This is a genomic window from Pseudomonas sp. fls2-241-R2A-110, from assembly GCF_030209165.1.
GTDB lineage: Bacteria > Pseudomonadota > Gammaproteobacteria > Pseudomonadales > Pseudomonadaceae > Aquipseudomonas.
Genome location: NZ_JARVSN010000018.1, coordinates 115344 through 228949, shown reverse-complemented (window position 1 = coordinate 228949; position 113606 = coordinate 115344). Strand labels below are relative to the sequence as shown.

Sequence of the window (113606 nt, the reverse complement as noted above, 5' to 3'; positions counted from 1 at the left end):
GCAAATCGAGCCGTCAGTGGTTCGCGATCTGTATCAAGGAGAGCGCTCATGAGCACGTATTCCCTGAGAGGCCTGAACTGGTTTAACGCCTTGAGTGCGGGCGCGAAACCTGTGGAGGGTTTGCCGGCTTCATTGAAAGTGGCTGACGGTGTTTTGGGTGACCAGCCTGTTCGCTTCATCGCCGTGGTGGCTGATCCTGACAACCGGTTCGTCCGTGCGCGCAATGGCGAGGTCGGGTTGCTGGAAGGCTGGGGCTTGGCCAAGGCGGTGGATGACGTCATCAGCGCTGATGCTGACAAAGCGCACAAGCGAGCCTTGATCGCCATCGTCGATGTGCCGAGTCAGGCCTACGGTCGGCGCGAAGAAGCACTCGGCATTCATCAGGCATTGGCCGGTGCGGCGGACAGTTATGCCCGCGCCCGACTGGCCGGCCATGCGGTGATCGGTTTGCTGGTGGGCAAGGCGATGTCCGGCGCATTTCTGGCTCATGGGTATCAGGCCAATCGGCTGATCGCGCTGCGTGATCCGGGCGTGATGGTGCATGCCATGGGCAAGGCGTCGGCGGCGCGGGTGACGTTGCGCAGCGTCGAGGAGCTTGAAGTGTTGGCCGCCAGCGTGCCGCCGATGGCCTATGACATCGACAGCTACGCCAGCCTTGGACTGCTGTGGGAAACCTTGTCGGTGGAGCAGATTGAACAACCGACATCGGCAGATCTGGCGCGGGTTTGTGAATGCCTGAACCTGGCGATTGACGATGTCGCCGCCAGCGGTCGCGACTTGAGCTGCCGCTTGGGCGCCACCAATCGCGCGGCGTCGAGCACGGTTCGCCAATTGCTGAGAGCGCAGTGGTGAACACGCTTCTGGCCCACGACCTGCTTTGGGGCATGACCCCGGAGCAGCTGCCTGCGGGCGCGCCTTCATGGGTGATCGAATCGCTCAGTGCGGGGCATCCAGTGGTGGTGCGGCGCGCATTGAGCGCGCCGGGCCATGTCGCGGTCGGGGTGCGTGGGCGGTTGCGTGAGCAGCGCCATGCAACGGTGATGTCGGTCGATGTGATTGCCCGTTGCGTGAAACCGGAAGCGCTTTGTCACGTCTCGATTGATCGGGATTTACCGGCCGTACGCGCCCTCCATCAACTGCGGCCACTGCTTGATGGTTGTGGTTGGGTGTGGGGCGTCAGCGGCAGCGCCGGGTTTGAGTTGGCCAGTGGTGTTCAGGCCTTGCACGAGGGCAGTGATCTGGATTTGATCCTGCGCACGCCGCAACCCTTGGCGCGTTCTCAGGCGCAGGAATTGCTGAGGATGCTTGAAGCGGTCGTGTGCCCGGTGGACATGCAGCTACAGACGCCTTTCGGCGCCGTCGCGCTGCGTGAATGGGCCGGTTCTGCTCGTCGCGTGTTGCTGAAAAATGCCGGTGAAGCTTTCCTGGTGATTGATCCGTGGAACCCGCAGGAGCAAGCAGCATGAGCAGTTTGCTGGTGTTCCCCGGCCAAGGCGCGCAGCAGCCGGGCATGCTCCACGGTTTGCCTCGCGAGACGTTGATCGAGGCAAGCGAGGTGCTGGGCGAGGATGCGTTGTTGCTCGATTCTGCCGAGGCGTTGAAGTCGACACGGGCGGTTCAACTCTGCCTGTTGATTGCCGGTGTCGCGGCGTCGCGCCAATTAGCGATGGCCCCGGATTACGTCGCGGGATTGTCCATCGGTGCCTACCCGGCAGCGGTGGTGGCGGGGGCCTTGAGCTTCAGCGATGCGTTGCGGCTGGTGCGCCTGCGCGGTGAGTTGATGCAGCAAGCTTATCCACAGGGCTACGGCATGACCGCGATCCTCGGCCTGGAGCTGGCGACCGTGGAAGGTTTACTGGCGCAGGTTCACAGCGTCGACAGGCCGGTGTATCTGGCCAATATCAACGCCGATAACCAAGTGGTCATTGCCGGCAGCGATGGCGCGATGGAAGCCGTCGCGCAGTTGGCAAGAAGTCGCGGTGCTGGCCTGGCCAAGCGCCTGGCAGTCAGCGTGCCGTCGCACTGCCCTTTGTTGGACGCCCCGGCCAAAACCCTGGCCGAAGCCTTCGCCAGCGTGCAGTTGAAAACACCGACATTGGGTTACCTGAGCGGCAGTCGCGCCCGGCCCGTCATCAACATTGATGCCTTGCGCGACGACCTGGCGTTCAACATGTGCCGCGTGGTGGATTGGCGCGGCACGGTGCAAAGCGCCTACGAGCGTGGCGTACGCCTACAGATCGAACTGCCGCCCGGTGCGGTGTTGACCGGGCTGGCGCGCCGGGTATTCGAGCAGGGCACCGTGATTGCCTTCGACGGTGCGCGTCTCGATACCTTGCAAGCGCTGTTGCGTAAGGAGGGAAGCCGCCAACCTTAAACACCGACTCAGGCCTTCGAACAACAAAAACAACATTCGACGATGCACTTTGAGGACTACAACAATGATTATTTACGGTGTGGCGCTGTTGGCGATCTGTACGCTGGCAGGGGTGATATTGGGTGACCTGCTGGGTGTGTTGCTGGGCGTGAAATCAAACGTGGGTGGCGTCGGGATCGCGATGATCCTGCTGATCTGCGCGCGGTTGTGGATGCAAAAACGCGGCGGCATGACCAAGGATTGCGAAATGGGCGTCGGTTTCTGGGGCGCGATGTACATTCCGGTGGTGGTCGCGATGGCCGCGCAACAGAACGTCGTCGCCGCCCTGCACGGTGGCCCGGTGGCGGTGCTGGCGGCCATCGGTTCGGTCGTGATTTGCGGCTGCACCATTGCCTTGATCAGCCGGACTCACAAAGGTGAACCTTTGCCCGATGAACCGGTGGACATCACACCGGTCGGCACCCCAGTAGGAGGCCGCTGATATGTGGGAGCTCATTCAGAAGGGCCTGGTGAATAACAGTCTGATCACTGCGTTTGCCTTTATCGGCGTGATCATGTGGGTGTCGGTGGTGTTGTCCAAGCGCCTGACGTTCGGACGGATTCACGGTTCGGCGATTGCCATTGTGATTGGCCTGGTATTGGCCTGGGTCGGCGGCACCATGACCGGTGGGCAAAAAGGCCTGGCTGACCTGTCGCTGTTTTCCGGCATCGGCCTGATGGGCGGCGCCATGCTGCGAGACTTTGCCATCGTTGCGACGGCGTTCGAAGTGCAAGCCACCGAAGCGAAAAAGGCCGGTTTGATCGGCGCGATTGCGCTGTTGCTGGGCACGATTCTGCCGTTCATTGTCGGGGCAAGCATTGCCTGGGCGTTCGGTTACCGCGATGCGATCAGCATGACCACCATTGGCGCGGGTGCGGTGACTTACATCGTCGGGCCAGTGACCGGTGCGGCGATTGGCGCGAGTTCGGATGTGGTGGCGTTGTCGATTGCCACCGGGCTGATCAAGGCGATTTTCGTGATGGTCGGCACGCCGATGGCGGCGAAATGGATGGGCCTGGATAACCCGCGCTCGGCGATGGTCTTTGGCGGCCTGGCCGGGACGGTGAGTGGCGTGACGGCCGGGTTGGCGGCAACGGATCGGCGGCTGGTGCCCTATGGCGCGTTGACGGCGACGTTCCACACCGGGCTTGGGTGCCTGCTGGGGCCGTCGTTGTTGTACTTCATTGTTCGCGGGATTGTCGGTTAAGCCGGTAGATCATCGCTGAGTGTTCCGACGCCATCGCGAGCAAGCTCGCTCCCACAGGAGAACGCATTCCAATGTGGGAGCGAGCTTGCTCGCGATGGGCGCGACACGGTTTCAGACTTGCCGATTGGCATACATCCGACACTCCGCCAACAGCGCCAGCAAGTTCGGGTCGCGCTCCTTGGCCTTCAAGAACACCACGCCGATGTGCTGCTGTAACCGATACTTTTCCTGCAACGGAATCAGCTTCACCCGATTCTCATACACCGCCGCAATCCTGCCTGGCAGCAACGCATAACCGACCCCGGAGCTGACCATGCTCAGCAGGGTGAAGATGTCGTTGACCTGCATCGCCACCTTCGGTTCGAACCCCGCCTGCTTGAACACCCGGTTGCCGTCCTGATGCGTGGCAAACCCCTGGGTCAGGGTAATGAACGTCTCGTCGCGGACCTCGGCGAGGTCGACTTCCGTGCGTTGGGCGAATTTCGAATCCGCCGGCGTGGCGAGGAAAATATCATCGGAAAACAGCTGAATCTGCTCGCAGTCCGGGTCGTTGACGCTGTCGTCCAGGGACACCAGAATCGCGTCGACTTCCATGTTCTTGAGCTTGTACAACAGGTCGAAGTTCGAGCCGAGGATCAGGTCGATGTTGAGCTCGCTGCGACGGATCTTCAGGCCCATGATCAGCTGCGGCACGGTTTTCACGGTCAGCGAATACAGCGAGCCAAGCTTGAAGCGTTCAGCGGAGAACCCGGCGGCTTCGCGGGTCAGGCGCACGGTTTCAACCACGTCCTGAATCAGCTTTTGCGCCCGTTCTTCCAGGACATAAGCGCTTTCCAGCGGTGTGAGGTTGCGCCCTTCGTGTTTGAACAGCGGGCAGCGCAGGGCGCTTTCCAGTGAATGGATGGCACGGTGCACGCTGACGTTGCTGGTCTGCAACTCGGCGGCGGCCCGGGCCAGGTTGCCGGTGCGCATGAAGGCCAGGAACACCTCGAGTTTTTTCAGGGTCAACTCTTCATCGATCAGCATGGCGCGGACTCTTTTTGGAATGAGTTGATTGTGCCCAATTGAGCCGCTGTTGGCTCAGGGGATTGGTGGCGCGACAATCAGAAACATTGCGCTTTTAATCTTCAGGCCTGAGCCTTGCGCAATGTTGTAGCGAATTCAGAGGTGAGCAACACATGTATCACGGGGAAAGATTGAATGCCTGGACGCATCTGGTCGGCGCGGTGGCGGCGACGGTCGGGGTGGTGTGGATGCTGGTGATTGCCAGCATGGACGGCAGCCCATGGAAGATCGTCAGCGTGGCGATTTACGGGTTTACCTTGATGGTGCTTTACAGCGCGTCGACCGTGTATCACAGCGTGCGCGGGCGCAAGAAAGCGATCATGCAGAAGGTCGATCACTTCTCGATCTACCTGCTGATTGCCGGCAGTTACACACCCTTCTGCCTGGTCACCCTGCGCGGGCCGTGGGGCTGGACGTTGTTCGGGATTGTCTGGGGTCTGGCGTTGATTGGCATCCTGCAAGAGATCAAACCGCGCTCGGAAGCGCGAATTTTGTCGATCGTGATTTACGCCGTGATGGGCTGGATTGTGCTGGTGGCGGTCAAGCCGCTCTTGGCTGCGCTGGGCACTGCCGGGTTCGCCTGGCTGGCGTCGGGCGGGATTTTGTACACCGTGGGGATTATCTTTTTTGCCCTGGATCATCGCCTGCGGCATGCGCACGGGATCTGGCATTTGTTCGTGATTGCCGGGAGTTTGCTGCACTTTGTGGCGATTCTGTTTTATGTCTTGTAGACCGAGGTGCGGCCATCGCGGGCAAGCCCGCTCCCACAGGTACGGCGGCGTCCTTGTGGGAGCGGGCTTGCCCGCGATAGCGTCTTAGAAGTCGCCCCAAAGCTGCTGGGCAACCGCCAACGCTACTACTGGCGCAGTCTCAGTGCGCAACACCCGAGGACCGAGTCGGGCTGCGTGAAAACCGGCAGACTGAGCCTGATCCACTTCAGCATCCGACAGTCCACCTTCCGGTCCGATCAGGAACGCCAAGGTCGCGGGCTTGGCATGACTCACCAACGGCTCAGCCACTGGATGCAGCACCAACTTCAGTTCAGCCTCGGTCTGCTTCAACCAGTCCGCCAGTAGCAGCGGTGGGTGAATGACCGGCACCCGTGAACGCCCGCATTGTTCACATGCGCTGATTGCCACCTGGCGCCAGTGCATCAGGCGTTTGTCGGCGCGTTCGTCCTTGAGCCGGACTTCGCAGCGGTCGCTGAAGATCGGGGTGATTTCAGTGACGCCCAGTTCGGTCGCCTTCTGAATCGCCCAGTCCATGCGTTCGCCACGGGACAAGCCCTGGCCAAGATGAATGTGCAAGGGCGACTCGACCTGTCCGGCGAAGCTCTCATCGATCTGTACCACGACGCGCTTCTTGCCGACTTCAACCAGCGAGGCGCGAAACTCGTGGCCCGAGCCGTCGAACAGCTGCAACGCATCACCTTCGGCCATGCGCAGCACGCGGCTGATGTAATGGGCCTGGGCCTCGGGCAACTCGTGTTCGCCAGTGCTCAAGGGGGCGTCGATAAAAAAGCGGGACAGTCTCATGCGGGTTCTCTTTGAATTGATCGTTCCCACGCTCTGCGTGGGAATGCCTCACTGGACGCTTTGCGTCCGCTTTTGGGACGCAGAGCGTCCCCGGCTGCATTCCCACGCGGAGCGTGGGAACGAGCGTTGCTCACCTAGCCCGGATCGCGGAAGCCCGGATGAAAGTCTTTCGGCACCGAAACGCTGACGCTGTTACGGGTCGCGATGTCGATGCCTTCGCTGGCCACTTCGGCCAGAAAGTCGATCTGCTCAGGCGTAATCACGTACGGCGGCAGGAAATACACCACGCTGCCCAATGGACGAAGTAAAGCACCGCGCTCCAATGCATGCTGGAACACCTTCAAGCCGCGACGTTCCTGCCACGGATAAGCTTCTTTCGTTGCTTTGTCCTTGACCATCTCGATGGCCAGCACCATGCCGGTCTGGCGCACTTCCGACACATTCGGGTGATCGACCAGATGCGCGGTGGAGGAGGCCATGCGCTGCGCCAGGGCTTTGTTGTTTTCGATGACGTTGTCTTCTTCGAAGATATCCAGCGTCGCCAAGGCTGCCGCGCACGCCAGCGGATTGCCGGTGTAGCTGTGCGAATGCAGAAAGGCGCGCAGGGTCGGGTAGTCGTCGTAGAAAGCGCTGTAGACATCGTCGGTCGTCACGCACGCCGCCAGCGGCAGATAACCGCCGGTCAGGGCCTTGGACAGGCAGAGGAAGTCCGGACGGATGCCCGCCTGCTCACAGGCAAACATCGTCCCGGTGCGGCCGAAGCCGACGGCGATTTCGTCGTGGATCAGGTGCACGCCGTAGCGGTCGCAGGCTTCGCGCAGCAGTTTGAGGTACACCGGGTGATACATGCGCATGCCGCCGGCGCCCTGGATCAGCGGCTCTACGATCACCGCGGCGACGGTATCGTGATGCTCGGCCAGGGTCTGTTCCATGGCGGCGAACATGTTGCGCGAGTGTTCTTCCCAGCTCATGCCTTCGGGGCGCAGGTAGCAATCGGGACTCGGCACCTTGATGGTATCGAGCAGCAGCGCCTTGTAGGTCTCGGTAAACAGCGGCACGTCGCCCACCGACATCGCCGCCATGGTTTCGCCGTGGTAGCTGTTGGTCAGGGTGACGAAGCGCTTCTTGTTCGGCTGGCCGCGGTTGAGCCAGTAGTGAAAGCTCATCTTCAGCGCGACTTCGATGCAGGACGAACCGTTATCGGCGTAGAAGCATCGGGTCAGGCCTTCCGGGGTCATCTTCACCAGGCGCTCGGACAGCTCGATCACCGGCTGATGGCTGAAACCGGCCAGAATCACGTGCTCCAGCTGGTCGACCTGATCCTTGATGCGCTGGTTGATGCGCGGGTTGGCGTGGCCAAACACGTTGACCCACCAGGAGCTGACAGCGTCGAGGTAGCGTTTGCCTTCGAAGTCTTCCAGCCAAACGCCTTCACCGCGCTTGATCGGGATCAGCGGCAGCTGTTCGTGGTCTTTCATCTGGGTGCAGGGATGCCACAACACGGCGAGATCGCGTTGCATCCACTGATTATTCAGGCCCATTTTCAGTCTCCTCGAGGCGGCTCGCGACAGGCGCGGGCAAACAATCGCGCAAGCCTATGCAATGCGTCGCCTGGGGACAACCTATTGTGTGGTTTGAACTACTTTGTATAGGGAGATAGACGTCGCTGGCGGCCTTTTGATGGCTGACGTATTCTTCGCGGTTCTTTGAGTCGTCTGGCTCCTAAAACCGCTATTTCCTCGTGTATTTCCGGAGTTCGCTGAATGTCTGCTGGTTGGCTGCGCGCCTGTGCGCTGGTGATGTTGGGGCTGTTCAGCGTATCTGCGCTGGCCAAGGATAAAACCGCGATCGTGATCGGCGGCGGGCTCTCAGGCCTGACTGCGGCTTACGAACTGCAGAACAAAGGCTGGCAGGTGACCCTGCTGGAAGCCAAGCCGAGCCTGGGCGGTCGCTCCGGCATGGCCACCAGTGAGTGGATCGGCAACGAAAAGACCCAGCCGGTCCTTAACAAATACGTATCGACCTTCAAGCTGAGCACCACGCCAGCCCCTGAATTCGTACGGACGCCGGGCTACCTGATCGACGGCGTGTATTACACCGCTGCCGACCTGGCGACCAAGGAACCGGCCACCAGCGATGCGCTCAAGCGCTACGAAAAAACCCTGGATGACCTGGCACGCTCGATTGAAGACCCACAGAATCCGGCCGCCAACAGCACCTTGTTCGCGCTGGACCAGATCAACGTGTCCAACTGGCTCGATCGTCTGAACCTGCCCGCCACTGCACGTCAGCTGGTGAATCAGCAGATCCGTACCCGTTATGACGAGCCTTCGCGCCTGTCGCTGCTGTACTTCGCACAGCAAAACCGCGTCTACCTTGGCGTCTCCGACCGTGACCTGCGCGCTTCGCGTCTGCTCGGTGGTAGCCCGGTGTTGGCCCAGGCCCTCGTCAAACAGCTGAAAACCATCAAGACCAGTTCCCCGGTGTCGAGCATCACGCAGGACAAGGACGGCGTGACTGTCAAAGTCGGCAGCGTTGGCTATCAGGCGGATTACGTCGTGGTTGCCGTGCCATTGCGTGCCCTGAGCAAGATCCAGATGACCCCGTCCCTGGATGCTCAACACATGGGCGCCATCAACGGCACCAACTACGGCTGGCGCGACCAGATCATGCTGAAGTTCAAGACGCCTGTGTGGGAAAGCAAGGCGCGCATGTCCGGTGAGATCTACAGCAACACCGGCCTGGGCATGTTGTGGGTCGAGCCGGCCCTGAAGGGCGGCGCCAACGTGGTGATCAACATTTCCGGCGACAACGCGCGGGTGATGCAGGCCTTCGGCGACAAGCAGATGGCCGATCAGGTGCTGATTCGTCTGCACGCGTTTTATCCACAGGCACGTGGTTCGTTTACCGGTTATGAAATCCGCCGCTACAGCACCGACCCGTCGATGGGTGGCGCTTACCTGGCCTTCGGTCCGGGCCAGATCAGCAAATACTGGCGCTTGTGGGAACGTCCGCTGCAACGCGTAGCGTTCGCCGGTGAGCACACTGACACCTTGTACCCGGGCACTCTGGAAGGCGCATTGCGCACCGGTCAGCGTGCAGCCAGTCAGGTTGAAGACCTGGCCGCCGGCAAATCGTTTGAGCCGGCGAAGGTGGTTCCGGCAGCGACGGCTGTGGCGGCCGGCGCAGTGGCGGCGAAGAAAGGCAACTTCTTCACCAACCTGTTCAGTGGTTCGTCGAGTGATGACAAGAAACCGGAGCCGGTCAAGGCACCAGAGCCTGTAACCCCGCCAGCACCGACGCCTGCTCCAGTGCCAACACCGGCCCCTGCGCCAGTGGAAGCACCAAAGCCTCCTGTGGCACCGGTCAAAGCCGAACCCGCTAAAAAAGCCGCAACTAAACATGCTACGAAGAAGCCGGCGGCCAAAACCGAGGCTAAAAAGGCAGCGGCCAAACCCGCGGCCAAGAAACCCGCGGCTAAACCTGATGCGACTGCCCCGGCAGCGACTGAAACCAAAGCGCAGTAAGGCTTTGGGGTGAAGAAAAGCGCGGCACAGATGCCGCGCTTTTTTTATGCCCGAAGAAAACCAGGTGCAAGGAATCGAATAAACCGAGTGGCGCAGGTGTTCATTAGGTGGACTTCAATTTTTTCGACATATTGGGTCTTTAATCTTTCCTTAACGGATGCCTTACAGACTCTTGATCGTATTTCTCGATATTTCAAAGCGAAATTTTCCGCTTTAATTCGATAAGTAAATCGATAGTCTTGGGCCAGCACTTACAGGGACTCGGCAATGCAACTACGAAACTCTACTTCTCGCTACGGCTGGGTCAGCATCTTCATGCACTGGGGCGTAGCGCTGGCAGTGTTTGGTTTGTTCGGCCTGGGTTTGTGGATGGTCGGTCTCGGCTACTACGATCCTTGGCGCAAGGCAGGACCGGATCTGCACAAGAGCATCGGTTTGATCTTGCTGGGTGTCATGATATTGCGCGTGTTGTGGCGTTTCATCAGCCCACCGCCGCCTACGCTGAGCAGTTACAGCCGCATGACGCGCCTTGGCGCCAAGTTGGGACATGCCTTTTTGTATCTCTGTCTGTTCGCTGTGATGATTGCCGGTTACCTGATTTCCACCGCCGAAGGTGTCGGGATTCCGGTGTTTGACTGGTTTGAAGTGCCTGCACTGGTTTCCGGGCTACCGGACCAGGCAGATAACGCAGGTGCGATTCATCTCTACCTGGCCTGGTTGCTGGTGATTTTCTCCGGTCTCCATGCGTTGGCAGCATTGAAGCACCACTTTATCGATCGTGATGTGACCCTGAAACGAATGCTGGGTCGTAAAGCCTGACGTTCAACTTAGCCCCTCAAGGAATACAAGACATGTTGAAAAAGACTCTCGCCGCTCTGGCAATCGGTTCTGCACTGTTGTCCGCCAACGTGATGGCGGCTGACTACGTTGTCGACAAAACCGGGCAGCACGCCTTCGTTGACTTCAAGATCAGCCACCTGGGCTACAGCTACATCACCGGTACCTTCAAGGACATCGACGGCAAGTTCAGTTTCGACGCTGCCAAGCCTGAAGACAGCAAGATCGAGTTCAACGTGAACACCGCCAGCGTGTTTACCAACAACGCTGAACGCGACAAGCACATCTCCAGCAAAGACTTCTTGAAAGTGGCTGATTTCCCTAAAGCCACGTTCGTGTCCACCAGCGTTAAAACCACCGGCAAAAACGCCGACGGTAAAGTCACTGCCGACGTGGCCGGCGACCTGACCATTGCGGGTGTCACCAAGCCAGTTGTGGTCAAGGCCACTTTCCTGGGTGAAGGCAAGGATCCATGGGGCGGCTACCGTGCAGGCTTTGAAGGCACTACCAGCATCAAGCGTTCTGATTTCGGCAAGATGATGGACCTGGGTCCACAGTCCGATGCTGTTGAACTGTACGTCACCTTTGAAGGTGTCAAAGCGAAGTAACTCTTTCGCCTGACACAAAAACGCCCCTGGCCTCACGGTCAGGGGCGTTTTTTATTGCCTGCCGAAAGAATTGGCACCGCAGATCCCTTGTGGGAGCGAGCTTGCCCGCGATGGCGGACTTCCATTCAACATCGATGCTGAATGTGATGGCCTCATCGCGAGCAAGCTCGCTCCCACAGTGGGTTAGTGTCGGCCAGAAAAAATGCCCCGGATCTTGCGATCAGGGGCATTTTTCATTGCGGCGATAACTCAGCGATTGCGGGTCAGCAAGGCTGGTTTTTCACCGCGAGGACGGCCTGGCAGTTGATCAAGTTGCTCAGGAGTCGGGAAACGATCGGTTTTCGACTCCTTGTGAATGATCTTCGGTGCCGGGCCGCGCGGGTTTTGCACGGCTGGTTCCGAACGCGGCTGATCGTCACGAGCCGGGCGGCGGTTGCGGGACTCTTCACGACGGGCCTGGCCGTCACGTGGAGCGCCGTTGCGTGGGCCGCTGCGCTTGGCTGGCGGTGTGCCAGTGGTTGCGCCGTCGCTGCTGCGTGGACCGCTTTGGCGACCTTGAGGCTTGCCGCCCGTGCGCGGAGCACCTGCGCCAGCTGCCGCGCCTTGTGCCGGAGCACCCGGACGGCGGCCACGGCCCTGGGCCGGTTTGGCCTGAGGCACGTAATCGACGCGGTTACCGAAGTTGTCCACGTCGTCGTCCAGGAACTCGTCCGGGGCACGATCAGCGGCGGCGCGTGGCGCCGGACGCTGTTGCTCGCGAGCCGGTGTGCCTTCGCGTGGCTTGTGTTCACGGGCCGGGCGATCGCCGCGACCGGTGGCCGCCGGTTTTTCCTTGCCGCCCTTGTCCTTGCCCTTGTCTTTACGACCGCCGCCACCGCCAGTGCCGGTCGGACCGTCGCCGCGCGGGCCACGTGGGTTGCGCGGGTTACGCACATCCGGACGCTCGCGGACTTCAGGTTTCTCGGCTTCTACGGCGCTGGAGTCGAAGCCCATCAGATTGCCGTCGGCAATCTTTTGCTTGGTCATGCGCTCGATGCTTTTGAGCAGCTTTTCTTCGTCGGGAGCGACCAGCGAGATCGCCTCGCCCGAACGACCGGCACGGCCAGTACGGCCGATACGGTGGACGTAATCTTCATCGACGTTCGGCAGTTCGAAGTTGACCACGTGCGGCAACTGGTCGATGTCCAGACCGCGAGCGGCGATGTCGGTGGCGACCAGGATGCGCACTTCGCCAGCCTTGAAGTCGGCCAGGGCTTTGGTGCGTGCGTTCTGGCTCTTGTTGCCGTGGATCGCGACGGCGGAGAGGCCGTGTTTGTCCAGGTACTCGGCCAGGCGGTTGGCGCCGTGCTTGGTGCGGGTGAACACCAGCACCTGTTCCCAGGCGCCTGCGGTGATCAAATGCGCCAGCAGCGAACGCTTGTGGTTGGCCGGCAGACGGAATACGCGCTGTTCGATGCGCTCGACCGTGGTGTTCGGCGGCGTGACTTCAATGCGTTCCGGGTTATGCAGCAGCTTGCCGGCAAGGTCGGTGATGTCTTTGGAGAACGTCGCCGAGAACAGCAGGTTCTGACGTTTGCTCGGCAGACGGGCCAGGACCTTCTTCACGTCATGGACAAAGCCCATGTCGAGCATGCGGTCGGCTTCGTCCAGCACGAGGATTTCCACGTGGGACAAATCGACGCTGCCTTGGCCGGCGAGGTCGAGCAGGCGGCCAGGGCAGGCCACCAGCACGTCGACACCACGGGACATGGCCTGAACCTGTGGGTTCATGCCGACGCCGCCGAAGATGCAGGCGCTGACGAACTTCAGGTCACGGGCATAGACCTTGAAGCTCTCGTGCACTTGAGCCGCGAGTTCGCGGGTAGGGGTCAGGACCAATACGCGTGGTTGGCGCGGGCCGTGACGCTGGGATTTGTCCGGGTGACCGTTGGGGAACAACCGCTCCAGAATCGGAAGGGCAAAGCCGCCGGTTTTACCAGTACCTGTCTGTGCCGCGACCATCAGGTCGCGACCTTGCAACACGGCGGGAATGGCCCGCTGTTGCACCGGAGTAGGCTCGGTATAGCCCGCTGCCTCGATGGCGCGGACTAAAGCCTCGGAGAGACCGAGGGAAGCAAAGGACATGAGTAATCCTGTTTTAGTTAGGGCTTGGCCCAATGGGAGTCTTGCCTGGCGCGAATGGCGTTTAAGAGGAACGCAATCCCGTCCGGTCCTGCTGGGTTTCGAAGGCTCGTCTGGAGCGCTCGCGCGGGCTGAAAAGCTGCGCTGTAGCGGGGTCGAGATGCCTTGAACGATTCCGAGCGTCCGGGCGTGAGCCTGGCGGGAAGGCCGGAGTATAACAGAGCAATCACTGCGCGCCGCTTTCCTGCTGCTCAACGGTTTTTACGGTGGTCGAGGAGGCGCTGGCCGCTTTCACACTGTTGACCGGATCGGCGCCGTAACGGGCGCTCAGCTCAGCGTAGGCGGGCTCGCGCTTGAAGCGCTTGAGTTCGGCACCGAAGCGCTGCACCAGCAAATCCATGCCGGCATTGCGGCGTACCGCCAAAAACTGGCTCTGGTGGCTGATGACGGTGGGGTTTTCAGTGATCTTGTCGCGGATGCCCAGTTCATCGAGCAAATGCTGACCGACCCGGCGATCAGTGATCAGCAGGTCGATGCGCCCACGCACCAGCTTGCCGAAGTTGGCTTCGTGAGTCGGCGCCGGTTCCCGTGTGAACAAGGTCGATTCCCTGAAGTCCTGGCTGTACAGATAACCGGGCGAGGTGCCGATGGTCAGGCCTTTGAGGTCGTCCAGGGTGCGGAATGGATGCGGGTGCTCGTTGGCGTAGAACATCACGAACTCGACTTCCGACAGCGGTTCGCTGGGGTAGAGCAACGTCGCGTCGCGTTCGTCACTGTGGAAAATATCCAGCGCACCGTCCGCTTGACCCGTTTCAAGCATTGAAAGGCAGCGTTTCCACGGCAGGAACTGCCAGTCCACCTCGATCCCCAGTCGTTTGAAGACAATGGCCGTGGTTTCGTAATCCAGGCCCAGGGATTTGCCATTTTCCTCATACACGTACGGCGCCCACGGTTCCGTGACAATGCGCAGCTTCTCGCCCCGGGCGGCAAAGCTCAGGCAAGTGAAAACAAACAGGGTGAGTAACTGCGCGATTAGAGGCATGGCTTGAGATTACGACGAGAAACCATAAAGAGCCAGAAACTGGATCCAGAAGCTCTGGCTCGGGGCGCATTCCATAAAAAAGGCCCTGGGTTTCGCCAGAGCCTTATTGGAGTGCTGCACTGTTTCAGCGCGGCAACTTCAGGTTGTTCCACACCGCCAGACTCGCTTCAGCCTGATTCAGTGTGTAGAAGTGCAGGCCCGGTGCGCCACCTTGCAACAGACGTTCGCACATTTCGGTGATGACTTGCTCACCAAAGCGTTGAATGCTCTGGGTGTCGTCGCCGTAGGCTTCCAGTTGCTTGCGGATCCAGCGCGGGATTTCCGCACCGCAGGCGTCGGAGAAGCGCGCGAGCTTGCTGTAGTTGGTGATCGGCATGATGCCTGGCACGATCGGGATGTTCACGCCCTTCGCCCGTACACGCTCGACGAAGTAGAAGTAGCTGTCGGCGTTGAAGAAGTACTGGGTGATGGCGCTGTTGGCGCCAGCGTTGGCCTTGCGCACGAAGTTGTTCAGATCGTCTTCGAAATTGCGCGCTTGCGGATGCATTTCCGGGTAGGCGGCGACTTCGATATGGAAATGATCACCGGTTTCTTCACGAATGAATTCAACCAGGTCGTTGGCGTGGCGCAATTCGCCGCTGGCCATGCCCATGCCCGACGGCAGGTCACCGCGCAGGGCAACGATACGGGTGATGCCTGCCGCCTTGTACTGGGCCAGCAGACCGCGCAAGTCGTTTTTGCTGTCGCCAACGCAGGACAAATGCGGTGCGGCAGGGACTTTGACTTCGCTTTCGAGCTGCAACACGGTGTTTAGCGTGCGATCACGGGTCGAACCACCAGCGCCGTAGGTGCAAGAGAAGAAGTCAGGATTGTAGGTCGCCAGATGACGGGCCGTAGCAATCAGTTTTTCATGCCCAGCATCGGTCTTCGTAGGGAAGAACTCGAAGCTGTAGCGACGTTCTTGGGACATGGGAATACCCTTTGCAATCGCAAAAGGCGGGCCGGTGATGGCCGGTCCGCCTGGTCAGGATCGGCGGGCGCAAAGCCCGCCGGGTCCAATCAGTAGCGGTAAGCGTGAGGCTTGAACGGGCCTTCGACGGTCACGCCGATGTAATCGGCCTGGGTCTTGGTCAGTCGAGTCACTACGCCGCCGAAACCGCGGACCATTTCCAGGGCCACTTCTTCGTCGAGCTTCTTCGGCAGTACTTCAACGGTCAGGCGCTCGGCTTTCTGGGCTGGCGACAGGTCGGCGTACTTTTGACCGAACAGGAAGATCTGAGCCAGCACCTGGTTGGCGAACGAACCGTCCATGATGCGGCTTGGGTGACCGGTGGCGTTACCCAGGTTAACCAGACGGCCTTCGGCCAGCAGGATCAGGTAGTCGTCGTTCTGGGCGTCGAACGCGCCAGGACCGGTACGGTGGATTTTGTGAACCTGTGGCTTCACTTCTTCCCATGCCCAGTTCTTGCGCATGAAAGCGGTGTCGATTTCGTTGTCGAAGTGGCCGATGTTGCAGACAACAGCGCGCTTCTTCAGGGCTTTGAGCATGTTCGCGTCGCAAACATTGACGTTGCCGGTGGTGGTCACGATCAGGTCGATCTTGCCCAGCAAGGCTTTGTCGATGCTGGCTTCGGTGCCGTCGTTGATGCCGTCGATGAACGGCGAAACCAGTTCGTAGCCGTCCATGCAGGCTTGCATGGCGCAGATCGGGTCGACTTCGGAGACTTTAACGATCATGCCTTCCTGACGCAGGGACTGGGCGGAACCCTTGCCCACGTCACCGTAACCGATGACCAGCGCTTGCTTGCCGGACAACAAGTGGTCGGTGCCGCGCTTGATCGCATCGTTCAGGCTATGACGGCAGCCGTACTTGTTGTCGTTCTTGGACTTGGTCACCGAGTCGTTGACGTTGATGGCCGGGATTTTCAGCTCGCCCTTGGCCAGCATGTCCAGCAGGCGGTGAACGCCAGTGGTGGTTTCTTCGGTCACGCCGTGGACGCGGTCCAGGATGGCCGGGTATTTCTTGTGCAGCAGCTCGGTCAGGTCGCCGCCGTCGTCGAGGATCATGTTGGCATCCCAAGGCGCGCCATCTTTGAGGATGGTTTGCTCCAGGCACCACTCGTACTCTGCTTCAGTCTCGCCTTTCCAGGCGAAAACCGGGATGCCGGCAGCGGCGATAGCGGCAGCGGCCTGGTCTTGAGTCGAGAAAATGTTGCAGGACGACCAGCGTACTTCGGCACCCAGGGCAACCAGGGTTTCGATCAGCACGGCAGTCTGAATGGTCATGTGGATGCAGCCGAGGATTTTCGCGCCTTTGAGCGGCTGCTCACCGGCGTATTTGCGGCGCAGACCCATCAGGGCAGGCATTTCGGATTCGGCGATGATGGTTTCGCGACGGCCCCAGGCAGCCAGGGACATGTCGGCCACTTTGTAATCGTTAAAATCTGCAGGCGTGATAACAGCGCTCATGAAGAGCCTCCATTCGTAATGTATGCGAATGGGCGCCGTTGTGCGTTTAGTGTCCGGCCGATCATGGCCAGTCAACGCCCCATCCGAGCCTGACAGGTCGAACCTGCTGCAGCGCCCCTCGGACAGGTGGCGGGAAAACGGTATCAGTGCAACGTTACCGTTTTGAAACGGTGGCGATTATAGCCGTCTAGACTGATCTTCCAAAGGGTTTCTGTCGGCCAGATGAAGATCGCTAATGGCGACCATAGTAGAAGCCGCATGGAGCATGACCGCTCAGTCTGCCAAGATGGCGCCAATATTCGGCAAGACGCTCAGGAGTGAAGATGAATTTCCACACCCGCAAATGGGTAAAACCCGAAGACCTGAACCCCAACGGCACCCTGTTCGGCGGCAGCCTGCTGCGCTGGATCGACGAAGAAGCGGCGATCTACGCCATCGTCCAGTTGGGCAATCAGCGCGTGGTGACCAAGTACATTTCCGAGATCAACTTCGTCAGCGCCTCGCGCCAGGGCGACATCATTGAACTGGGGATCACCGCCACCGAATTTGGCCGCACCTCGATTACCCTGACCTGCGAAGTGCGCAACAAGATCACCCGCAAGAGCATCCTGACCGTCGAGCGGATGGTCTTCGTCAACCTCGGCGAAGACGGGCTGCCGGCACCGCACGGGCGCACCGAGATCAAGTACGTCAAAGACCAGTTCAAGGAAGATGAATTGGTCACCAAGTAACCTCGGCGGCGGCTGATCGTTGATCGTTCCCACGCTTTGCGTGGGAATGCAGCCCGGGACGCTCCGCGTCCCAAGAGCGGACGCAGAGCGTCCATTGAGGCATTCCCGCGCAGAGTATGAGAACGATCTGTTGAGGGCAGTGAACAGCTCCGAACCCCGCGTGTCGTACCTTCATGACACACCACTGGTTCCGGAGCTTTATGGACACGCAAAAAGACGGCAAGACCCCGAACCTCTCGCCTGAAGAGCAGCAAGACGTCGACAGGAACCAGCCGCCGCGCGCGGCGGTGCTGCACGAGATCATTCGCACCCAGGGCGATCAGGAGCTGGAACGCAGTGTCGCTGCCTTGTGGTGGTCGGCGTTGGCTGCCGGCCTGACCATGGGGTTGTCGTTGATGGCCATGGGGCTGCTCAACTCTCGCTTGCCTGACGGCGAAGCCTTTAAAGTGATCGCCAGTTTCGGCTACTGCGCCGGGTTTCTCGCGGTCATCCTCGCCCGTCAGCAATTGTTCACCGAAAACACCCTGACGGCCGTGCTGCCAATCATGACCAAACCCACCTTGAGCAATGTCGGCCGGTTGCTGCGCTTGTGGAGCGTCGTGCTGGTCGGCAACCTCTGTGGGACCTTGCTGGTGGCCTACGTGATGTTGCATTTGCCGATTTTCGACAGCAAGACCGACCTGGCCTTTCTCGAGATCGGTCGCAAGATCATGGAAAACAGCGCCAGCCAGATGTTCGCCAAAGGCATCGTCTCGGGCTGGATGATTGCCACCATGGTCTGGATGATTCCCTCCATGGAAAGCGCCAAGATGTGGATCATCATCCTCATCACCTACCTGATGGCGCTGGGGGATTTCACCCATATCGTGGTCGGGTCTGCCGAGGTTTCTTACCTGGTGTTTGCTGGCGAGTTGCCGTGGAAGGATTTCTGGCTGGTGTTTGCCGGACCAACACTGGCGGGCAACATCATCGGCGGCAGCTTCATCTTCGCGCTGATCAGCCATGCGCAGATCCGCAGCGAAAGCGGACCGCCGAAGAACACTGCGAATCAGGGCTCGGCCCCGAATTCGCAGAAACGCAAAAACTGATCAGTGATGCTCGGCCTGTGCCGCTGGCGCAGGCTCATCCCGGGTCACGTACTTGACCAGTTTGCCAATGCTCAGGCCCTGCAACAGGATCGATGACAGCACCACGATGTAGGTGATGCTCAGCAGCAAGTCACGCTCCGGTCCCAACGGCAGGGCCAGGGCGAGCGCAACCGAAACACCGCCGCGCAAACCACCCCAGGTCAGAATCCGGATCGTTCCGCGCGGCACCGTGCGCCAGCGCCGCAGCAGCAAGATGGCAGGTGCGACTGTCAACAGGCGCGACAGCAGAATCGCCAGCGCCAGCAAACCCGCGGCCAGCGCATGCAGCCAACTGAACGGCAGCAGCAACAATTCCATGCCGATCAGGGCGAACAGCAGGGCGTTGAGCATGTCGTCGAGCAATTCCCAGAAACCGTCCAGGTACTTTCGGGTCATGTCGTTCATCGCCAGGTTGCGGCCCAGGTTGCCGATGATCAGCCCGGCGACCACCATCGCGATCGGTGCGGACACATGCAGCTCCGACGCCATGGCCGAACCGCCGATCACCAGCGCCAGGGTCAGCATGACTTCGATCTGATGCTGCTCGATGCTGTTGATCATCAGGTACACCAGATAGCCAATCAGCCCACCGAACAGCACGCCGCCAATCGCCTCATGAGCGAACAGCATCGCCGTGGCGCCGACGGTCGGGGTTTCGCCGAGTTGAGCAATGCCCAGCAGCACGGTGAAGACCACCACGGCGGTGCCGTCGTTGAACAGCGACTCACCGACGATGGTGGTTTTCAGCGGCTTGGACGCATTGGCGGTCCGTAGCACGCCGAGCACTGCGATCGGGTCGGTGGGAGAAATCAACGCACCGAACAGCAGGCAATAGAGGAAGCTCACGTGCCAGCCGAACAGGGCAAAAATGTAATAGGCGAGGCTGCCAATCACTGCGGTGGCGATCAATACGCCGAACGTCGCCAGCAAGCCGATGGGCCAGCGGTAGTCGCGCAGGTCATTGAGGTTGACGTGCAGGGCGCCGGCAAACAGCAGGAAGGACAGCATCCAGTTCATCAACAGATCGCCAAAGTCGATCTGGCTGATCAACTGCTGGATCCGATCTTCGAGGCCGGGGTAACCGAGCAGACTCAGGCCTTGCAGCAGCAGGGAAAACATCAGGGCCGTGACCATCACGCCAATGGTCGGGGGCAGGCCGATGAAACGGAAGTTTACGTAGGTGAGGAGCGTGGTGAGGCAAATGAATGCAGCGACAAGTTCAAGCATCCGGGGTCCTTGGATGGGGGGTAGGAAATAGCGATTGCGTAAATCGGCAGGTTTACCGCGTCAGCTTCATCGCGAGCAGGCTCGCTCCCACAGGGATCTACGCAGTCCAAGCGGGAACGAGCTTGCACGACGCAATGGTTCAGCCGGACACATTGACCGCAGCCGCGCTGCGACGTTGCAGGTAAATAAAGAAAAGCGCGGTCAGCACGGTCAAGCCACTCACAAAGGCGCCGGTCCATGGCAGGTCCGCCAGATCCGCGCCGCTGGCCACCACGAGTCCGCCGATCCAAGCACCAGCCGCGTTGCCAAGATTGAAGGCGCTCTGGTTCAGCGTTGAGCCCAGGTTCGGTGCTTCATGCGCTTGGTCGATGATCAGCAATTGCAGGATCGGGCACAGTGCAAAAGCGAAGATGCCCCACAACACCAGCGTGATCGCCGCCGGAATGACCGAGTGGCTGGTCTGGCTGAAAGCCGCCAATACAACCGCTACGGCCAGCGCCATGCCCACCAGCGAGGGCAGCAATCGGCTGTCCGCCAAACGCCCGCCCAGCATGCTGCCCGCTGTCAGACCGACCCCAAACAACAGCAGCATGATGGTCACGCCATGCGGGCTGACACCGGTGATGTCCTGCAGGATCGGCGCGATGTAAGTGAACACGCTGAACAGACTGGTCGACGCCAGCACGCTCATGCCCAACGCCAACAACACATTGACCTTGCCCAGCACTTTGAACTCGCTGGCGAGGTTGGCCTTGTCCATTGCGATGTGCTTTGGCAGCCAGGCCCATTGTGCGATGGCCGCAATCACACCGATCACCGAGACCGCCCAGAACGTCGAGCGCCAGCCGGCGTATTGACCGAGCGCGGTGCCCAACGGCACGCCGAGCACGTTGGCCAGCGTCAGGCCGGTGAACATCATGGCAATCGCCTGCGCCCGCTTGTTCGGGGCGACCAGGCCCGCCGCAACCACCGAACCGATACCGAAGAACGCGCCGTGGCACAACGCAGTGACCACTCGCGCGGCCATCAACGTGGCGTAGTTCGGCGCCAGTGCGCACAGCACGTTGCCGAGGATGAACATCAGCGTCATGCCCAGCAGCGTGGCTTTTCGCGGCATGTTGGCGGTGCCGATCGCGAGGATCGGCGCGCCGAATACCACGCCCAGGGCGTAGCCGGTAATCAGCAAGCCTGCGTGGGGAATGCTCACGGCGAGGTCGCGGGCGACATCGGGGAGCAAACCCATGATGACGAATTCAGTGGTGCCGATGCCGAAGGCGGCAACAGCGAGGGCAAGCAAAGCGAGTGGCATGCGCAAGGTCTCTGTCGGTAGTCTTGACGCTCTGATCAGGCATACGCATGCCAATGACCGTTCTCGAGGAGAGCGGGCAGGGGCAGAAGTTATTGGAATTGGTCTGTGCGCAACTGAGTGCGGCGTGGTCGCTTGCAGTATAAACAGCTGCGAGCCTATGGCGAATCAATAATCCTGGCGCGTCTGGCAGGGAACAAAAACAAAATAAGGAGTGTGCCGTGCTTGCGACGGTTTTGGTGTTGGTGGCGGCGCTGTTGCACGCGGCGTGGAATACCCTGATCAAATTCAGTGCCGAACGGCTGCTGGTGGTGGCCTGCATGGACAGCGTGGCGCTGCTGTTTGTCGCTCTGATGCTGCCCTTTGTGGCGTGGCCGCCGATTGAAATCTGGCCATGGATTCTGGCGTCGGCATTGTTCGAATTGCTGTATCGCTATCTGCTGATCCAGGCGTACCGGGTCGGCGATCTCGGGTTGGTCTATCCGCTGATGCGCGGGTTGTCGCCGCTGGTGGTGCTGGCACTGACGCTGATCTTTGCTGGCGAAGTACTGACCAACCAGCAGATATTCGGGATTCTGTTGATCCCGTTCGGCATGCTTTGCCTGTTATGGCAGGGCGGCGGCGGTGCGCGGTTGCCTTGGTCGATGTTGCCGGTGGTGGGGCTGATCGGCCTGTGCATCGGCTGCTACACCTACATCGATGGCCAGGCGCTGCGGCGTTGGTCGCACCCTCTGGATTACCTGGTTTGGGTCACGCTGCTCAGTGCCTGGCCATTCCCGTTGCTTGCGCTGGTGCGCAAGCGCCCGGCGTTCAAGCTGTTCTGGCGTGAACAATGGCGGTTGGGGCTGGCGGTCGGGTTTTGTGTGTTGTTCAGCTACGCTTTGGTGCTATGGGCGATGCAGCTGGGGTCAATTGCCGAAGCGGCGGCACTGCGTGAGATCAGCGTGATACTGGTGGTGCTGTTCGGCATGCGTTACCTGAAAGAACCTTTCGGCCGGCCGCGGCTCTTAGCCTGTGGGCTGGTGCTGATCGGCATGTTGGTCATGAAGTTTTGACGGCCCCTGCATTTTTGAAACTTGAAAAGGACGGCATATGACGGTTGCTCTGTGGTGCATTTTGATCGCGATTTTCCTGCCTTACATCTGCACGGCTATCGCCAAGGTCAGCGGCAGGTTCACTTTGAAAGACAACCATGACCCCCGGGACTTTCTTGAGTCACTCAATGGTTTGGGCCGACGCGCGCATGCGGCGCAACTGAACGGCTTTGAGGTGACTCCCGCCTTTGCGGCAGCAGTGATCGTGGCGCATCTGGCCGGCAATGCCGAGCTGGTGACGATCAATGTGTTGTCGGTGTTGTTCATCACCAGCCGGTTGCTCTACATCATTTGCTACCTGGCGGACTGGGCGATCTTGCGGTCGCTGATGTGGTTTGTGGGGATGGGGTTGATCGCCAGTTTCTTTGTGGTGTCAGTCTGAAAGTATTGAGGTGATTTTGCTGGCCTCATCGCGGGCAAGCCCGCTCCCACAGTTGATCTCTGGTGTTGCATGGATCGATGTGGGAGCGGGCTTGCCCGCGATTGCTATTGACCAGTCACCGCAGAATTCAAAGGCTCGTTTTGACCGCATCGGCAACTTGAGGCACTTGCGGCAACGGCGCACCTTTTGGCCATAGCATCCAGATCTGCCCCTGCTGCTTCATGTCCCCGGCCAGTTGCCCGGCCGCCTCGCCAGTGCCCCAGAACAAATCCGCACGCACTTCGCCGGCAATCGCGCCGCCGGTGTCCTGAGCGGCTACCGGCCTTACCAGTGCGGTGCCATCCGGTTTAGTGGTCGACAACCACAACAGGCTGCCCAGCGGAATCACTTTGCGGTCCACGGCTGCGCTGTAGCCGGCAGTCAGTGGGACGTTCAGCGAGCCCCGTGGGCCTTCGTTGCTGTCCGGGTTGCGGGTGAAAAACACATAGCTCGGGTTACTGCCCAGCAATTGGGGAATGCGCGACGGGTTGGCCTTGGCCCAGGAGCTGATCGCGCCCATGGTCACGTCTTCTTTCTTCAGTTCGCCTTGCTCCACCAGCCAGCGGCCGATGGGCCGATACGGATGGCCATTCTGGTCGGCATACGCAATGCGCAGTTGGCGCCCGTCGTCGAGCTGAATGCGGCCCGAACCCTGGATTTGCAGGAATTGCAGGTTCATTGGGTCGGTTAGCCAGGCCACGACCGGTGCCTTGACCCCTTTGGTTTCAATTGTTGCCGCATCGTCGTAAGGCTTGAGAACGCGACCTTCGAGTCGTCCGCGCAGGCGTTTGCCCTTGAGTTCCGGGTAGATGCTGTCCAGCGAGACGATGATCATGTCGTCAGGTACGCCGTACACTGGAATGTTCGCTGTCTCGGTCTGGGTCAGGCTGCCGGGGTAGACCGGTTCGTAATAGCCGGTGATCAAGCCGTTGGCGTTGTCATTGGCGGCGCGCAGACCGTAGACGTCGAGGTTTTGTTTGAGGAAAGCGCGGATGTCATTGGCGGTTTGCGGCACATTGGCGGACGCCGCGCAGGTCGAACCCCAGACCGGGTCGGCCTTGAGTCGTGTGCAGGCGCTGCGCCACGAGCCGAAGCCGGCGACGAGGTCGTTGTCGGTCACCGCTGGCAGTGCTTCCCAGGTGGCGCTGGAATAGGTGGCCAGCGCGTGGGTCTTGGGCGCGTTGTTGTCGCCGCCGGTGCAGCCCGCGAGCACGGCCACCATCGGAAGGGTCCAGGCCAGAGTGTGACGCCATGCCTTGAAACGGCTATTCATGGAGTATTTCCTTTGCCGGTTGCCTGAGTGCTCCATGCGCTCAAGCAACCCGTATTGATAATAGGGCTATTGGTCTTTGCCGGCGACGCGAGGATACTGGCGGCCGTTTCCCGTGATCTGAAGCCAACATGACTCTTAAAAGACTTTCTGTTGTATTGCTGGCCTGCCTGGCCTTGTCCGCTTGCGGCGGTGTCGACCCGAATTCGCCGCTGGGTCAGCGCAAGGCGATCTTCAAGCAGATGCTCAAGACTGGCGAAGACCTGGGCGGCATGTTGCGTGGCCGCATTCCGTTTGACGGTCCGAAGTTCGCCGACGGCGCCGTGAAACTCGATACGTTGTCCCATGAGCCGTGGAAGCATTTCCCGCAGGTGCGTGAAGAAGATCACACCAGCGCCAAGGACAATGTGTGGCAACAGCAGGCACGTTTCCAGGAAATGGCCCGCACCCTTGAAAGCGCCACCGGTGAGTTGGTGGTCGTCAGCAAGGTTCAACCCTACAAGGCCAGCAACCTGGGCCCGGCCGTGCAAAAAGTCGAAGATGCCTGCAGCGCTTGTCATAAAGAGTTTCGGAATCATTGATGCTCGTTTGAGGCTCTGAGTTGATCGTTCCCATGCTCCGCGTGGGAATGCCTCAAGGGACGCGGAGCGTCACGGGCTGCATTCCCACGCAGGAGCGTGGGAACGATCAATTATCCTGAGACTTACTTATCCAGTTCATCGAGCGCGTCCTGCAATTCCTTGCGGGACTCGGCGAGTTTGTCTTTACGCTTGTTGATCTTGTCGGGATCGCCTTTCTTCATGGCTTTATCGAGGTCGGCCTGACGCTTGCTGACCTCATGCTTGGCGTCGAGCACCTTGTTTTCCCGTTCCTTCTTCAGCGAGGCATCGGTGCAATGGGCGGTGACTTCGCTCAGGGCCGTTTCGAGGCCGGCCTGCTGATCGGCGTTTCCGTGGGATTTGGCCAGCTCGATCTGATTGATGATGCCCTGTTTCTTGGCCGCGCAACCGGTCAGCTCCGGGGCTTCTTCGGCGGCCATCAGTGGTGCAACCAACACGCTGCAAAGGGTCAACAAGGCGAGCGGTGAAAGAAATTTCATAAAAGCTCCATGTGCAAAGGCGATCGTGTCGATGTGGCGATGGGCGTTGGAGCCCATTGGCACCTTTGGGTTCCCGGGCTGGCGGGACGACTGTGTTCAGAATCCGTTAATACCGGCCATGTGTAATGTTTCACGCAGTGCCAGAACCTGCGGATCGCGAAAAAAGGCGCTCAATTGCGCCGCGCGTCCCGAGCCGATACCAGGTTCTGCCTGCCATTGTTCGGTATTTCGTTGCGCCAGTTCCTGCCATGAATTGCCAAGCGGTGCCTGACCGGTCGGCGGTATCCCCAAGGCTTTGAGCCAGCGAGTAAAGGGTCGTTGGCGGGCGCTGCTGAAACTGTCTAAAAGTCGAGCGCTGCTGCGCACACCGAAGCCGTCAATGTTAGCAAGCTCTTGAGCGTCGAGGGTCAACCAATCCAGAAGGCCTTTCAGGTGGCCTGTTTCCAAAAGCTTCTCCCAGGTGCCGCGTCCGACGTGAGGCAATTCCAGCCCCTGCTTGCTGCCGAGCCAGGTCAGGCGCGCGAGGAATTGGCTCTCGCAGCCAGATGTGGGTTGCCAACAACTCAAATGATGAAAGTCTGACGCTGACGGAACATTCAGTTCAGTGCGCTCGGTACTGCGCAGTACAACGCCCTCGAGCCTTGGAATGGTCAGGCCTGCGAGGCTGATGGACACCTGATCGCCGGGGCGAATGTCCATGTCTGCCCAGCGTTGCAGAGAACTGACGCTGACACGCTTGATCTGTCGGTCATCGAGCTTGACCGGCGTCAGATCCAGCACCGGCGTAATCCGCCCGGTTCGACCAATGTTGAAGTGGACCTTGCGCACTTCGGCCAGCGCCTGGGCGAATGGATACTTCCAGGCAACACTCCAGAAGGATGGCCGTGCCTGCCAGCGTTCGGCCGGTGGACGCTGGCTTTGACGCAACACGATGCCATCGCTGGCGAACGGCAGCGGCGCGCGATACCAGTGATCGCGCCAACGCTCGGCGTCAGCAAATGCCTTGATCGGCTGGCTGTAGGGCGCCGTACTCGGGAAACCCAACTCCTCCAGGGCCGCCACGCGTGCGGGCAGCGTGGCCGGGCCCTGCGGCCAGTCCCAGACAAACAACCCGATCCCCTTGGCTTGTTCGGCGTTCAGATTTTTGCGCGCCATCAGCCCTGCCACGGTGGAGCGAGCGTTGAAGCTGCCGGCCTGGGCTTGCCTGTGTTCGGTCAAGCGCCAATAGAGTTCACCTTGGACCAGCACGTCCAGCGGTTGGGGCAACGTTTGAGGAATCTGCGCGATCTGTCGCGCCGAGGTGGTCCAGTCCTGTCCGTTTACCCCGTCGCCGCGACTGATCGCTTGATGCAGCACACCGTTGCGATAGATCAGCGTCACCGCCACGCCATCGACCTTGGGTTGGACCCAGATATCGTTTCGATCACGCAGCCAGTGTTCTACCGCCTGAGCATCACGCAATTTTTCCAGCCCGGTGTGGGCGACCGGGTGGGCGATCTTGCCGCCAGCGGTGCGCAACGGTTCCGGCGCCAGTCCCAGGTCAAAACAATCTCGCCATTCGTTCAGTTGCGCGCGGGACTGATCATAGATTTCGTCAGCGACCAATGCGCGCCCGCCCCGGTGATAGTGGTCGTCCCAGAGGTCGATCTGCTTTTGCAGCGCAATGATTTCGTCCAGGGCGCGGGCGGGTGGCCAGTCCGGGCAGGCGGCGTTTGAGTTCAGGCACAGCAAAGTCAGGAAGGAAGCGATAAACAGGCGCAGAAGCATCGTGAGCGTCCTTGCTCAAAGTGGAGTGCTTGAAGGCTAGGACGGAATTCGGGGGGGAGGCGCTTGATCGTTTTTCAGCGTGTGTCGGGTTGTGAAACAGAGGGCAATAAAAAGCCCCGCGCGGCGAACCGTGCAGGGCTTTGGGTACCGCCGGGAAAGTCTTACAGGCCGGCAGCCAGACGCAGGTCGTCGGCGCGGTCGGTTTTTTCCCAGGTGAACGTGGTGAACGTGTCTTCGCCCACAGTCTTGGTCGCCGGGGTGCGACCGAAGTGGCCGTACGCAGCGGTTTCCTGGTACATCGGGTGCAGCAGGTCGAGCATGGTGGTGATCGCGTATGGACGCAGGTCGAACACTTCGCGAACCAGTTTGACGATTTTGTCGTCGCTGATTTTGCCGGTGCCGAAGGTGTTCAACGAGATCGACGTAGGCTGGGCAACACCGATAGCGTAGGAAACCTGAATCTCGCAACGCTCGGCCAGGCCGGCAGCGACGATGTTCTTGGCCACGTAACGACCAGCGTAGGCAGCCGAACGGTCAACCTTCGATGGATCCTTGCCGGAGAACGCGCCGCCACCATGGCGAGCCATGCCGCCGTAGCTGTCGACGATAATCTTGCGACCGGTCAAACCGCAGTCGCCCACCGGGCCGCCGATGATGAACTGGCCGGTCGGGTTGATGTGGAACTGGGTGTCTTTGCTCAGCAGTTCGGCAGGCAGCACGTGCTTGACGATCAGCTCCATCACGCCTTCGCGCAGGTCTTTGTACGACACGTCAGGGTTGTGCTGGGTCGACAGGACAACGGCGTCGATACCCACAACTTTGCCGCCTTCGTAACGGCAAGTCACTTGCGACTTGGCGTCCGGGCGCAGCCAAGGCAGCAGGCCGGATTTACGGGCTTCGGCCTGACGCTTGACCAGCTGGTGCGAGAAGGTGATCGGTGCTGGCATCAGCACGTCGGTTTCGTTGCTGGCGTAGCCGAACATCAGGCCCTGGTCGCCGGCGCCCTGATCTTCAGGCTTGGCACGGTCAACGCCCTGATTGATGTCAGGAGATTGCTTGCCGATGATGTTCATCACGCCGCAAGTGGCGCCGTCGAAGCCGACATCGGAGCTGTTGTAGCCGATGTCCAGAATGACGTTGCGCACGATTTCTTCCAGGTCGACCCAGGCCGACGTGGTGACTTCACCTGCGATGATCGCCACGCCGGTCTTGACCAGCGTTTCGCACGCCACACGGGCGAACTTGTCTTCAGCAATGATGGCGTCCAGCACCGCATCGGAAATCTGGTCGGCGATTTTATCCGGATGCCCTTCGGACACGGACTCGGAGGTGAAGAGGGAGTATTCGCTCATCTCGATTTTTTCCTGAATTTACCGATGGTGAGTGTCGCCAGCCGGTCGCTGAAAATGGCGGACCTGGATCTGGAAACCATTACGTAAGCCTACATAGAGGCTTTCCCCGGGAACGAGTCCCGCAGCGGTGGCCCAACGGGCCAAATCGTCCTGTTCAAACCCCAACCAGAGATCACCGCAGGCCTCCCTGGCCCAACTCTGGTTGTGGCTACATAACTCTGTCACGAGCAGGCTACCGCCCGGTTGCAGCAAGTCGGCCATGTGCTTGAGCGCATCGGCCGGCGCGGCGAAATGGTGCAGCACCATGTTCAGTACAACGCAATCGGCCTTGAGACTGACGCCATTCAATGCATCGGCCAGTTGCAGGCTGACGTTAGCCAACATTTCTCGTTCGCAGACCTGGCGCGCCAGTTCGAGCATCGCCGGGCTGTTGTCCAGCGCGGTGACCAGGCTGAAGCGGCGCGCCAGTTCCGGCAGGAATCCACCGTCGCCGGGGCCGACTTCGATGGCCGTGGCGCTTTCGCTGAAACTCAGCTTGTCGAGCAATGCCACCACGCTTTCGCGGTACTGCGGCAGGCCGGCGATCAAATCTTGCTGGGCGCGAAACTTCTCCGCCACCCGGGAGAAAAAGTCCTGACTGGCCGCGGCTCGTTGCCCGTGGACTTGAGCGATCCGCGCCTGCACATCGGCGGGCAGGGTCAGGTTGTCGACTTCTTCCAGCAGGGCTGTGTGCAGCTTGCCGCCCAGCAGATCGGTGTGGGGCAGGGCGCGACGGTAGAAAATCGCGTTGCCTTCACGGCGAGTCGCCACCAGGTTGGCCTGGGCCAGGACCTTGAGGTGGTGACTCATGCCGGACTGGCCGATGCCGAAGATCTGCGCCAGCTCCAGCACGCCGAACGAATCGTTGGCCAGCGCGCGCAATACATTAAGCCGCAGAGGATCACCGCCGGCCTTGCACAGGGCCGCCAGATCATCGCAATCGTCATGTTGAATGGAAGGCGCACGTAAATTCATAAGGCCAGCAGTCTAGTGACGGGCAGAAATCACCGCAAGAGCAATATCAAAAAGTTTTGATATTGCTCGATAGATGGCACTTCTCGGCGTTAGCTTCAGTCAACAAACGGACAGCGGAAAGGTTTCATCAGTCGAAACCGTCGTTATCCTTTGGAAAAACACCTCTGGATGACTATCTGTCATTGCCCCGAGGCGGGTGGGTGAGGGAAAATGCTCGCCTTTTTTCCGTTTCGTTTTATTCACTCTCGATACAGAACCCGCAGGAGAACAGCGATGCCCAGCCGTCGTGAGCGTGCCAACGCCATTCGTGCCCTCAGCATGGATGCCGTGCAAAAAGCCAACAGCGGCCATCCCGGTGCCCCGATGGGTATGGCGGATATCGCCGAAGTACTTTGGCGTGACTACCTGAAGCACAACCCGAGCAATCCATCGTTCGCCGACCGTGATCGCTTCGTGCTGTCCAACGGTCACGGCTCGATGTTGATCTACTCGCTGCTGCACCTGACCGGCTACGACCTGTCGATCGATGACCTGAAAAACTTCCGCCAGCTGCACAGCCGCACCCCGGGTCACCCGGAATTCGGCTACACCCCGGGCGTTGAGACCACCACCGGTCCACTGGGCCAAGGCCTGGCCAACGCCGTGGGTTTCGCCCTGGCTGAAAAAGTCCTGGCGGCGCAGTTCAACCGTCCTGGCCACAACGTTGTCGATCACCACACCTACGTGTTCCTGGGTGATGGCTGCATGATGGAAGGCATTTCCCACGAAGTCGGCTCCCTGGCTGGTACTTTGGGCCTGGGCAAACTGATCGCCTTCTACGATGACAACGGCATCTCCATCGACGGCGAAGTCGAAGGCTGGTTCACCGATGACACCCCTAAGCGCTTCGAAGCCTACAACTGGCAAGTGATCCGCAACGTCGACGGTCACGATCCGGAAGAGATCAAGATCGCGATCGAAACCGCGCGCAAAAGCGATCGGCCAACCCTGATCTGCTGCAAGACCACCATCGGTTTCGGTTCGCCGAACAAGCAAGGCAAAGAAGACTGCCACGGCGCCCCGTTGGGTGACGCGGAAATCGCTCTGACCCGTGCTGCACTGAAATGGAACTACGGCCCGTTCGAAATCCCGGCTGACATCTATGCCGAGTGGGACGCCAAGGAAGCCGGCCGCGCAGCCGAAGCCGAGTGGGATCAGCGTTTCGCTGCCTACTCCGCCGCTTTCCCTGAGCTGGCCAACGAACTGGTCCGTCGCCTGGGTGGCGATCTGCCGGAAGACTTCGCTGAAAAAGCTTCGGCTTACATTGCTGAAGTTGCGGCCAAGGGCGAAACCATCGCCAGCCGTAAAGCCAGCCAGAACGCACTCAATGCCTACGGCCCGCTGTTGCCTGAACTGCTGGGCGGCTCCGCTGACCTGGCCGGTTCCAACCTGACCCTGTGGAAAGGTTGCAAAGGTGTTTCGGCTGAAGACGCCAGCGGCAACTACATGTACTACGGCGTTCGCGAATTCGGCATGAGCGCGATCATGAACGGCGTGGCCTTGCATGGTGGTCTGGTGCCTTACGGCGCGACCTTCCTGATGTTCATGGAATACGCCCGCAACGCTGTGCGCATGGCCTCGCTGATGAAAAAGCGCGTGGTGTTCGTTTACACCCACGACTCCATCGGCCTGGGCGAAGACGGCCCGACTCACCAGCCGATCGAGCAACTGACCAGCCTGCGCAGCACGCCGAACCTCGACACCTGGCGTCCAGCCGATGCCGTTGAATCGGCCGTTTGCTGGAAAGCAGCCATCGAGCGCAAGGACGGCCCTTCGGCGCTGATCTTCTCGCGTCAGAACCTGCAGCATCAGGAACGCAGCGCGCTGCAGATCGCCGACATCGCCCGTGGCGGCTACGTGTTGAAGGACTGCGCAGGCGAGCCTGAGCTGATCCTGATCTCTACCGGTTCGGAAGTGGGCCTGGCGGTTCAGGCTTACGACAAGCTCACCGAGCAAGGCCGCAAGGTTCGCGTCGTTTCGATGCCGTGCACCAGCGTGTTCGATGCCCAGGATGCTGGCTACAAGCAAGCCGTTCTGCCGTTGCAAGTCAGCGCCCGTATCGCCATCGAAGCCGCTCACGCGGACTACTGGTACAAGTACGTGGGCCTGGAAGGCCGCGTGATCGGCATGACCACCTACGGCGAGTCGGCGCCAGCGCCAGCCTTGTTCGAAGAGTTCGGCTTCACCCTGGAAAACATCCTGGGTCAGGCTGAAGAGCTGCTGGAAGACTGATCCAGAAGTTGCGGCGTCTGAACCGCCGCCTTCGCGAGCAGGCTCGCTCCCACAGGGGATTTGTTGTGTGACACAAGCAGTGTTCACAACACAAGCCCAATGTGGGAGCGAGCCTGCTCGCGAAAGCAGTGGCTCAGGCAATGCTGCAATGACAGATTCACCACGGTAATCGAGAACCCCATGCCTCAACCGCGTCCTTATAAAGTTGCACTCAACGGCTACGGCCGGATCGGTCGTTGTGTCTTGCGTGCGTTGTTCGAGCGAGGAGCGAAGGCCGGGTTTGAAATTGTCGCGATCAACGATCTGGCTGACATGGCCAGCATCGAATACCTGACACGCTTCGACTCCACTCACGGGCGTTTTCCCGGTGAAGTGAGGGTTGAGGGCGATTGTCTGCATATTAATGGCGACTGCGTGAAGGTCCTGCGCAGTGCCACCCCCGAAGGTATCGATTGGGCGTCCCTGGGCGTCGATCTGGTGCTGGAGTGCTCCGGCGCCTACCACACGCGGGACGATGGCCAGCGGTTCCTCGATGCCGGTGCGCCACGCGTATTGTTTTCCCAGCCGATGGCCAGCGAAGCGGATGTCGATGCCACCATCGTCTTCGGCGTGAACCAGGATTGCCTGACCGGCGACGAGCTGCTGGTGTCCAACGCATCCTGCACCACCAACTGCGGCGTGCCGCTGTTGCGCCTGCTGGACCAGGCCATTGGTCTGGAATACGTGTCGATCACCACCATTCACTCGGCAATGAACGATCAGCCGGTCATCGACGCCTATCATCACGAAGACCTGCGCCGTACGCGTTCAGCGTTCCAGTCGGTGATTCCGGTGTCCACTGGTCTGGCACGAGGCATTGAACGCCTGCTGCCGGAACTTGCCGGGCGAATTCAGGCCAAAGCCGTGCGGGTGCCAACCGTTAATGTGTCTTGCCTCGACATCACGATGCAGACCGTGAGCGACACCGACGCCACCGAGGTCAACCGGATTTTGCGCGAGGCCGCCACCAGCGGCCCGCTCAAAGGCCTTCTGGCTTATACCGAGTTGCCCCATGCAAGCTGTGATTTCAACCATGACCCACATTCGGCGATCGTCGATGCCAGTCAGACCCGAGTTTCCGGCCCACGGCTGGTGAACATCCTGGCCTGGTTCGACAACGAATGGGGGTTTGCCAACCGAATGCTGGACGTAGCAGAACACTATCTGCAAACAGCCTCTCCACTCCCTGTTTCTCAGAAACTGTAACTCAGGAAATGCGACCCATGACCGTGTTGAAGATGTCCGACCTCGATCTGCAAGGTAAGCGCGTACTGATTCGCGAAGACCTCAACGTCCCAGTCAAGGACGGTGTTGTCACCAGCGATGCGCGAATCCTGGCCTCGCTGCCGACCATCAAGCTGGCCCTGGAAAAAGGCGCGGCCGTGATGGTCTGCTCGCACCTTGGCCGTCCGACCGAAGGCGAGTTCTCGGCCGAGAACAGCCTCAAGCCTGTTGCTGACTACCTGAGCAAGGCCCTGGGCCGCGAAGTGCCGCTGGTGGCTGACTACCTGGGCGGCGTCGACGTCAAGGCCGGCGACATCGTGCTGTTCGAAAACGTGCGCTTCAACAAGGGCGAGAAAAAGAACGCCGACGAACTGGCCCAGCAATACGCCGCCCTGTGCGACGTGTTCGTGATGGACGCCTTCGGCACCGCTCACCGCGCCGAGGGTTCGACCCACGGCGTGGCCAAGTTCGCCAAAGTCGCCGCAGCAGGTCCGCTGCTGGCCGCTGAACTGGACGCCTTGGGCAAAGCCCTGGGTTCGCCAGCCCAGCCAATGGCAGCCATCGTTGCCGGTTCCAAGGTGTCGACCAAACTCGACGTGCTGAACAGCCTGAGCCAGATCTGCAACCAGCTGATCGTCGGCGGCGGCATTGCCAACACCTTCCTCGCAGCTGCCGGTCACCCGGTCGGCAAGTCTCTGTACGAACCGGACCTGCTGGACACCGCTCGCGAAATCGCCGCCAAAGTCAGCGTGCCATTGCCGGTGGACGTCGTGGTTGCCAAGGAATTCGCTGAAAGCGCGACCGCCACCGTCAAGCTGATCGCCGACGTGGCTGCCGACGACATGATCCTGGACATCGGCCCACAGACCGCGGCGAATTTCGCCGAGCTGCTGAAGTCGTCCAAGACCATCCTGTGGAACGGCCCGGTGGGCGTGTTCGAATTCGACCAGTTCGGTAACGGCACTAAAGTCCTGGCCGAGGCCATCGCACAAAGCTCGGCGTTCTCCATCGCTGGCGGCGGCGACACCCTGGCGGCCATCGATAAGTATGGCGTTGCTGACCAGATCTCCTACATTTCTACCGGTGGCGGCGCATTCCTCGAATTCGTCGAAGGCAAAGTGTTGCCAGCCGTTGAAGTCCTGGAAAGCCGGGCCAAGGCCTGAGGCCGCCCATTTGACCAGGCAAAGGAGTGTTCACATGGTCAAGACCTTAGCGCTGTTGATCGCTGCGGGTATGCTGGCGGCTTGCGGGAGTAACCCCAAAGCCACGCCGGAACCTGCGCCGCAATCGGTGGAGAAAGGCTGCTACCAGGCTGACTGGCAAGCGGAAACCAACCCGGTGATCAACAAACGCGCGGGGCCTGATGGCCTGGAAAAATACGAGACACAGACACCCTCCAAGGAACATGGTTGCCCTTGACGGGTCTGACTCATTACTCAGGGCTGGCGGCGTGCGCCGTCAGTCGAGGAACATGGATGAAAGGTTTTATCGCCGTTACGGCGTTGGCATTGCTGGCAGGTTGTGCAAATTTCAACCTGTTCAAGCCTGCCGAATCGACGGACAACTGGACCACCTGGACCTGTGATAGCCAGGCCAAAGTGCTCTGGCGCTACACCGATGACAGCCGCAAGGAAGTCGACGTGCGACTGGGCGGGGGCGATCAGGTCTACCGCTTGAAGCAAGAGCCGGGCGCGTCGGGTTCGCTGTACAGCAACGACATGCTGGCGTTTCACCAAAAAGGTGAGGAAGGCCTGGTGTACTGGGTCGCCACCAATGATTTGATTGGCCGCGGTTGTAAAGCGCAGTAACTGACACACCATGGACCTAATGTGGGAGCGAGCTTGCTCGCGATAGCGGTCTGACAGTCACCGCACTGTTGGCAGCCAGGCCCTCATCGCGGGCAAGCTCGCTCCCACAGGGTTTTGTGCAGAGCTCAAGATTCAGGCAACACCGAATTCGCAGCCCGGGCCAACCCCCGATCTGCAATAACTTGAATAGCCGCCGCCGCTACGGCAGGCTGGCACGATTAACGACCCAAACCGGGAGAGACATACACAATGGCACTTATCAGCATGCGCCAGATGTTGGACCACGCAGCCGAGTTCGGCTACGGCGTTCCAGCCTTCAACGTCAACAACCTTGAACAGATGCGCGCCATCATGGAAGCCGCTGACAAGACTGACTCCCCGGTGATCGTCCAGGCTTCGGCCGGTGCTCGCAAATACGCCGGTGCTCCGTTCCTGCGTCACCTGATCCTGGCGGCAATCGAAGAATTCCCGCACATCCCGGTGTGCATGCACCAGGACCACGGCACCAGCCCTGACGTCTGCCAGCGCTCCATCCAACTGGGCTTCAGCTCGGTGATGATGGACGGTTCCCTGGGCGAAGACGGCAAGACCCCGACCGACTACGACTACAACATCCGCGTCACCCAACAAACCGTGGCCATGGCTCACGCCTGCGGCGTTTCGGTAGAAGGCGAGCTGGGTTGCCTGGGTTCGCTGGAAACCGGTATGGCCGGTGAAGAAGATGGCATCGGCGCCGAAGGCGTTCTGGATCACAGCCAAATGCTGACCGACCCGGAAGAAGCCGCTGACTTCGTCAAACGCACCCAGGTCGATGCCCTGGCCATCGCCATCGGCACCAGCCACGGCGCCTACAAGTTCACCAAGCCGCCTACCGGCGACGTGCTGGCCATCGACCGCATCAAAGAAATCCACAAACGCATCCCGAACACCCACCTGGTGATGCACGGTTCGTCTTCGGTTCCGCAAGACTGGCTGGCGATCATCAACCAGTACGGCGGCGACATCAAAGAAACCTACGGCGTGCCGGTTGAAGAGATCGTCGAAGGCATCAAGCACGGCGTGCGTAAGGTCAACATCGACACTGACCTGCGTCTGGCATCCACCGGTGCGATGCGTCGCCTGATGGCCACCAACCCAAGCGAGTTCGATCCGCGTAAGTTCTTCGGCGCTACTGTGACGGCGATGCGTGATGTGTGTATCGCTCGTTATGAGGCTTTCGGTACTGCCGGTAATGCTTCGAAGATCAAGCCGATCTCGTTGGAAGGCATGTATCAGCGGTATTTGAAGGGTGAGTTGAACGCTAAGGTTAACTAAGTTTTTAGCGTTTTAGTCGCATAAAAAACCCGCCGTGAGGCGGGTTTTTAATGGGCGTTTGTTACTAAACTTTATGGTATTCAAATCCATTTCCAATCACTTGGTGAACGGGGCGGTTGTGTTTTAGAATGGTGTTGTCAATTTCAGATATTAATAGTGTATTGAGATAGCTGTATAGTATTCAAGGACAGCTGCCAGTTCTCAAATCTCCATTGCAATTGACGATGGATTTTACAAAGCTAATTGGAAATTGCCTGTTTATCTCCGTGGTGTTGTTTATTTCTCTGGTATTCCAATTGTTTTCTTTCTCTGGATGTGTTCCGCCAGAAAGGCAGGAGACATGAATGACGCAGTCAAAGTCGCTGTGGTGATCGCTAGGAAGGGCGGTCTGTATTGGTTGCGTCAGCAAGGAACAGGATGCGCTCGCTGAACTGGAATTCCAATCATTGTCACACTGCCCTGCCAATGTGACGCTTGCACCGACTGTCGAAAAAAACGTACTAATTAGCAATATCATGATTTTTGTATGCGTACGCATGCTAGATACCTTCAGGAGTTAGAGGAGATCAGCTGAATTTGTTTGTGTGTCCGGCTCTGTTCTCTTGTGTTAGGTAGATCAGATTAGTTTGATGGGTTGATGGAGTCACCTGTAAGATTTGACAGTTTTTAATATCGTTTTGCTATAGTCGGATAAGATTAATCGACTGAAAGTAAGAGCGGATGTATTGGGTTGGCATCGTCTCTGAATTAGAAAAGGTGACAGATCTATTTAATCGCCATTTCAGGACTAAACACCCCCTCGTGGTTTTATTCGAATTGTTTCGCAGGCCTACCTCGCGCTCGATGGGATATTCGCAATCCAGTAATTTTTTCTATTTCATCTGTGAATCGAGGATTACCCGTCAATTGTCAGCGCTTACGGGGGGCGCCTCTGATTAACTGCGTTCGGAGGAAAAAATCGTTTGTTTCATTCAGCGGGCAAGGCGCTAGGTATGGTTATTTTGTTTATCTGGTTATCGCGAAAATGTATTAAAAACTGTCATGTTTTACAGGTGAGTTTTTGAGTTCTACAGCCTATTGTTTATCGCATGGCGGGAAGATATAGAGGATTTGTCGATAAATAGATTTGTTCCTCTTCTTTTTCTTTTTTTCAGTATCGCGTTGTAAGGGTGAGAGGGTTATATATCATGAGTGATGTGACATCTCAACGGATAGAAGAATCAACTATTGGAAAGCTTATATATGTCAAGGCTAACGTTTATGATGCAGATTTAGGTGGGTATGTGCCTCGAGAGTTTAATAGCATACTTAAGTCGGTAGATGCGTCAATGATTACAATCTCTACCGAGGAAAATCCCTATGTGCTGAATATTCTTCGTCGGAATATTTTGAGTCTAAAAGGGACCCGGTCTACGGTGTTTGGCGTGGAGTGTATTCACATCGAACTTCATAGTGGGGAGGTATTTGATGTGTTCGCTGATTCCTCGGACTCCATTGAGAATATAAAGTCGAAGATACAAGATAAAAAGGGATTTTCGCCTGATAAGATTAGATTGATTTATGAGGGCAAACAGCTTGAGGACGGGAGGACATTGTCGGATTACGGTGTTGGAGACCACTCAACCATACACCTTGAAATGAGGCCGGTATAGAAGCAGGTTTCTAGGGTGCTGGCATATTAGAGTCGGTATTGGTTCAAAAAGAAAAGGGGACAGATTCTGAGTGATCCCAAAAAGAAAAGAAAGAAAAGGGGACAGATTTATTTAATTGGATTTATTTAATTGTCCCCTCGCTTTGGTGCCTCTATTCGGTTTGCTTTGTAGGCCTGCCTCGCGCGCGACGTGATATTCGCGTTCCAGTGATACTTTCTATCTCGTCTGTGAATCGAGGGTTGCCCGTCAATTGTCCGCGCTGAAGGGCGCCTCTGATTAACTGCAACTCCGAGCAAGGAATCGTCTGTTCCATAAACGAGGTGTAGCGGGCAAGACGTTCGGTATGGGTTGCGCCGAGTTCGGTGAAGCAAAGATCCTCATCCAGCCAATGATTTTCAGCCGTTTCATTGAGGCGCAGGTGCAGACTCGACCAAGGGTAATCCTGTGCATGCTGAACCATTTGCGCTCGCACCGGGTTCAGTTCGATGTATCGACTACAAGCCAGCAAATAGGTGTCGGTTTGAACCACGCTGGATTTGTACCGACTTTCCCACAAGGTGCCGGAGCGTCCCTCCAGCTTGTTGCGATAGCGTGTCATTCGGCCTGCCAGGCCTTTCATCAATTGTCCGAGGCTCGCTGCGGAATTTCCTGGTGCGAGCAGTAGATGGACATGATTGGTCATCAAGCAGAATGCATAAATTTTAACGTTGTATAGCGCTTTGAGCTCTCGCAGGTCCTCGAGGTAGCGCTGGAAGTCCCCCGGCTCGGCGAACACAACCTGTTTATTGTGGCCTCGTTGCACGACATGATGCGGATAATTAGGTAACACAACACGTCCCATTCTGGGCATATAGCCTCCTACGTCCTTGTAGTGATGGTTGAAGTATAGCAGCAGACAATCGATTAAATAATAAATCTGTCCCCTTTGTTTTTTTTCTTTTTTTTTTTAGTCTTGACTCGAGGCCGGCTAATGGGTGTCCTCTTTGTTTGCCGTTGTTTTTGTTGTTCACTTATTATTTGGTTGGTTTGGCGCCTTGTTTTAGTTAATGATATAGCTAAAGCGTATAAAGAACTGTCAATTTTTACAGGTGTAAAAATCTTAATGTTGTTCTAACTTCTATTGCGCAACAGGTAGGGATGACGCTTTCCCTATTCTCAATACATTTATCGGAGGCTTCATCCGTGAGTGAATCAGAAATGTTGAGTGTTGATGAGAGTCAGAAAGTTTCTACATTAAATGCGATCAAGCGCGGAGAATCTATCTATGTAGAAATGAAAGATGGTAGCGTTTATAGTGGAAAATTCTTGAATCTGGATCTCGTCATTGAAAATAATGGAATTCAAGTCAGCTTAAAATACGGAAATATCAAGACGGCAACTTATCTTATCCCAAGTGAAGTGCGGCTCCCGGACGGTGAGATTAAAATCCCACCGGTTCATACTGACTGAACAAAGAAAAAAGAAAGAAAAAAGGGGGGCGGATTTATTAAATCGTCCTTAATAAAAACCCGCATTGCTGCGGGTTTTTATTGCCTGTGAATCGGCTATTGAGCTTTCGTTACGTCAAAGCCGCGCTGTTCAATCACTTGAAACACATCGCTTACATCCTGGATCAGAATCCGCGCGATATTGGAAACGGTGTTGATATCGTTCTCGGCGTAGTCCGGCAGGCTGGTGCAGGCCATCAGATTCAAGTATTTGAGGACGGCATTGAGGCGTTCGCTGACGCAGTTATGGAGTTCGCGTAGCGGGGCGTCGCTGTCGATGAGAAGGACGGGATAGTCGGTGGCCAGTTGGGACATTGGGGTGAAGCGGCGTGGCGGTTGCTGATTGCTCATAGAAAATCCTTAACTCAAGAAAAGAATTTGCCACCGTTTGCTGCGAAACAAATTGGGTGGCAACTGCGCGCGGGTTCGCAGACCGAGGAGTTAAGACCCGGCAGACCAGATGGTCTCCCACGCACAGCCGCCATAAAAAGAGCACAGGCAAAGTTGCCGCGCCGTATTTTGACGGTTGTGGATCTAACTCGCTAGGGCTGCGAAACCCTATCGCCAACAATGGTCAGCGACGGGCCAACTTTAGGCAGCGATTCGGGCAGCCGCAACCGGGCTGTAGGACCTGTATGCGGTCATTGTGGCGAGGGAGCTTGCTCCCGTTCGGAGGCGCAGGCGCCGTAAATCGGGGGCGTGGCGTGTCTGTGGGAATCAGGTGGCGGGGTTTGGGGCTGCTTCGCCGCTCAGCGGGAGCAAGCTCCCTCGCCACAGTCGGAGACGTCCTACGCGTTTTTCGGACGCTGTAGCAGCCGCTCGGCAGCTGCTACAGGGATTGCGAGCTGCGGGGATTACTTATTGTGATCAATATCCAGTTTGCTGAACGTCACTTTCGCGCCTTCGCTGGTGTACCCGGTGTGGTCTTGCACATAAACCCCAGCCTTGAAATACAGCGGCTTGTCGCGCCAGGTCTTGCTGATGTCGGTGTCCCACTGGTTACCCGCCGCGCTGATGCCCAGCGCACCGCCACGGCTCAAGTGAATGAGGTAGGAGAACTCCTGATCCAGCTTCACGCCGGTAGCAATGGTGATCACTCGGCCTTCGCCATCATCCGGGCGCATGCGCACTTTGGCGACGATGTTGCCGGTCGAAGTGCTGGTCTTGTACTGATACTCAAGCTTGATCAAAGGCTTCTGGCTTTCATAGGCATGGATCTGGCCGATGACGATCTTTCCGGAGCTTGGCACCTGGTTCACCGCCAGGGTGGCGTGCAGTAGGTTGTCGGCGTCCGAGTAGAGCCAGTTGTGCAGGGTGCCGTTGCTGTAGGTTTCGCGAAGTTCGGTACGGGGGTATTTGGCGTTTTCGGTCTTGGAGCCGGTGACCGGGGCCCAGAAAAACAGTGTGCCGGTATCGGAGTGGAAGTATTGATCCTTGAAGCCTTTCACCAGTTTCGGTGTGTCAACGGTGTACGGCGGGTTGCCGACAGGAACACTGAGGTTCCAGGTTGCGAGATCGATCATAGAAAGGCTTCCACAAATTTTACTGCACGCAGGTACCAGAAGCTCTAGCACAAGCATTGGGGGGGGTCTTTATAATCGTAGAAGTTCAATTTGTTAACAGCGGACTGACGGGTGGCTGACGCCAAAATCCTGTCAAAAAGCCATCTTTCCCGGTTTCAGGGGCTTTTAGAGGTGACCGTTAGTCGGCAAATGAACCTGATGGTTAAATGATGGCGCACTGACAGCTTCTGCTTTTGCAGATCCCGGTCTAGAGTGAAGCCTCAGTATTTGTCCGGTTTTCACGAGAAACCGGCCTGACGCCCCGAACAAGAGAAGCAGCATGGAATGCGCGCACCCCACGCCAGCTGAAGGCAACTCGATCCTTTTAATCGTCGACGATTACCCTGAAAACCTGATCAGCATGCAGGCGTTACTTCAGCGCCAGGATTGGCAGGTCATCACCGCGGCTTCCGGTTTTGAAGCCCTGAGTCTTTTACTCGAACATGACATCGACCTGGTGCTGCTGGATGTGCAGATGCCGGGCATGGACGGTTTCGAAGTCGCGCGCCTGATGCGCGGCAGTCAACGAACCCGACTCACGCCGATTATTTTCCTCACCGCCAACGAACAGTCTCAGGATGCCGTGATCAAGGGCTATGCCAGTGGCGCGGTGGATTACCTGTTCAAACCGTTTGATCCGCAAATTCTCAAGCCCAAGGTCCAGGCATTGCTCGAGCACCAGCGCAACCGCCGTGCGTTGCAGCGCCTGAGCCGCGATCTGGAGGTCGCTCGGGCGTTTAACGCCTCGGTGCTGGACAACGCCGCCGAGGGCATCCTGGTGGTGGGGGAGGACGGTTTGATCCGCTTTGCCAATCCGGCGATGTCGCGGCTGCTCAACGCCACGGTGCAGGATCTGCAAGGCAAGGAATTCCTCGATTTCCTGCAGAAACCACATATCCCGGTGTGGGCCGATTCTGAGCTTTATATCGGTTACAAACGCGGCGAAACCCTGCGCCTGCACGATGCGATGTTGCGCACCGCGCCTGGCCAGCAGGTGCCGGTGGCGCTGTCTTGCGCGCCGTTGCCCCGCGAACAACAGGCGATGGTTGTCACGGTGCTGGACATGTCGGTGGTGCGCCATCTGCATCAGCAACTGGAATTCCAGGCGGTGACCGACCCATTGACCGGGCTGCTCAACCGTCGCGGGTTTTACCAGACCGTTGAAAATCTGCTGTTGCGCGGCGAACGGTCCGACAGCGCCTGGGTGCTGCTGTACCTGGACCTCGACGGCTTCAAGCGCGTCAACGACTCCCTCGGTCACGATGCCGGCGACCGGGTGTTGCGTTGGGTGTCCGAGCAATTGAAGGCGTGTCTGCGGCCCTTCGACATTCTGGCGCGCATGGGCGGCGACGAGTTCACGGCGCTGCTGGACCTGGAGTTCCCGGAGCAAGCGGCGAAGATCGCCGAGAAACTCATCGAACGGGTATCGATCTGTCAGCAGATCGATGGGCTGGATATCGCCTTGGGCGCCAGCATCGGCATCGCCACCTTCCCGGATTGCGGGGCCAATCTCGATGGCTTGCTGCGTGCATCGGACATCGCCATGTATGAGGCCAAGCGCGCTGGCCGCCAGCAGTACCGGTTCTACGATCATGAAATGAACGGGCGGGCGCGCTCGCGATTGATGCTTGAAGAGAGTGTGCGCACGGCCATCGAAAACCGTGATTTCAATCTGGTGTATCAACCGCAAGTGGCCATCGATGGCGGGCAGATTCGCGGGTTCGAAGCCTTGCTGCGCTGGCAGCATCCGAGCGTCGGCGACGTACCGCCGGGCCTGTTTTTGCCGTTGCTGGAAGAGGCTCGGCTGATCAGCCGTCTGGGCAGCTGGATTTATCAACGCGGCGCCGGACAGCGCAAGGCCTGGGAAAGCTTGTTTGCCGAGGATCTGGTGCTGGGCGTCAGTTTGAGCAGCACCCAGTTCGGTATGCCCAACCTGGTCACCGAATTGCGCCAGGTGATTGAACGTCATGGCTTGCAGCCGCGTTGTCTGGAAGTCGAGGTGACGGAAGAAGCGTTGATGCAAAACCCCGAGGAAACCCGCAAAACGTTGCGCCTGCTGCGCAATCTTGGGGTGCGGGTGGCACTGGATGACTTCGGCTCCGGGCCGTGCTCGTTGTCTCATCTGCGCGACCTGGAACTGGATACACTCAAGTTCGACCGACATTTGATTGCCCGTCTGCCGGAATCCGAACGGGACGCGGCGCTGGTGCGCAACGTGATCGACCTGTGCAAGCAGTACGGGATGCTGGTGATTGCCGAAGGGGTTGAAACCGTTGCGCAATATGAATGGCTTCAAGCCAATGGTTGCCAGTATGTGCAGGGTTTTCTGGTGGGGCGGCCGATGATGGCCGAGGATGCCGGCGACTTTGTGCAGCCGTTTGACTGGAGCGCGCTGCCCCGTTGAATTCGCTACACTGGCGATCTTTTCGTGATCGTGTGTTGCCGACCTCAATGACTGCGTTGAAATACCTCCAGGCCTATCCTGCTGCGTTGCAGGATCAGGTGCGCCAGCTGATCGCCGAAGGTCGGCTGGGCGATTACCTGAGCAAGCGCTACCCGGAACAACACGCCGTACAGAGCGACAAGGCGCTGTACACCTATGCGCTGGAGCTCAAGCAGGAATACCTGCGTAACGCGCCGGCCATCGATAAGGTGTTGTTCGACAACCGCCTCGACCTGACCCATCGCGCCCTCGGCCTGCACACCACGATTTCGAGAGTGCAGGGCGGCAAGCTCAAGGCCAAGAAGGAAATCCGGGTGGCCTCGTTGTTCAAGGAAGCGCCCTCTGAATTTCTGAAAATGATCGTGGTGCATGAGCTGGCGCACTTCAAAGAGTCGGATCACAACAAGGCGTTCTACAAACTCTGCGAACACATGTTGCCGGGGTATCACCAGGTGGAGTTTGATCTGCGGGTGTACCTGACGTGGCGGGATATGCAGTAAAAGATCAACAGATCGCAGCCTGGAGTGTTTGAATGGATGTCAGCAAGACCAAGAGCAGCTTCTACCGCCGTTTATACGTGGCGTATCTGATTGACAGCGGGCTGGCGAGCAGCGTCCCGGCATTGACCGAAGTGACCGGCATGCCCCGGCGCACGGCGCAGGACACCATCGCTGCGTTGGCGGACCTGGACATCATTTGCGAATTTGAACAGGAAGAGGGCGCACGCAATCACGCGGGGCGCTATCGGATTCGCGAGTGGGGGGCGATTGATCGCGGGTGGATCGAGCGTAATCTTCGGCAGATCAAAGCGGTGCTGGAATATCCCTGAGATGATCGTTCCCACGCTCTGCGTGGGAATGCCTCAATGGACGCTCTGCGTCCGCTCTTGGGACGCAGAGCGTCCCGGGCTGCATTCCCACGCAGAGCGTGGGAACGATCGTTACGGACGGCGCATCCCGATATGCGGAATATCATCCTCAAGAAACTCTTCGCCCGACACCATAAATCCGTACCGCCCGTAATACCCCTGTAAATGCGCCTGGGCCGAGAGATAGATCGGCACGTCAGGCCAATGCTTTTCGGCCTGCTTCAACGCCTGTTCCATCAAAGCATGCCCAAGCCCGGTACCACGTGCTTGAGGTGCAATGATTACGCGGCCGATCACCACGTCGCCGCCCTGGGTTTGCGGATCGAGCAATCTCAGGTACCCCACCAGTTGATCCTCATCCCACGCCATCAAATGGCAGGTGTCACCTTCCAGATCTTGCCCGTCGACATCCTGATAAGCGCATCTCTGTTCGACGACGAACACCTGTGCACGCAACTGCAAAATGGCGTACAGCTGTTCCTTGCCCAGATCGCTGTGGTGTTTGCAGACCCAATCAATTGTCATCTTCACATTCCTTGAACAACGTCGTTCCGATACTAAGCGTCCTGTCGATGGATGTCTTCATGGCGGGTAAATCTGTGACAAAGGCCAAAATGCCATCATTCATTTAGCGCGGCGTTGTCTTCTTTGTGTAATCTGAGATTGAACGCTGTGCAGTGGCTTCAATGAGCTAACGTTGAGTACCTGGCTTGTCGGTACGTGGGTCTTGGAGTTTTGGCTGAAAAATACGCCGGGCAATCCGCCCGCTAAGGATTTTCAAGCATGCCGCGATTGCATCGAGCGTTTGCTTTGATCGGATTGCTGTTGCTGGCACAGAGTGCGGCAGCGGAAAAATTGCGCCTCGTCGCCGATGCCTGGCCGCCCTTTACCGACGCCACGCTGGTCAATGGTGGCTTGGCCACGGACATCGTCAGCACCGCGCTGGCCCGGGCCGGTTATGCCAGTGATTTTGAGCAGGTGCCCTGGGCGCGAGCTCTGTTGGGCGTCGGTGAAGGACGTTACGACGTGTTAGTCAACACCTGGTACACCGAGGAACGCACCAAGCTGGGCCAGTTTTCGGGAGAGTACCTGCTCAACCGTGTGCGCTTTCTCAAGCGCAAGGATGCACCGATCGAGTTCAACAACCTGCAGCAACTGCACACCTATCCGATTGCGGTGGTGCGTGGTTATGCCTATTCGCCGGAATTCGACGAAGACGTGTCGCTGCAGAAAGTCCCGGTGCATAACTTCGCGATGGCCGTGCGCATGGTGGCGGCGGACCGGGTCAAGTTGACCCTGGAAGACGAATACGTCGCCCGTTATTACCTGGCTCGGGAATCAGCCAAGGTGCGCAATGCCGTGGAGTTCCTGCCCAAGCCGTTGAGCGAGAACAGCTTGCACATACTGGTCAGCCTGAAGAATCCGCAGCATGAACAAATTGTCGCCAACTTCGACCGCGAGATTGCCGAGATGAAGGCGGATGGCAGTTATGAGCGGTTGATGAGGCAGCATGGGATGTGAAGCTTCTCTGAAATGTGTGGTGTGGCTGATGGCCCTTCACCACAAATCTCAGGTTTCGCTGGTGTCCTTGATCAGGTGCGCCGCCAGCGTGCGCAAGGGCCCCAGCTGGCGGCAGATCAACGCCAACTGCGTCTGCACCAGTCGCTGGCCTTCGTCGATTTCATCCGGCATCTGTTCCAGTTCATTGGCCAGCGCCTCTTCCGCATCACTCTGAATCGCTATCGGTAGTTTGTTTGTCAGGCCCTGGGCGATCTCGTCGATGCTGGCGGCCAGGCTCACGCCTGCACCGTCGATCAGGTGCTCGCGCACATCCGCCGGCAGTTGGGTTTCTCGGTGCGCACCCAAGCCCGACAAGTAACTGAGCAGCGTGTGCGACAGCACCAGGAAGCGAAACCCGACATCCGCCTCCTTACGAAAATGCCCCGGCTCCATCAACATGTTCGCCAGCGTCGTCGACAGCGCCGCGTCTGCGTTGTGCGCGTTTCGCCGGGCCAGGCGATACGCGAGATCGTCGCTCTTGCCGACGGCGTATTGCTGCATGATCTGGCGCAGGTAAATGCTGTTGCAGGTCAGGGTGTTGGCCAGCACTTTGTTCAGGCGTCGGCCCTGCCAGTCCGGCAGGAACAGGAACACCGCGAGCCCGGCGATCAGGCTGCCAAGCAAGGTGTCGAGCAGTCGCGGCAGGAACAGCCCGTAGCCGTCCCCGACCTGGTTGAAGCAGAACAGCACCATCAGGGTGATCGCGGCCGTGGCCAGGGTGTAGCGGGTGGTGCGGTTGATAAAGAACACCACCCCGGCGGCAATCGCGAAGCACGACTGAATCAAAGGGTTGGGGAACAGATCGAACAGTGCCCAGGCCAAGGTCAGGCCAATCGCCGTGCCGAAGATCCGCTGCCCGAGTTTGCGCCGGGTCGCGCCGTAGTTCGGCTGACAGACAAACAGCGTGGTGAGGATGATCCAGTAACCCTGCGACGGGTGAATCAAATGCACCATGCCGTAGCCGATGCTCAAGGCCAGGGGCAGACGCAGTGCATGGCGAAACAGCAGCGATGTCGGCGTCAGCTGTGTGCGCAAGCGAATCCACACATCCTTGAGGTTGCGTGGCGAACGGTCGAGCAGGCTACTGTCCGTGGCGTCGGCCAAGGCGTCGGGATTGCTGGCATCGCTGAGCAAGCGGTCGAGAGTGCCGAGGTTGGCGGCCAGCGCGCGCAATGAACGCAGCAGACCCCGCCAGGCCGGGTTGCTCTGGATGCGCAGGTGTTCGAGCGAGGCGTGCAGGTCGCTCAGGGCTTCGGCGAAGCTGGCGTCATAGACGAAAGGCTGGCGCATCTGGATCGATTCGGCCAAGGCGCGGCAGGCTTTGCCTTGCTGGCGCAGCAGGCGCTGACAGCGGAACAGCACGTCGCTGTGGAAGAATGCCTCGGCCAGCGCGTTGTAAGGATAGTGCGACGAACTGGCGCGCTCATGGATGTCTTGAGCGAGGAAGTACAGCTTGAGGTAGCGGCTGACCTTGGCCCCCGGCCGACCATTGCCGACCCGATGCAGGATGATTTCCTTGGCTGCGTTGAGCGCCGCCACCACCCGGCCGTTTTGCTGGGCCAGTTCCAGTCGACGCGCCTCCACGTCCAGTTGCCGGATCGGCTCGAACAGTGAAGCTTTGAGCTTCAGGTAATAGCCCAATTCGCGGAACAGTCGCGCCAGGCTTTGCTGCACCGGCTGATTGGAGAACAGCGCCTGCCACAGCACCGACAGCAAACCGTACCAGGCCGCACCGGCCACCAGCAGCACTGGCTCGTGCCAGAAGTCGGTGACCGCGCCGCCGCGTTGGTCCACGCCGATCATGGTGTAGACCGACAGAATCAACGTTGCCGAGGCAATTGCGCCATAGCGTTCGCCGAGGGCGCCGAGCATGGTCAGGCCGAAACTGGCCAGCGCCAGGGCGATGACGAAAACGATCGGGTAGGGGAACAGCAATTCGACGGAGAGGGCAGCAACGCTGAAGCACACCAGCGTCACGGCCAGCGCGTTGAGGCGGCCCTGCCAACTGTCGTCGGTTTCGGCCAGGGCGCTGGCGATGATCCCCAGGAACAATGGGATCAGCAGCCCCATTTCATCCTGATACCAACAGACAGCCATGGTGCCGGTCAGGGCGATGAACACCCGCACGCTGTAGCTGAATTTATCCAGCGCCCAGAGGCGGCGCAGAGACTGACTAAAAGGGGTCGATGACATGAAGTGCGAGGGCCTTCCGAGGCGATGACGCTAAATTGAGCCAGTAATGACGTCGACGCAATGGCGCCGATCACATCTGACAGCAAAATCTGTTCCTTTGAATACGAGGATCTGTTGCCAATCACCCATTTGGTGATTGGCAGAGAAACCTGTGGGCGCGAGCTTGCTCGCGATAGGATTGGCACATTCAACATTGATGCTGACTGCCAGACTGCTATCGCGAGCAGGCTCGCTCCCACACTGGATCTGCATCGATCACAACTTTGTGGTTCGCCAAAAAACCTGTGGGAGCGAGCTTGCTCGCGATGAGGCTGGCACATTCAACATTGATGCTGACTGCCAGACTGCTATCGCAGCGATGCGGCGACCCGACAAGCCAGCTCCCACAGTGACTGCATTTCACATTCAGATGCGTCAGACGAATTGCGCGGCGGCGTAACCCGAGGCCCAGGCCCATTGGAAGTTGAACCCGCCCAGATGCCCGGTGACGTCGAGCACTTCGCCGATGAAATACAGGCCGGGGCTTTTCAGCGATTCCATGGTCTTTGACGAGACTTCGCGGGTGTCCACGCCGCCCAGGGTCACTTCGGCCGTGCGATAACCCTCGGTGCCAGCCGGCACCACTTTCCAGCTCGCCAGTTTTTCGCCGATGTCAGCAATTTCCGCATGGGTGTATTGCTTCATCGGTTTGGAAACGAACCAGTTGTCCGCCAGCAGGTTGGCCATTTTCTTGGTGAAAATTTCACCGAGCAAGGTTTTCAACTCGCTGTTCGGGCGTTCGGCTTGCTGCTGTTGCAGCCAGCTCGGCACGTCGTGGTCTGGCATCAGGTTGATTTCGACCGTGTCGCCGGATTCCCAGAACGAGGAAATCTGCAAAATCGCCGGGCCGCTTAGGCCGCGGTGGGTGAAAAGGATGTTCTCGCGAAAGCTCTGATCGTTGCAGCTCACCAGGCAATCCACCGATGTGCCGGACAACTCAGTGCACAGCTCTTTGAGCTGATCGGTGATGGTGAACGGCACCAGGCCGGCGCGGGTCGGCAGCAGATCGTGACCGAACTGCTTGGCCACCTGATAACCGAAACCGGTCGCGCCCAACGTCGGGATCGACAGCCCGCCCGTGGCGATGACCAACGATTCACAGGTGATCTGGCCTAGCGTGGTGTCTAGCAGATAACCGCTTTCGAGCTTCTCGATGGTCTGGATCGAAGTATCCAGGTGCAGGCTCACGCCGACCTGATCGCACTCATTGAGCAGCATCTCGAGGATGTCGCTGGATTTGTTATCGCAGAACAGCTGGCCGAGTTTTTTCTCGTGGTACGGCACGCCGTGTTTGGCGACCATGCCGATGAAATCCCACTGGGTGTAACGCGCCAGTGCGGATTTGCAGAAGTGTTCGTTCTGCGAGAGGAAATTGCCCGGTTCGGTGTACATGTTGGTGAAATTGCAGCGGCCACCGCCCGACATCAGGATTTTCTTGCCGGCCTTGTTCGCATGGTCGAGCAACAGCACCTTGCGCCCACGCCCGGCGGCGGTCAGCGCGCACATCAACCCTGCGGCGCCAGCGCCAATGATCACGACTTCGGTAGAGCGCAAAACGGTGTCCTCACACAAATTTTTAATTCACTGCGAAACCAATGTGGGAGCGAGCTTGCTCGCGATGGCGGACTGTCAGACAACAACGATGTTGAATGTGCTGGCCTCATCGCGAGCAAGCTCGCTCCCACAGGGGATCTTTGTTGGTGCGTAGATCGCTTACAAGATGCGCACGCGCAGCGAACGGCCTTTGATCTTGCCGTCGTTCAGGCGCTGCAAGGCCTGCTTGGCGATCCCGCGTTCCACCGCCACATAGGCCTGGAAATCGAAAATCGCGATCTTGCCGACCTGAGCGCCCGGAATGCCGGCATCGCCCGTCAATGCACCCAGAATGTCACCCGGACGCACTTTGTCTTTACGGCCCGCGCCAATCACCAGCGTGCTCATCACCGGCAGCAGCGGTGCGCCGCCCTGGGATTTGAGGTTGTCCAGCTGATCCCAGCTCAACGGCGACTTCTGCAGTTGCTCGATGGCCTGGGCGCGGTGCGCTTCGGACGGCGCGACCAGGCTGATCGCAATGCCTTTCTCGCCGGCACGACCGGTACGGCCGACGCGGTGAATGTGGATTTCCGAATCACGCGCCAGCTCGACGTTGATCACCATGTCCAGCGCATCGATGTCCAGGCCACGGGCGGCGACGTCGGTAGCGACCAGTACCGAAGTGCTGCGGTTGGCGAACATGGCCAATACCTGGTCACGGTCACGCTGTTCCAGATCGCCATGCAGGCCGACGGCAGAGATGCCTTTGGAGGTCAGGTGATCGACGGTTTCCTGAACCTGCTGCTTGGTGAAGCAGAACGCGACGCAGGAGGCCGGACGGTGATGCGCGAGGACTTTGACCACGGCGTCCATGCGCTCATCCGGGGAGATCTCGTAGAAGCGCTGCTCGATCTGCGTGTCGTCGTGGAACGCCTCGGCCTTCACTTGCTGCGGGTTGCGCATGAACTTCGACGCCAGTTGCTTGATGCCCACCGGGTAAGTGGCGGAGAACAGCAGAGTCTGGCGGCGCTCCGGGCATTGGGCGATGATTTCTTCAATGGAATCGTAGAAGCCCATGTCGAGCATGCGGTCGGCTTCGTCGAGGATCAGCGTGTTCAGGCCATGAAGTACCAGCGAACCCTTGCGCAGGTGCTGCTGGATCCGGCCCGGGGTGCCGACGATGATGTGCGCGCCGTGCTCAAGCGAACCAATCTGCGGGCCGAACGAAACGCCGCCACACAGGGTCAGGACCTTGATGTTGTCTTCGGAGCGGGCCAGGCGACGGATTTCCTTGGCAACCTGGTCAGCCAGCTCGCGCGTTGGGCAGATGACCAGCGCCTGGCAACCGAAGAAGCGCGGATTGATCGGGTTCAGCAGGCCGATACCGAAGGCGGCGGTCTTGCCGCTGCCGGTCTTGGCCTGGGCGATCAGATCCATCCCCTTGAGGATCACCGGCAAGCTTTGCGCCTGGATCGGCGTCATCTGGGTATAACCGAGCGAGTCGAGGTTAGCCAGCATGGCGGCGGACAGCGGCAAAGTATTAAAAGCGGTGGCGATGGTGGTCACGGGACTGGCCTGCAAAACAAAATGTCGCGCAGTGTATCAGTCCCGTGGCCATTGGCCCTAAGGTTCGATGTGTTCTTCCGGACGTTTGACGCGCCGTCCGTCTTCCTTTGACAGTTGCGAGAAGATCGTCGCGGCCAGCATGGCCATGATTCCGACGGTCACAAAGGTCAGCTGGAAGGCGCCCAGCACGGTGTCGACGCCATCGTTGCCGATTTCTGCGGTGAAGCCACCGAGCAGCGCGCCGGCGCAGGCAACCCCCAGGCTCAGGGACAATTGCGCGACCACCGACAGCAGACTGTTACCGCTGCTGGCGCTGGCATCGTCGAGGTCGATCAGGGTCACGGTGTTCATCGCGGTGAACTGCAACGAGTTGATCGCGCCAAGAATGGCCAGCATCCCCAGCAATAACCAATACGGCGTCTGCTCGCTGACCAGACCCATGCTCGCCAGCATCAGCCCCAGCGCCAACGTGTTGCCGGTCAGCACGATGCGATAGCCCAAGCGTTCGATCAGCGGTCGCGCCACCGACTTGGCGAACATCGCCGCAGCGGCCAGCGGCAGCATGCTCATCCCCGCCTGGGACGGCGAGTAACCCAGCGCCACTTGCAGCAACAACGGCACGAGGAACGGCAGCGCGCCGCTGCCCAGGCGAGCGAACAGGTTGCCGAGAATGCCCACGGCAAAAGTCCGGGTCTTGAACAGCGACGGCGCGAACAGCGGATTCTCGGTGTGCCCTGCCCGCAGCCAATACGCCGCCAGACATGCCATGCCGCCGAACAGCAGCAACATCACGCGCAAGTGTGGCAGGTGCAGTTCGCCCAGGCCTTCCATGGCGATGGTGATCAGCACCATTGCCGCGCCAAACAGCAAAAAGCCCAGGCTGTCGAAACGCGTACGTTCACTGCCGCGCAGGTCAGGGATGAATTTCCACACGGCGTAGCAACCGACGGCGCCCACCGGCAGGTTGATCAGGAAGATCCAGTGCCAGGTCAGGTATTCCACCATCCAGCCGCCCATGGTCGGGCCGATCAACGGGCCGAGCAGTCCGGGAATAGTGATGAACCCCATGATCCGCACCAGCTCCGAGCGCGGGTAGGCGCGCAGGACGACCAATCGCCCGACCGGCAGCATCAGCGCACCGCCCAGGCCTTGGATGACGCGGGCGCCAATCAGCAGGCTCAGGCTGCTCGACAACGCGCAGAGCAATGAGCCGAGGCTGAACAGCAGGATGGCGCCGAAGAAGATTTTCTTGGTGCCGAAGCGGTCAGCGATCCAGCCGGAGGCGGGGATCAGCAGCGCAACGGTAAGCATGTAGGCGATGATCACGCCTTGCATGCGCAACGGATCCTCGGCCAGATCGCGGGCCATGGCAGGCAGGGCGGTGTTGAGAATGGTCCCGTCGAGGGATTGCATGAAGAAAGCGATGGCGACGACCCACGGCACCCAGCGGGCGGTGACAGCGTCGAGAGGCGGGCGGTTCGGCATGGGACCTCTTGTGGTTGGAGATGATCGTTCCCACGCTCTGCGTGGGAATGCCTCAATGGACGCTCCGCGTCCGCTTCGGCAGGGACGCAAAGCGTCCCGGGCTGCATTCCCACGCGGAGCGTGGGAACGATCGGTATCAGAGGGTCAAGGTCAACCGGCTGACCAGCGCACCCGGCAACAACGCCGAAGCTGTGGCCCGCTGGCTGTAGGTACTCGCCGACAGCAACAACTCACGTTCCTCCGTCAACGCTTCCAGGTGCGAACCGAGCAAGCTGTAAGCGCTGTCATCAAAGCGCATCGTGCTCACCGGCGCCTGTATCTCGCCGTTCTCGACCCAGAAGGTCGCAAAGCGCGTCATGCCGGTCAGGCGCGCCGCGGGTTGATCCGAGTAGTTCAGGTACCAGAGATTGCTGATGTACAGCCCGGTGCCCAACTGCTTGAGAATCTCGGCGTCAGGCAATGTGCCGGCCGCCATGTTCAGTGCACTCGGCATTTCACCGCCACCGGCGCCATTGGCCGTCAGGCCGTACTCGGCTGCGCTGCGTGAATTGACCATCTGCGCGCCAGCCTTGCCTTCGACAATCAAGCCAAGATCGCTGCGCGGATAGCCTTCGCCGGAAAACGCCGGACTCAACGAACCGCTGACCTTTTCATCGACCGACACCAGCGGGCTGAACGCACTGTCGCCCGCGTACAGTTTCTGCAGCGGACTGTGTTTGCTGGCAATCGACTGCGCCGAGAAACCGCCCCAGCCGAGCATGTCCATGATTTCCCCCAAGGCCGCTGGCGCCAGGTAGGCACGGTACTGACCGGGCGCGAGGGTGCGTTGCGGCCTGCCCAGAAACGCCAACTGCTCGCGTGCCTGGGCAAAGCGCCTGGCAAACCCTTCGCTGTTCCAGTCGTGCCCGGCGTAGCTGGCTTTCACCGCTTGGCCATTGTCATGGAACAGGCTGAAATCAAAGTTGAAGCTGTTGGCCTGATGCCAGCCGAACGCGCCCGCCGAACTGGCGAAGCCACGACTGATCGGCCCGGCGGCATAGAAACCTACCAGGTCCAGACCTTCGGCCGCCCGGGTGATTTCAGCGACTACTTGTTCAGTGTCCGGCAGCGCACGCTCCTGCACGTTCTTGCTCTGCCAGCCGTTGTGATTGAGCAACAGGTACGGATCCTGCGGCAGCAGCGGCAGTGTTTCACGCAACTGTTGCAGCCCATCGGCCAGACGCTGGCGGTCGACTTCAGCATCGCCAGCCAGTGTGATGTGCAGGTCGGCATGCCGGCCTTCGTTGATCAGTTTGAAACCGACGCTCGCCTGCTGCACCTGCCCGGCCTGACGCACCTTGGCGTGGTTGAAACGCACGAAGGCGGAGGATTCGGCGGCGTAGCTGAGGGTGAATTGCTCCGGCTCGCGAATCGCATCGCGCAGCCAGGTCACCAAGGCCTTGAACGAGGCGGCCTGATTATTGGACGTACTCATCAGGCGTCTCCCCCAAATACATCAACGTTGCTGAATACGCAGGCCGGCGAGGCATGACCGACGCGGATCACCTGATTTGGCTCGCCCTTGCCGCAGTTCGGCGTGCCCAGGACCTTGAACGTGCTGGCGTCGCCGACGGCGCTGAGACTCTTCCAGAATTGCGCGGAAATCGCCCGATAGTTCGGGTTCTTCACCACGCCTTTGAGCTCGCCGTTTTCGATCAACTGCGCCCATTCGCAACCGAACTGGAATTTATTGCGTGCATCGTCGATCGACCATGAGCGGTTGGTCGACATCATGATGCCGTGCTCGATGTTGCCGATCAGTTGTTCCAGCGGTTGATCGCCGGGCTCGATGTTCAGGTTGGCCATGCGGTCGATGGGCGGGCGATTCCACCCGCAAGCGCGGCTGTTGGCGACGCCATCCATGCCGGCACGGAATTGTGAAAGCGCGCCGCCCAATGGTCGCAGCAGCAAGCCTTCCTTGATCAGGAACTGTTTGCTCGCGGCTGTGCCGTCGTCGTCATGACCGTAGCTGGCGAGCTGTTCAGGAATGTCCGGATCGAACGTCACGTTGAGCAGTTTCGAGCCGTATTGCAGATGACCGAAGTCTTCTGCCTTGACGAAACTGGTGCCGGCGTAATTACGTTCATCGCCGAGGATGCGGTCCAGTTCCAGCGGATGGCCGATGGATTCGTGGATCTGCAGCATCATCTGGTCGGGCATCAGCAACAGGTCACGCGGACCCTGCGGTGTGTTGGGCGCCAGCAGCAATTGCAACGCTTGGTCGGCGACTTTCGGGCCGGCACCGATCAGCCCGCAACGGCTGATCACGTCAGCGCTGCCTTGCTGGCCGAAGTTCTCGCGGCCCAGGCTGCGGGTCTGGCTGTCGCTGCCGTCGTAGGCCGTGACATCCAGGCCCGGGTAGACGAACCGCTGAGCCTGGCGCAGTTCGGCCCCGGCGCTGTTGAGGTAGATCTGCTCGACATGGGTGATGCCGATGCTCACCTGCCAGTTCACCAGTCGCTCGTCCTTGGGCACGGACGCGGATTCGGCGCCGAGCAATTGGTAGCAATCGCTCAGGGACGGGAAGGGCTGGTCGAGGTTCGGCGAGAAATAGTCGGCGCGGTCGCTGGAAACGGCTTGTTCACGCAAGTCCAGCAAGGCGTGGGGCTTGAGGTGTCGCGCTTGTTGCTCGGCCTTCTCCAATGCAGCTTGCAGGCCTTGTTGCGACAGGTCGTTGGTCGCGGCGTAGGCTTCGACACCGTTGACGCGCACGGTCAGCATCGCGCCTTCGTCACGGCTCAGGCTCGGAGGTTCGGCGACATTCTTGCGCACCGACAGGTACTGGCCGGATTCGCGCACATAACGCAGCGAAAAGAATTCAGCGCCCGTGCGCAAGGCAGCGAAACGCTGCTTGAGCTGGGGGTGGAAATCGAACATTCGGGAACCTCCTTGGTATGGAGTGGCGTATAGCTGTGTTGCGAAGGGGGGTGAAACGTTTGCGTGGCGCTAGATTAGGCCTGCGCGGGGGGTAGGATCAAGCTTGGATCGGTGTAGGAAAACATTACCGGGAGAGGTGTGGTGTTATGGAGGGCCCCTTCGCGAGCAAGCCCGCTCCCACATTTGACCGCGTCGTTATCTGGCGACTCGGTCAAATGTGGGAGCGGGCTTGCTCGCGAAGGCAGCGCCGCGGTGTAACTGTCTTACTGCGCTGTCGGGCTCACATCACGCAACGGCTTGCCACGCACTGGCGCATCGCCGGCCACGAAGTAAGCTGCCTTGCTACGCGGCAATGGCTTGCGACCGCGGATCTTGTCGGCGATTTTCTCGGCCATCATGATCGTTGGTGCGTTCAGGTTGCCGGTGGTGATGATCGGCATGATCGAGGCATCGACCACGCGCAGGCCTTGCATGCCATGCACACGACCTTCGCCATCGACCACGGCCATTTCGTCGGTGCCCATCTTGCACGAGCAGGACGGGTGGAACGCGGTTTCGGCGTGTTCGCGGATGAACTTGTCGAGCTGCTCATCGGTTTGCACGTCGATGCCCGGGCTGATTTCGCGGCCACGGAATGCATCCAGTGCAGGTTGTTGCATGATTTCACGGGTCAGGCGGATGCCGTCACGGAATTCCTGCCAGTCCTGCTCGGTGGCCATGTAGTTGAACAGGATGCTCGGGTACTCGCGCGGATCCTTGGACTTGGCCTGGATACGACCCCGGCTCGGCGAACGCATGGAGCCCATGTGCGCCTGGAAACCGTGTTCTTTCACGCCGTTGCTGCCGTTGTAGTTAATCGCGACCGGCAGGAAGTGGTACTGAATGTTCGGCCAATCGAATTCCGGACGGGTGCGGATGAAACCGCCGGCTTCGAACTGGTTGCTGGCGCCGATGCCGGTGCCGTTGAACATCCACTCGGCACCGATGGCTGGCTGGTTGTACCAGAGCAGCGACGGGTACAGCGAGACCGGTTGGGTGCAGGCGTATTGCAGGTACAGCTCGAGGTGATCCTGCAGGTTTTCGCCGACGCCCGGCAGGTCGTGGACCACCGGGATATCGAGTTTTTTCAGCAGTTCGGCCGGGCCGACGCCAGAGCGTTGCAGGATCTGCGGCGACGCGATGGCGCCGGAGCACAGCAGCACTTCCTTGCGGGCGCGGACTTCAACACGCTCTTCAGCCGCACCGATCAGGTAACGCACGCCGACGGCACGCTTGCCTTCGAACAGGATCTTGTCGGTCAGGGCGTGGGTGACGATGGTCAGGGTCGAACGCTTTTTGGCGATGTCCAGGTAGCCGCGAGCGGTGCTGGCGCGACGACCGTTCGGCGTCACGGTGCGGTCCATCGGACCGAAACCTTCTTGCTGGTAACCGTTGAGGTCTTCGGTGCGCGGGTAACCGGCCTGCACGCCTGCTTCAACCATCGCGTGGAACAGCGGGTTGTTGCCGGCTTTGGGTGTGGTCACGCTGACCGGGCCGTCGCCGCCGTGGTAGTCGTTCGGGCCGATGTCACGGGTTTCAGCCTTGCGGAAGTACGGCAGGCAGTCGAGGTACGACCAGTCTTCCAGACCCGGCAGTTTCGACCAGTTGTCGTAGTCCATCGCGTTGCCGCGGATGTAGCACATGCCGTTGATCAGCGAAGAACCACCCAGGCCCTTGCCGCGACCGCATTCCATCCGGCGACCGTCCATGTGTGGCTCTGGATCGGTTTCGTAGGCCCAGTTATAGCGACGGCCTTGCAGCGGGAACGCCAGGGCGGCCGGCATTTGAGTACGGAAATCCATGCGGTAGTCCGGGCCGCCTGCTTCGAGCAGCAGGACGGTGACGCCTTCGTCTTCAGTCAGACGGGTCGCCAGGGTGTTACCGGCCGAGCCGGCACCGATGATGATGTAATCGAATTCTTGGGACATTGAATGCACCCTCTTTGAAGTTGGTCAGGTCTGGCCACGGCGAGTGCTTCGCACTCGATCGCCAGCAGGCTGGCTCCCACAGGGGGATGTGTACTCCTGTGGGAGCCAGCCTGCTGGCGATGACGGCCTCGCAGGCAAAGCAGATGCCTGCTTAGAAAACCGAGGCGTAATCGCCCAGTTCGACCTGTACCGATTTGATGCGTGTGAAGTTGTTCAGCGAGCTGATGCCGTTTTCACGGCCCACGCCCGACTGCTTGTAGCCACCGACCGGCATCTTGGCGTCGGATTCGCCCCAGGCGTTGATCCAGCAGATACCGGCTTCCAGTTGATGAATCACGCGGTGGGCGCGGTTCAGGTCCTTGGTGACGACACCGGCGGCCAGGCCGAAGTCGGTGTCGTTGGCACGACGGATCACTTCTTCTTCGGTTTCGTACGTCAGGATGCTCATCACCGGGCCAAAGATTTCTTCGCGAACGATGGTCATCTCGTCGGTGCAGTCGGTGAACACGGTCGGTGCCACGAATGCGCCCTTGGCGAATTCGCCTTCGGTCAGACGGTCGCCGCCGCACAGCACGCGAGCGCCTTCTTCCTTACCTTTGGCGATGTAACCCAGCACGCTTTCCATGTGGGCGAAACTGACCAGAGGACCGAAGTTGGTGTTCTCGTCTTCCGGGTTGCCGACGCGGATGCGGGCAACGCGTTCAACGATCTTGGCTTCGAAGGCAGCTTTGAGGTGGCTTGGCACGAACACACGAGTGCCGTTGGTGCAGACCTGGCCCGAGCTGTAGAAGTTGGCCATCATCGCGGTGTCGGCGGCGCGGTCGAGGTCGGCGTCGTCGAAAATGATCAGCGGGGATTTGCCGCCCAGTTCCATGGTCACGTCTTTGAGCGACGAAGCCGAGGCGCTGGCCATGACCTTCTTGCCGGTGTCGGTGCCGCCGGTGAAGGAGATTTTTTCGATGCGTGGGTGCTCGGTCAGCCAGGTGCCGACTTCACGGCCGCTGCCGGTCAAGACGTTGAACACGCCAGCCGGAAGGCCTGCCTCGGTGTAGATCTCGGCCAGTTTCAGCGTGGTCAGCGAGGTGACTTCGCTTGGCTTGAAGATCATCGCGTTACCGGCCGCCAGGGCAGGCGCGGATTTCCACAGGGCGATCTGGATCGGGTAGTTCCACGCCCCGATACCGGCGACGACGCCCAGCGGCTCGCGACGGGTGTAGACGAACGAAGTGGTGCGCAGCGGAATCTGCTCGCCTTCGATGGCGGGCACCAGGCCTGCGTAATATTCCAGCACGTCGGCACCGGTGACGATGTCGACATACTTGGTTTCGGAGAACGATTTACCGGTGTCCAGGGTTTCCAGGGCGGCCAGTTCATCGTTGCGCTCGCGCAGGATGTCGACGGCACGGCGCAGGATGCGCGAACGCTCCATTGCGGTCATCGCAGCCCAGATTTTCTGGCCCTTTTCGGCGCTGACCACCGCACGCTCGACGTCTGCCTTGGTCGCACGCTGAACGATTGCGAGGACTTCACCGTTAGCCGGGTTGATGGCTTCGAAGGTGGCGTCGCTGCTGGCGTCACTGTAGCCGCCATCGATGTAGAGTTTTTGCAGTTCGAAACGGGCCATAAAGTCCTCGCAAGTGCATAAGTGGTTGGCGTTGACCACTGGGCGTGCCGTGTAGCCTGGGCATCGCTGATCAGTGGCGGTTCAGGTGGCTGAGCGTTTTATGTGTGCTCTAACTCACCTGCTTGGCCAATTGGATATCCATGTATTCGTAAGCGATCCGTTGCGCCTGCTCGGTGTCGAAAGCATCTCCCGACAGCGCGCCGCGCAACCACAAACCGTCAATGAGGGCTGCCAGGCCCCGGGCGGCGCTGCGCGCTTGATCAAGCGGCAACGTACGGCGGAACTGGCAGCACAGGTTGGAATACAGACGGTGATCGTTGATCCGCTGCAACCTGTGCAAAGACGGCTGGTGCATGCTGGTGGCCCAGAAGGCCAACCAGGTTTTCATTGCCGGGCCATTGACCTGGCTGGCGTCGAAGTTGCCTTCGATAATCACCTGCAGATGCGCCCGTGGGCTGTCATCTGCCAGCGCCTGACGGCGCGCGGTGACGTTCTCGCTGAGGACACTCATCAGATACCGCATCGTGGCGGCGATCAGGCCATTCTTGTCCTGAAAATAGTGACTGATGATGCCATTCGAGACACCGGCCAAACGGGCGATCAGCGCAATGCTGGCGTCCCCCATGCCGACCTGATCGACGGCCTGTAGCGTGGCTTCAATCAGTTGCTGACGACGGATGGGTTGCATACCGACCTTGGGCATCTTGCACATCTCCTTAGGCCTCCCGGTGGGCGAATAAGCCTGCCGGATTGAGGGCCAGTCTATTTTGTTTTGATTGAACGTTCAATCAACAAAGAATAAGATCTGCGACAATTCGTCGCTGCCTACAGGTTTTTCCTACACGTAGTTAGCGGAAAAACGACATCACAAAACGCTCGAAACCCACGCGCGCTGGCGCTCCCGGGCTTCGGGCTTTTTTCGGGGTGTCTTTATATCACCCGCCGGTCGGCTGCCAACTAACCGATTGGTCGGGTAACGCGTTGCCTTGTGTTCTTCTCTCGCACTGCCTGGAGCATCTGTGCCATGAGTTCTGCCTCTCTAATAAAGACCCCACCCGAGAAGGTGACGGTCAACGGTTGGGTGTTCTACACCTCTACCGCGCTGATCCTGTTGTTGACCGCCATTCTGATCATCGCCCCGCAAGAGGCCGGCAGATTGCTCGGTATTGCCCAGGCCTGGTTGTCCCGCAGCTTCGGCTGGTACTACATGGTGGTGATTGCCGCTTATTTGGTATTCGTCGTCGGCCTGGCGTTTTCGTCCTACGGCAAGCTCAAACTGGGCAGCAAGGACGATACTCCGGACTTCAGCTACGGCGCCTGGGCGGGGATGTTGTTCTCGTCGGGTATCGGCATCTCGCTGTTGTACTTCGGCGCTTCGGAGCCGCTGGACCATTACTTCAATCCGCCGGAAGGCGTTTCGGCCAGCAACATGGCCGCGCGTCAGGCCGTGCAGCTGACGTTCCTGCACTGGGGCCTGCATGGCTGGGCGATTTATGCCCTGGTCGGTTTGGCCGTGGCGTACTTCGCGTACCGTCACAACCAGCCGCTGGCGCTGCGTTCGGCGCTGTATCCGCTGGTGGGCGAGCGTTGGGTCAAAGGCGCGGCCGGTCATGCCGTGGACGGCTTCGGCATGTTCGTGACCCTGCTGGGGCTGGTGACGAACCTGGGGATTGGTTCGCTGCAAGTGTCCTCGGGCCTGGAAAACCTGTTCGGCATGGCACACAGCAACACCAACCTGCTGATCGTGATCATCGTGATGAGCACCGTGGCGACCATCGCCGCCGTGTCGGGCGTGGAAAACGGTATTCGCCGTCTGTCCAACCTGAACATCGTGCTGTTCAGCGGCCTGCTGATTTTCGTGCTGCTGTTCGGCCCGACCCTGCACCTGCTCAATGGCTTCGTGCAAAACATCGGTGACTACCTGAACGGTGTGGTGCTGAAAACCTTCGATCTCTATGTGTACGAAGGCGACAGTGAGAAGTCCGACCGCTGGTTGGGCCTGTGGACCTTGTTCTATTGGGCCTGGTGGATTTCCTGGGCCCCATTCGTCGGCATGTTCATCGCGCGTATTTCCCGTGGTCGTACGGTGCGTGAACTGGTGGCCGGCGTGCTGCTGATCCCGCTGGGTTTCACCCTGGCGTGGCTGTCGATCTTTGGTAACTCGGCCTTGGACCTGGTGATGAACCATGGGGCGGTGGAGCTCGGGAAGACGGCGCTCGAACAGCCGTCCATGGCGATCTACCAACTGCTTGAACATTATCCTGCGTCGAAGATTGTGATCGGCGTGTCGATCTTTGTCGGTTTCGTGTTGTTCCTGACCCCGGCGGATTCCGGCGCGGTGATGATGGCCAACCTTTCCTGCAAGGGTGGCAACGTCGATGAAGATGCGCCGCACTGGCTGCGGATTTTCTGGTCGGCGGTCATTACCCTGGTGACCATCGGCCTGCTGTTCGCCGGTAACTTCGAAGCCATGCAAACCATGGTGGTGCTGGCCGGCCTGCCGTTCTCGGTAGTGCTGGTGTTCTTCATGTTCGGCTTGCACAAGGCGATGCGCCAGGACGTGCAGATCGAACAGGAGCAGGCGGAACTGGCTGCGCGCGGTCGTCGTGGTTTCAGTGAGCGTTTGACTCAATTGGATCTGCAGCCGAACCAGTCGATCGTTCAGCGTTTCATGGACAAACAAGTCAGCCCGGCGCTGGAAGATGCGGCGGTGCAATTGCGTGCCCAAGGGCTGAATGTGCAAACGCTGCTGGGCAAGTCCAAGCGTTGCATGGGCGTGCGGATCGAGATGGAAGAGGGCAACCCTTTTGTCTACGAAGTAAGCCTGGATGGCTATCTGGCAGCGGCGAGCGACACGGTTTCGGCGGAAAGTGCCGATGAACCGCGTGCGCGCTATTACCGCGCCGAGGTGTACCTGCACAACGGCAGCCAGGACTATGACCTGATGGGCTTCACTGCGGATCAGATCACCCGTGACGTGCTCGATCAGTTTGAAAGCCATCGCCAGCTCCTTGGCCGGGTTTATAGCTGAGTTTCGATAGGGCTCAGTGTTTCAGTCTGAAGCACCGCGTCGCTTCCATCGCGGGCAAGCCCGCTCCCACAGGATTGTCACTGTCCTTGTGGGAGCGGGCTTGCCCGCGAAGGGGCCATCACTCGCAAAGCTAATACCTGATCGTTCCCACGCTTTGCGTGGGAATGCCGCCCCGGACGCTCTGCGTCCGCTTTTGAATCGTGACGCGGAGCGTCACCGGATGCATTACCACGCGGAGCGTGGGAACGATCAAGATCTATATCCCATAAACAAAAACGCCGCGATCCTCTCGCGGCGTTTTTGTGTCTGCTGCCTTACCCCAGGTTCTTGCCGAGCAGCGCGTGATACAGCTCGCTGTCGCCGAGAATCCCGACCACTTTGTTGTTGTCGTGCAGCACCAGTTTGTTGCCGGTCTGATAACGAATCTGCAGCGCATCGCGCATGCCGATGTTGGAGTCCACCAGCGTTGGGCGACGGCCCAGGCCTTCAACCGCTTGCCCTGGAATCCAGTTCTGCAGATCCAGGCTCGCACCGTTCTGACGGGCACCCTTGATGGTGTTGCCTTCTGCCAGGTCCAGCCACGAATCGCCGCCCGGATCGAGGCAGACGGAGCCGTTGATGCGTTTGCAGTTGTCCAGGGTGCGCATCAGGCTGCGACCGCACAGAACGTTCAGCGGGTTGGTGTGGGCCACGAAGGTCCGCACATAGTCGTCCGCCGGGTTCAAGACGATCTCTTCCGGCTTACTGTACTGGATGATCCGGCCGTCTTTCATGATCGCGATACGGCTGCCGAGCTTCAGGGCCTCATCGAGGTCGTGACTCACGAACACGATGGTTTTGTGCAGCTTGCGTTGCAGTTCCAGCAGTTCGTCTTGCAGGCCTTGGCGGATCAGCGGGTCGAGTGCCGAGAACGGTTCGTCCATCAGCAGGATGTCGGCGTCCATCGCCAGGGCGCGGGCCAGGCCCACACGTTGTTGCATACCACCGGACAGCTCGTTGGGTTTCTTGTTGCGCCATTGGGTCAGGCCCACCAGCTCAAGCTTGTCGTCCACCAGTTTGCGCCGCTCTTTTTCAGGGCGACCCTGCATTTCCAGACCGAAGCTGATGTTCTCGCGAACGGTCAGCCAAGGCATCAGGGCGAACTTCTGAAACACCATCGCAATGCGCTTGGTGCGCATCATTTTCAGTTCTGCCGGGGTGCAGGAGGCAATGTCTATCTGCCTGCCTTCGTGCTCGACGAACAGCTTGCCACGGCTAACCGTGTTGAGGCCGTTGATGCAGCGCAGCAGACTGGACTTGCCGGAGCCGGACAGGCCCATCAGTACGCAGATTTCACCTTTTTCGACGTCCAGGCTGGCCTTTTCCACGCCAACGATCTGCCCGGTCTTTTTCAGGATCTCGTTACGGGTCATGCCTTGATCCAGCAGCTTGAGAGCCTCGCGTGGATCCTTGGAGAAGATAACGTCGACGTTATCGAAGCGAATAATGCTCATGCGTCACCCCCTACTTTAGCTTCGGGTTGTTTGCAGATACGGTCGAGCATGATCGCCAGCAGTACGATCGCCAGGCCTGCTTCGAAGCCCAGGGCGATATCAGCAGTGTTCAGTGCGTTGACCACGGGTTTGCCCAGGCCGTCGGCGCCCACCAGTGCCGCGATCACCACCATCGACAACGACAGCATGATGCACTGGGTGATACCGGCCGCGATGCTTGGCATGGCGTGGGGCAGTTCGATTCGCGAGAGCAGCTGACGTCGCGAGCAGCCAAAGGCCTTGCCCGCGTCCATCAGTTCTTCCGGAACATCGCGAATACCCAGGTAAGTCAGGCGGATAGGCGCGGCAATCGCGAACACTACCGTTGAAATCAGGCCCGGGACCACACCCAGACCGAAGAGGGTCAGGGTAGGAATGAGGTACACGAAGGTCGGCACGGTCTGCATGAGATCGAGCACCGGACGCATCAATGTGTAGAACATCGGTTTGTGCGCAGCGACGATGCCCAACGGCACGCCGATGACTACGCAGACCAGGGTCGCGAAGAGCACCTGGGCGAGGGTTTCCATGGTTTCCTGCCAGTACCCCAGATTGAGGATCAGCAAGAAGGAGGCGATGACGAAAACGGTCAGCCCCCACTTTCGTTGAATGAAGTGTGCCAGTAGCGCGATGAGGCCGATCAATGCCAGCGGGTTGAACCAGGTCAGCGCAAAAGTCACGCCGTGGATCATCGTTTCCAGTGACACGGCGATTGCGTCGAACGTGCTGGCGCCGTGTTGCGTCAACCATTCAACGAAGCCCGCGATGTACTGGCCTAAAGGGATTTTCTGATCAATCAGCATGGTAGTGAACGTCCGCATGCAAGGAAATAAACAGCCCGGGCGAGCGAACCCGCCCGGCGTAAGCGATTACTGCGCGAGCTTGGCTTTAACGGCCTCCAGGCCTGGTTTACCGTCAATGGTGGTCACGCCAGCGAGCCAGGTATCGAGGACCTGTGGGTTCTTTTTCAGCCAGGCCTTGGCGGCCGCGTCAGGCTTCATTTTGTCATCCAGGATGTTGCCCATCAGCGAGCTCTCCATGTCGACTGTGAATTCCAGATTTTTCAGCAACTGTCCAACGTTGCTGCATTCCTGGACGTACCCCTTGCGGGTGTTGGTCGCCACGGTGGCGGCACCGAAGTCCGGTCCGAAGAAATCGTCACCACCGGTGAGGTATTGGATCTTGAAGCGTTTGTTCATCGGGTGCGGCGCCCAGCCGAGGAACACCACGGCGGTGTCGCGTTTTTGGGCGCGGTCAACCTGAGACAACATGCCGGCTTCGCTGGACTCGACCACTTTGAAACCAGCGTCTTTAAGGCCGAAGGCGTTCTTGTCGATCATACTCTGGATCAGGCGGTTACCGTCGTTTCCAGGTTCGATGCCATAGATCTTGCCGTCGAGCTCTTTCTTGAATTTGGCGATGTCGGCGAAGTCATGCAGCCCTTTGTCGTACAGCGCTTGCGGCACGGCGAGGGTGTACTTGGCGCCGGTCAGGTTGGTGCGCACGACGTCGACGGTGCCGGCATCACGATAAGCCTTGATGTCGTTTTCCATGGTCGGCATCCAGTTACCGAGGAACACGTCCATGTTCTTGCCGTCGGCCAGGGACTTGTAGGTCACCGGCACGGAAATCATCGTGGTTTTGGTCTTGTAGCCGAGGGCGTCGAGCACGACGCTGGTGGTGGCGGTTGTTGCGGTGATGTCCGTCCAGCCGACATCAGAGAAGTTTACGGTACTGCACTGAGCGGGTTCTGCAGCTTGAGCCAGTAACGGCAGACTCAGCATGGCGGCCAACAACAACGACGGGGAACCTTTCATGGATGGACTCCTTGGTGTTTTTTTTGGCAGTGTTCCGACTGGACCACCGCACTTATAGGTTGCGGTTGGATGGCGTTTTGGAGACAGCTCTACCACGGCGCCTTGCAATCGAGTCGATACGATCATGTACCAGTGAAAATCTGACGCCTACAGGGGGCGTCGTAACCAGTACAGGGATGGTCGCATCCAGTGTCGGTGACGTCGTTTACAGCTTTTTTCAGCCCTTTTTTCCCCTCTGATCCGCTAAAAAACGGCGAAAACATTGCGTCGCCGCCTCGCGGCGTTAGTGGGCATGAGTGCGTCGGTGTGAGACGTCGAACGACATGACAAAAGCCTGATGATGCGGCCATCTCGGCGGATTGCAGCTTGAGCGTAGCAGCTCCGCCACTGGGCGCCTTTGCGTCTGGAGTCGGCACATCCAGGAGTTCGGCAGTAATGGCTATCAGCGTTTTCGACCTGTTCAAAATCGGCATCGGCCCATCCAGCTCGCACACCGTGGGGCCTATGCGGGCCGCCGCGCTGTTCGTGCAAGGTTTGCGTGAACAGGGTCTTTTGGAGCAAGTACGGCGCGTCGAGGTTCAGCTTTACGGGTCGTTGTCGGCCACGGGCATCGGTCACGGCAGCGACAACGCGGTGATCATGGGCCTGATGGGCGAGTGGCCGGATGCGATCGATCCGTCGCAAATCGGCATTCGTATCGAAACCCTGCGCGAAACCCGCACCTTGTTGCTCGACGGTCGCTTGTCGGTCCCGTTCATCTGGGCCCGGGACATGCGCCTGATCGACGAAAACCTGCCATTCCATCCCAACGCGATGACCTTGATTGTCGAAGGCGATCACGGCGAGCTGCATCGCGACACCTACTATTCCATCGGTGGCGGTTTTGTCGTCGATGAAGCGCAGGCGTCCAGCGGCGTGGTCGATCTGGACAGCACGGTGTTGCCGTACGATTTCTCCAGCGCTGCCGAACTGCTCAGCCTGTGTAAGCAGCACAACCTGCGCGTGGCTGAACTGATGATGGCCAACGAAAAGGTCTGGCGCAGCGAAGAAGAAATCCGCAGCGGCCTGATGAAACTCTGGCGCGCCATGCAGGATTGCGTCGAGCAGGGCCTCAAGCACGAAGGCATCCTGCCCGGCGGATTGAATGTGCGTCGTCGTGCGGCCAAATTGCATCGCAGCCTTCAAGAGTTGGGTAAACCCAATGTCATCGGTTCGACCTTGAGTGCCATGGAGTGGGTCAACCTGTTCGCCCTGGCGGTCAACGAAGAAAACGCCGCTGGCGGGCGCATGGTGACAGCGCCGACCAACGGCGCGGCGGGGATCATTCCGGCGGTGCTGCATTACTTCATGAAGTTCAGCGAAGCAGTGACGGACGCCAACGTAGTCGACTACTTCCTCAGCGCCGCTGCGGTGGGGATTCTGTGCAAGAAAAACGCTTCGATCTCCGGTGCCGAAGTCGGTTGCCAGGGGGAAGTCGGTTCGGCGTGTGCGATGGCGGCGGCGGGGTTGGCGGAGATTCTCGGTGCCACGCCGGAGCAGCTGTGCAACGCGGCGGAAATCGGCCTGGAACATAACCTCGGTCTGACCTGCGATCCGGTGGGCGGGCTGGTCCAGGTGCCGTGCATCGAGCGCAATGCGATAGCAGCCGTAAAAGCGATCAACGCGGCGCAGATGGCGTTGCGCGGTGATGGTCAGCACTTTATCTCGCTGGATCGGGTGATCCGGACCATGCGTGACACCGGTGCGGACATGCATGACAAATACAAAGAGACATCACGCGGCGGGTTGGCGGTCAGCGCGGTTGAGTGCTGACACCGAGTCGACCCCAATCGCGAGCAGGCTCGCTCCGACAGGGAATGCAATCAATTGTGTGGCGAGCCTGGTCGCGAGACGCCAGACCAGTCAAAACTGCGCACTAAGTGAACACCCAAATTAAAACGCGCCACGTTTTGGCGCGTCGCTTACAGATAAGTGACTGACCCACGGCCAGGGATCCAAGTTGGCCATTACCGCCTGTCGACTGTGCCTGCGGTGACACTCTCCTTCAGGTCGCTGTAGCCCTGTTCCCACAAGTGCTACCGATTTGCTCAAGCCCAACGGGGCAGAGCGCCTCCCGCCGATAATGGCACTTATAACCCCCACTCTGCGCACGGCTTATATAGACACGCCGCGACGTCGTTTTCAGGAGTTATTGAATGGCCATTCAATTTTAGGCATGGCAATTGCTCTGTCATTACAAAGCCCGTCTCCCACGCGAGAACGATGGCAATAACAAGAGCCTCCGCCTGAGGCCATCACCCGCTTTGTGTGAGGAGATACCGCGATGACGACGTTCAACTCGGGGGCCCAACCCCAGAACCGTGCGCCTCAATCCATCGGCTTTCTGCTGCTGGACAATTTCACGCTTATTTCTCTGGCCTCCGCAGTAGAACCTCTGCGCATGGCCAACCAATTGTCCGGTCGCGAGTTGTATCGCTGGTCGACGCTCACCGTCGATGGCGGTCAGGTCTGGGCCAGTGATGGTCTGCAGATCACCCCCGATTGCTCCATGCACAAAGCGCCACCCCTGGACACCATCATTGTTTGCGGCGGTATCGGCATCCAGCGCACTGTTACCCGTGAACACGTGTCATGGCTGCAAAGCCAGGCTCGCCAGTCGCGCCGTCTTGGTGCGGTCTGCACCGGCAGCTGGGCCCTGGCGTGCGCCGGCCTGCTGGACGGATTCGATTGCAGCGTGCACTGGGAATGCCTGGCTTCGATGCAGGAAGCCTTTCCTCGTGTGGCCATGAGCACCCGCTTGTTCACCCTCGACCGCAACCGTTTCACCAGTTCCGGTGGCACCGCGCCACTGGACATGATGCTGCACCTGATCAGCCGCGATCACGGTCGTGAACTGTCCGCCGCGATTTCGGAAATGTTCGTCTACGAGCGCATCCGCAACGAGCAGGATCACCAGCGCGTACCGCTCAAGCACATGCTGGGCACCAATCAGCCAAAACTGCAGGAAATCGTCGCGCTGATGGAGGCCAATCTGGAAGAGCCGATCGACCTCGATGAACTGGCGGTGTATGTCGCTGTTTCGCGTCGTCAGCTGGAGCGTCTGTTCCAGAAATACCTGCACTGCTCGCCATCGCGCTACTACCTGAAACTGCGCCTGATCCGGGCTCGGCAACTGCTCAAGCAAACGCCGATGTCGATCATCGAAGTGGCGTCGGTCTGTGGCTTCGTGTCCACGCCGCACTTCTCCAAGTGCTACCGCGAATACTTCGGCATTCCGCCACGTGACGAGCGCGTAGGTTCGAACACCACGCAACAGGTGGCGATGATGCCGCTGCCGCAAGCCTTGGTGCTGTCGCCGTTGTCCGGGCCGTTGTCGGCGTTGAGCCAGGCGCGCAATGAGTCGACGTTCGCCAGCGTCCGTCTCTAGTCCTTCGACCTGATCGTTCCCACGCTCTGCGTGGGAATGCCTCAATGGACGCTCTGCGTCCGCTTCGGCAGGGACGCGGAGCGTCCCGGGCTGCATTCCCACGCAGAGCGTGGGAACGATCAGTGTGAGAAAGTATTCAGGCGCTACGGCTCTGTTGATAGGCCGCCAAGGCTGGCAACAATTGCTTGTCGATCGCCTGGCGTACGGCCGGCAGGATGGTCGCGCTGCTGGTGTACATCTGCTTGACCATCGTACGCAGCGTCATCGCCCGTTCATCGTTCAAACCGCGCACTGCGCACTCGCAAGCCTGCTCGGCCGTGGCCCCGCTCGGCACTTGAAAACCCAATGACTTCAACTGGCCCAACAGGTCTTCCTGGTCTATCAAATCGGCGTGCATCATGACGCAATCCTTCTTTAGGGAACGGTGTCTTGGTTCGATTCTCATAGGGGTGCGAAGTGGCGGCAAGGACGATTTGTCGCAATGGCCGCAATACCTATGAACAGGTCGTTTTCGGCTAACTTGCCAGAGATGAGAGTGGGCACACTGGATTCAGCTGGCTACACGAAGGTTTGGTCACCCTCGCGCAACGGCTCCTCAACAGTACCCTCCTCAGCTCCGATCTTGTCACGGCTTGATCGGGGTTTTTTTTGCCTGTGAATCAGGAAGATATGGTGTATGGACTAACGCCATCGCGAGCAAGCTCGCTCCCACATTGGAACTGTGTCGTGCACAAATACTGTGTCCGATGCAAATCCCTGTGGGAGCGAGCTTGCTCGCGATGAGCGGTGACGCGGTCTAGCGTTGCAACACCAATATCCGCGACAACAACTCATCACGATCGATGTAGCAACCCTGGAAATGCCGGGCCCCGGTGGCGGGGTCGAAGGCGTTGCGGGCGTGTAGCGTGCGACGGTTATCGAAGCACCACAATTCGCCGGGGTTGAGCCGCGTCATCACCCGGAAGCGCGCTTCGCGGGTCATGGCAATAAAGCGCCGATAAGCGCGGTAGAGCTTGGGCATGTCTTCCATCGATGCATCAAACGGCCCGCGCAAAAAGTTCGCCATGCGGATCTCCGAAACCTGTCCCAACGCATCCAGGGCGATGATCGGCGCCAGGCAGCGATAGTCGCTGTGGCGGTCCTTGTTGCGAAACTCCACGGGGATGTCGCACAAGGCTTTGAACGACTCGGGATCTTCCTCGCGCAAGGCGTGGGCAATGGCGAAACCGTCGACGAAAATGCTCTCGCCGCCCTCGGCATCATTGACCAGGCAATGCAGAAATTGCAGCCCCGGTTGCAACTCCCGGGTCGGCAAGTCGCTGTGCAGCGGCAGGTTGAAAGCAGTGTAGGCGTTGCTGTCGGCATCGGCCTTGGATTGCACGTTGAACAGCACGCCGAAATTGCTCTCGCGGATGAAGGAAATCCGCTGGGCAATCAGCTTCAACGAGCCGGGTTCGGTGGGCACGCCACGCACTTGAGTCAGGCCGATGTCGCGCACCGCCAACAGCCATTGCAGCAAGGCGTCGTTGTCGTTCATCAGCGCCTGGTAGTCGAATACCGGCAGCTTCAGGTTGCTGTTCCACAGCTGGCTTTTGGGCTTGGCGGCGCGACGTTCGGCGCGGGACTCATCGTCATAGGCGTGGGCGCGTAACCAGCCAGGATCGAAGCGGCTGAGGTGGCCGTCTTGCCACTCGACGTTGAGGCAACCTTCGGCATCGACGTGTGCCTTTGACGGCGTCAGGTCTTGCGCGACATCGACGATTTCCAGCACCTGTTCGCGCGTCACGGTGTAGACGCACAGCGGGCACGGGCAGTTGTCGCGCAACCATTGGTGATGGAAAGGGCTGAGACGACCGTCAGCCCATTGCACGTGAATGCGGTCCGCCAGGGTTTGCACGGCGGTCAACGCGCTGATCAACGGGTAAGTACGGAAGTCGGCAAAAGCAGCGGCGGTGTTCAATGGCGATCTCCTTGTTATTTTTTAGGCGGTAACGCGATCACTCGGCCAATGTAGTCGGGGGCGGGAAGGTCGGTTTGCTCGGCGACGATGGCTTGCAGCTTGCTCAGCGTGACTTCGCTGAACGGTGCTGAGCGCGGGCCGGCGAGGTCGACGTGGAGCAGCATTTGTTCGTTGCTGGCCAGTACCTTTTCATCTCCCACCAGATGCAGGCTGTGATAGAGGTGCAGGCGTTTGCTGTCGTGGCCGATGATCTGGGTTCGCACTTCGACGTCGGCATCGAGCTTCACTTCGTGCAGGTAATTGAGGTGCAGCTCTAGGGTAAACAGCGAGTTGCCGCTGGCTTCGCGATTGTTGCTGTCCATGCCCAGCCGATCCATCAGGGCATCGGTGGCGTAGCTGAAAATCAGCAGGTAGAAGGCGTCGCGCAGGTGGCCGTTGTAGTCGACCCAGTCGGGGATGATTTTGGTTTGGTAGGTGGTCAAGGCGGGCATGATGAGTGATCCAAAATGTGTGTTGACTGGATGGCCCCCATCGCGAGCAAGCTCGCTCCCACATTGGTTCTGTGAACGACGCAGATCAACTGTGGGAGCGAGCTTGCTCGCGATGGGGTCGGTCCTGCTGGCTCATTATTCGCTGAAGGCCATCCCATGCTTCTCTTTGGTGGTCTTCACCGCTTCGAGCACTGCCAGCAAGCAATCATCACGATAGCGCTCCAGCGCCGAAATGCTGTGTTTGCCCAGTTGATCGCTGGTGCCGTCGACCACGTCATCAATCAGCTTGTCGGTCAGTTCCGGTGCCGGCAGATACGTCCACGGCAACTGCAATGCCGGACCGAATTGCGCCATGAAGTGCCGCATGCCCGCATCGCCGCCGGCCAGGGTGTAAGTCAGGAAGGTGCCCATGAACGACCAGCGCAGGCCTGCGCCAAAGCGGATCGCGTCGTCGATTTCACCGGTGGTCGCCACACCGTCGTTGACCAGGTGCAGCGCCTCGCGCCAGAGCGCTTCGAGCAAGCGGTCGGCGATAAAACCGGGCACTTCCTTGCGCACATGCAGCGGACGCATGCCTAAGGATTCATACACTTTCATCGCCGCTTGAACGGCTTCCGGCGCGGTGTTTTTGCCGCCGACCACTTCCACCAGCGGCAGCAGGTAAACCGGGTTGAACGGGTGGCCAACCACGCAGCGTTCCGGGTGCGTCGAGCTCTCGTAAAACTCGCTCGGCAACAGGCCCGAAGTGCTCGAGCCGATCAGGGCATTGGGCTTGGCTGCCGCGCTGATTTTGCTGTGCAGTTCCAGTTTCAGGTCCAGACGCTCGGGGGCGCTTTCCTGAATGAAATCGGCATCGCGAACACACTCTTCGATGGTCGCGACAAAGCGCAGACGGTCCTGCGAGGCACCCGGTGCCAGGCCTTGTTTCTCCAGCGCGCCCCACGCATTGGCGACGCGTTTGCGCAGTGCGGCTTCGGCACCGGGCGCCGGGTCCCAGGCCACCACGTCAAGGCCGTGGGCGAGGGCGCGGGATACCCAGCCGCTGCCGATGACACCGCTGCCCAGGGCGGCGAAGGTTTTGATTTCGGTGATGAAGGTCATGGCGATGTCCTAAAGAGTTCGGTGAGCCCCTGTGGGAGCGAGCTTGCTCGCGATGACGGTATTCCGGCCGCAGAAGATGCGTTGGGTGTACTGACGCCATCGCGAGCAAGCTCGCTCCCACAGGGTTAGATGTAGGTTTGGTTCAACCGCGCTTGGTCAGGCCCATTTTTGCCCGGCCTTCAGCCGGTGTCAGAACCCGGGCGCCGAGGCGGCTGAGGATTTCCGAGGCGCGTTCGACCAGTTGGCCGTTGGTCGCCAGTACGCCCTTGTCCAGCCAGATGTTGTCTTCCAGCCCGACTCGCACGTTGCCACCGAGCAGCACCGCTTGCGCCGCCATCGGCATCTGCATGCGACCGATGCCGAAGCCGGCCCACACCGCGTTGGCGGGCAGGTTGTCGACCATGGCTTTCATGGTAGTGGTGTCGGCCGGCGCGCCCCATGGGATGCCCAGGCAGAGCTGGAACAGCGGGTCGTCGAGCAGGCCTTCCTTGATCAACTGTTTGGCGAACCACAGGTGACCGGTGTCGAAAATTTCCAGCTCGGCTTTCACGCCCAGCTCTTGAATGCGTTTGGCGCCAGCACGCAACTGGGCAGGGGTGGACACGTAGATAGTGTCGCCGTCGCCGAAGTTCAGGGTGCCGCAGTCCAGGGTGCAGATTTCCGGCAGCAATTCTTCAACGTGAGCCAGACGGGTCAGCGGGCCGACCAGATCGGTGTTCGGGCCGAACTCCATCGGGTTCTCGCCAGCGCCAATTTCCAGGTCGCCGCCCATGCCGGCGGTGAGGTTGACGATGATGTCGACGTCCGCCTCGCGGATGCGCTCCATCACTTCACGGTACAGCGCCACGTCACGGCTGAATTTGCCGGTTTCGGGGTTGCGTACGTGGCAGTGGACCACCGTGGCGCCGGCCTTGGCCGCTTCAACGGCGGCTGCGGCGATTTGTTTCGGGGTGACCGGCACGTGTGGGCTCTTGCTGGTCGTGTCGCCAGCACCGGTGAGTGCGCAGGTGATGATGACGTCGTGGTTCATTTGATGGTTCCTTGCAGGCGTGGTGGTCCCGTTCGCAGCCCGGTCGGGCTGCGAATCGGTGGTTCGGTTCGGTTTATTTGCTGGTCAGTTGCAGGTTTTCAGCCGCCGGTTTGCCATCGAAGGTGGTCACACCTTCCAGCCAGCGTTGCTTGTCTTGCGGGTGATCCTTGAGCCATTGCTTGGCCGATTCGAAGGCATCCTTGTGATCCAGCAGCGGCTGCATCATCCGGCTCTCGTCTTCGGCGGTGTACGTCAGGTTGCTCAGCAACTTGCCGATGTTCGGGCATTGTTGCGCGTAGTTCGGCGAGGTAACGGTCCAGACGGTGGCCATGCCTTCGTTCGGGCCCAGGGCATCTTCGCTGCCGGTGAGGTAGGTCATCTTCACGTTGACGTTCATCGGGTGCGGCGCCCAGCCGAAGAACACAATGGCTTCGTTGCGTTTGGTGGCACGGGTGACCGCCGACAGCATCCCGGCTTCACTGGATTCAACGAGTTGGAATTTGCCGAGGCCGAACTGGTTCTTGGCGATCATTTCCTTGATCTGGGTGTTGGCACCCGAACCTGGCTCGATGCCGTAGATCTTGCCGCCCAGTTCTTTTTCGAACTTGGCGATGTCGGCGAAGGTTTTCAGGCCCTTGTCGGCAAGGTAAGTCGGAACGGCGAGGGTGGCGCGGGCGTCTTTGAGGCTAGGCGCTTCAAGCACTTTGACCTGCTTGCCATCGACGAACGGGGAGATGGTCTGGGTCATCAGCGGATTCCAGTAACCCAGGAACAGGTCCAGGCGCTGGTCGCGGATCCCGGCGAAGATGATTTGCTGGGAAGCGCTGGTTTGTTTGGTGTTGTAGCCGAGGCCGTCGAGCAATACCTGGGTCATGGCGCTGGTGGCGATTACATCGGTCCAGTTCACGACGCCCATGCGCACGTTCTGGCATGAAGCAGGTTCGGCCGCCATGACACTGGCGCTCAGGAAAGCGGTACCGCTGAGTGCAAGAACACAGCTGCTGATCAGTCGTTTCATCTCAGGTTTCCTCGGCAGTTCGTTATTGTGGGTCCGGTCGTCTTTGTGCGCCGGTGATGCCAAGTTACGCAGCTTAAGGCCCGCTAAAGCGCACTGCGGCGACCAGCTCTTGCACTGCGGCGACCTGTGCTCTTGATTGCCTTCGACAAGTGGCGTATCAACGTCCACACGCTCCCCGCCCTCTCGTTACCTGCCAGTCGAGTGCGCTCCATGTCCCAGGATTTCTACTTCTTGTTGATGCCGGGTTTTTCGGCGATTGGATTTATCTCGGCCATTGAGCCGTTGCGGGTAGCCAATCGCTTTCGTGGCGAGCTGTACCGCTGGCATGTGCTCAGCGCGGACGGTGGGGCGGTACTGGCCAGCAACGGCATGTCGGTCAACGCCGATGCGGCGCTCGAGCCGCTGAAGAAAGGTGCGACGCTCCTGGTGGTCGCCGGGTTCGAACCCTTGAAGTTCGCCACCCCGGCGCTGGAGCACTGGTTGCGTCGGCTGGACAACGAAGGCGTGACGCTCGGCGCCATCGACACCGGCAGTTTCATCCTCGCCGAAGCCGGCCTGCTTGATGGCCATCGCCTGACCCTGCACTGGGAAGCCATCGACGCCTTCAAGGAATCCTATCCACAGCTCAGCGTCACCCAGGAGCTGTTCGAGATCGACCGTCGGCGCATCACCTCGGCGGGCGGCACCGCGTCCATCGACCTGATGCTCGACCTCATCGCCCAGGCCCACGGCCCGCAACTGGCGATCCAGGTCAGCGAACAATTCGTACTCGGGCGTATCCGTCCGCGCAAAGACCACCAGCGCATGGAAGTCGCGACGCGCTATGGCATCAGCAACAAGAAACTGGTGCATGTGATTGGCGAGATGGAGCAGCACAGCGAGCCGCCGCTGAGCACGTTGGAGCTGGCCGAATCGATCAAGGTGACGCGTCGGCAACTGGAGCGCCTGTTTCGGCTGCACTTGAACGACACGCCGAGCAATTTCTACTTGCGGTTGAGGCTGGAGAAAGCTCAGCAGTTGTTGCGCCAGACCGACATGAGCGTGCTGGAAGTGAGTATCGCGTGCGGGTTTGAATCGCCGTCGTATTTCACCCGCAGTTATCGGGCGAAGTTTGCGCGGTGTCCACGTGAGGATCGCCGGCGCTTGGGCGATGGGCGGGAGTTGGTCTGATGATGGTATTGAGCTAGACACAAATCCACTGTGGGAGCGAGCTTGCTCGCGATGACGTCAGTACATCCAACGCATTTTCTGCGGCAGGAATACCGCCATCGCGAGCAAGCTCGCTCCCACAGATAATCCCTGTTAAGTCCGATTTACTTCTTCATCAGCGCCGAACACGCGGCTTTGTAGGCTTCATGCTGATACTTGTTCAGCGTCGCCGGCAGTTCGAAGTTGTGTTTTTTCGCCTGCGCATTGATCGTCTGCGGCGACAGCAGCGTCACCTCGCAACTCTCCAGCAATTGGAAAATGCCCTCGATCTTGAACGTGGTCGGACCACCGGCGAACTCGCCTTTCTTGCTGCGCTTCTTGATCGCGATCCGATCAATGGAATTCTCACGCACAAAAGACGCCACCTGAGCGGCAAACACTTTGACGTTGGCGGCTTCGTCGTCATCGTCGAGAGCGATTTTCTTGGTCGCCAGAGCGACGTGGCTCAGGGCCTGACCGTCGAGGGAGGCCACGGCGATGATCGCTTCGCTGCCTTTGATTTCGATGCCGCAGATTTTCATTTCAATCCCTTTCACAAATGGTTGTGTGCAGCCTACAGCTCAAGTTGATTAGCCGTGATGCCAAACGCCGCGGCAATTTTCTCGCGGGTGGCCTTGCGAGGCTTCGCAACCGTCTCTTGCTGGGCGAAGGCCGGTTGGGAAATACCCATGCGTTTGGCAACTTCGTCCTGTGTAAGGTTCAGGTGTTCGCGCCAAGCCCTGACAGGTAACGCACCATCAACGATAAGGCTGACTACTTCGTGTGGGATCAAGTGATTCTCCATGTTTATGCTATTACTCCTGCCCAATCGACTCCAAAAACTCCGACCGCTCGTCACTCATCCGCGCCACGCAATCATTTTGCGCGATGGTGAACGCCTTGCTACCGCTGGTCGCCGGGAACGCTTCCACTGCGCAGTCTGCGTCTCGGGTCTTGAGCCACTGCTGTTGGGCGGTCTTGAGCTTGGCGGTGATGTCGGCCAGTTGCGCCGGGTTCTTGCTGTAGGCCGTTTGCATGCGCTCGTTCAGGCTTTTGTAGTTGTCTTTCAGCAGATCTTCCGCGGTAGTTCTGCTGTAGGCCGAGCATTCCAGGGTCTGGACGTCGTTTTCGACCGCATCGCACGGGTTAATGTCGGACTCTTCAGCCGCCTGTACGCCGGTCGCTATCAGTGCCAAAGCCAGGAAGATCGATTTCATTGCGCCGCCGCCCCTTTTTCCAATGCATATTCAGTGATGCGGCGAATTCTGGCCCATGCGCAGGCCCTTGAACAGGTGCGTGATCACGCCCCGCGATGACCCTTTGTCGCGGATTGACGCTTTCGGCAAACCCCCTGTCGTTTTTGCACCCGGCTGCCCCGTCCCTCAGGCATATGCTGGCCCCAAAGCGCCGGCACACGATTCGGCGCATGAATCGCTAATAGGGGACTGCCTGATGAGCCCAGCCGAATTACACGCCGACAGCATCGTTATCGACGGTCTGATTATTGCCAAGTGGAACCGCGAGCTGTTCGAAGACATGCGCAAGGGCGGTCTGACTGCGGCCAACTGCACCGTGTCGGTGTGGGAGGGCTTCCAGGCCACCGTCAACAATATCGCCGCCAGCCAGAAACTGATCCGCGAGAACAGCGACCTGGTGATTCCGGTGCGCACCACCGCCGATATCCGCAAGGCCAAGGAGCAGGGCAAGACCGGCATTCTGTTCGGCTTCCAGAATGCTCACGCGTTTGAAGACCAGATCGGCTACGTCGAGGTGTTCAAGCAGCTGGGCGTCGGTATCGTGCAGATGTGCTACAACACCCAGAACCTGGTCGGCACCGGCTGCTACGAGCGCGATGGCGGCCTGTCGGGCTTCGGTCGCGAGATCGTTGCCGAGATGAACCGCGTCGGCGTCATGTGCGACCTGTCCCACGTGGGTTCGAAAACCTCCGAAGAAGTCATCCTCGAATCCAAGAAGCCAGTGTGCTACTCCCACTGCCTGCCGTCGGGTCTGAAAATCCACCCGCGCAACAAATCCGATGAAGAACTCAAGTTCATTGCCGACCACGGCGGTTTCGTCGGTGTGACCATGTTTGCGCCATTCCTGGCCAAAGGCATCGATTCGACCATCGACGACTACGCCGAAGCCATCGAATACACCATGAACATCGTCGGCGAAGACGCCATTGGCATCGGTACCGACTTCACCCAGGGCCATGGCCAGGACTTTTTCGAATACCTGACCCATGACAAGGGCTACGCCCGTCGCCTGACCAGTTTCGGCAAGATCATCAACCCGCTGGGCATCCGCACCGTCGGCGAGTTCCCGAACCTGACCGAAACCCTGCTGAAGCGCGGCCACTCCGAGCGCGTGGTCCGCAAGATCATGGGCGAGAACTGGGTGAACGTCCTGAAGGACGTCTGGGGCGAATAAGCCACCGCCCCCCTCTGAATCCTTTCCCCCGGCCGACCGCGCCGGGGGCAACAGCAAAATTTTTCTGGAGTTAAGTTTCCATGGCCAAGATCGCCCCGCAATTGCCAATCGAAGTCGACAGCGAAACCGGTGTCTGGACCTCCGACGCCCTGCCAATGCTGTACGTACCGCGTCACTTCTTCGTCAACAACCACATGGGCATCGAGGAAGTGCTGGGTGCCGACGCCTACGCCGAAATCCTCTACAAGGCCGGCTACAAGTCCGCCTGGCACTGGTGTGAAAAAGAAGCTGAATGCCACGGCCTGGAAGGCGTCGCGGTGTTCGAACACTACATGAAGCGCCTGTCGCAACGCGGTTGGGGCCTGTTCAAGATCCAGGACATCGATCTCGACAAAGGCACCGCCAGCGTCAAGCTCGAACACTCGGCATTTGTCTATGTGTACGGCAAGGTCGGGCGCAAGGTCGACTACATGTTCACTGGCTGGTTTGCCGGTGCCATGGACCAGATCCTGCAAGCCCGCGGGAGCAAGATCCGCACCGTTGCCGAACAGGTTTACGGTGGTTCAGAAGAAGGCCACGACGACGGCCTGTTCACCGTCAAGCCGTTGTAAGTCGAGGAACCCGCCATGGCTTTCGAAGCAATGTTTCAGCCGATCCAGATCGGTAAACTGACCATCCGCAACCGCGTGCTCAGCACCGCGCACGCCGAGGTTTATGCCACCGACGGCGGCATGACCACCGACCGGTACGTCAAGTATTACGAAGAGAAAGCCAAGGGCGGGATCGGCCTGGCGATTTGCGGCGGTTCTTCCAGTGTGGCCATCGACAGCCCGCAAGGCTGGTGGAAGTCGGTCAACCTGGCCGACGACCGGATCATCCCGCACTTCCAGAACCTGGCCGATGCCATGCACAAGCATGGCGCCAAGATCATGATTCAGATTACCCACATGGGCCGACGCTCGCGTTGGGATGGCGAGCATTGGCCAACCCTGCTGTCACCGTCGGGTATCCGTGAACCGGTGCACCGTGCGACCTGCAAAACCATCGAGCCGGAAGAAATCTGGCGGGTGATCGGCAACTACGCCAGCGCTGCGGCGCGGGCCAAGGCCGGTGGCCTGGACGGCGTCGAACTGTCCGCCGTGCACCAGCACATGATCGACCAGTTCTGGAGCCCGCGAGTCAACAAGCGTACCGACGAATGGGGCGGCAGCTTCGAGAACCGCATGCGTTTCGGCCTGGAAGTGCTCAAGGCTGTGCGGGCTGAAGTCGGCCCGGATTTCTGTGTCGGGATCCGTCTGTGCGGTGATGAATTCCACCCGGACGGCTTGTCCCACGAAGACATGAAGCAGATCGCCAAGTACTACGATGACACCGGCATGATCGACTTCATCGGCGTGGTGGGTTCGGGTTGCGACACCCACAACACCCTGGCCAACGTTATTCCGAACATGAGTTATCCACCGGAGCCATTCCTGCACTTGGCCGCCGGTATCAAAGAAGTGGTCAAGGCCCCGGTACTGCACGCGCAGAACATCAAGGACCCGAACCAGGCGACCCGTATTCTGGAAGGCGGCTACGTGGACATGGTCGGCATGACCCGCGCCCACATCGCCGACCCGCACCTGATCGCCAAGATCAAGATGGGTCAAGTCGACCAGATCAAACAATGTGTCGGCGCCAACTACTGCATCGACCGTCAATACCAAGGTCTGGATGTGCTGTGCATCCAGAACGCCGCAACCTCCCGTGAATACATGGGCGTGCCGCACATCATCGAGAAGTCGACCGGTGTGAAGCGCAAAGTTGTGGTGGTCGGTGCCGGCCCTGCCGGGATGGAAGCGGCGCGTGTGTCGGCCGAACGTGGCCACGACGTGACCCTGTTCGAGAAGAAAGAATTCATCGGCGGGCAGATCACCACCGCCTCGAAAGCCCCGCAACGGGACCAGATCGCCGGTATCACTCGCTGGTTCCAGCTGGAACTGGCGCGTTTGAAAGTCGACCTGCGCCTAGGCGTGGCCGCCGATGCGGCGACCATTCTCGACCTGCGTCCAGATGTAGTGGTGCTCGCCGTCGGCGGCCATCCATTCCTTGAGCAGAACGAGCATTGGGGCGCGGCCGAAGGCCTGGTGGTCAGCAGCTGGGACATCCTCGATGGCAAGGTTGCACCGGGCAAAAATGTGCTGGTCTACGATACCATTTGCGAGTTCACCGGGATGTCGGCCGCCGACTTCCTCGCCGACAAGGGGAGCCAGGTCGAGATCGTCACTGACGACATCAAGCCGGGCGTAGCGATTGGCGGCACCTCGTTCCCGACTTACTACCGCAGCATGTACCCCAAAGAAGTGATCATGACCGGGGACATGATGCTGGAGAAGGTCTACCGCGAAGGCGACAAGCTGGTGGCGGTACTGGAAAACGAATACACCGGCGCCAAAGAGGAGCGGGTGGTGGACCAGGTCGTCGTTGAAAACGGCGTGCGCCCGGACGAAGAAATCTACTACGCGCTGAAGGAAGGCTCGCGCAACAAAGGCCAGATGGACATCGAGGCCCTGTTCGCGATCAAGCCACAACCTTCGCTGAGCCAGGCGGGCGACGGCTACTTGCTGTTCCGCATCGGCGACTGCGTGGCGCAGCGCAACACTCACGCGGCGATCTATGACGCGCTGCGGTTGTGCAAAGACTTCTAACGGCTTGCACAAAACCCTGTGGGAGCGAGCTTGCTCGCGAAGCGGTGGGTCAGTCGACATCGATGTTGAATGTCAGTCCGCCTTCGCGAGCAAGCTCGCTCCCACAGTGACCGAGTAAGGCATCTCGACCTGCAAGACCTGCGGTCTTTGGGAGCTCCACCATGTTGAACACCCTTCTTCCAATCCTGTTGTTCGCTGCCCTGGGCCTTGCGGTTCTGGGCGCGTTGCGGCGGGTGGCTATGTGGCGCCGAGGCCGGGCTTCGAAAGTCGACCTGATCGGCGGCCTGTTCGCCATGCCCAAGCGCTACATGGTCGACTTGCACCACGTCGTCGCGCGGGACAAATACATCGCCAACACCCACGTGGCCACGGCCGGTGGTGCGGTGGCGTCTATCGTGCTGGCGATTCTGGTGCACGGTTTCGGCCTGCATAACCGCATCCTCGGTTATGCCCTGTTGCTGATGACGGCCGTGATGTTCGTCGGCGCGATCTTCGTCTACCTGCGTCGACGCAACCCGCCGGCCCGCCTGTCCAAAGGCCCGTGGATGCGCTTGCCGAAAAGCCTGCTGGCGTTCTCGGTAAGCTTCTTCCTGTTGACCCTGCCGGTTGCCGGCATCCTCCCGGAAAACTTCGGCGGCTGGGTAGTGGCTGCGATTCTCGGCGTGGGCGTGCTGTGGGGCGTTTCGGAACTGTTCTTCGGCATGACCTGGGGCGGGCCGATGAAGCACGCCTTCGCTGGCGCCCTGCACCTGGCTTGGCACCGTCGCGCCGAACGCTTTGGCGGCGGTCGCTCCACCGGTTTGAAACCGCTGGACCTCAACGATCCAAACGCGCCGCTGGGCGTGGAAAAACCCAAGGATTTCACCTGGAACCAACTGCTCGGCTTCGACGCCTGCGTGCAGTGCGGTAAGTGCGAAGCCGCGTGCCCGGCGTTCGCCGCCGGCCAGCCGCTGAACCCGAAAAAACTGATCCAGGACATGGTCGTCGGCCTCGCTGGCGGCACCGATGCGAAATTCGCCGGCAGCCCGTATCCAGGCAAAGCCATCGGTGAACACGCCGGTAACCCGCATCAGCCAATCGTCAACGGTCTGGTGGATGCCGAAACCCTGTGGTCCTGCACTACCTGCCGCGCCTGCGTCGAGGAATGCCCGATGATGATCGAGCACGTCGATGCCATCGTCGACATGCGCCGCCATCTGACCCTGGAAAAAGGCGCGACGCCAAACAAAGGCGCCGAAGTCCTGGAAAACCTGATCGCCACCGACAACCCAGGCGGTTTCGCTCCGGGCGGCCGGATGAACTGGGCGGCGGATCTGAACCTCAATCTGATGAGCGAGAAGAAATCCGTCGACGTGCTGTTCTGGGTCGGCGACGGTGCGTTCGACATGCGCAACCAGCGCACCCTGCGTGCCTTCGTCAAAGTGCTGAAAGCGGCCAAGGTCGACTTCGCGGTGCTCGGGCTTGAAGAGCGCGACAGCGGTGATGTGGCCCGACGTCTGGGCGACGAAGCGACCTTCCAGCTGTTGGCCAAACGCAACATCCAGACCCTGGCGAAATACAACTTCAATCGCATTGTCACCTGCGACCCACACAGCTTCCACGTGCTGAAAAACGAATACGGCGCCTTCGACGGCAACTACCTCGTGCAGCACCACAGCACCTACATGGCCGAAATCATCGGCGCTGGCGCCCTGAACCTTGGCCAGCACAAAGGCAGCAGCGTCACCTATCACGACCCGTGCTACCTCGGCCGCTACAACGGCGAATACGAGGCGCCGCGTGAAGTGCTGCGCGCCCTCGGGATTGAAGTCAAAGAGATGGAACGCTCCGGTTTCCGTTCGCGCTGCTGCGGCGGTGGCGGCGGTGCGCCGATCACCGACATCCCGGGCAAGCAACGGATCCCCGACATGCGCATGGAAGACATCCGCGAAACCGGCGCCGAACTGGTGGCCGTGGGTTGCCCGCAGTGCACCGCGATGCTTGAAGGCGTGGTTGAACCGCGTCCGCTGATCAAAGACATTGCTGAACTGGTCGCCGATGCGCTGCTCGAAGACGCAGCACCGGGAAAGCCTTCGGCACCGGCCAAACGTGAACCTGCGGAGGTGCATTGATGAGCGACATTATCCGCCGCGATCCTCGCGCTGAATGGATCGCCCGCAACCGTCTACACCCGCTGCACGCGGCCATGCAACCGGCGCAACACAGCTGGATGGGGCCTAACGGCGTCATCCGCAAGAATCTTCACGGGATCGGGTTTATCGGCCCCAATGGGATCAAACGGATCGACCGCAGTGGCGCTCAGCAGGGCGGGGCGACTAAACGCTCGGCCGCGGTTGAAGTGCAATTGCCGCTGCATCAAGTGGCTGCACCCGCGTTTTACATCAGCGTGGTGCCGGACATGGTCGGCGGCCGCTTGAGCAGCCACGACCGCGACTTGCTTGGTCTGGCACACCAACTGGCTGGCAAGGATGGCGCGGTGTTGGCCGTGGTCTTCGGTGAACACAAAGAAAGTGCCTTTGCCACGGCTGGCGTCGATCGCTTGCTGGTGCTGGATGGCGACGAATTCAGCGGTTATGCACCGGAACAACGGGTCCAGGGCCTGCGGGCTGTGGATAACCAGTTCAGCCCGCGTCACTGGTTGCTGCCGGACAGTCGCAGCGGTGGCGGTGAACTGGGCCGACGCTTTGCTGCCGCACTGGGCGAACGACCGGCCACGCGGGTCTGGCAGGTCAAGGATCAGGAGTGTATCGGTCGCGCTGGTGCCGGTTTGCAGGACCTTGCGCGCCCGGTGGCACGCTTGATTCTGGCTGCCGTTGAATGCGCCGAGCCGGTCAGCGAAACCCGTCACGAAGCGCTACCGGTGGAGTTATCCACAGCCGTGGCACGCAGCCTGTCGCGCATCGAAGATTTGGGCGCTGTGGCGGTCGATCCGGCAGCGATTCCGATGGCCGAAGCCGAGTTCATCTTCTCCGGCGGCAACGGGGTCAAGGACTGGGGACTTTTCCACAGGACCGCCCAAGCCTTGGGCGCTACCGAAGGCGCCTCCCGAGTGGCGGTGGACGATGGCTTTATGGCGCGCGACCGTCAGGTCGGCGCCTCCGGCACCTGGGTTACGGCACGGGTTTACGTGGCGGTGGGGATTTCCGGGGCGATCCAGCACCTGCAAGGCATCGGTGCCTGCGACAAGGTGGTGGCGATCAACCTCGATCCTGGCTGCGACATGATCAAACGGGCCGACCTGTCGGTGATCGGCGAGAGCGCCGAGATTCTTCAAGCCTTGATCGATGCGGTTGAGAATTATCGCAACGAAGCCAAGCGCGATGCGGCTTAAGGAAAGGAAAGGGTTATGAGCACGAAAATCATCAGCCTGGTATCCATCGGCGCCCACCCGACCTCCGGCCGGCCGCGCCGCGCCGAACAGGACGCCCGCGCCGTGGAACTGGGCCTGCAACTGGCTGGGGATAACCTGCAAGTGCTGCATGCCGGCGACGTTGCCGAGCCTGCGTTGCGTGCGTATCTGGGCATGGGCCTGGAGCAGTTGCATGTGCTTGAACAACCTTCTGGCGCCGATGCATTGCCGGCACTGACCGCGTATTTACGCGACGCCGGGGCGCAGGTGGTGCTGACCGGCAGTCAGGCGGAAACCGGTGAAGGCTCGGGCATGCTGCCGTTCCTGCTGGCGGAAAGCCTCGGCTGGCCGCTCGTGGTGGGGTTGGCGCAAGTGGAATCCATCGACGGCAGTTCAGCCCTGGTGCTGCAAGCCTTGCCCCGTGGTCAACGCCGTCGCTTGAAAGTGCGCCTACCGTTTCTGGCCACTGTGGATAACGCCGCACCGAAGCCTCGGCAGAGCGCCTATGGTCCAGCCCGACGTGGTGTGCTGCAGGCTGACGAAGTGGAAATCATCGACGATGAACTGCTCGCGGTCGCGACCCTGCAACCGGCCAAGCCACGGCCAAAACGCTTGAAGGTGATCAAGGCCAAGAGCGGCGCCGACCGGATGAAGGCGGCCACGGCCAAGGCCAGTGGCGGCGGCGGGCAAGTGCTCAAAGGGTTGAGTGCCGAGGCGGGGGCCGAGGCGATTCTCAAGTTGCTGATCGAAGAAGGCGTGGTTCGCTAGCGGTCTTGTGGGGGCAGGTAAATGGCAGTTGAGTTTCGTTCGGCGCGGCGCAGTGATGCGCGCGAGATTGCGCGTTTGTTCCAGATTTCATCAGAGGGCGCTGCGGATTACATCTGGAGCCAGATAGCAGAGCCCGGCCAGGATCTCCTCGACGTCGGTGCTCTGCGTTACGCCCGTGACGACGTGGACTTTTCTTATCAGAACTGCCTGATTGCCGAGGCCGGTGGGCACGTCATCGGCATGATGCACAGCTACGTGATACGTCACGATCCGCTGGCGGCTCCTGTCACCGATCCGGTCCTGGCGCCTTACGCCAAACTGGAAATCCCCGACACCCTCTACATTTCCAGCCTGGCGCTGCACGAGGGGTGGCGCAATCAGGGCCTGGGCAAGCAGTTTCTGGCTTACGCCTACGACCGTGCCAATCAGTTGGGGCTCAATGGCTTGAGCCTGATCGACTACGCCGCAAACACCGGCGCCCGACGCTTTTACGAGCGACATGGCTTTCGTGTCGTTGATACCTGCCAGATCACACCGCATCCGATGATTCGGGTCACGGGCGAGGCCTATCTGATGTATCGGCCGTAGTGAGCTACATTTCACTATGAGCTGCCCGGGTTCGCAGCAGCGTTAATTCATAAAACTCGTTTTCAAGAATGGGTTGACGATGGCAGCGGTCGGTCGGCGTCAGACGGGTCGGATCAGCGGCATCTACCTAACGTCGTCTCTGCTGCTGTTTGCGTTTTGTCTGTGCACTGCGCCCTGTTCGAAGGCGCAGGCCGGCAAGGCAACGGCAGATTTCTATACCTGGCTAGCGTCTGAGCAGGGACAAAAAGCCTCCCTGGCGCAAATGCAGCAGCAATGCGACAACGTGTCGGACGCTGGAAAAAACCTCGATTGCTCAGTGTCGGTTTTCGCCCGGATGTTCGAGGCGAAAGCGGCAAACCAGATTCCCGACTACTACCTGGCGATCAAGCGGCGTCACGCCCAAGCCATCGCTAAAGATCCCGAGCTCAACGCCCTGTTTTCCATGTTCGGCAGCGAGTCCATCGCGGCGCTGCGCTCGGTCGGCGATTTTTCGGTGACCAGGTCCAGGTCTCGTGAAGAGCTGGCGATTCATCCTTATGCCCGTGATGGTGATGTGACCGAGGAAGTGTTTCCCTACATTGATGTCAGCGCGGCCAATGGCGCCTCGTCACGCTTCATTGTGGACACGGGAGCGCCGCAAACCCGCGTCAATATCGACACCGCGAAGCGTATGGGGATCACCTTGTTGAGTGACTCCCATTATGGCTACAGCACCTTTTACGGAGAGCACGGCCTGTCTGCCAAACTCGGGATCTTTAAGTCCTTGAAGATCGGCGGGAGTGAATTCAGGAACGTCCTGGTGTTCGTCAGCGACCGGGATAACTTATTAGGGCTCGATTTGATCGGTAAGCTGGGACGCCTGAAGGTCACCAAAAAGACCTTGGTGCTCAATGCCGAGCCGCCAGAGCGCTGCGACTCGCACATTATGTATGCGCGTATGGATATCAACCTGCGGCTGACCATCGCGGCACGCCTGGATCGCCAGGCCATATCGGCAATTATTGACACCGGCAACGTTGATTACCTGACGTCGGCCGCACCGGGCAACCAGCCCATCAGCGTCGTCAATAACCCGCTCTATCAAACCTACAGGGGCGAATTGAGCCTTTCAGGGCACACCCGGCTGATCACTTACAAATACTACCCGGACTTCACGATTCCGCCGTCCATGCTGCGAGGCAAGTACGTGCCTTCGATTTTGTTCGGGTGGCGCTCATTCGATGACTATGAATTGAATCTGGATCTCGACGCGGATCGGTCATGTTTCAACAGGATTTAGCAATAGACAAAACTCTCGTCAGTAAGAAGGATGCAGACTGTAAGATCATTTTTTTATTTGTGTAAGAGATTTCGTGTCGCTCATGGATTTAAGTGTTTATTCGGTGGCAAGTTAGCGTGTTGTATTTTTCAGTCTTGACAATATTTTCTTTGTATATCAGTGGGCTAGCTTGGTTTTGGCGGGAGAGTCGCCGTTTAAATTAGCCTCGATGCGTCCTACATCGGCTAAGGGTAGCGCTTTCAGTTACATTTGTGATGGTGTTGTTTGACGGTTTTCGTTGCGTTATATTTTTAGCCCGATCACCAGTGCGAGTAGTTTGTGGCGCGTGGTTTTATCAGGATAATGAAGGCTGACCTTTAAATGGACTTTTTTGACAAGCTCATTAATCTATATTTGGCGTTTCAGGTGAGGTGTGGATGTTTTAAGAGTGGGGTGCATGAATACTTCAGAAGTTTTTACAAATGTTGAAAGAATTAAGATGTGGTGATTGTAAAAAACTTCTTTGCAAAATCGGAAAATTTACCGAGTTCCAGATTAAATGTTCCAGATGCGGGACATTGAATCATGTGAAGGTCGCGAACCTCGAACGATCGCCTACGAGCGAATTACATGCAGCAGTCGTTGCTGAAAATCATACAACTTCGTAGGAATTACATATGAATGGAATCGTACTACCACCTATTCAGATTAATGCAGCCGCGCCAGGCTATACTCCGCCTACGGCGAGTGGTGCTTGGCCCGCGCCCAACCCTGCAATGGTTTTTATTGCACAGCAACAAGAACGGAACCAGTTCTACAGCCAGGGATTGTGGCGAGAGATGATCATAAAGATCACAAACGAACAACAGTCTTCTATTAGAAATGGGGTTGCTGTAGGCATTGTCTCTTCGATTGTGCGTGATATGCAGGCGATCCCCTTTGCGGATAACTACATTTGCTTAAACCCAAATATGTCACCCGCGCAGGCTTTGCATTACACGTCAAGTTACTTTAAAGCAGGTTCTGTGCCTGAATCCATTGGCTTGTCTGGAGGACTACTAACTCCAATAGCTGCCTTTGGTCATTTTCTCTATGGTAATGGAGCCTCTGCTGAGGCCAATATCAATAGTCTAGGGCTGAATTTGTCTGGAACATCAATCCCAATGCTGGAATCTGCATTTGTAAATGCACCTGTCGGTCGAACTTCTATTGCCTTGGATAAGGTGCCCTATAACACATCATCAGACTCTTGGATGACAGCGTCCTGGCTTGGGAATATTACACTGAAGATTGAAGGGGTTATCATAAAGCAGGAAAATGGAAAATTAAGTTTTAACGGAGGGGCAAGAGCTTATAATGATATTTATGACGCTAATCCAAGCACGTTTCGAAGTGCGATTGGTGAAAGTGCAACAAGTGTGCTCGCAGCGGTTGAGAAATATTTAAATGCTAAGCCGTATGAAATTTCGCTTCAAGGGACAAATTTGATCTTTATTTCTCGGTAATGCCTGGCTAAAGTGTTCCGAATTACGGATTTTCAGTAGGTTGTCAGGGGGATATATAAGGTTGGTCGTGCAGGTATTGGCGACCCACCGAAGTTTACTTTGCGGAGAGTGATCTTGATGCGCCAATATCAGCGGCTGTTAATTGCAGTTCTATTATTTATTAGTGCCTGGTTCTGTTTGTTATCTGCAGGAATTGGCATGCCTGAAAATCCCAGTGATCTATCGGACACTAGAGGTTTGCCCGCTGTGATGATTTATACAGTAGCTTTGCAAGCCATAGGCCTTTTGGCAATTATATTTACAGGCGTAGGAATGCTTGTGTCTGCAAAGCTAAAGTCGAAGTCACACGGCGTTAGATTGTTAGTTTTTTGTTCATCGAATCTCCTGCTTTTGCTCGCAGCATTTGCAGGGATTTTTGTTATTTCATCGTATGTGGCCGAAACGTTATCTGGTATCTCCGGTATAAGCCTTTATATAGCGACGATTGCGGTTGTCACGACTGCCGTCCCAAAACGGTCATAACCGGCGTAACGTACGGGCGTCTTGTGGATACCCAGAGAGCTTCTAGCTCCTTGAAAGGCCTTGCGTCTGGTAGCAAAACTTATTTACCCACAATCCCTGTTAGCGCTTCTGTGGATAACATGTTCGTCCCTTTCTGCACCCCATATAAAACGGGCCCTGTAAGCCTTCGTACAAAAAATAACCAGCCTAACTTACGGTTTTTACTGGTTTTTTCCTGAGGATAAGTTTGCGCGCGTAACCATAGTTGCCCCCAATCTCTGTTGGCGCTTCTGTGGATAAGATGTTCGCTAACCGCTACAGGCCTTACAAAACGGGCTTCTCAGGCTTCTGGTTAAAAAACGATCAAATCATCGGTTTGCACCGGTAAACACCACGCAAACCCCGATTTATCGCGGGTTTCAGCGGTTTTCCACAGCGTCGGCTAAGTTGCCCCCAAAGTCTGTTGGCGCTTCTGTGGATAAGGTGTTTGCCATCCTCTGCAGGCCACGTAATCCGCGCCTTTCAAGGTGTAGGTCAAAAAACAACCAAACGCTGGTTAAAACCCGGGTTCTGGATAAGTCACGGATTTTCTTTGGTTTCTGTGGAGAAAGTTTGCGCTAAAACCACACTTGTCCCCATTTGCTGTGGGTGGAGGTGTGGATAACTTGTTTGCGGAAGGCTGGGAGCCACGTGCGGTATAGGCCTGAACGGAATAGATCATATTTCGTACAGTTCTAAATATAAGAGAGGAGTCTGGTAATAGTAAATGGGGGTGCCTTTGAGGGCGCCATCGCGGGCAAGCCCTCTCCCACATGGGATTGGTGGTGTTCACATAGGTTGTGAACGACATCAAACCCTGTGGGAGCGGGCTTGCCCGCGATGCTTTTGCTGTTAGCCCTGTACTGGAACGCCTTTGAGATAAGGCGCAGGCTCAGCACCGAGGTTGTTCAGCAGGCGTTCGCTGTACCAGTCCACAAAGTTCACCACGCCAAATTCATAGGTCTTGGAGTAAGGCCCTGGCTGGTAAGCGGTGGAGTTGATGCCGCGCTGGTTCTCTTCGGCCAGGCGACGGTCCTCGTTGTTGGTTTCATCCCAAACCTTACGCATGCGTTCTACATCGTAATCCACGCCTTCGACCGCGTCCTTGTGCACGATCCACTTGGTGGTGACCATAGTTTCCTGCGCACTGATCGGCCACACGGTAAAGACGATGATGTGGTCGCCCATGCAATGGTTCCACGAGTGCGGCAGGTGCAGGATGCGCATCGAGCCCAGGTCAGGGTTCTGGATCCGGCCCATCAGTTTGTTGCAGGCTTGCTTGCCGTCCAGGGTCATCGACACGGTGCCCTTTAGCAGCGGCATGCGCACGATGCGGTTACGCAGGCCGAAACTTGCGTGAGCGTATGGAATTTTCTCGGCTTCCCAGGCAGCGGCAGAGGCGGCCACGTGGTCTTTGAACGCCTGGTCGGCGCGTGGGTCGGTAACGTCGTCCCACTCCAGCAAGGTTTTCAGCAGTGCCGGGTGCGACGCGTTGCAGTGGTAGCACTCGCGGTTGTTTTCCAGCACCAGCTTCCAGTTGGCTTTTTCGAACAAGGTGGTCTGGATGGCCACCTTGGTGTTTTCCATGTCGTACGGTTCCATGTAATGGCTCAGCGTCGACAGGAAGTCATCAATGGCGGGTGGGTTCTCCGACAGGCTGATGAAGATGTAGCCACCGGCAGTCTTGACGTTGACCGGTTTGAGGCCGTACTGCTTCATGTCGAAGTCGTCGCCCATTTCGGTGCCGGCGAACAGCAGGCGACCGTCCAGTTCGTAGGTCCACTGGTGGTAGTGGCAAACCAGTTTGGCGACCTTGCCTTTTTCAGTGGTGCACAGCCGCGAACCGCGATGGCGGCAGACGTTGTGGAATGCGTGCACCACGCCGTCGGCGCCACGAATCACGATGATCGGGTTCTTGCCGACTTCCAGGGTCAGGAAGTTGCCCTTGGTCGGGATCTCGCAGGTCATGCCGGCGATCAACCACTCTTTCTGGAAGATTTCCTGCATGTCGATATCAAACAGCCGCTCGTCAGAGTAGAACGGTTGCGGCAGGGAAAAAGTACGCTCGCGCTCTTGCAGCATCTGCGCGGTGGCCTTGCGTGCGGGTTCCAGTGGATCGCCCAGGCTCAGGGTAGTGGTGACGTCCATCATTTAATCCTCAAGGCCATTCTGTGTGGCCGGCGAAAGTGGCTAATCAGGTTTGCTACGCAAGGTGTAAAGGTTGTGTCTTGGTATGGGGCGAGTGTGGGGCCGGCGCTGGGTAGAACCTTATCCACGAGCGACATGGCCCACTCTGTTCCCGACGCGCAACCCCCGGTAGTTGGGGGCTGGTCGCGATAAGTATGTGAATGTCGCAGATAGGTAAATGGGTGATCCGCGCTATACGCAGAATCGCCAACATAAGGCCGACCATCGGCGGTGGAGAACAGCATGTCCAACAGCTTCCTGAATCCGGTAACTACCCAGACCTGGGCCAATGGTCGCCACATTGTCCGTTGCGTCAAAGTCATCCAGGAAACCTGGGATGTGCGCACCTTCTGCTTTATGGCCGACCAGCCGATCCTGTTCTTCTTCAAGCCGGGGCAGTTTGTCACCCTGGAGCTGGAAATCGAAGGCGTGCCGATCATGCGCTCCTACACCATTTCCAGTTCGCCGTCGGTGCCGTACAGCTTTTCGGTAACGATCAAGCGCGTGCCGGGCGGCAAGGTCTCGAACTGGCTGCACGACACCCTGCACGAAGGTCAGGAGCTGGCGGTGCACGGACCGGTCGGGCTGTTCAACGCCATGGATTTCCCGGCGCCGAAAGTGCTCTACCTCAGCGGCGGCGTCGGTATTACGCCGTGCATGTCCATGGCGCGCTGGTTCTATGACACCAACGGCAACGTCGACATGGTGTTTATCCACAGCGCCCGTTCGCCCAAAGACATCATTTATCACCGCGAGCTGGAACACATGGCGTCGCGGATCGATAACTTCAGCCTGCACCTGATCTGCGAGAAGCATGGTCTGGGCGAGCCGTGGGCCGGTTATCGCGGTTACCTGAACCATAAAATGCTGGAACTGATGGCGCCGGACTTCATGGAGCGCGAAGTGTTCTGCTGCGGCCCGACGCCGTACATGACCGCGGTCAAGCGCATGCTCGAAGCGGCTGGCTTCGACATGAAGCGTTATCACGAGGAATCTTTCGGCGCGACGCCACCGGAAGCCCGCGCCGATGCGGTGGAGCAAGCCGAACAAGCGGCGGATGCACCGGAAGTCGATGCGGCCGATCTGCATCAGGTGGAATTCACTGCGTCCGGCAAGAGCATTCGCGTGGCGCCGGGAGAAACGGTTCACGCCGCTGCCGCCAAGTTGGGCCTGTTGATTCCGAAGGCCTGCGGGATGGGGATCTGCGGGACGTGCAAGGTGATGAAGCTGGGCGGCGAGGTCGAGATGGAACACAACGGCGGGATTACCGAGGAAGACGAAGCCGAAGGGTTCATCCTGTCGTGCTGCAGCGTGCCGAAGGGTGACGTGCGTATCGAGTTCTGACATCGGCTGTCAGTTTGCGTCGAACCTGTGGGGGCGAGCCTGCTCGCTCCCACAGGAATTTGTATTTCAGTCCACAAACAAGTCCGGCATCAGCTTGTCACGGGTGCCGGGTTCAAAACGGTAATGATCGAATTCGGTCACGCCATGCTCTCCCAGAATCTCTTCATCAATCAGCAACCGCCCGGTAATGCTGCGATTGCTGCTGTCCAGAATGACGTGCGCCGCATCCGCCATGATCGCCGGCGTTCGCGCATGCTTGAAGGATTCGCGTGAGCCGAGCTGAAACTCAATGGCGGCGGTCGCAATCATCGTCTGCGGCCACAGCGAGTTGACGCTGATGCCGTAATTCTTGATTTCCTCGCTCATGCCCAGCGTCAGCATGCTCATGCCATATTTGGTCACGGTGTACGGGCTGTACTGCGCGAACCATTTGCTGGCCAGGTTCAAGGGTGGGGAAAGACTGAGGATGTGCCCGCTGCTCTTCTTCAAATAGGGCAGGGCGGCCTGGCTGCACAGCAACACGGCGCGGGTGTTGATCTGGTGCATCAGGTCGAAACGCTTGAGTTCGATGTGTTGAACTCCGGTCAGCTTGATCGCGCCAGCGTTGTTGACCAGTGCATCAATTGCGCCGAAGTGCTCATTGGCCTGGGCCAGGGCCTCACGTACCGCGACTTCATCGCGTACATCCACTTGCAGGGCCAGCGCCTTGCCTCCGGCGGCTTCGACTTCCTTGGCCACACTGAAAATCGTGCCCGGCAATTTGGGGTGCGGTTCGGCGCTCTTGGCGGCAATCACAATGTTGGCCCCGTCCCGCGCGGCCCGCAGCGCAATCTCACGACCAATCCCACGACTGGCGCCAGTAATGAACAGGGTTTTGCCTTGTAAGGACATGCGTGCGCTCCTGATTATTATTGTCTGAGCAGATTAATGTAGACCAAGGCGTACGCCACGACTGATCGTTCCCACGCTCTGCGTGGGAATGCCTCTCGGGACGCTCCGCGTTCCTGCCTCGCTGCAGATGCAATGCCGAGCACCGCTGTGACGCAGAGCGTCAAGGGCTGTATTCCCACGCGGAGCGTGGGAACGATCAGGTGGGGGGAGTGCTATGAGTTTTAATGCCAGCGTTGAATCTCGATCAGGCCGTCCATCCCTGCGTAATTCCTCGCACTGGAATAACGCCATTGCTCCGGCAAATCCACATACCCGCGTTTCACCTGGTTGTAGTGAATGTAATCGAGCTTTTGGCGCATCACCGTTTCGCTGTACACCATCTCTGCGTGTGAGCCTTCCTGCCAAAGCTGATAAACCCTGTCCTGTTTGTGCGCGCGTTTGCTGAAGCGCAGGCGCTGCAACGCGCGATTGGCGCCTTTGATTTGCAGGTCGTCGATGATTTTTCGTGCGGTGAAAGATTTGAATTGGCTTAGGCATTTGCCCAGGTCTGGAGCCTCGGCAACGAAGTGCAGATGGTTCTCCAGGACCACATAGCCATTCAGCTTTAGATCTTGATGAGTTTGTTGATAGCGCCAGCAATTGAGCAGGTGATCGACGATGTAGGGGCGGATAAACAGCGGCAGCCATTCCATGAGGGTGCAGGTGAGGAAGTGCGGTTTGTCGGATTCGGTGATGGTGTAGCGGCTTCGGCCCATGAGTGCATTCCTTTGCAGGGGGGATGGCTAGGGTGAGCGCCTTAGTGTGATGGGTCTAGCAGATAGCGACGCGAAGCAAGTGGGAAATTACGACGCGCCACTAATGATCGTTCCCACGCTCTGCGTGGGAATGCAGCCCGTGACGCTCTGCGTCACAACGGTGTCCGGCTCTGCGCAGGTGGTGAGGCTGGAACGCGGAGCGTCCCGAGAGGCATTCCCACGCAGAGCGTGGGAACGATCAGGTGTGGAGTCAGTGGGACATCACTTCACGGATATCTCGCGCCAATTCGCGCACGCGTTCTTCTTCGGTGTCCCAGGAGCACATGAAGCGTGCGCCGCCGTTGCCGATGAAGGTGTAGAAGCGCCAGCCCTTGGCGGTCAGTGCGGCGATGGCCGGTTCCGAGAGTTGCAGGAACACGCCGTTGGCTTGCACCGGGAACATCAGTTCCACGCCGGGAATGTCGCTCACCAGCTCGGCGAGCAGCTGCGCGCAATGGTTGGCGTGGCGGGCGTACTTGAGCCAGGCGTCGTTTTCCAGAATCCCGACCCACGGCGCCGAGAGGAAGCGCATTTTGGAGGCCAGTTGCCCGGCCTGTTTGCAGCGGTAGTCGAAGTCTTCGGCCAGTTTGTGGTTGAAAAACAGAATCGCCTCACCCACTGCCATGCCGTTTTTCGTGCCGCCGAAGCACAACACGTCGACACCGGCCTTCCAGGTCAGGTCCGCTGGCGAGCAGCCAAGGAAGGCGCAGGCGTTGGAGAAGCGCGCGCCGTCCATGTGCAGGTTCAGGCCCAGTTCTTTGCAGGTGGCGCTGATGGCGCGGATTTCTTCCGGGGTGTAGACGCTGCCGACTTCAGTGGCTTGGGTCAGTGTCACGACGCGCGGTTTCGGGTAGTGGATGTCCTGGCGCTTGAGGGCGACCTCGCGGATCGATTCCGGGGTCAGCTTGCCGTTTTCAGTGCGAGCGATCAGCAGCTTGGAACCGTTGGAGAAGAATTCCGGCGCGCCGCATTCGTCAGTTTCGACGTGGGCGGTTTCCGAGCAGATCACGCTGTGGTAACTCTGGCACAGCGACGACAGGGCCAGGGAGTTGGCGGCGGTGCCGTTGAAGGCGAAGAACACTTCGCAGTCGGTTTCGAACAGTTTGCGGAAATCATCGGACGCGCGAGCGGTCCATTCATCGTCGCCGTAAGCGCGCTGGTGGCCGTGGTTGGCCTGTTCCATGGCCGCCCAGGCTTCAGGGCAGATACCGGAATAGTTGTCGCTGGCGAATTGTTGGCTCTTATCGGTCATGGCCCTGCTTTCCGTGATCGAGACGCTTATGGTGAAGCGTGTCGTGGTCAATGATGGTGCGCACTTTACCGAAGATCATCCGGCGAGCACACGGGATGCGTCTGACAGAACAATACAAAGACGACGGGCAATTATGCACATGACGCAAAGGGATGGGGCACTGGATCTGCTCAAGTGGCTGGCGCTGTTATGCATGGTGCTCGATCACCTGCGATATGTCGGTTATTCCGTCGATATTCTGTATGTGCCGGGCAGATTGGCGTTCCCTTGGTTTTGCCTGGCGATGGCAGCCAATCTGTCCCGAGCCCGAAGCCAGGCAGTCGGTGGCCAGTGGCGTTATCTGGGTTGGTTGTTGCTGTTCAGTGCCGTCAGCGAAATTCCCTACCGGATGTTCATACCTGATCCCGACACGTTAAACGTGATGCCTACGTTGGCGCTGGGGTTGTTGGTGGCGCGCGGCTGGCAGGACCGAACCCTGCAAGCGCGTCTGTTTGCGGCAGGCGCGTTACTGCTGGCGGCGCTGTTTTCTGAGCACCTGATGTTTGGTCTGTTCGGCGTGTTGTTGCCGTTGGCGATGTTATGGGTGATCAAGCGGCCCTGGTATTTCAGCCTGTTGCCGGGGCTGGTGTGTCTGGCGGCTAATCAGTGGGAGGTGCTGTATCAAGCTGCCCGGTTCGGCAACACGGCCGCCGGTCTCGGGATCGCCGCTTGTCTGATTGCGCCATTGTTGGGATTGGTCTTGTTGCGACATGCCAAACATCTCAAGCCACCACCGATGCGTCGTTGGGCGTACGCGCTCTATCCGCTGCATTTTCTACTGCTGTTACTCGTCCGGCATATCGCCGCCTAACCCCTGTGGGAGATTCTATGTTGCCTGACCCACCGCTATCGCGAGCAGGCTCGCTCCCACAGGGATCTCCGTCGGTTTGAAGAGTGTGTCCGGTCAGCCATTTCAGCCCATGTCGTAAACGCACCTTTGCGTGGCGTCCGTAGGCATTTGGCCTGTCTGCGCCGGTCATACCATCGCTATCAAAGGGCACTGTCGAAACACCAGTGCCTCACCGAGACGAATGGCGCATAGATGCCGCTGGGAGAGACGCGATGTTCAGCAAGCAAGACCAGATCCAGGGTTACGACGATGCACTGCTGGCGGCGATGAATGCCGAGGAGCAACGCCAGGAAGATCACATCGAGCTGATCGCGTCAGAGAACTACACCAGCAAGCGCGTGATGGAAGCGCAAGGCAGCGGCCTGACCAACAAATACGCCGAAGGTTATCCGGGCAAGCGCTACTACGGTGGCTGCGAGCACGTCGACAAGGTTGAAGCCCTGGCCATCGAACGCGCCAAGCAACTGTTCGGTGCCGACTACGCCAACGTGCAGCCGCACTCCGGCTCTTCGGCCAACAGCGCGGTGTATCTGGCTCTGATCCAGCCAGGCGATACCATTCTCGGCATGAGCCTGGCCCACGGTGGTCACCTGACCCACGGCGCCAAAGTGTCGTCCTCGGGCAAGCTTTACAACGCCGTGCAGTACGGCATCGACACCAAGACCGGCTTGATCGATTACGACGAAGTCGAGCGCCTGGCGGTTGAATGCAAACCGAAGATGATCGTTGCCGGCTTCTCGGCTTACTCCAAGACCCTCGACTTCCCACGTTTCCGTCAGATCGCCGATAAGGTCGGTGCGCTGCTGTTCGTCGACATGGCTCACGTCGCCGGTCTGGTTGCTGCTGGCCTGTACCCGAACCCGCTGCCGTACGCCGACGTGGTCACCACCACTACCCACAAGACCCTGCGCGGTCCACGTGGCGGCCTGATCCTGTGCAAGGCCAACGAAGAAATCGAGAAAAAGCTCAACGCCGCTGTATTCCCGGGTGCCCAGGGTGGCCCGCTGATGCACGTCATCGCTGGTAAAGCGGTGTGCTTCAAGGAAGCGCTGGAGCCGAGTTTCAAGGCTTACCAGCAGCAAGTCATCGACAACGCCCAGGCAATGGCCGGCGTGTTTATGAAACGCGGCTACGATGTAGTGTCCGGCGGTACCGATAACCACCTGTTCCTGGTCAGCCTGATTCGTCAGGGCCTCACCGGCAAAGAGGCGGATGCAGCACTCGGTCGCGCCCACATTACTGTGAACAAGAACGCTGTCCCGAACGATCCACAGTCACCGTTCGTGACCTCCGGCCTGCGTATCGGCACCCCGGCTGTGACCACTCGCGGCTTCAAGGTGACCCAGTGCGTTGAATTGGCTGGCTGGATCTGCGACATCCTCGACAACCTCGGCGACGCCGACGTGGAAGCGAATGTCGCGCAGCAAGTGTCGGCCCTGTGCGCAGACTTCCCGGTTTATCGCTGAGCGCGGTTTTGGAGTAAATGACTATGCAACGCTACTCGGGCTTCGGCCTCTTCAAACACTCCCTCAGCCATCACGAAAACTGGCAGAAGATGTGGCGCACGCCGACCCCTAAAAAGGTCTATGACGTGGTCATCGTCGGCGGTGGCGGGCATGGTCTGGCGACCGCCTACTACCTGGCCAAGGAACACGGCATCACCAACGTGGCCGTGGTCGAAAAAGGCTGGCTGGGCGGCGGTAACACCGCGCGCAACACCACCATCGTTCGCTCCAACTACCTGTGGGACGAGTCGGCGCACCTGTACGAACACGCGATGAAACTGTGGGAAGGCCTGTCCCAGGACCTGAACTACAACGTGATGTTCTCTCAGCGTGGCGTTTACAACCTGTGCCACACCCTGCAGGACATTCGTGATTCCGAGCGTCGGGTCAGCGCCAACCGCCTCAACGGCGTTGACGGTGAGCTGCTCAATGCCAAGCAAGTGGCCGATGAGATTCCGTACCTCGACTGCTCCAAGAACACCCGCTACCCGGTGATGGGCGCAACCGTCCAGCGTCGCGGCGGCGTGGCCCGTCACGATGCCGTGGCGTGGGGCTTTGCCCGTGCCGCCGATGCCTTGGGCGTGGACCTGATCCAGCAGACCGAAGTGATCGGTTTCCGTAAGGAAAACGGCGTGTGCATCGGTGTTGAAACCAACAAGGGCTTCATCGGCGCCAAGCGCGTCGGTGTGGTCACCGCCGGTAACTCCGGGCACATGGCCAAACTTGCCGGTTTCCGCCTGCCGATCGAATCCCATCCGCTGCAAGCGCTGGTGTCCGAGCCGATCAAGCCGATTATCGACAGCGTGATCATGTCCAACGCCGTACACGGTTACATCAGCCAGTCCGACAAGGGCGACCTGGTGATCGGCGCCGGTATCGACGGCTACAACGGCTACGGCCAGCGTGGTTCGTACCCGGTGATCGAGCACACCATCCAGGCCATCGTCGAGATGTTCCCGGTATTGTCCCGCGTACGCATGAACCGTCAGTGGGGCGGCATCGTCGACACCACGCCGGATGCGTGCCCGATCATTTCGAAAACCCCGGTCCCGAACATGTTCTTCAACTGCGGTTGGGGCACCGGTGGCTTCAAGGCAACACCTGGCTCGGGCAACGTATTTGCCGCGAGTCTGGCCAAGGGTGAAATGCACCCATTGGCTGCACCTTTCTCCATCGACCGTTTCCACAACGGTGCGTTGATCGATGAACACGGCGCTGCTGCGGTTGCCCACTAACAGGAGAAATCCCCATGTTGCATATCTTCTGTCCTCACTGCGGCGAGCTGCGCTCTGAAGAGGAATTCCACGCATCCGGCCAGGCGCACATCCCGCGTCCACTGGATCCGAACAGCTGCACCGACGAGGAGTGGGGCGACTACATGTTCTTCCGCGACAACCCTCGCGGTCTGCACCACGAATTGTGGGATCACGTTGCCGGTTGCCGTCAGTATTTCAACGCCACCCGTGACACCGTGACCTACGAGATTCTGGAAACTTACAAAATCGGCGCCAAGCCACAGTTCACCGACAAGACCGATAGCCCGAAAGCGGCCGCCACGGCTCTGGGAGAGAAGGTATGAGCCAGATCAATCGCCTGTCCAATGGCGGACGGATCGACCGTAACAAAGTGCTGAGCTTCACCTTCAACGGCCAGGTCTACAAAGGCTTTGAAGGCGATTCGCTGGCCGCTGCACTGCTGGCCAACGGCGTCGACATTATCGGTCGCAGCTTCAAGTACTCCCGTCCACGCGGTATTTTTGCTGCGGGCGCCGAAGAGCCGAACGCCGTGCTGCAGATCGGCGCGACCGAAGCCACGCAGATCCCTAACGTACGCGCCACGCAACAAGCGCTGTATCAAGGCCTGGTCGCCACCAGCACCAACGGTTGGCCGAGCGTGAACAACGACATGATGGGGATTCTCGGCAAGGTCGGCGGCAAGCTGATGCCACCGGGCTTCTACTACAAAACCTTCATGTATCCGCAATCGTTCTGGATGACCTACGAGAAGTACATTCGTAAGGCAGCAGGTCTTGGCCGTTCGCCGACCGAAAACGATCCGGACACCTACGACTACATGAACCAGCACTGCGACGTGCTGATCGTCGGCGCTGGCCCTGCGGGTCTGGCGGCTGCACTGGCGGCTGCGCGTAGTGGTGCCCGTGTGATCCTGGCCGATGAGCAGGAAGAGTTCGGCGGCAGCTTGCTCGACTCCCGCGAAAGTCTCGACGGCAAGCCGGCGACCGAGTGGGTCGCCAGCGTCATCGCCGAGCTGAAGAACACCCCGGACGTGCTGCTGTTGCCGCGCGCCACGGTCAACGGTTACCACGACCACAACTTCCTGACCATTCACGAACGCCTGACCGATCACCTCGGCGACCGCGCTCCGATTGGCCAGGTGCGTCAGCGCATCCACCGTGTTCGCGCCAAACGCGTGGTGCTGGCGACCGGCACTCACGAGCGTCCACTGGTCTACGGCAACAACGACGTGCCGGGCAACATGCTCGCCGGCGCTGTGTCGACTTATGTGCGTCGTTACGGTGTGGCTCCAGGCAAGAAACTGGTGCTGTCGACCAACAACGACCATGCCTACCGCGTGGCCCTCGATTGGCTCGACGCCAGCCTGCAAGTCGTAGCCATCGCCGATGCGCGCAGCAACCCGCGCGGTGCGCTGGTTGAAGAAGCGCGCGCCAAAGGCATCCGCATCCTGACCGGCAGCGCTGTGATCGAGGCCCGTGGCAGCAAGCACGTGACCGCCGCTCGCGTGGCCGCTATCGATGTCAAAGGACACAAAGTAACCAGCCCCGGCGAATGGCTTGAGTGCGACCTGGTGGCCAGCTCCGGCGGCTACAGCCCGGTCGTTCACCTGGCTTCGCACTTGGGTGGCAAGCCGATCTGGCGTGAAGACATCCTCGGTTTCGTACCGGGCGAAGCACCACAGAAACGCGTGTGCGTTGGTGGCATCAACGGCGTCTATGGTCTGGGCGATTCCCTGGCCGATGGTTTTGAAGGCGGCGCTCGCGCAGCCAGCGAAGCCGGTTTCAGTGTGGTCGAAGGCACCTTGCCAAAAGCCCTGAGCCGTCTGGAAGAGCCGACCCTGGCGCTGTTCCAGGTGCCGCACGAAAAGAACACCGCACGTGCGCCGAAGCAATTCGTCGACCTGCAAAACGACGTCACCGCCGCCGCCATCGAACTGGCGACCCGCGAAGGCTTCGAGTCGGTCGAGCACGTTAAACGCTATACCGCACTGGGCTTCGGCACTGACCAGGGCAAACTCGGCAACGTCAACGGCCTGGCCATCGCCGCCCGTTCGTTGAACGTGACCATCCCGCAGATGGGCACCACCATGTTCCGTCCGAACTACACACCGGTAACTTTCGGTGCTGTGGCCGGCCGTCACTGTGGGCACATTTTCGAACCTGTCCGTCACACCGCGCTGCATCACTGGCACGTGAAGAACGGCGCCGAGTTTGAAGATGTCGGCCAGTGGAAACGTCCGTGGTACTTCCCGAAAAGCGGTGAAGACATGCATGCCGCGGTGAAACGCGAATGCAAAGCCGTGCGCGACAGCGTTGGCCTGCTGGACGCTTCGACCCTGGGCAAGATCGACATCCAGGGCCCGGACACCCGCGAGTTCCTGAACCGCGTCTACACCAACGCCTGGACCAAACTCGACGTGGGCAAGGCGCGTTACGGCCTGATGTGTAAAGAAGACGGCATGGTGTTCGACGACGGCGTAACTGCCTGTCTGGCCGACAACCATTTCGTGATGACCACCACCACCGGCGGCGCTGCACGCGTGCTGCAATGGCTGGAAATCTACCACCAGACCGAATGGCCGGACCTGAAGGTGTACTTCACTTCCGTGACGGATCACTGGGCAACCATGACCCTGTCCGGGCCGAACAGCCGCAAGCTGCTCAGCGAAGTCACCGACGCCGATTTGAGCAACGAAGCCTTCCCGTTCATGACCTGGAAAGAAGCCCTGGTCGGCGGTGTGCCGGCGCGGATTTTCCGGATTTCGTTTACCGGTGAGCTGTCGTTCGAAGTCAACGTACAGGCCGACTACGCCATGGGCGTGCTCGAGAAAATCGCCGAGGCTGGCAAGAAGTACAACCTGACCCCGTATGGCACTGAAACCATGCACATCCTGCGGGCCGAGAAGGGTTTCATCATCGTAGGTCAGGACACTGACAGCTCGATGACCCCGGACGACCTGAACATGGGCTGGTGTGTGGGTCGCACCAAACCGTTCTCGTGGATCGGCCAGCGCGGCATGAACCGTGAAGACTGTGTGCGTGATCAGCGCAAACAATTGGTGGGGCTGAAGCCGATCGATCCGAACGTATGGCTGCCGGAAGGTGCGCAACTGGTGTTCAACACCAAGCAAACCATCCCGATGACCATGGTCGGTCACGTAACTTCCAGCTATCTGCACAACTCCCTGGGCTATTCGTTTGCCATGGGCGTGGTCAAAGGCGGCTTGAAGCGTATGGGTGAGCGGGTGTTCGCACCGCTGGCCGACGGCAGCGTGATCGAGGCGGAAATCGTTTCTTCGGTGTTCTTCGATCCAAAAGGCGATCGCCAGAACGTGTAAGTCGATCGTTCCCACGCTCTGCGTGGGAATGCATCCCGGGACGCTCCGCGTCCCAAGAGCGGACGCAGAGCGTCCATGGCGGCATTCCCACGCAGAGCGTGGGAACGATCAACTGAATTCAGGAACAGGTGCTTTATGACCGCAGCCAATGTTTACCAACAACGCCCAACCACCGGGGCCAAGGCCGAGTCGTCGCTGCATCACGCAGGCTTGCAAAACCTGGTGGGCAAGGGTCGCAAGAACGCCGGCGTGATCGTGCGTGAGAAAAAACTCCTCGGCCACCTGACCATTCGTGGCGATGGCCACGATGCGGCTTTCGCTGCAGGCGTGCACAAAGCCCTCGGTATCGAATTGCCGGGCGCGCTGAGCGTTATCGTCAAAGGCGAAACCAGCCTGCAATGGATGGGGCCGGATGAATGGCTGCTGATCGTGCCGACCGGTGAAGAGTTCGCCACCGAGCAAAAACTGCGCGAAGCGCTGGGCGACCTGCACATCGCAATCACCAACGTCAGCGGCGGCCAGCAGATCCTCGAACTGAGCGGCCCGAACGTGCGCCAGGTGCTGATGAAATCCACCAGCTACGACGTACATCCCAACAGCTTCCCGGTGGGCAAGGCTGTGGGCACCGTGTTTGCCAAGTCGCAACTGGTGATTCGCCACACCGCCGAAGACACCTGGGAACTGCTGATTCGTCGCAGCTTCTCGGACTACTGGTGGTTGTGGTTGCAGGACGCTGCCGCCGAATACGGGCTTAGCGTTCAGGCCTGATCAGAGTCAGTCATGGAGGCGATCAACTGTGGGAGCGAGCCTGCTCGCGATGGACTTGAGGGCAACGCGTTGATTCAGGAAGTACGCGTTATCGTTAACGTCCATCGCGAGCAGGCTCGCTCCCACCAGATGCAGCTTTCGTTAATCGATGCCTCAGGAGTCACCGCACTATGAGCCGCGCCCCAGACACATGGATTCTGACTGCCGACTGCCCAAGCGTTCTCGGCACCGTGGACGCGGTGACGCGCTTTCTGTTCGAGCAGGGCTGCTACGTCACCGAGCACCACTCCTTTGACGACCGGCTCTCGGGCCGTTTTTTCATTCGCGTGGAGTTCCGCCAGCCCGACGGCTTTGATGAACAGATATTTCGTGTCGGGTTGGAAGAGCGTGGCAAAGCCTTCGGCATGGTCTTCGAGCTGACGGCGCCGAACTACCGGCCAAAAGTGGTGATCATGGTCTCCAAGGCCGATCACTGCCTCAACGACTTGCTCTACCGTCAGCGCATCGGCCAGTTGTCGATGGACGTGGCCGCCGTGGTCTCCAACCACCCCGACCTCAAGCCGCTGGCCGACTGGCACCAGATTCCGTATTACCACTTCCCCCTGGACCCGAACGACAAGCCGTCGCAAGAGCGCCAGGTGTGGCAGGTCATCGAAGAGTCCGGCGCGGAACTGGTGATCCTTGCCCGCTACATGCAAGTGCTGTCGCCCGAGCTGTGCCGCAAACTCGATGGCAAGGCGATCAACATTCACCACTCCCTGCTGCCCGGTTTCAAAGGCGCCAAGCCTTATCACCAGGCCTACAACAAGGGCGTGAAACTGGTTGGCGCCACGGCGCACTACATCAATAACGACCTGGACGAAGGCCCGATCATCGCCCAGGGCGTAGAGGCCGTGGACCACAGTCATTACCCGGAAGATCTGATCGCCAAAGGGCGGGATATCGAAGGGCTGACACTGGCACGGGCCGTTGGGTATCACATTGAGCGAAGGGTGTTCCTCAACGCCAATCGCACGGTCGTTCTTTAAATCGCCATCGCGAGCAAGCTCGCTCCCACAGGGTTAGTGTGGATCGCAGACCTTATGTACACCCGATCCACTATGGGAGCGAGCCTGCTCGCGATGGCGGCATAACAGACAACACAAGACGCACAAGCAGTAACCCGAGCAATCAACGCGCCGCCGCTTCATGGCGACGCGAGCGCTACATAAAAACAACATCGAGGTGAAAGCATGTCTGGCAATCGTGGAGTGGTGTATCTCGGCAACGGCAAGGTCGAAATACAGAAAATCGACTATCCAAAAATGCAGGACCCGCGCGGCAGGAAGATCAACCATGCTGTCATCCTGCGTGTGGTTTCCACCAACATCTGTGGTTCCGACCAGCACATGGTGCGCGGTCGTACCACCGCTCAGACCGGTCTGGTGCTGGGTCACGAGATCACCGGTGAAGTGATCGAGAAGGGCAGCGACGTCGAGAACCTGCAGATCGGCGACCTGGTTTCCGTACCGTTCAACGTGGCTTGCGGGCGCTGCCGTTCCTGCAAGGAAATGCATACCGGTGTTTGCCTCAGCGTTAACCCGGCGCGTCCGGGCGGTGCCTACGGTTATGTCGACATGGGCGACTGGACCGGCGGCCAGGCGGAGTACGCGATGGTGCCGTACGCCGACTTCAACCTGCTGAAACTGCCTGATCGCGATCGCGCGATGGAAAAAATCCGCGACCTGACCTGCCTCTCCGACATCCTGCCGACCGGTTACCACGGCGCAGTGACCGCCGGCGTTGGCCCAGGCAGCACCGTATACATTGCCGGTGCCGGTCCAGTCGGTCTCGCAGCAGCCGCTTCCGCCCGCCTGCTGGGCGCGGCAGTAGTGATCATCGGTGACGTCAACACTGTTCGCCTGGCACACGCCAAGGCGCAGGGTTTTGAAATCGCCGACCTGTCCCTGGACACCCCGCTGCACGAACAGATCGCTGCACTGCTGGGCGAGCCAGAAGTGGATTGCGCCGTCGACGCCGTAGGCTTCGAAGCGCGCGGCCACGGCCATGACGGCGTGAAACACGAGGCTCCGGCCACCGTGCTCAACTCGCTGATGGGCGTTGTGCGGGTTGCCGGCAAAATCGGTATCCCGGGCCTGTACGTGACCGAAGATCCAGGTGCAGTGGATGCCGCCGCGAAAATGGGCAGCCTGAGCATTCGCTTCGGTCTGGGCTGGGCCAAATCCCACAGCTTCCACACCGGCCAGACGCCTGTGATGAAGTACAACCGTCAGCTGATGCAGGCGATCATGTGGGACCGTATCAAGATTGCCGACATCGTTGGCGTGGAAGTCATCAGCCTGGATGACGCGCCACGTGGTTACGGTGAGTTCGATGCGGGCGTGCCGAAGAAGTTTGTGATCGATCCGCACAAACTATTCAGCGCGGCGTAAGGCTTCACGCAATACAAAACGGCGACCTACGGGTCGCCGTTTTTTTTGTTCGATGATGATCGTTCCCACGCTCTGCGTGGTCACGCCTCCTGTGACGCTCTGCGTCACGATTTGGGACGCAGAGCGTCTCGGGCTGCATTCCCACGCAGAGCGTGGGAACGATCATTAGAGGACCACCAGCGCTCCTTGATATAGAACGGGCCCCGTCGGTTGCCCCGTCGGCGAACCACCTTTGGGCTCAAGACTCACCGCCAATGCAATCGGCTTGGCGATCAACGTTTTCTGCGCATCGCTGAGTTCTACGCGACCTTTGCCATCAGCCGGAATCACGCCGAGGGAAATGGGTTTTCCATCCGCCGGAATCGCCCACAACTCCAGGCTACGGCTCGGATCAACCGCTGCCAATGTCAACGGCTCGACCTTCAGATAATCCGCATGTGATTCCACTTTCAGTGCAGGTTGCGCGTCGGCTGTGAGCAACGTGGCGCTGTAACGGGCGCTGTCACGGTTGTAGATCACGCCCAGGGTGACCGCAATCACCAGCGAACACACCGCCGCCGTCATCCGCAACCAGTTCCAGAACGGACGCTTCTCTGGCACATGAAGCACTTGCGGTTCGATTCGTGCGGTGATGCCTTTCCACACGCGATCTGGCACCGGCTGCTCGGGTAACGCATCGGTCAGACTGGCGAGGCTTTCCTGCCATTGCGCCAGTTCCACGCGCAAGGCTGCGTCCTCCAGCAATAACTGCTCGAAACGCCGACGGGCGGCAGCCGGCATCAGGCCGATGGCGTAGTCGGCGGCGAGGGCGCGGCGCAGGGTCGGGGTTTGATAGTTCATGATTCAAGGCACCTGCGCAGTCGCTCCATACCGCGGCGGATCCAGGATTTCACCGAGCCCAGCGGCGCGGCCAGATGTTCGGCCAGTTCAGCGCACGACAAGCCCTGGAAGTAAGCGACTGTGATCGATTGGCGCTGCATGCCTTCGAGGCTTTCCAGGCAGCGCTTCAAAGCACCGGCTTCGCGTGCGCTGGCTAATTGGTCGTGGGCCGAGGGGCTTTCATCCACCAGCGCTTGTTCTTCGAGATCGCTCAATGGCCGGTCACGGTGTTTGCGTAACTGGTCGATGGCTTGATTGCGGGTGATGTTAATCATCCAGGTCAACGGCGCGGACAGGTGCGCCTCATAGCGCGAGGCATTGTTCCAGATGCGCACGAAGCTTTCCTGCAGCACTTCTTCGGCCAAGTCCGCACGCCCCATGAAACGCAGGGCAACACCGTGCAAGCGTGGGCCGACGCTACGGTACAGCGTCTCGAACGCGCGGCGGTCACCCAGTGAGCACTGGGCCAGGAGTTGCCTGAGTTGATCGGTGTCGGCGGTGGAAATAGTGGTTCTCCGGACAATCGGCGCGGACTGCGCGTGGTTCTTGTTGCAGGCAGAGGTTAGTTGACGGCGCGCAGTTGTTCCATTCACGGCAGACACCTCGAGAAACCGCCGACCCTGATGTTCAGGGCCGGCGGTACGGCTCAGCTTTTTGGCATCAGCACTTTGTCGATGACCTGAATCACGCCGTTGGATTGATACACGTCATAGGTGGTGATATCGGCGACGTCACCTTTTTCATCCTTGATGGTGATGTTGTGCGGACCGTTCATCATCGCCCACAGTTTGCCGCCGGCGACGGTGGTCAGCTCGGCTTTGCCGCCACCGGCCTTGATCTTCTCGGCGAGGGTCATCATGTCGAGTTTTCCGGCGACGACGTGATAGGTGAGAACGTGAGTCAGGGTCGCTTTGTTGGCGGGCTTGAGCAGGGTGTCGACGGTGCCGGCAGGCAGCGCTGCGAAGGCCGAGTTGACCGGTGCAAACACGGTGAACGGGCCTTTGCCCTTGAGGGTATCGACCAGGCCTGCGGCTTTGACGGCGGCCACCAGCGTGGTGTGGTCGGCGGAGTTGACGGCATTATCGATGATGTCCTTGCCCGGCATCATGCTCTGGCCACCGACCATGACTGAATCGTGGCTCATGTCTGCGGCTTGCACGGTGTTCAGTGCGAGTGCCCCACCAAGGGCGAAGGTCAGCAGGCTGGCAATCAGAGGCGTTTTGATCGAAGTGCGTTTCATGGTGATGATCCTTTGTGGGGAGAATCGGCCAGGAGTGTCTGTCCGTGCTTGATATACGTGGGCACGGCCATACTGGATGCAGCGACTGGACATTCTTTTTTGACGGTTCGTCAGAGGCTCGCCAGGGCTGGGAACAATCCCCCGGGATGCCAGTCAAACAGGCAGTTTTTCGCCGCCCGCTTGCCGGGCGGTTTTCTTGGCACAAGAGGATGTCTGGATGAAGATTTCACGCGGTTTCGCATTGGTTTCGCTGATGACTCTGGCCGCCAGCCCGGTCTTTGCTCAGTTCAACCTTAGTGATGCGGCCAGTGCCATTTCCGGTATGAAGGGTGATAACACCGCAGCCTCAGCCGCGCAGACTCCACAAACGGCTGACCTGCTGAGTGCACTCAGCGAATTGAATGTCACGCCAGAACAAGCCATTGGGGGCGCCGGGGCGATGCTGGGGCTGGCAAAAAACCAATTGAGCTCCACCGATTACTCGGAACTGGCCAAAAGCGTTCCGGGGATCGACATATTGTCCGGCGGCGGTGAGCTGGGTGCGCTGGCAGGCTTGCTCGGGTCTTCCGGCAACACGGCCGGTCTGGGCAATGCCTTGGGCGCCGTGAAGAACACCACCGATTTGAGTAGCGCGTTCAGCGCATTGGGGATGGACGCCGGCATGATCGGCCAGTTTGCCCCGGTGCTGTTGCAATACTTCGGTCAGCAGGGCGTTGGCGGTTCGCTGCTGAACAGTCTGGGCGGGATCTGGGGCGCCGGCTCCGGTATCTGATCTAACGGTTCTCGGCGCGCAAGGCGTCGATGCGCCGATCCTTTTCGATCCAGAGGTGGTTGACCCAGTTCTGGATCGTCTGGCGAAACACCGAGTCGTTCTCGTAATCGCCCTGCCACAGTGCCGGGTCGAGTTCGCGGGTCTTGATATCGATGATGACCCGCGGCACGTTGCCACTGATCAAGTCCCAGAACCCTGGAATCTTCTGCTGCGGATACACCACCGTCACATCAAGAATGGCGTCCAGCTGTTCGCCCATCGCTGCCAGCACAAACGCCACGCCGCCGGCCTTGGGCTTGAGCAAATGCGTGAACGGTGATTGCTGCTGGGTGCTTTTTGCTGCGGTGTAGCGGGTGCCTTCCAGATAATTGACCACCGTCACTGGCTGGCGCTTGTACAGCTCGCAGGCTTGTTTGGTGATCTCCAGGTCCTTGCCGGCCAGTTCCGGGTTTTTCGCCAGAAACGCCTTGCTGTAGCGCTTCATGAACGGATAGTCCAGCGCCCACCACGCCAGCCCCAGGAACGGCACCCAGATCAGTTCTTTCTTGAGGAAGAACTTGAAGAACGGCGTGCGTCGGTTGAGTGTCTGGATCAGCGCCGGGATATCGACCCAGGATTGATGGTTACTGATCACCAAATACGACGTATCACGGCGCAGCTCATCGCCACCCTTGATGTCCCATTGGGTGGGGATGCACAGGCGGAAAATCAGCTTGTCGATTTCAGCCCAGGTCTCGGCGATCCACATCACGGCCCATGAGGCATAGTCGCGAAAGCGCCCGGGCAGGATCAGTTTGAGCAGTGCGAACACCATCAACGGCCCAAACAGGACCAGGGTGTTGAGCAACAGCAGCAAGGTAACGAAACAGCCGGTGAGCAGGCGGCGCATAAGAGACTCTTGAAAGCGTTTGGGCGCGCCATCATAAGCAGCTTCGGGCCTCAGGCCAAATCGGCGGTGACGAATGTTTCACCTTCAAACCTTTAATCTCCCTGTGCAAATCATTCCAACGTAGCGCGTGGGAACGATCTATCCAATCAAGGTCTAAAATCCCGCTGCCCACTCCTTATGGATGCCCATTACGTGAAATCCCTCCTAGCATTGCTTTCCCTCGTGGCCCTGCCGGTCCTGGCCGCTGAGCCGACCCTGTATGGGCGCTACGAATACATTGCGCTGCCGGAAATCGGTGGCCAGGTCTTCAAGGCCAAAATGGACACCGGCGCCCTGACCGCCTCGCTGTCGGCCAAGGACATCGAAACCTTCACTCGCGACGGCGAAGAATGGGTGCGTTTTCGCCTCGCCACCAAGGACGCGAGCAATAAGGTTTACGAACACAAGGTCGCGCGGATCAGCAAGATCAAGACCCGCTCCGAAGAAGAAGATGATGACGCGAACGTGAGCGCACCGACCAAGCGTCCAGTGGTCGATCTGGAGCTGTGCCTGGGCAACGTCAAGCGCACCGTCGAGGTCAACCTCACCGACCGCAGCAGCTTCAACTATCCACTGTTGATTGGCGCCAAGGCGTTGCGTGAATTCGGCGCGGCGGTGAATCCAGCACGACGTTTCACGGCCGACAAACCCAACTGCTGAGGCGCCACTGGAGCATCGGCACCAGGCCCCGCGAGCAACTGTCAGATGCGCGGGGTGTGGCCGCCGATGCGTGTGGGAGCGGGCTTGCCCGCGATGAAGCCGGGACAGCCGGCGAAGCTCTAAACCTTCGGCATCGTCGCCAACATCGAAGGCCGCTGACTCACCTCAAAATACCAGGCCGCCAGCTGCGGATTCGCTTCGCGCCACGCCAGGTCTGGGTGGCGCAAGTCGAGGTAACCCAACGCACACGCCACGCTGATCGCCGCCACATCGAAATGGCTGGTCAGTTCGGCAATCGCGTCTTTCTCCAGCAATGCCAGGGCACGCCGGATCTTGTCGCGCTGGCCATCGAGCCACGCCTCCCAGTGTTTCTCCGGCGGGCGCAGGGCGACTTCGTAACGAACCATCACCGAAGCGTCCATGATCCCGTCGGCCAGGGAGGCGAGGGTCAGACGCCGCCAGCGGGCCGATCCGTCGCGAGGAATCAGCGGATTGCCGACGTGTTGATGATCGAGGTAATCGAGGATGACCCGGCTGTCATGGATGACGTTGCCGTCGGCCAGACGCAAGGCCGGAATCTTGCCCAGCGGGTTGTCTTCATTCAGGGCCGGGTCCGGGCTCACCGGTGTCAGCACGCAGTCCTGCAATGCCACGCGGTCGGTCTGACCGGTTTCGTGCAGCAGCACCATGACTTTGCGAACGAAGGGCGATAAGGCGTTGTGGAACAGGGTCATGCTGGGGGCGGACATGGCAGCATCTCGGTGTGGGGCAGTGCCGGGCAGCATAGCGCGTTAAAGCGATAGCTCAAGATGAGCGACGAACGCAAACCCCTGTGGGAGCGAGCTTGCTCGCGATGAGGTCGTTACATTCAGCACTCATGTTGAATGTCAGGTCGCCATCGCGAGCAAGCTCGCTCCCACAGGTTTTGCGATTTAGCTGACCGGTTGCAGCGTCTGCGATCCCGCCTGCGGACCCGAAGCAGCCTGCTGTGGTTTCAGTTCGCGGGCGACGGTCCAGACGATGAACGCGGCCACGATGTCGAAAATCGCCAGCACCACGAACAGCGGGCTGTAACCGATCTTGGTCACCATCACGCCGAACACCATAGTGAAGGCGGCAGCGCCCAGGTAGCCGAACATCCCGCCCATGCCGGTGGCCGTGGCCACTTCATTCTTGCCGAACGAGTCGGAGGTGATCGCATACAGCGCACCGGACAATGTCTGGTGAGCGAAGCCGCCGACGCACAGCAGCGCGATCGCGGTGTAGGGGCTTGCCACCAGGCCGATGCAGGCAGGGCCGATCATGCAGGAGGCACCGAACAGCAGGACCATTTTGCGCGAGGTGAACAACGATACTTTGCAGTGCTTGTGGAACAACGGGCTCAGGTAACCGCCCAGGACGCAGCCAAGGTCGGCGGCCAGAAACGGCAGCCAGGCGAACATCGCGATCTCTTTGATGTTCATGTGCCGTTCGGTCATCAGGTATAGCGGGATCCAGGCGTTGAACGTCTGCCAGGCGGGCTCGGAGAGCATCCGCGCACTGGCGATGGCGTAGAAGTTGCGGCTGCCGATGATTTTCTTCCAGCTGCCCTTTTTCGTGGTCGGGTCTTTGAAGTGATCTTCCTGGCCACTGAGGATGTAATCGCGTTCTTCATCACTCAGGCGTTTTTGATCGCGTGGATGTTTGTAGAGGATCAGCCAGAGAAAGCTCCAGACAATGCCCAGCCCCCCGACGATCAGGAATGCCAGCTCCCAGCCACTGTGCAGAATCGCCCAAACCACCAGCGGCGGCGCCAGCAGTGCGCCGATCGAAGAGCCGATGTTGAACCAGCCAATTGCAACCGAACGCTCCTTGGCCGGAAACCATTCGGTCGAGGCTTTGACCGCTGCCGGCAAACCAGCCGCTTCCGTCAGGCCCAACAGGCCCCGAACAAACGCCAGCCCTTGCCAGCCTGACGCCATTGCCGCTGCCGCACAGGCAATCGACCAAGCGAAGGCGAAGATTGCAAAGCCCATTTTGGTGCCGATGGCATCGATGATGTAGCCCGCCACCGGTTGCATCAGCGCATAGCAAACCTGCCACGCGACCACGATGTGCGAGTACTGCTCGGTGGAGATGTTCATTTCGCTCATCAGGGTCGGAGCGGCCACTGAGAGGGTATTGCGAGCCAGGTAATTGACCATCAGGCCGGCTGTCACCAGGCCGACCATCCACCAGCGGATGCCTTTGACTTTCATTGCTTCACCATGATTATTTTTGGATTTTGGTGTTAAACAAGGTTTGTTGTAGGTTGTCGTACAACATACGTCTTTATAGAAGTGCAAGGGCGAAACTGTCAATAAATATGTCAAAGAATTTGCGGGTTCAGGCGACAGGCGGGGGAATGATGTCGTCGTATGACCGAAGGGTTTATACCGACTGTGGGAGCGAGCTTGCTCGCGATGGCGGACTTCCATTCAACATCGATGCTGAATGTGATGGCCTTATCGCGAGCAAGCTCGCTCCCACAAGGATCAGCGGCGTTGCAGCAGACCGCGCAGGGCGAGGACAGCGGGGACGCCCAGGCCAAGCCAGCTCAAGGCGTCCCACACGCCGTCACCCAGCAACGCGGCGAATAACCCCGCGGCGCTGAGCAGGGCGATGACGGTAGGCGTGGCAAACACCTTCCAGAAGTTCGACTGCCTTGGCCTCATGCCTGAGCTCCCGCTTGTTCAAGCACCGGTTTCGCCGCTTTGCGCCGCACCACCCACAGATAAACTCCGCTGCCCAGGACAATGATGGTCAGCCCGTCCAGTGTCGCCCAGAGGATTTTCATCGGCATGCCGCCGTAATCACCGAAGTGCAGCGGTTGCGACATGCCCATGGCGTCCATGTACCACGGTCGTTCGGCCACCGCCGTGACTTGCAGAGTGCTGGCGTCGATCAGCACCGGTGTCAGCAGGTGCGATGTCAGGTGGGTGCTGCCTTTCATGAACACCGCGTAATGGTGCTCGCTGGAAAATCGGGTGCCGGGGAAGGCGATGAAATCTGGCGTCATGCCCGGTGCGACTTCCTTGGCGATGTCGAGCAAACGGGTCGCGGGCGCCAATTGGGTCAGCGGCGGTGCGTCCCGATACGGCGCGACCATCGCGCTCAGGCTGTCATTGCGCCAGGCGGCGATCAGCAGGTCGGCGCAGGCACTGATCACGCCGGTCACACCCACGACCAACGCCCACGTCAGGGTGACCACGCCGATCAGGTTATGCAGGTCGAGCCAGCGCAGGCGAGTCGACTTGTCCTGGCGCACAGTGGCGAATTTCAAGCGGCGCATGAACGGCAGGTACAGCACCGTTCCGGAAACAATGGCCGCTACAAACATCAGCCCCATGAACGCGAGCAGCAACTTGCCCGGCAGCCCGGCAAACATGTCCACGTGCAGGCGCAGCATCACCATCATGAAACCGCCATTGGCCGACGGCATCTCCAGCGCTTCACCGGTACGGGCGTCGAGCATGAATGTGTGCGACGAGTTCGGCTCGGTGCCGGCAGTGGCCGCCATGATGGTGATCGCTGCGTTGGGCTCGTCTTCGTCAAAGCCGAAATATTGCAGGACGTCGCCAGGGCGATGTTTTTCAGCCGCCAGCACCAACTGCTGCAAATTCAGCTGCGGCGTGTCTGCCGGCATCTGCTTCAACTGCGCAGCATCGCCCAGCAGGTGGTCGATCTCATGGTGAAAGATCAACGGCAGGCCGGTCAGCGCCAGCATCAGTAGAAATACCGTGCAGATCAGGCTGGTCCAGGTGTGGACGCAGGACCAGCGGCGAATCGTTTTGCTTTTCATCTTATGGCCTTCAGAAATACCAAAGCCGTCCCTGTTGGACGGCTCGGTCTTGGGCGTGACAAATCAGGCCATTACCACTTGTAAGTCGCACTGGCGACGACACTGCGCTGGTCGCCGTAGTAGCAGTAAAAACTGTCGCAGGTGGAGA

Annotated in this window: 104 protein-coding genes, 1 pseudogene and 1 riboswitch (2 of these 106 cut by a window edge); of the genes and pseudogenes, 53 read left to right on the top strand and 52 right to left on the bottom strand. The window is 59.2% G+C overall.

Features of this window, described 5'->3' with window-relative positions; translation table 11 throughout:
• The 6 genes from QRN31_RS15090 to madM all read left to right on the top strand — a co-directional run.
• A protein-coding gene (locus QRN31_RS15090) for a biotin-independent malonate decarboxylase subunit beta (protein ID WP_285432792.1) crosses the window boundary here: on the top strand, positions 1–52 show its final stretch. It extends 800 nt beyond the left edge of the window; the window shows 52 of its 852 coding nt (coding positions 801–852); its start codon lies off the left edge, out of view; it ends in the stop codon at positions 50–52.
• The gene (mdcE, locus tag QRN31_RS15085) at positions 49–852 is read left to right on the top strand and encodes a biotin-independent malonate decarboxylase subunit gamma (protein WP_285432790.1); all 804 of its coding nucleotides are present in this window, start codon (positions 49–51) and stop codon (positions 850–852) included. The genes QRN31_RS15090 and mdcE overlap by 4 nt, the downstream gene beginning before the upstream one ends.
• A complete protein-coding gene (locus tag QRN31_RS15080) occupies positions 846–1466 on the top strand; it encodes a malonate decarboxylase holo-ACP synthase (RefSeq protein ID WP_285432789.1) in 621 nt (206 codons plus the stop codon). The genes mdcE and QRN31_RS15080 overlap by 7 nt, the downstream gene beginning before the upstream one ends.
• On the top strand, positions 1463–2374 hold the full coding sequence (mdcH, locus tag QRN31_RS15075; RefSeq protein ID WP_285432788.1) for a malonate decarboxylase subunit epsilon: 912 nt from the start codon (positions 1463–1465) through the stop codon (positions 2372–2374). Before QRN31_RS15080 ends, mdcH begins: the two co-directional genes overlap by 4 nt.
• A gap of 64 nt (positions 2375–2438) precedes the next feature.
• Positions 2439–2855, top strand: a complete 417-nt coding sequence (gene madL / locus QRN31_RS15070) for a malonate transporter subunit MadL (RefSeq protein WP_208671061.1) — start codon at positions 2439–2441, stop codon at positions 2853–2855.
• A gap of 1 nt (position 2856) precedes the next feature.
• The gene (gene madM / locus QRN31_RS15065; RefSeq protein ID WP_285432787.1) at positions 2857–3621 is read left to right on the top strand and encodes a malonate transporter subunit MadM; all 765 of its coding nucleotides are present in this window, start codon (positions 2857–2859) and stop codon (positions 3619–3621) included.
• 111 nt (positions 3622–3732) lie between these two features.
• Here the strand turns inward: madM and QRN31_RS15060 are convergent, their stop codons facing one another.
• Positions 3733–4647, bottom strand: coding sequence for a LysR family transcriptional regulator (locus QRN31_RS15060; RefSeq protein WP_285432786.1), 915 nt, complete (start codon positions 4645–4647; stop codon positions 3733–3735).
• 152 nt (positions 4648–4799) lie between these two features.
• Here QRN31_RS15060 and trhA point away from each other — a divergent pair, with 152 nt between their 5' ends.
• A complete protein-coding gene (trhA, locus tag QRN31_RS15055) occupies positions 4800–5417 on the top strand; it encodes a PAQR family membrane homeostasis protein TrhA (RefSeq protein WP_285432785.1) in 618 nt (205 codons plus the stop codon).
• Between the two features lie 84 nt (positions 5418–5501).
• On the opposite strand, the gene QRN31_RS15050 is transcribed toward trhA, so the two are convergent.
• Positions 5502–6221 (bottom strand): 16S rRNA (uracil(1498)-N(3))-methyltransferase, encoded by a 720-nt coding sequence (locus tag QRN31_RS15050; protein ID WP_285432783.1) that lies wholly within the window; start codon positions 6219–6221, stop codon positions 5502–5504.
• A 134-nt stretch (positions 6222–6355) separates the two neighbouring features.
• On the bottom strand, positions 6356–7762 hold the full coding sequence (locus QRN31_RS15045; protein WP_285432781.1) for an adenosylmethionine--8-amino-7-oxononanoate transaminase: 1407 nt from the start codon (positions 7760–7762) through the stop codon (positions 6356–6358).
• Positions 7763–7984: 222 nt separating this feature from the next.
• On the opposite strand from QRN31_RS15045, the gene QRN31_RS15040 reads away from it, so the two are divergent.
• From QRN31_RS15040 to QRN31_RS15030, 3 genes are all read left to right on the top strand, one after another.
• Entirely contained in the window at positions 7985–9748 is a 1764-nt protein-coding gene (locus QRN31_RS15040; protein WP_285432780.1) for a flavin monoamine oxidase family protein, read from the top strand.
• Positions 9749–10015: 267 nt separating this feature from the next.
• Entirely contained in the window at positions 10016–10567 is a 552-nt protein-coding gene (locus QRN31_RS15035) for a cytochrome b (protein WP_285432779.1), read from the top strand.
• 32 nt (positions 10568–10599) lie between these two features.
• A complete protein-coding gene (locus tag QRN31_RS15030) occupies positions 10600–11193 on the top strand; it encodes a YceI family protein (protein WP_285432778.1) in 594 nt (197 codons plus the stop codon).
• Between the two features lie 249 nt (positions 11194–11442).
• Here the strand turns inward: QRN31_RS15030 and rhlE2 are convergent, their stop codons facing one another.
• The 4 genes from rhlE2 to ahcY form a co-directional block, all read right to left on the bottom strand.
• On the bottom strand, positions 11443–13317 hold the full coding sequence (gene rhlE2 / locus QRN31_RS15025) for an RNA helicase RhlE2 (RefSeq protein ID WP_208671069.1): 1875 nt from the start codon (positions 13315–13317) through the stop codon (positions 11443–11445).
• 223 nt (positions 13318–13540) lie between these two features.
• A complete protein-coding gene (locus tag QRN31_RS15020; RefSeq protein WP_285432776.1) occupies positions 13541–14356 on the bottom strand; it encodes a substrate-binding periplasmic protein in 816 nt (271 codons plus the stop codon).
• Positions 14357–14480: 124 nt separating this feature from the next.
• A complete protein-coding gene (gene metF / locus QRN31_RS15015) occupies positions 14481–15326 on the bottom strand; it encodes a methylenetetrahydrofolate reductase [NAD(P)H] (protein ID WP_285432775.1) in 846 nt (281 codons plus the stop codon).
• Positions 15327–15415: 89 nt separating this feature from the next.
• Complete coding sequence (gene ahcY, locus QRN31_RS15010) at positions 15416–16825, bottom strand: adenosylhomocysteinase (RefSeq protein WP_285432774.1); 1410 nt, start codon at positions 16823–16825, stop codon at positions 15416–15418.
• A gap of 23 nt (positions 16826–16848) precedes the next feature.
• Positions 16849–16951: riboswitch (S-adenosyl-L-homocysteine riboswitch) on the bottom strand.
• 197 nt (positions 16952–17148) lie between these two features.
• Between ahcY and QRN31_RS15005 the strand changes: the two genes are divergently transcribed.
• On the top strand, positions 17149–17556 hold the full coding sequence (locus QRN31_RS15005; protein ID WP_090178712.1) for an acyl-CoA thioesterase: 408 nt from the start codon (positions 17149–17151) through the stop codon (positions 17554–17556).
• A 200-nt stretch (positions 17557–17756) separates the two neighbouring features.
• The gene (locus QRN31_RS15000) at positions 17757–18644 is read left to right on the top strand and encodes a formate/nitrite transporter family protein (protein ID WP_285432771.1); all 888 of its coding nucleotides are present in this window, start codon (positions 17757–17759) and stop codon (positions 18642–18644) included.
• Here the strand turns inward: QRN31_RS15000 and QRN31_RS14995 are convergent, their stop codons facing one another.
• Positions 18645–19910, bottom strand: a complete 1266-nt coding sequence (locus QRN31_RS14995) for a cation:proton antiporter (RefSeq protein ID WP_285432770.1) — start codon at positions 19908–19910, stop codon at positions 18645–18647. It lies immediately after the preceding gene.
• 139 nt (positions 19911–20049) lie between these two features.
• On the bottom strand, positions 20050–21219 hold the full coding sequence (locus QRN31_RS14990; RefSeq protein WP_222588807.1) for an MFS transporter: 1170 nt from the start codon (positions 21217–21219) through the stop codon (positions 20050–20052).
• A gap of 218 nt (positions 21220–21437) precedes the next feature.
• Here QRN31_RS14990 and QRN31_RS14985 point away from each other — a divergent pair, with 218 nt between their 5' ends.
• Both QRN31_RS14985 and QRN31_RS14980 read left to right on the top strand, forming a co-directional pair.
• The gene (locus QRN31_RS14985) at positions 21438–22271 is read left to right on the top strand and encodes an EamA family transporter (protein ID WP_285432767.1); all 834 of its coding nucleotides are present in this window, start codon (positions 21438–21440) and stop codon (positions 22269–22271) included.
• 37 nt (positions 22272–22308) lie between these two features.
• Positions 22309–22692 (top strand): MAPEG family protein, encoded by a 384-nt coding sequence (locus QRN31_RS14980; protein ID WP_285432766.1) that lies wholly within the window; start codon positions 22309–22311, stop codon positions 22690–22692.
• A gap of 127 nt (positions 22693–22819) precedes the next feature.
• Here the strand turns inward: QRN31_RS14980 and mltA are convergent, their stop codons facing one another.
• A complete protein-coding gene (gene mltA, locus QRN31_RS14975; RefSeq protein WP_285432764.1) occupies positions 22820–24004 on the bottom strand; it encodes a murein transglycosylase A in 1185 nt (394 codons plus the stop codon).
• 128 nt (positions 24005–24132) lie between these two features.
• Here mltA and QRN31_RS14970 point away from each other — a divergent pair, with 128 nt between their 5' ends.
• Positions 24133–24582, top strand: a complete 450-nt coding sequence (locus QRN31_RS14970) for a c-type cytochrome (RefSeq protein ID WP_285432762.1) — start codon at positions 24133–24135, stop codon at positions 24580–24582.
• Positions 24583–24704: 122 nt separating this feature from the next.
• Here QRN31_RS14970 and QRN31_RS14965 read toward each other — a convergent pair whose 3' ends face one another.
• From QRN31_RS14965 to QRN31_RS14950, 4 genes are all read right to left on the bottom strand, one after another.
• A complete protein-coding gene (locus QRN31_RS14965; protein WP_285432761.1) occupies positions 24705–25100 on the bottom strand; it encodes a DUF1090 domain-containing protein in 396 nt (131 codons plus the stop codon).
• Positions 25101–25196: 96 nt separating this feature from the next.
• On the bottom strand, positions 25197–26867 hold the full coding sequence (gene ligB, locus QRN31_RS14960; RefSeq protein ID WP_285432760.1) for an NAD-dependent DNA ligase LigB: 1671 nt from the start codon (positions 26865–26867) through the stop codon (positions 25197–25199).
• A gap of 161 nt (positions 26868–27028) precedes the next feature.
• Positions 27029–28219, bottom strand: a complete 1191-nt coding sequence (gene metK, locus QRN31_RS14955; protein WP_222588801.1) for a methionine adenosyltransferase — start codon at positions 28217–28219, stop codon at positions 27029–27031.
• Between the two features lie 18 nt (positions 28220–28237).
• Complete coding sequence (locus QRN31_RS14950; protein WP_285432758.1) at positions 28238–29233, bottom strand: ArsR/SmtB family transcription factor; 996 nt, start codon at positions 29231–29233, stop codon at positions 28238–28240.
• Between the two features lie 273 nt (positions 29234–29506).
• Here QRN31_RS14950 and tkt point away from each other — a divergent pair, with 273 nt between their 5' ends.
• The 7 genes from tkt to QRN31_RS14915 all read left to right on the top strand — a co-directional run bounded on the left by tkt (position 29507) and on the right by QRN31_RS14915 (position 37541).
• The gene (gene tkt / locus QRN31_RS14945; RefSeq protein ID WP_285432756.1) at positions 29507–31504 is read left to right on the top strand and encodes a transketolase; all 1998 of its coding nucleotides are present in this window, start codon (positions 29507–29509) and stop codon (positions 31502–31504) included.
• A 180-nt stretch (positions 31505–31684) separates the two neighbouring features.
• Positions 31685–32749: an erythrose-4-phosphate dehydrogenase gene (epd, locus tag QRN31_RS14940; RefSeq protein WP_285432755.1), complete on the top strand. Its 1065-nt coding sequence runs from the start codon at positions 31685–31687 to the stop codon at positions 32747–32749.
• A gap of 17 nt (positions 32750–32766) precedes the next feature.
• Positions 32767–33930 (top strand): phosphoglycerate kinase, encoded by a 1164-nt coding sequence (locus QRN31_RS14935; RefSeq protein WP_208671083.1) that lies wholly within the window; start codon positions 32767–32769, stop codon positions 33928–33930.
• Between the two features lie 34 nt (positions 33931–33964).
• Positions 33965–34186: a hypothetical protein gene (locus tag QRN31_RS14930; protein WP_285432754.1), complete on the top strand. Its 222-nt coding sequence runs from the start codon at positions 33965–33967 to the stop codon at positions 34184–34186.
• A gap of 56 nt (positions 34187–34242) precedes the next feature.
• Positions 34243–34575, top strand: a complete 333-nt coding sequence (locus tag QRN31_RS14925; protein WP_285432753.1) for an MliC family protein — start codon at positions 34243–34245, stop codon at positions 34573–34575.
• A gap of 249 nt (positions 34576–34824) precedes the next feature.
• On the top strand, positions 34825–35889 hold the full coding sequence (gene fba / locus QRN31_RS14920) for a class II fructose-bisphosphate aldolase (protein ID WP_008151974.1): 1065 nt from the start codon (positions 34825–34827) through the stop codon (positions 35887–35889).
• A gap of 1187 nt (positions 35890–37076) precedes the next feature.
• On the top strand, positions 37077–37541 hold the full coding sequence (locus QRN31_RS14915; RefSeq protein ID WP_285432751.1) for a ubiquitin-like protein: 465 nt from the start codon (positions 37077–37079) through the stop codon (positions 37539–37541).
• Positions 37542–37692: 151 nt separating this feature from the next.
• On the opposite strand, the gene QRN31_RS14910 is transcribed toward QRN31_RS14915, so the two are convergent.
• Positions 37693–38391 (bottom strand): transposase, encoded by a 699-nt coding sequence (locus tag QRN31_RS14910; protein WP_285432750.1) that lies wholly within the window; start codon positions 38389–38391, stop codon positions 37693–37695.
• A 332-nt stretch (positions 38392–38723) separates the two neighbouring features.
• Here QRN31_RS14910 and QRN31_RS14905 point away from each other — a divergent pair, with 332 nt between their 5' ends.
• Positions 38724–38990, top strand: coding sequence for a hypothetical protein (locus QRN31_RS14905; RefSeq protein ID WP_285432748.1), 267 nt, complete (start codon positions 38724–38726; stop codon positions 38988–38990).
• A 95-nt stretch (positions 38991–39085) separates the two neighbouring features.
• Here the strand turns inward: QRN31_RS14905 and QRN31_RS14900 are convergent, their stop codons facing one another.
• Both QRN31_RS14900 and QRN31_RS14895 read right to left on the bottom strand, forming a co-directional pair.
• A complete protein-coding gene (locus QRN31_RS14900) occupies positions 39086–39379 on the bottom strand; it encodes a fructose-bisphosphate aldolase (protein ID WP_285432747.1) in 294 nt (97 codons plus the stop codon).
• Between the two features lie 503 nt (positions 39380–39882).
• Complete coding sequence (locus QRN31_RS14895) at positions 39883–40551, bottom strand: polysaccharide lyase family 7 protein (protein WP_285432746.1); 669 nt, start codon at positions 40549–40551, stop codon at positions 39883–39885.
• A 319-nt stretch (positions 40552–40870) separates the two neighbouring features.
• On the opposite strand from QRN31_RS14895, the gene QRN31_RS14890 reads away from it, so the two are divergent.
• The 3 genes from QRN31_RS14890 to QRN31_RS14880 are packed head-to-tail and all read left to right on the top strand — an operon-like array spanning position 40871 to position 43862.
• Positions 40871–42994, top strand: a complete 2124-nt coding sequence (locus QRN31_RS14890; RefSeq protein WP_285432744.1) for a putative bifunctional diguanylate cyclase/phosphodiesterase — start codon at positions 40871–40873, stop codon at positions 42992–42994.
• Positions 42995–43041: 47 nt separating this feature from the next.
• On the top strand, positions 43042–43533 hold the full coding sequence (locus tag QRN31_RS14885) for a M48 metallopeptidase family protein (RefSeq protein WP_285432743.1): 492 nt from the start codon (positions 43042–43044) through the stop codon (positions 43531–43533).
• A 32-nt stretch (positions 43534–43565) separates the two neighbouring features.
• The gene (locus tag QRN31_RS14880) at positions 43566–43862 is read left to right on the top strand and encodes a winged helix-turn-helix domain-containing protein (protein ID WP_090178776.1); all 297 of its coding nucleotides are present in this window, start codon (positions 43566–43568) and stop codon (positions 43860–43862) included.
• Positions 43863–43973: 111 nt separating this feature from the next.
• Here QRN31_RS14880 and QRN31_RS14875 read toward each other — a convergent pair whose 3' ends face one another.
• The gene (locus QRN31_RS14875; RefSeq protein WP_285432741.1) at positions 43974–44426 is read right to left on the bottom strand and encodes a GNAT family N-acetyltransferase; all 453 of its coding nucleotides are present in this window, start codon (positions 44424–44426) and stop codon (positions 43974–43976) included.
• 258 nt (positions 44427–44684) lie between these two features.
• Here QRN31_RS14875 and QRN31_RS14870 point away from each other — a divergent pair, with 258 nt between their 5' ends.
• Complete coding sequence (locus QRN31_RS14870) at positions 44685–45422, top strand: substrate-binding periplasmic protein (RefSeq protein ID WP_285432740.1); 738 nt, start codon at positions 44685–44687, stop codon at positions 45420–45422.
• Positions 45423–45470: 48 nt separating this feature from the next.
• On the opposite strand, the gene yccS is transcribed toward QRN31_RS14870, so the two are convergent.
• The 9 genes from yccS to betI form a co-directional block, all read right to left on the bottom strand.
• On the bottom strand, positions 45471–47654 hold the full coding sequence (gene yccS, locus QRN31_RS14865) for a YccS family putative transporter (protein ID WP_285432738.1): 2184 nt from the start codon (positions 47652–47654) through the stop codon (positions 45471–45473).
• 414 nt (positions 47655–48068) lie between these two features.
• Positions 48069–49247: a BaiN/RdsA family NAD(P)/FAD-dependent oxidoreductase gene (locus tag QRN31_RS14860; RefSeq protein WP_259153677.1), complete on the bottom strand. Its 1179-nt coding sequence runs from the start codon at positions 49245–49247 to the stop codon at positions 48069–48071.
• 159 nt (positions 49248–49406) lie between these two features.
• Positions 49407–50744 (bottom strand): ATP-dependent RNA helicase DbpA, encoded by a 1338-nt coding sequence (gene dbpA / locus QRN31_RS14855; protein ID WP_231997110.1) that lies wholly within the window; start codon positions 50742–50744, stop codon positions 49407–49409.
• Between the two features lie 105 nt (positions 50745–50849).
• Positions 50850–52334, bottom strand: a complete 1485-nt coding sequence (gene mdtD, locus QRN31_RS14850; protein WP_414922998.1) for a multidrug transporter subunit MdtD — start codon at positions 52332–52334, stop codon at positions 50850–50852.
• Positions 52335–52413: 79 nt separating this feature from the next.
• Entirely contained in the window at positions 52414–53751 is a 1338-nt protein-coding gene (locus QRN31_RS14845; protein ID WP_285432736.1) for a TldD/PmbA family protein, read from the bottom strand.
• Entirely contained in the window at positions 53751–55193 is a 1443-nt protein-coding gene (locus QRN31_RS14840) for a TldD/PmbA family protein (protein WP_285432735.1), read from the bottom strand. Before QRN31_RS14840 ends, QRN31_RS14845 begins: the two co-directional genes overlap by 1 nt.
• Positions 55194–55456: 263 nt before the next feature.
• Entirely contained in the window at positions 55457–57160 is a 1704-nt protein-coding gene (gene betA / locus QRN31_RS14835) for a choline dehydrogenase (RefSeq protein ID WP_285432734.1), read from the bottom strand.
• Positions 57161–57311: 151 nt separating this feature from the next.
• Positions 57312–58784 (bottom strand): betaine-aldehyde dehydrogenase, encoded by a 1473-nt coding sequence (gene betB, locus QRN31_RS14830; protein ID WP_285432733.1) that lies wholly within the window; start codon positions 58782–58784, stop codon positions 57312–57314.
• 109 nt (positions 58785–58893) lie between these two features.
• Entirely contained in the window at positions 58894–59487 is a 594-nt protein-coding gene (gene betI, locus QRN31_RS14825; protein ID WP_285432731.1) for a transcriptional regulator BetI, read from the bottom strand.
• Between the two features lie 378 nt (positions 59488–59865).
• Here betI and QRN31_RS14820 point away from each other — a divergent pair, with 378 nt between their 5' ends.
• Positions 59866–61815: a BCCT family transporter gene (locus tag QRN31_RS14820; RefSeq protein WP_285433000.1), complete on the top strand. Its 1950-nt coding sequence runs from the start codon at positions 59866–59868 to the stop codon at positions 61813–61815.
• A 314-nt stretch (positions 61816–62129) separates the two neighbouring features.
• Here QRN31_RS14820 and choV read toward each other — a convergent pair whose 3' ends face one another.
• The 3 genes from choV to QRN31_RS14805 all read right to left on the bottom strand — a co-directional run bounded on the left by choV (position 62130) and on the right by QRN31_RS14805 (position 65164).
• Complete coding sequence (gene choV, locus QRN31_RS14815) at positions 62130–63308, bottom strand: choline ABC transporter ATP-binding protein (RefSeq protein WP_259153659.1); 1179 nt, start codon at positions 63306–63308, stop codon at positions 62130–62132.
• Entirely contained in the window at positions 63305–64150 is an 846-nt protein-coding gene (choW, locus tag QRN31_RS14810) for a choline ABC transporter permease subunit (RefSeq protein WP_033060358.1), read from the bottom strand. Before choW ends, choV begins: the two co-directional genes overlap by 4 nt.
• Positions 64151–64216: 66 nt before the next feature.
• Entirely contained in the window at positions 64217–65164 is a 948-nt protein-coding gene (locus QRN31_RS14805) for a choline ABC transporter substrate-binding protein (protein ID WP_259153655.1), read from the bottom strand.
• 435 nt (positions 65165–65599) lie between these two features.
• Between QRN31_RS14805 and QRN31_RS14800 the strand changes: the two genes are divergently transcribed.
• Together QRN31_RS14800 and gbdR are read left to right on the top strand one after the other, a co-directional pair.
• A complete protein-coding gene (locus tag QRN31_RS14800; RefSeq protein ID WP_285432729.1) occupies positions 65600–66976 on the top strand; it encodes an L-serine ammonia-lyase in 1377 nt (458 codons plus the stop codon).
• 511 nt (positions 66977–67487) lie between these two features.
• Complete coding sequence (gbdR, locus tag QRN31_RS14795) at positions 67488–68591, top strand: choline metabolism transcriptional regulator GbdR (protein WP_090178827.1); 1104 nt, start codon at positions 67488–67490, stop codon at positions 68589–68591.
• Positions 68592–68727: 136 nt separating this feature from the next.
• On the opposite strand, the gene QRN31_RS14790 is transcribed toward gbdR, so the two are convergent.
• The 6 genes from QRN31_RS14790 to QRN31_RS14765 form a co-directional block, all read right to left on the bottom strand.
• Positions 68728–68991: a hypothetical protein gene (locus tag QRN31_RS14790; RefSeq protein ID WP_090178830.1), complete on the bottom strand. Its 264-nt coding sequence runs from the start codon at positions 68989–68991 to the stop codon at positions 68728–68730.
• Between the two features lie 396 nt (positions 68992–69387).
• Positions 69388–70551: a gamma-butyrobetaine dioxygenase gene (locus QRN31_RS14785; RefSeq protein WP_285432727.1), complete on the bottom strand. Its 1164-nt coding sequence runs from the start codon at positions 70549–70551 to the stop codon at positions 69388–69390.
• Between the two features lie 14 nt (positions 70552–70565).
• Positions 70566–71042, bottom strand: a complete 477-nt coding sequence (locus tag QRN31_RS14780; protein WP_285432725.1) for a thioesterase family protein — start codon at positions 71040–71042, stop codon at positions 70566–70568.
• A 135-nt stretch (positions 71043–71177) separates the two neighbouring features.
• A complete protein-coding gene (locus QRN31_RS14775) occupies positions 71178–72143 on the bottom strand; it encodes an L-carnitine dehydrogenase (RefSeq protein WP_222588774.1) in 966 nt (321 codons plus the stop codon).
• 142 nt (positions 72144–72285) lie between these two features.
• Positions 72286–73173, bottom strand: coding sequence for a 3-dehydrocarnitine:acetyl-CoA trimethylamine transferase CdhC (gene cdhC, locus QRN31_RS14770; RefSeq protein WP_017341199.1), 888 nt, complete (start codon positions 73171–73173; stop codon positions 72286–72288).
• A 73-nt stretch (positions 73174–73246) separates the two neighbouring features.
• The gene (locus tag QRN31_RS14765) at positions 73247–74191 is read right to left on the bottom strand and encodes a choline ABC transporter substrate-binding protein (protein WP_090178843.1); all 945 of its coding nucleotides are present in this window, start codon (positions 74189–74191) and stop codon (positions 73247–73249) included.
• 210 nt (positions 74192–74401) lie between these two features.
• Between QRN31_RS14765 and QRN31_RS14760 the strand changes: the two genes are divergently transcribed.
• Positions 74402–75361, top strand: coding sequence for a GlxA family transcriptional regulator (locus QRN31_RS14760; protein ID WP_285432722.1), 960 nt, complete (start codon positions 74402–74404; stop codon positions 75359–75361).
• 143 nt (positions 75362–75504) lie between these two features.
• On the opposite strand, the gene QRN31_RS14755 is transcribed toward QRN31_RS14760, so the two are convergent.
• The 3 genes and pseudogenes from QRN31_RS14755 to QRN31_RS14745 all read right to left on the bottom strand — a co-directional run bounded on the left by QRN31_RS14755 (position 75505) and on the right by QRN31_RS14745 (position 76596).
• Complete coding sequence (locus QRN31_RS14755; RefSeq protein ID WP_222588772.1) at positions 75505–75921, bottom strand: DUF3010 family protein; 417 nt, start codon at positions 75919–75921, stop codon at positions 75505–75507.
• Between the two features lie 32 nt (positions 75922–75953).
• A pseudogene (locus tag QRN31_RS14750) lies at positions 75954–76184 on the bottom strand (helix-turn-helix domain-containing protein); the annotation flags it as partial.
• A 10-nt stretch (positions 76185–76194) separates the two neighbouring features.
• Positions 76195–76596, bottom strand: coding sequence for a lysozyme inhibitor LprI family protein (locus tag QRN31_RS14745; RefSeq protein WP_285432720.1), 402 nt, complete (start codon positions 76594–76596; stop codon positions 76195–76197).
• 235 nt (positions 76597–76831) lie between these two features.
• Here QRN31_RS14745 and QRN31_RS14740 point away from each other — a divergent pair, with 235 nt between their 5' ends.
• The 11 genes from QRN31_RS14740 (at position 76832) to QRN31_RS14690 (ending at position 88486) form a co-directional block, all read left to right on the top strand.
• On the top strand, positions 76832–77809 hold the full coding sequence (locus QRN31_RS14740) for a dipeptidase (protein WP_008033250.1): 978 nt from the start codon (positions 76832–76834) through the stop codon (positions 77807–77809).
• 80 nt (positions 77810–77889) lie between these two features.
• On the top strand, positions 77890–78420 hold the full coding sequence (locus QRN31_RS14735; protein WP_008033249.1) for a DUF5943 domain-containing protein: 531 nt from the start codon (positions 77890–77892) through the stop codon (positions 78418–78420).
• Between the two features lie 15 nt (positions 78421–78435).
• Positions 78436–80496 (top strand): dimethylglycine demethylation protein DgcA, encoded by a 2061-nt coding sequence (gene dgcA, locus QRN31_RS14730; RefSeq protein ID WP_285432719.1) that lies wholly within the window; start codon positions 78436–78438, stop codon positions 80494–80496.
• A 161-nt stretch (positions 80497–80657) separates the two neighbouring features.
• Entirely contained in the window at positions 80658–82607 is a 1950-nt protein-coding gene (gene dgcB / locus QRN31_RS14725) for a dimethylglycine demethylation protein DgcB (RefSeq protein WP_285432718.1), read from the top strand.
• Positions 82607–83827 (top strand): electron transfer flavoprotein subunit alpha, encoded by a 1221-nt coding sequence (gene etfA / locus QRN31_RS14720; protein WP_285432717.1) that lies wholly within the window; start codon positions 82607–82609, stop codon positions 83825–83827. Before dgcB ends, etfA begins: the two co-directional genes overlap by 1 nt.
• 15 nt (positions 83828–83842) lie before the next feature.
• Positions 83843–84613: an electron transfer flavoprotein subunit beta gene (etfB, locus tag QRN31_RS14715; RefSeq protein WP_285432716.1), complete on the top strand. Its 771-nt coding sequence runs from the start codon at positions 83843–83845 to the stop codon at positions 84611–84613.
• Positions 84614–84634: 21 nt separating this feature from the next.
• The gene (locus QRN31_RS14710; RefSeq protein WP_285432715.1) at positions 84635–85201 is read left to right on the top strand and encodes a GNAT family N-acetyltransferase; all 567 of its coding nucleotides are present in this window, start codon (positions 84635–84637) and stop codon (positions 85199–85201) included.
• Between the two features lie 79 nt (positions 85202–85280).
• Positions 85281–86480: a retropepsin-like aspartic protease gene (locus QRN31_RS14705; RefSeq protein WP_285432714.1), complete on the top strand. Its 1200-nt coding sequence runs from the start codon at positions 85281–85283 to the stop codon at positions 86478–86480.
• Between the two features lie 461 nt (positions 86481–86941).
• Positions 86942–87127: a Com family DNA-binding transcriptional regulator gene (locus QRN31_RS14700; protein ID WP_285432712.1), complete on the top strand. Its 186-nt coding sequence runs from the start codon at positions 86942–86944 to the stop codon at positions 87125–87127.
• Between the two features lie 9 nt (positions 87128–87136).
• A complete protein-coding gene (locus QRN31_RS14695; protein WP_285432711.1) occupies positions 87137–87964 on the top strand; it encodes a lipid II-degrading bacteriocin in 828 nt (275 codons plus the stop codon).
• A 117-nt stretch (positions 87965–88081) separates the two neighbouring features.
• Positions 88082–88486 carry a hypothetical protein gene (locus tag QRN31_RS14690; RefSeq protein WP_285432710.1) on the top strand — a complete coding sequence of 135 codons (405 nt, stop codon included), beginning with the start codon at positions 88082–88084 and terminating at the stop codon, positions 88484–88486.
• An 870-nt stretch (positions 88487–89356) separates the two neighbouring features.
• Here the strand turns inward: QRN31_RS14690 and gbca are convergent.
• Complete coding sequence (gene gbca / locus QRN31_RS14685) at positions 89357–90652, bottom strand: glycine betaine monooxygenase oxygenase subunit (RefSeq protein WP_222588764.1); 1296 nt, start codon at positions 90650–90652, stop codon at positions 89357–89359.
• Positions 90653–90934: 282 nt separating this feature from the next.
• On the opposite strand from gbca, the gene gbcB reads away from it, so the two are divergent.
• Complete coding sequence (gene gbcB / locus QRN31_RS14680; protein WP_285432709.1) at positions 90935–92035, top strand: glycine betaine monooxygenase reductase subunit; 1101 nt, start codon at positions 90935–90937, stop codon at positions 92033–92035.
• A gap of 66 nt (positions 92036–92101) precedes the next feature.
• Here gbcB and QRN31_RS14675 read toward each other — a convergent pair whose 3' ends face one another.
• The 3 genes from QRN31_RS14675 to QRN31_RS14665 all read right to left on the bottom strand — a co-directional run bounded on the left by QRN31_RS14675 (position 92102) and on the right by QRN31_RS14665 (position 94972).
• Positions 92102–92926, bottom strand: a complete 825-nt coding sequence (locus QRN31_RS14675) for an SDR family oxidoreductase (RefSeq protein ID WP_285432707.1) — start codon at positions 92924–92926, stop codon at positions 92102–92104.
• Between the two features lie 221 nt (positions 92927–93147).
• Entirely contained in the window at positions 93148–93681 is a 534-nt protein-coding gene (locus tag QRN31_RS14670; protein ID WP_285432706.1) for an REP-associated tyrosine transposase, read from the bottom strand.
• A gap of 250 nt (positions 93682–93931) precedes the next feature.
• Positions 93932–94972, bottom strand: a complete 1041-nt coding sequence (locus QRN31_RS14665; protein WP_285432705.1) for a threonine aldolase family protein — start codon at positions 94970–94972, stop codon at positions 93932–93934.
• Positions 94973–95105: 133 nt separating this feature from the next.
• Between QRN31_RS14665 and QRN31_RS14660 the strand changes: the two genes are divergently transcribed.
• From QRN31_RS14660 to fdhA, 8 genes are all read left to right on the top strand, one after another.
• A complete protein-coding gene (locus QRN31_RS14660) occupies positions 95106–95822 on the top strand; it encodes a TraX family protein (RefSeq protein WP_285432704.1) in 717 nt (238 codons plus the stop codon).
• A gap of 251 nt (positions 95823–96073) precedes the next feature.
• Complete coding sequence (gene glyA, locus QRN31_RS14655) at positions 96074–97327, top strand: serine hydroxymethyltransferase (RefSeq protein ID WP_285432702.1); 1254 nt, start codon at positions 96074–96076, stop codon at positions 97325–97327.
• Positions 97328–97350: 23 nt separating this feature from the next.
• Positions 97351–98601, top strand: coding sequence for a sarcosine oxidase subunit beta (locus tag QRN31_RS14650; protein WP_201148971.1), 1251 nt, complete (start codon positions 97351–97353; stop codon positions 98599–98601).
• A gap of 14 nt (positions 98602–98615) precedes the next feature.
• Positions 98616–98945, top strand: a complete 330-nt coding sequence (locus tag QRN31_RS14645) for a sarcosine oxidase subunit delta (RefSeq protein ID WP_033053963.1) — start codon at positions 98616–98618, stop codon at positions 98943–98945.
• The gene (locus tag QRN31_RS14640) at positions 98942–101959 is read left to right on the top strand and encodes a sarcosine oxidase subunit alpha (RefSeq protein WP_285432699.1); all 3018 of its coding nucleotides are present in this window, start codon (positions 98942–98944) and stop codon (positions 101957–101959) included. Before QRN31_RS14645 ends, QRN31_RS14640 begins: the two co-directional genes overlap by 4 nt.
• Positions 101960–102094: 135 nt before the next feature.
• Positions 102095–102727 (top strand): sarcosine oxidase subunit gamma, encoded by a 633-nt coding sequence (locus QRN31_RS14635; RefSeq protein WP_285432697.1) that lies wholly within the window; start codon positions 102095–102097, stop codon positions 102725–102727.
• A gap of 170 nt (positions 102728–102897) precedes the next feature.
• Positions 102898–103755 (top strand): formyltetrahydrofolate deformylase, encoded by an 858-nt coding sequence (gene purU / locus QRN31_RS14630; protein WP_285432695.1) that lies wholly within the window; start codon positions 102898–102900, stop codon positions 103753–103755.
• Between the two features lie 204 nt (positions 103756–103959).
• The gene (gene fdhA, locus QRN31_RS14625; protein ID WP_123719614.1) at positions 103960–105159 is read left to right on the top strand and encodes a formaldehyde dehydrogenase, glutathione-independent; all 1200 of its coding nucleotides are present in this window, start codon (positions 103960–103962) and stop codon (positions 105157–105159) included.
• A gap of 165 nt (positions 105160–105324) precedes the next feature.
• On the opposite strand, the gene QRN31_RS14620 is transcribed toward fdhA, so the two are convergent.
• From QRN31_RS14620 to QRN31_RS14610, 3 genes are read right to left on the bottom strand one after another with little or no spacing between them, the layout of a single operon-like run.
• Positions 105325–105999 carry an anti-sigma factor gene (locus QRN31_RS14620; protein WP_285432693.1) on the bottom strand — a complete coding sequence of 225 codons (675 nt, stop codon included), beginning with the start codon at positions 105997–105999 and terminating at the stop codon, positions 105325–105327.
• Positions 105996–106631, bottom strand: a complete 636-nt coding sequence (locus tag QRN31_RS14615) for a sigma-70 family RNA polymerase sigma factor (protein ID WP_285432691.1) — start codon at positions 106629–106631, stop codon at positions 105996–105998. Before QRN31_RS14615 ends, QRN31_RS14620 begins: the two co-directional genes overlap by 4 nt.
• 53 nt (positions 106632–106684) lie before the next feature.
• Positions 106685–107278, bottom strand: a complete 594-nt coding sequence (locus QRN31_RS14610) for a fasciclin domain-containing protein (protein ID WP_285432690.1) — start codon at positions 107276–107278, stop codon at positions 106685–106687.
• A gap of 217 nt (positions 107279–107495) precedes the next feature.
• Here QRN31_RS14610 and QRN31_RS14605 point away from each other — a divergent pair, with 217 nt between their 5' ends.
• Positions 107496–108050 carry a DUF2780 domain-containing protein gene (locus tag QRN31_RS14605; protein WP_285432687.1) on the top strand — a complete coding sequence of 185 codons (555 nt, stop codon included), beginning with the start codon at positions 107496–107498 and terminating at the stop codon, positions 108048–108050.
• Between the two features lies 1 nt (position 108051).
• On the opposite strand, the gene yihG is transcribed toward QRN31_RS14605, so the two are convergent.
• Positions 108052–108939: a 1-acylglycerol-3-phosphate O-acyltransferase, YihG family gene (gene yihG / locus QRN31_RS14600; RefSeq protein WP_285432686.1), complete on the bottom strand. Its 888-nt coding sequence runs from the start codon at positions 108937–108939 to the stop codon at positions 108052–108054.
• Between the two features lie 192 nt (positions 108940–109131).
• Between yihG and rloA2 the strand changes: the two genes are divergently transcribed.
• Complete coding sequence (gene rloA2, locus QRN31_RS14595; RefSeq protein ID WP_285432684.1) at positions 109132–109638, top strand: retropepsin-like aspartic peptidase RloA2; 507 nt, start codon at positions 109132–109134, stop codon at positions 109636–109638.
• A gap of 119 nt (positions 109639–109757) precedes the next feature.
• Here the strand turns inward: rloA2 and QRN31_RS14590 are convergent, their stop codons facing one another.
• The 5 genes from QRN31_RS14590 to QRN31_RS14570 all read right to left on the bottom strand — a co-directional run.
• On the bottom strand, positions 109758–110387 hold the full coding sequence (locus QRN31_RS14590) for a glutathione S-transferase (protein WP_285432682.1): 630 nt from the start codon (positions 110385–110387) through the stop codon (positions 109758–109760).
• A gap of 183 nt (positions 110388–110570) precedes the next feature.
• A complete protein-coding gene (locus QRN31_RS14585; RefSeq protein ID WP_285432681.1) occupies positions 110571–111875 on the bottom strand; it encodes an MFS transporter in 1305 nt (434 codons plus the stop codon).
• Positions 111876–112151: 276 nt separating this feature from the next.
• Positions 112152–112331, bottom strand: a complete 180-nt coding sequence (locus QRN31_RS14580; RefSeq protein WP_010467072.1) for a hypothetical protein — start codon at positions 112329–112331, stop codon at positions 112152–112154.
• Positions 112328–113458, bottom strand: coding sequence for a PepSY-associated TM helix domain-containing protein (locus QRN31_RS14575; protein WP_285432680.1), 1131 nt, complete (start codon positions 113456–113458; stop codon positions 112328–112330). The genes QRN31_RS14580 and QRN31_RS14575 overlap by 4 nt, the downstream gene beginning before the upstream one ends.
• A gap of 71 nt (positions 113459–113529) precedes the next feature.
• Positions 113530–113606, bottom strand: partial view of a TonB-dependent siderophore receptor gene (locus tag QRN31_RS14570; RefSeq protein ID WP_285432679.1) — the 3' end only. Its footprint extends 2350 nt past the window's final position; 77 of the gene's 2427 nt are visible here — the last part of the coding sequence; the start codon falls outside the window, past its right edge — the gene reads right to left on this strand; its stop codon occupies positions 113530–113532.

What these genes read in the sequence shown, in the direction of transcription:
- betI (WP_285432731.1), bottom strand. Translation starts at nt 59,487, where the DNA reads ATGCCCAAGGTCGGTATGCAACCCATCCGTCGTCAGCAACTGATTGAA.
- QRN31_RS14645 (WP_033053963.1), top strand. Translation starts at nt 98,616, where the DNA reads ATGTTGCATATCTTCTGTCCTCACTGCGGCGAGCTGCGCTCTGAAGAG.
- QRN31_RS14620 (WP_285432693.1), bottom strand. Translation starts at nt 105,999, where the DNA reads ATGAACTATCAAACCCCGACCCTGCGCCGCGCCCTCGCCGCCGACTAC.
- fba (WP_008151974.1), top strand. Translation starts at nt 34,825, where the DNA reads ATGGCACTTATCAGCATGCGCCAGATGTTGGACCACGCAGCCGAGTTC.
- QRN31_RS14760 (WP_285432722.1), top strand. Translation starts at nt 74,402, where the DNA reads ATGTCCCAGGATTTCTACTTCTTGTTGATGCCGGGTTTTTCGGCGATT.
- gbcB (WP_285432709.1), top strand. Translation starts at nt 90,935, where the DNA reads ATGTCCAACAGCTTCCTGAATCCGGTAACTACCCAGACCTGGGCCAAT.
- QRN31_RS14950 (WP_285432758.1), bottom strand. Translation starts at nt 29,233, where the DNA reads ATGAATTTACGTGCGCCTTCCATTCAACATGACGATTGCGATGATCTG.
- fdhA (WP_123719614.1), top strand. Translation starts at nt 103,960, where the DNA reads ATGTCTGGCAATCGTGGAGTGGTGTATCTCGGCAACGGCAAGGTCGAA.
- betA (WP_285432734.1), bottom strand. Translation starts at nt 57,160, where the DNA reads ATGTCCCAAGAATTCGATTACATCATCATCGGTGCCGGCTCGGCCGGT.
- QRN31_RS14995 (WP_285432770.1), bottom strand. Translation starts at nt 19,910, where the DNA reads ATGCTTGAACTTGTCGCTGCATTCATTTGCCTCACCACGCTCCTCACC.
- QRN31_RS14660 (WP_285432704.1), top strand. Translation starts at nt 95,106, where the DNA reads ATGCACATGACGCAAAGGGATGGGGCACTGGATCTGCTCAAGTGGCTG.
- QRN31_RS14745 (WP_285432720.1), bottom strand. Translation starts at nt 76,596, where the DNA reads ATGAAATCGATCTTCCTGGCTTTGGCACTGATAGCGACCGGCGTACAG.
- tkt (WP_285432756.1), top strand. Translation starts at nt 29,507, where the DNA reads ATGCCCAGCCGTCGTGAGCGTGCCAACGCCATTCGTGCCCTCAGCATG.
- QRN31_RS14875 (WP_285432741.1), bottom strand. Translation starts at nt 44,426, where the DNA reads ATGACAATTGATTGGGTCTGCAAACACCACAGCGATCTGGGCAAGGAA.
- QRN31_RS14735 (WP_008033249.1), top strand. Translation starts at nt 77,890, where the DNA reads ATGGCCAAGATCGCCCCGCAATTGCCAATCGAAGTCGACAGCGAAACC.
- QRN31_RS14880 (WP_090178776.1), top strand. Translation starts at nt 43,566, where the DNA reads ATGGATGTCAGCAAGACCAAGAGCAGCTTCTACCGCCGTTTATACGTG.
- QRN31_RS14910 (WP_285432750.1), bottom strand. Translation starts at nt 38,391, where the DNA reads ATGCCCAGAATGGGACGTGTTGTGTTACCTAATTATCCGCATCATGTC.
- QRN31_RS14650 (WP_201148971.1), top strand. Translation starts at nt 97,351, where the DNA reads ATGCAACGCTACTCGGGCTTCGGCCTCTTCAAACACTCCCTCAGCCAT.
- QRN31_RS14800 (WP_285432729.1), top strand. Translation starts at nt 65,600, where the DNA reads ATGGCTATCAGCGTTTTCGACCTGTTCAAAATCGGCATCGGCCCATCC.
- QRN31_RS14575 (WP_285432680.1), bottom strand. Translation starts at nt 113,458, where the DNA reads ATGAAAAGCAAAACGATTCGCCGCTGGTCCTGCGTCCACACCTGGACC.
- QRN31_RS15050 (WP_285432783.1), bottom strand. Translation starts at nt 6,221, where the DNA reads ATGAGACTGTCCCGCTTTTTTATCGACGCCCCCTTGAGCACTGGCGAA.
- QRN31_RS14935 (WP_208671083.1), top strand. Translation starts at nt 32,767, where the DNA reads ATGACCGTGTTGAAGATGTCCGACCTCGATCTGCAAGGTAAGCGCGTA.
- dgcB (WP_285432718.1), top strand. Translation starts at nt 80,658, where the DNA reads ATGTTGAACACCCTTCTTCCAATCCTGTTGTTCGCTGCCCTGGGCCTT.
- purU (WP_285432695.1), top strand. Translation starts at nt 102,898, where the DNA reads ATGAGCCGCGCCCCAGACACATGGATTCTGACTGCCGACTGCCCAAGC.
- cdhC (WP_017341199.1), bottom strand. Translation starts at nt 73,173, where the DNA reads ATGAACCACGACGTCATCATCACCTGCGCACTCACCGGTGCTGGCGAC.
- QRN31_RS14585 (WP_285432681.1), bottom strand. Translation starts at nt 111,875, where the DNA reads ATGAAAGTCAAAGGCATCCGCTGGTGGATGGTCGGCCTGGTGACAGCC.
- ligB (WP_285432760.1), bottom strand. Translation starts at nt 26,867, where the DNA reads ATGCTTCTGCGCCTGTTTATCGCTTCCTTCCTGACTTTGCTGTGCCTG.
- QRN31_RS15000 (WP_285432771.1), top strand. Translation starts at nt 17,757, where the DNA reads ATGGACACGCAAAAAGACGGCAAGACCCCGAACCTCTCGCCTGAAGAG.
- dgcA (WP_285432719.1), top strand. Translation starts at nt 78,436, where the DNA reads ATGGCTTTCGAAGCAATGTTTCAGCCGATCCAGATCGGTAAACTGACC.
- ahcY (WP_285432774.1), bottom strand. Translation starts at nt 16,825, where the DNA reads ATGAGCGCTGTTATCACGCCTGCAGATTTTAACGATTACAAAGTGGCC.
- QRN31_RS14640 (WP_285432699.1), top strand. Translation starts at nt 98,942, where the DNA reads ATGAGCCAGATCAATCGCCTGTCCAATGGCGGACGGATCGACCGTAAC.
- QRN31_RS14635 (WP_285432697.1), top strand. Translation starts at nt 102,095, where the DNA reads ATGACCGCAGCCAATGTTTACCAACAACGCCCAACCACCGGGGCCAAG.
- QRN31_RS14670 (WP_285432706.1), bottom strand. Translation starts at nt 93,681, where the DNA reads ATGGGCCGAAGCCGCTACACCATCACCGAATCCGACAAACCGCACTTC.
- etfB (WP_285432716.1), top strand. Translation starts at nt 83,843, where the DNA reads ATGAGCACGAAAATCATCAGCCTGGTATCCATCGGCGCCCACCCGACC.
- mdcE (WP_285432790.1), top strand. Translation starts at nt 49, where the DNA reads ATGAGCACGTATTCCCTGAGAGGCCTGAACTGGTTTAACGCCTTGAGT.
- QRN31_RS14885 (WP_285432743.1), top strand. Translation starts at nt 43,042, where the DNA reads ATGACTGCGTTGAAATACCTCCAGGCCTATCCTGCTGCGTTGCAGGAT.
- QRN31_RS14740 (WP_008033250.1), top strand. Translation starts at nt 76,832, where the DNA reads ATGAGCCCAGCCGAATTACACGCCGACAGCATCGTTATCGACGGTCTG.
- QRN31_RS14915 (WP_285432751.1), top strand. Translation starts at nt 37,077, where the DNA reads ATGAGTGATGTGACATCTCAACGGATAGAAGAATCAACTATTGGAAAG.
- QRN31_RS14925 (WP_285432753.1), top strand. Translation starts at nt 34,243, where the DNA reads ATGAAAGGTTTTATCGCCGTTACGGCGTTGGCATTGCTGGCAGGTTGT.
- QRN31_RS14705 (WP_285432714.1), top strand. Translation starts at nt 85,281, where the DNA reads ATGGCAGCGGTCGGTCGGCGTCAGACGGGTCGGATCAGCGGCATCTAC.
- QRN31_RS14990 (WP_222588807.1), bottom strand. Translation starts at nt 21,219, where the DNA reads ATGCCACTCGCTTTGCTTGCCCTCGCTGTTGCCGCCTTCGGCATCGGC.
- QRN31_RS14590 (WP_285432682.1), bottom strand. Translation starts at nt 110,387, where the DNA reads ATGTCCGCCCCCAGCATGACCCTGTTCCACAACGCCTTATCGCCCTTC.
- choV (WP_259153659.1), bottom strand. Translation starts at nt 63,308, where the DNA reads ATGAGCATTATTCGCTTCGATAACGTCGACGTTATCTTCTCCAAGGAT.
- mdcH (WP_285432788.1), top strand. Translation starts at nt 1,463, where the DNA reads ATGAGCAGTTTGCTGGTGTTCCCCGGCCAAGGCGCGCAGCAGCCGGGC.
- gbdR (WP_090178827.1), top strand. Translation starts at nt 67,488, where the DNA reads ATGACGACGTTCAACTCGGGGGCCCAACCCCAGAACCGTGCGCCTCAA.
- QRN31_RS15020 (WP_285432776.1), bottom strand. Translation starts at nt 14,356, where the DNA reads ATGCCTCTAATCGCGCAGTTACTCACCCTGTTTGTTTTCACTTGCCTG.
- QRN31_RS15060 (WP_285432786.1), bottom strand. Translation starts at nt 4,647, where the DNA reads ATGCTGATCGATGAAGAGTTGACCCTGAAAAAACTCGAGGTGTTCCTG.
- QRN31_RS15005 (WP_090178712.1), top strand. Translation starts at nt 17,149, where the DNA reads ATGAATTTCCACACCCGCAAATGGGTAAAACCCGAAGACCTGAACCCC.
- madM (WP_285432787.1), top strand. Translation starts at nt 2,857, where the DNA reads ATGTGGGAGCTCATTCAGAAGGGCCTGGTGAATAACAGTCTGATCACT.
- gbca (WP_222588764.1), bottom strand. Translation starts at nt 90,652, where the DNA reads ATGGACGTCACCACTACCCTGAGCCTGGGCGATCCACTGGAACCCGCA.
- yihG (WP_285432686.1), bottom strand. Translation starts at nt 108,939, where the DNA reads ATGCGCCGCCTGCTCACCGGCTGTTTCGTTACCTTGCTGCTGTTGCTC.
- QRN31_RS14675 (WP_285432707.1), bottom strand. Translation starts at nt 92,926, where the DNA reads ATGTCCTTACAAGGCAAAACCCTGTTCATTACTGGCGCCAGTCGTGGG.
- QRN31_RS14610 (WP_285432690.1), bottom strand. Translation starts at nt 107,278, where the DNA reads ATGAAACGCACTTCGATCAAAACGCCTCTGATTGCCAGCCTGCTGACC.
- metK (WP_222588801.1), bottom strand. Translation starts at nt 28,219, where the DNA reads ATGAGCGAATACTCCCTCTTCACCTCCGAGTCCGTGTCCGAAGGGCAT.
- QRN31_RS15030 (WP_285432778.1), top strand. Translation starts at nt 10,600, where the DNA reads ATGTTGAAAAAGACTCTCGCCGCTCTGGCAATCGGTTCTGCACTGTTG.
- rhlE2 (WP_208671069.1), bottom strand. Translation starts at nt 13,317, where the DNA reads ATGTCCTTTGCTTCCCTCGGTCTCTCCGAGGCTTTAGTCCGCGCCATC.
- QRN31_RS15045 (WP_285432781.1), bottom strand. Translation starts at nt 7,762, where the DNA reads ATGGGCCTGAATAATCAGTGGATGCAACGCGATCTCGCCGTGTTGTGG.
- QRN31_RS14700 (WP_285432712.1), top strand. Translation starts at nt 86,942, where the DNA reads ATGTTGAAAGAATTAAGATGTGGTGATTGTAAAAAACTTCTTTGCAAA.
- QRN31_RS14970 (WP_285432762.1), top strand. Translation starts at nt 24,133, where the DNA reads ATGACTCTTAAAAGACTTTCTGTTGTATTGCTGGCCTGCCTGGCCTTG.
- QRN31_RS14775 (WP_222588774.1), bottom strand. Translation starts at nt 72,143, where the DNA reads ATGACCTTCATCACCGAAATCAAAACCTTCGCCGCCCTGGGCAGCGGT.
- QRN31_RS14840 (WP_285432735.1), bottom strand. Translation starts at nt 55,193, where the DNA reads ATGTTCGATTTCCACCCCCAGCTCAAGCAGCGTTTCGCTGCCTTGCGC.
- QRN31_RS14890 (WP_285432744.1), top strand. Translation starts at nt 40,871, where the DNA reads ATGGAATGCGCGCACCCCACGCCAGCTGAAGGCAACTCGATCCTTTTA.
- QRN31_RS14755 (WP_222588772.1), bottom strand. Translation starts at nt 75,921, where the DNA reads ATGAAAATCTGCGGCATCGAAATCAAAGGCAGCGAAGCGATCATCGCC.
- QRN31_RS14980 (WP_285432766.1), top strand. Translation starts at nt 22,309, where the DNA reads ATGACGGTTGCTCTGTGGTGCATTTTGATCGCGATTTTCCTGCCTTAC.
- QRN31_RS14695 (WP_285432711.1), top strand. Translation starts at nt 87,137, where the DNA reads ATGAATGGAATCGTACTACCACCTATTCAGATTAATGCAGCCGCGCCA.
- QRN31_RS14790 (WP_090178830.1), bottom strand. Translation starts at nt 68,991, where the DNA reads ATGATGCACGCCGATTTGATAGACCAGGAAGACCTGTTGGGCCAGTTG.
- QRN31_RS14580 (WP_010467072.1), bottom strand. Translation starts at nt 112,331, where the DNA reads ATGAGGCCAAGGCAGTCGAACTTCTGGAAGGTGTTTGCCACGCCTACC.
- QRN31_RS14805 (WP_259153655.1), bottom strand. Translation starts at nt 65,164, where the DNA reads ATGAAAGGTTCCCCGTCGTTGTTGTTGGCCGCCATGCTGAGTCTGCCG.
- dbpA (WP_231997110.1), bottom strand. Translation starts at nt 50,744, where the DNA reads ATGCTGGCTAACCTCGACTCGCTCGGTTATACCCAGATGACGCCGATC.
- etfA (WP_285432717.1), top strand. Translation starts at nt 82,607, where the DNA reads ATGAGCGACATTATCCGCCGCGATCCTCGCGCTGAATGGATCGCCCGC.
- QRN31_RS14930 (WP_285432754.1), top strand. Translation starts at nt 33,965, where the DNA reads ATGGTCAAGACCTTAGCGCTGTTGATCGCTGCGGGTATGCTGGCGGCT.
- mltA (WP_285432764.1), bottom strand. Translation starts at nt 24,004, where the DNA reads ATGAATAGCCGTTTCAAGGCATGGCGTCACACTCTGGCCTGGACCCTT.
- QRN31_RS14690 (WP_285432710.1), top strand. Translation starts at nt 88,082, where the DNA reads ATGCGCCAATATCAGCGGCTGTTAATTGCAGTTCTATTATTTATTAGT.
- choW (WP_033060358.1), bottom strand. Translation starts at nt 64,150, where the DNA reads ATGCTGATTGATCAGAAAATCCCTTTAGGCCAGTACATCGCGGGCTTC.
- QRN31_RS15035 (WP_285432779.1), top strand. Translation starts at nt 10,016, where the DNA reads ATGCAACTACGAAACTCTACTTCTCGCTACGGCTGGGTCAGCATCTTC.
- yccS (WP_285432738.1), bottom strand. Translation starts at nt 47,654, where the DNA reads ATGTCATCGACCCCTTTTAGTCAGTCTCTGCGCCGCCTCTGGGCGCTG.
- QRN31_RS14765 (WP_090178843.1), bottom strand. Translation starts at nt 74,191, where the DNA reads ATGAAACGACTGATCAGCAGCTGTGTTCTTGCACTCAGCGGTACCGCT.
- QRN31_RS14710 (WP_285432715.1), top strand. Translation starts at nt 84,635, where the DNA reads ATGGCAGTTGAGTTTCGTTCGGCGCGGCGCAGTGATGCGCGCGAGATT.
- QRN31_RS14845 (WP_285432736.1), bottom strand. Translation starts at nt 53,751, where the DNA reads ATGAGTACGTCCAATAATCAGGCCGCCTCGTTCAAGGCCTTGGTGACC.
- QRN31_RS14895 (WP_285432746.1), bottom strand. Translation starts at nt 40,551, where the DNA reads ATGATCGATCTCGCAACCTGGAACCTCAGTGTTCCTGTCGGCAACCCG.
- QRN31_RS14965 (WP_285432761.1), bottom strand. Translation starts at nt 25,100, where the DNA reads ATGAAATTTCTTTCACCGCTCGCCTTGTTGACCCTTTGCAGCGTGTTG.
- betB (WP_285432733.1), bottom strand. Translation starts at nt 58,784, where the DNA reads ATGGCCCGTTTCGAACTGCAAAAACTCTACATCGATGGCGGCTACAGT.
- QRN31_RS14665 (WP_285432705.1), bottom strand. Translation starts at nt 94,972, where the DNA reads ATGACCGATAAGAGCCAACAATTCGCCAGCGACAACTATTCCGGTATC.
- QRN31_RS15040 (WP_285432780.1), top strand. Translation starts at nt 7,985, where the DNA reads ATGTCTGCTGGTTGGCTGCGCGCCTGTGCGCTGGTGATGTTGGGGCTG.
- glyA (WP_285432702.1), top strand. Translation starts at nt 96,074, where the DNA reads ATGTTCAGCAAGCAAGACCAGATCCAGGGTTACGACGATGCACTGCTG.
- QRN31_RS14870 (WP_285432740.1), top strand. Translation starts at nt 44,685, where the DNA reads ATGCCGCGATTGCATCGAGCGTTTGCTTTGATCGGATTGCTGTTGCTG.
- QRN31_RS14900 (WP_285432747.1), bottom strand. Translation starts at nt 39,379, where the DNA reads ATGAGCAATCAGCAACCGCCACGCCGCTTCACCCCAATGTCCCAACTG.
- QRN31_RS14780 (WP_285432725.1), bottom strand. Translation starts at nt 71,042, where the DNA reads ATGCCCGCCTTGACCACCTACCAAACCAAAATCATCCCCGACTGGGTC.
- QRN31_RS14605 (WP_285432687.1), top strand. Translation starts at nt 107,496, where the DNA reads ATGAAGATTTCACGCGGTTTCGCATTGGTTTCGCTGATGACTCTGGCC.
- trhA (WP_285432785.1), top strand. Translation starts at nt 4,800, where the DNA reads ATGTATCACGGGGAAAGATTGAATGCCTGGACGCATCTGGTCGGCGCG.
- metF (WP_285432775.1), bottom strand. Translation starts at nt 15,326, where the DNA reads ATGTCCCAAGAACGTCGCTACAGCTTCGAGTTCTTCCCTACGAAGACC.
- epd (WP_285432755.1), top strand. Translation starts at nt 31,685, where the DNA reads ATGCCTCAACCGCGTCCTTATAAAGTTGCACTCAACGGCTACGGCCGG.
- madL (WP_208671061.1), top strand. Translation starts at nt 2,439, where the DNA reads ATGATTATTTACGGTGTGGCGCTGTTGGCGATCTGTACGCTGGCAGGG.